Source organism: Bowmanella dokdonensis (assembly GCF_017254865.1).
In the GTDB taxonomy this organism is placed as follows: domain Bacteria; phylum Pseudomonadota; class Gammaproteobacteria; order Enterobacterales; family Alteromonadaceae; genus Bowmanella; species Bowmanella dokdonensis.
In genome coordinates this window covers 57,672-173,014 of record NZ_JAFKCV010000005.1, presented here as the reverse complement: position 1 = coordinate 173,014, position 115,343 = coordinate 57,672, and the positions used below count along the sequence as shown (strand labels likewise).

103 protein-coding genes and 1 riboswitch (2 of these 104 cut by a window edge) are annotated in these 115,343 nt (G+C 56.5%); of the genes, 50 read left to right on the top strand and 53 right to left on the bottom strand.

Translation table 11 applies throughout. The features are described from left to right. The 4 genes from J0A66_RS11005 to J0A66_RS10990 all read left to right on the top strand — a co-directional run. A protein-coding gene (locus J0A66_RS11005; protein WP_206573864.1) for a marine proteobacterial sortase target protein crosses the window boundary here: on the top strand, positions 1–1,822 show its 3' portion. It extends 245 nt beyond the left edge of the window; only the last 1,822 of its 2,067 coding nucleotides appear in the window; its start codon lies beyond the left edge, outside the window; it ends in the stop codon at positions 1,820–1,822. Further along, positions 1,815–2,384 (top strand): class GN sortase, encoded by a 570-nt coding sequence (locus J0A66_RS11000; protein WP_206573863.1) that lies wholly within the window; start codon positions 1,815–1,817, stop codon positions 2,382–2,384. The genes J0A66_RS11005 and J0A66_RS11000 overlap by 8 nt, the downstream gene beginning before the upstream one ends. 104 nt (positions 2,385–2,488) lie before the next feature. Beyond that, positions 2,489–2,737, top strand: coding sequence for a type II toxin-antitoxin system ParD family antitoxin (locus J0A66_RS10995; RefSeq protein WP_206573862.1), 249 nt, complete (start codon positions 2,489–2,491; stop codon positions 2,735–2,737). A 266-nt stretch (positions 2,738–3,003) separates the two neighbouring features. Continuing rightward, positions 3,004–4,962 carry a methyl-accepting chemotaxis protein gene (locus J0A66_RS10990; protein ID WP_206573861.1) on the top strand — a complete coding sequence of 653 codons (1,959 nt, stop codon included), beginning with the start codon at positions 3,004–3,006 and terminating at the stop codon, positions 4,960–4,962. A 137-nt stretch (positions 4,963–5,099) separates the two neighbouring features. On the opposite strand, the gene J0A66_RS10985 is transcribed toward J0A66_RS10990, so the two are convergent. The 3 genes from J0A66_RS10985 to J0A66_RS10975 are packed head-to-tail and all read right to left on the bottom strand — an operon-like array spanning position 5,100 to position 9,728. Then, a complete protein-coding gene (locus J0A66_RS10985; protein ID WP_206573860.1) occupies positions 5,100–5,303 on the bottom strand; it encodes a tautomerase family protein in 204 nt (67 codons plus the stop codon). A 24-nt stretch (positions 5,304–5,327) separates the two neighbouring features. Then, positions 5,328–8,501, bottom strand: coding sequence for an efflux RND transporter permease subunit (locus J0A66_RS10980; RefSeq protein ID WP_206573859.1), 3,174 nt, complete (start codon positions 8,499–8,501; stop codon positions 5,328–5,330). 12 nt (positions 8,502–8,513) lie between these two features. Further along, positions 8,514–9,728: an efflux RND transporter periplasmic adaptor subunit gene (locus J0A66_RS10975; protein ID WP_241264144.1), complete on the bottom strand. Its 1,215-nt coding sequence runs from the start codon at positions 9,726–9,728 to the stop codon at positions 8,514–8,516. A 185-nt stretch (positions 9,729–9,913) separates the two neighbouring features. On the opposite strand from J0A66_RS10975, the gene J0A66_RS10970 reads away from it, so the two are divergent. Further along, a complete protein-coding gene (locus J0A66_RS10970) occupies positions 9,914–10,519 on the top strand; it encodes a TetR/AcrR family transcriptional regulator (protein WP_206573858.1) in 606 nt (201 codons plus the stop codon). Between the two features lie 12 nt (positions 10,520–10,531). On the opposite strand, the gene J0A66_RS10965 is transcribed toward J0A66_RS10970, so the two are convergent. Next, positions 10,532–10,885: a hypothetical protein gene (locus tag J0A66_RS10965; RefSeq protein ID WP_206573857.1), complete on the bottom strand. Its 354-nt coding sequence runs from the start codon at positions 10,883–10,885 to the stop codon at positions 10,532–10,534. Positions 10,886–11,275: 390 nt separating this feature from the next. On the opposite strand from J0A66_RS10965, the gene ccoG reads away from it, so the two are divergent. The 6 genes from ccoG to J0A66_RS10935 all read left to right on the top strand — a co-directional run bounded on the left by ccoG (position 11,276) and on the right by J0A66_RS10935 (position 18,326). Beyond that, positions 11,276–12,709, top strand: a complete 1,434-nt coding sequence (gene ccoG / locus J0A66_RS10960; protein WP_206573856.1) for a cytochrome c oxidase accessory protein CcoG — start codon at positions 11,276–11,278, stop codon at positions 12,707–12,709. Positions 12,710–12,777: 68 nt separating this feature from the next. Beyond that, on the top strand, positions 12,778–13,749 hold the full coding sequence (locus tag J0A66_RS10955) for a serine/threonine protein kinase (protein WP_206574016.1): 972 nt from the start codon (positions 12,778–12,780) through the stop codon (positions 13,747–13,749). A 64-nt stretch (positions 13,750–13,813) separates the two neighbouring features. Continuing rightward, a riboswitch (cobalamin riboswitch) is annotated at positions 13,814–14,011 on the top strand. A 62-nt stretch (positions 14,012–14,073) separates the two neighbouring features. Then, positions 14,074–15,999, top strand: coding sequence for a TonB-dependent receptor domain-containing protein (locus J0A66_RS10950; RefSeq protein WP_206573855.1), 1,926 nt, complete (start codon positions 14,074–14,076; stop codon positions 15,997–15,999). Between the two features lie 115 nt (positions 16,000–16,114). After that, positions 16,115–16,738, top strand: a complete 624-nt coding sequence (locus tag J0A66_RS10945; protein WP_206573854.1) for a thiol:disulfide interchange protein DsbA/DsbL — start codon at positions 16,115–16,117, stop codon at positions 16,736–16,738. A gap of 134 nt (positions 16,739–16,872) precedes the next feature. Beyond that, on the top strand, positions 16,873–17,496 hold the full coding sequence (locus J0A66_RS10940) for a thiol:disulfide interchange protein DsbA/DsbL (RefSeq protein ID WP_206573853.1): 624 nt from the start codon (positions 16,873–16,875) through the stop codon (positions 17,494–17,496). A 128-nt stretch (positions 17,497–17,624) separates the two neighbouring features. Continuing rightward, positions 17,625–18,326 carry a glutathione S-transferase N-terminal domain-containing protein gene (locus tag J0A66_RS10935; protein WP_206573852.1) on the top strand — a complete coding sequence of 234 codons (702 nt, stop codon included), beginning with the start codon at positions 17,625–17,627 and terminating at the stop codon, positions 18,324–18,326. Here the strand turns inward: J0A66_RS10935 and fre are convergent, their stop codons facing one another. Both fre and ubiD read right to left on the bottom strand, forming a co-directional pair. Further along, the gene (fre, locus tag J0A66_RS10930; protein ID WP_206573851.1) at positions 18,327–19,025 is read right to left on the bottom strand and encodes an NAD(P)H-flavin reductase; all 699 of its coding nucleotides are present in this window, start codon (positions 19,023–19,025) and stop codon (positions 18,327–18,329) included. A gap of 6 nt (positions 19,026–19,031) precedes the next feature. Further along, positions 19,032–20,513: a 4-hydroxy-3-polyprenylbenzoate decarboxylase gene (gene ubiD / locus J0A66_RS10925; RefSeq protein ID WP_206573850.1), complete on the bottom strand. Its 1,482-nt coding sequence runs from the start codon at positions 20,511–20,513 to the stop codon at positions 19,032–19,034. A gap of 206 nt (positions 20,514–20,719) precedes the next feature. Here ubiD and J0A66_RS10920 point away from each other — a divergent pair, with 206 nt between their 5' ends. The 4 genes from J0A66_RS10920 to ubiK all read left to right on the top strand — a co-directional run bounded on the left by J0A66_RS10920 (position 20,720) and on the right by ubiK (position 22,283). Next, positions 20,720–21,223 carry a hypothetical protein gene (locus tag J0A66_RS10920; RefSeq protein ID WP_206573849.1) on the top strand — a complete coding sequence of 168 codons (504 nt, stop codon included), beginning with the start codon at positions 20,720–20,722 and terminating at the stop codon, positions 21,221–21,223. A 61-nt stretch (positions 21,224–21,284) separates the two neighbouring features. Continuing rightward, positions 21,285–21,545 carry a TIGR02647 family protein gene (locus J0A66_RS10915; protein ID WP_206573848.1) on the top strand — a complete coding sequence of 87 codons (261 nt, stop codon included), beginning with the start codon at positions 21,285–21,287 and terminating at the stop codon, positions 21,543–21,545. 4 nt (positions 21,546–21,549) lie between these two features. Beyond that, positions 21,550–21,921: a DUF2750 domain-containing protein gene (locus J0A66_RS10910; RefSeq protein WP_206573847.1), complete on the top strand. Its 372-nt coding sequence runs from the start codon at positions 21,550–21,552 to the stop codon at positions 21,919–21,921. Positions 21,922–22,028: 107 nt separating this feature from the next. Next, positions 22,029–22,283: a ubiquinone biosynthesis accessory factor UbiK gene (gene ubiK / locus J0A66_RS10905; protein WP_206573846.1), complete on the top strand. Its 255-nt coding sequence runs from the start codon at positions 22,029–22,031 to the stop codon at positions 22,281–22,283. Between the two features lie 47 nt (positions 22,284–22,330). On the opposite strand, the gene J0A66_RS10900 is transcribed toward ubiK, so the two are convergent. Next, on the bottom strand, positions 22,331–23,356 hold the full coding sequence (locus tag J0A66_RS10900) for a GlxA family transcriptional regulator (RefSeq protein ID WP_206573845.1): 1,026 nt from the start codon (positions 23,354–23,356) through the stop codon (positions 22,331–22,333). A 105-nt stretch (positions 23,357–23,461) separates the two neighbouring features. On the opposite strand from J0A66_RS10900, the gene J0A66_RS10895 reads away from it, so the two are divergent. Beyond that, complete coding sequence (locus J0A66_RS10895) at positions 23,462–23,644, top strand: hypothetical protein (RefSeq protein WP_206573844.1); 183 nt, start codon at positions 23,462–23,464, stop codon at positions 23,642–23,644. 46 nt (positions 23,645–23,690) lie between these two features. Here J0A66_RS10895 and J0A66_RS10890 read toward each other — a convergent pair whose 3' ends face one another. After that, the gene (locus tag J0A66_RS10890) at positions 23,691–24,266 is read right to left on the bottom strand and encodes a cytochrome b (protein WP_206573843.1); all 576 of its coding nucleotides are present in this window, start codon (positions 24,264–24,266) and stop codon (positions 23,691–23,693) included. A 74-nt stretch (positions 24,267–24,340) separates the two neighbouring features. On the opposite strand from J0A66_RS10890, the gene J0A66_RS10885 reads away from it, so the two are divergent. Beyond that, positions 24,341–25,231, top strand: coding sequence for an ATP-grasp domain-containing protein (locus tag J0A66_RS10885; protein ID WP_206573842.1), 891 nt, complete (start codon positions 24,341–24,343; stop codon positions 25,229–25,231). Here J0A66_RS10885 and J0A66_RS10880 read toward each other — a convergent pair. The 5 genes from J0A66_RS10880 to J0A66_RS10860 form a co-directional block, all read right to left on the bottom strand. Beyond that, on the bottom strand, positions 25,207–25,737 hold the full coding sequence (locus J0A66_RS10880; protein WP_206573841.1) for a GAF domain-containing protein: 531 nt from the start codon (positions 25,735–25,737) through the stop codon (positions 25,207–25,209). The genes J0A66_RS10885 and J0A66_RS10880 overlap by 25 nt on opposite strands. A 53-nt stretch (positions 25,738–25,790) precedes the next feature. After that, positions 25,791–26,408: a GTP cyclohydrolase II gene (gene ribA, locus J0A66_RS10875; protein WP_206573840.1), complete on the bottom strand. Its 618-nt coding sequence runs from the start codon at positions 26,406–26,408 to the stop codon at positions 25,791–25,793. A gap of 172 nt (positions 26,409–26,580) precedes the next feature. After that, the gene (locus J0A66_RS10870) at positions 26,581–29,454 is read right to left on the bottom strand and encodes an EAL domain-containing protein (protein ID WP_241264143.1); all 2,874 of its coding nucleotides are present in this window, start codon (positions 29,452–29,454) and stop codon (positions 26,581–26,583) included. Between the two features lie 77 nt (positions 29,455–29,531). Beyond that, positions 29,532–29,792 carry a DUF3630 family protein gene (locus J0A66_RS10865; RefSeq protein WP_206573839.1) on the bottom strand — a complete coding sequence of 87 codons (261 nt, stop codon included), beginning with the start codon at positions 29,790–29,792 and terminating at the stop codon, positions 29,532–29,534. Beyond that, positions 29,780–31,219 carry a protein adenylyltransferase SelO gene (locus J0A66_RS10860; protein WP_206574014.1) on the bottom strand — a complete coding sequence of 480 codons (1,440 nt, stop codon included), beginning with the start codon at positions 31,217–31,219 and terminating at the stop codon, positions 29,780–29,782. The genes J0A66_RS10865 and J0A66_RS10860 overlap by 13 nt, the downstream gene beginning before the upstream one ends. Positions 31,220–31,290: 71 nt before the next feature. Here J0A66_RS10860 and J0A66_RS10855 point away from each other — a divergent pair, with 71 nt between their 5' ends. After that, a complete protein-coding gene (locus tag J0A66_RS10855) occupies positions 31,291–31,596 on the top strand; it encodes a c-type cytochrome (protein WP_206573838.1) in 306 nt (101 codons plus the stop codon). Further along, positions 31,596–31,916, top strand: a complete 321-nt coding sequence (locus J0A66_RS10850) for a hypothetical protein (RefSeq protein ID WP_206573837.1) — start codon at positions 31,596–31,598, stop codon at positions 31,914–31,916. Before J0A66_RS10855 ends, J0A66_RS10850 begins: the two co-directional genes overlap by 1 nt. Before the next feature lie 274 nt (positions 31,917–32,190). Here J0A66_RS10850 and J0A66_RS10845 read toward each other — a convergent pair whose 3' ends face one another. Both J0A66_RS10845 and recQ read right to left on the bottom strand, forming a co-directional pair. Further along, positions 32,191–32,913: a hypothetical protein gene (locus J0A66_RS10845; RefSeq protein ID WP_206573836.1), complete on the bottom strand. Its 723-nt coding sequence runs from the start codon at positions 32,911–32,913 to the stop codon at positions 32,191–32,193. Between the two features lie 190 nt (positions 32,914–33,103). Next, positions 33,104–34,918, bottom strand: coding sequence for a DNA helicase RecQ (recQ, locus tag J0A66_RS10840; protein WP_241264142.1), 1,815 nt, complete (start codon positions 34,916–34,918; stop codon positions 33,104–33,106). 117 nt (positions 34,919–35,035) lie between these two features. Between recQ and J0A66_RS10835 the strand changes: the two genes are divergently transcribed. The 3 genes from J0A66_RS10835 (at position 35,036) to J0A66_RS10825 (ending at position 36,683) form a co-directional block, all read left to right on the top strand. Then, positions 35,036–35,509: a thioesterase family protein gene (locus J0A66_RS10835; protein ID WP_206573835.1), complete on the top strand. Its 474-nt coding sequence runs from the start codon at positions 35,036–35,038 to the stop codon at positions 35,507–35,509. A gap of 108 nt (positions 35,510–35,617) precedes the next feature. Further along, entirely contained in the window at positions 35,618–35,779 is a 162-nt protein-coding gene (locus J0A66_RS10830; protein ID WP_206573834.1) for a hypothetical protein, read from the top strand. Positions 35,780–35,957: 178 nt separating this feature from the next. Continuing rightward, positions 35,958–36,683 (top strand): substrate-binding periplasmic protein, encoded by a 726-nt coding sequence (locus J0A66_RS10825; RefSeq protein ID WP_206573833.1) that lies wholly within the window; start codon positions 35,958–35,960, stop codon positions 36,681–36,683. On the opposite strand, the gene J0A66_RS10820 is transcribed toward J0A66_RS10825, so the two are convergent. Next, a complete protein-coding gene (locus tag J0A66_RS10820; protein ID WP_241264157.1) occupies positions 36,664–37,923 on the bottom strand; it encodes a murein transglycosylase domain-containing protein in 1,260 nt (419 codons plus the stop codon). The two genes, J0A66_RS10825 and J0A66_RS10820, sit on opposite strands and share 20 nt — an antisense overlap. Positions 37,924–38,163: 240 nt before the next feature. Between J0A66_RS10820 and rarD the strand changes: the two genes are divergently transcribed. Further along, complete coding sequence (gene rarD / locus J0A66_RS10815; protein WP_206573831.1) at positions 38,164–39,090, top strand: EamA family transporter RarD; 927 nt, start codon at positions 38,164–38,166, stop codon at positions 39,088–39,090. A gap of 43 nt (positions 39,091–39,133) precedes the next feature. On the opposite strand, the gene uvrD is transcribed toward rarD, so the two are convergent. Further along, on the bottom strand, positions 39,134–41,305 hold the full coding sequence (uvrD, locus tag J0A66_RS10810; RefSeq protein WP_206574012.1) for a DNA helicase II: 2,172 nt from the start codon (positions 41,303–41,305) through the stop codon (positions 39,134–39,136). A gap of 133 nt (positions 41,306–41,438) precedes the next feature. Here uvrD and J0A66_RS10805 point away from each other — a divergent pair, with 133 nt between their 5' ends. The 3 genes from J0A66_RS10805 to J0A66_RS10795 all read left to right on the top strand — a co-directional run bounded on the left by J0A66_RS10805 (position 41,439) and on the right by J0A66_RS10795 (position 44,844). Then, the gene (locus J0A66_RS10805; protein WP_206573830.1) at positions 41,439–41,903 is read left to right on the top strand and encodes a (2Fe-2S)-binding protein; all 465 of its coding nucleotides are present in this window, start codon (positions 41,439–41,441) and stop codon (positions 41,901–41,903) included. 2 nt (positions 41,904–41,905) lie between these two features. Further along, positions 41,906–44,068, top strand: a complete 2,163-nt coding sequence (locus J0A66_RS10800) for a xanthine dehydrogenase family protein molybdopterin-binding subunit (RefSeq protein ID WP_206573829.1) — start codon at positions 41,906–41,908, stop codon at positions 44,066–44,068. Between the two features lie 173 nt (positions 44,069–44,241). Beyond that, the gene (locus tag J0A66_RS10795; protein ID WP_206573828.1) at positions 44,242–44,844 is read left to right on the top strand and encodes a YkgJ family cysteine cluster protein; all 603 of its coding nucleotides are present in this window, start codon (positions 44,242–44,244) and stop codon (positions 44,842–44,844) included. Positions 44,845–44,852: 8 nt separating this feature from the next. Here J0A66_RS10795 and J0A66_RS10790 read toward each other — a convergent pair whose 3' ends face one another. From J0A66_RS10790 to lptM, 6 genes are all read right to left on the bottom strand, one after another. After that, the gene (locus J0A66_RS10790) at positions 44,853–45,569 is read right to left on the bottom strand and encodes an HAD-IA family hydrolase (RefSeq protein WP_206573827.1); all 717 of its coding nucleotides are present in this window, start codon (positions 45,567–45,569) and stop codon (positions 44,853–44,855) included. Further along, complete coding sequence (locus tag J0A66_RS10785; RefSeq protein ID WP_206573826.1) at positions 45,569–46,474, bottom strand: tyrosine recombinase XerC; 906 nt, start codon at positions 46,472–46,474, stop codon at positions 45,569–45,571. The genes J0A66_RS10790 and J0A66_RS10785 overlap by 1 nt, the downstream gene beginning before the upstream one ends. Before the next feature lies 1 nt (position 46,475). Next, on the bottom strand, positions 46,476–47,162 hold the full coding sequence (locus J0A66_RS10780; RefSeq protein WP_206573825.1) for a DUF484 family protein: 687 nt from the start codon (positions 47,160–47,162) through the stop codon (positions 46,476–46,478). Continuing rightward, positions 47,159–47,989: a diaminopimelate epimerase gene (dapF, locus tag J0A66_RS10775; protein ID WP_206573824.1), complete on the bottom strand. Its 831-nt coding sequence runs from the start codon at positions 47,987–47,989 to the stop codon at positions 47,159–47,161. Before dapF ends, J0A66_RS10780 begins: the two co-directional genes overlap by 4 nt. Before the next feature lie 115 nt (positions 47,990–48,104). Beyond that, positions 48,105–49,355: a diaminopimelate decarboxylase gene (lysA, locus tag J0A66_RS10770; RefSeq protein ID WP_206573823.1), complete on the bottom strand. Its 1,251-nt coding sequence runs from the start codon at positions 49,353–49,355 to the stop codon at positions 48,105–48,107. Further along, positions 49,356–49,517 carry an LPS translocon maturation chaperone LptM gene (gene lptM / locus J0A66_RS10765; protein ID WP_206573822.1) on the bottom strand — a complete coding sequence of 54 codons (162 nt, stop codon included), beginning with the start codon at positions 49,515–49,517 and terminating at the stop codon, positions 49,356–49,358. Between the two features lie 514 nt (positions 49,518–50,031). Between lptM and speA the strand changes: the two genes are divergently transcribed. Continuing rightward, on the top strand, positions 50,032–51,945 hold the full coding sequence (gene speA / locus J0A66_RS10760; protein WP_206573821.1) for a biosynthetic arginine decarboxylase: 1,914 nt from the start codon (positions 50,032–50,034) through the stop codon (positions 51,943–51,945). 67 nt (positions 51,946–52,012) lie between these two features. On the opposite strand, the gene J0A66_RS10755 is transcribed toward speA, so the two are convergent. Further along, positions 52,013–53,149 carry a serine hydrolase domain-containing protein gene (locus J0A66_RS10755; protein WP_206573820.1) on the bottom strand — a complete coding sequence of 379 codons (1,137 nt, stop codon included), beginning with the start codon at positions 53,147–53,149 and terminating at the stop codon, positions 52,013–52,015. 225 nt (positions 53,150–53,374) lie between these two features. Here J0A66_RS10755 and J0A66_RS10750 point away from each other — a divergent pair, with 225 nt between their 5' ends. The 3 genes from J0A66_RS10750 to J0A66_RS10740 are packed head-to-tail and all read left to right on the top strand — an operon-like array spanning position 53,375 to position 56,076. Next, complete coding sequence (locus tag J0A66_RS10750; protein WP_206573819.1) at positions 53,375–54,724, top strand: DNA-3-methyladenine glycosylase 2 family protein; 1,350 nt, start codon at positions 53,375–53,377, stop codon at positions 54,722–54,724. After that, positions 54,721–55,191, top strand: a complete 471-nt coding sequence (locus J0A66_RS10745) for a methylated-DNA--[protein]-cysteine S-methyltransferase (protein ID WP_206573818.1) — start codon at positions 54,721–54,723, stop codon at positions 55,189–55,191. Before J0A66_RS10750 ends, J0A66_RS10745 begins: the two co-directional genes overlap by 4 nt. After that, positions 55,192–56,076, top strand: a complete 885-nt coding sequence (locus J0A66_RS10740; RefSeq protein ID WP_206573817.1) for a DMT family transporter — start codon at positions 55,192–55,194, stop codon at positions 56,074–56,076. It abuts the gene before it with no gap. A gap of 16 nt (positions 56,077–56,092) precedes the next feature. Here J0A66_RS10740 and J0A66_RS23705 read toward each other — a convergent pair whose 3' ends face one another. Together J0A66_RS23705 and J0A66_RS10730 are read right to left on the bottom strand one after the other, a co-directional pair. Next, a complete protein-coding gene (locus J0A66_RS23705; RefSeq protein WP_206573816.1) occupies positions 56,093–57,532 on the bottom strand; it encodes a diguanylate cyclase domain-containing protein in 1,440 nt (479 codons plus the stop codon). Between the two features lie 170 nt (positions 57,533–57,702). Next, positions 57,703–59,118, bottom strand: coding sequence for a diguanylate cyclase (locus tag J0A66_RS10730; protein WP_206573815.1), 1,416 nt, complete (start codon positions 59,116–59,118; stop codon positions 57,703–57,705). 182 nt (positions 59,119–59,300) lie between these two features. Here J0A66_RS10730 and glmU point away from each other — a divergent pair, with 182 nt between their 5' ends. From glmU to glmS, 3 genes are all read left to right on the top strand, one after another. Continuing rightward, positions 59,301–60,659, top strand: a complete 1,359-nt coding sequence (gene glmU / locus J0A66_RS10725) for a bifunctional UDP-N-acetylglucosamine diphosphorylase/glucosamine-1-phosphate N-acetyltransferase GlmU (RefSeq protein WP_206573814.1) — start codon at positions 59,301–59,303, stop codon at positions 60,657–60,659. 296 nt (positions 60,660–60,955) lie between these two features. Next, complete coding sequence (locus J0A66_RS10720) at positions 60,956–61,723, top strand: DeoR/GlpR family DNA-binding transcription regulator (RefSeq protein ID WP_206573813.1); 768 nt, start codon at positions 60,956–60,958, stop codon at positions 61,721–61,723. Positions 61,724–61,735: 12 nt separating this feature from the next. Beyond that, positions 61,736–63,568: a glutamine--fructose-6-phosphate transaminase (isomerizing) gene (gene glmS / locus J0A66_RS10715; protein WP_206573812.1), complete on the top strand. Its 1,833-nt coding sequence runs from the start codon at positions 61,736–61,738 to the stop codon at positions 63,566–63,568. A gap of 577 nt (positions 63,569–64,145) precedes the next feature. Here the strand turns inward: glmS and J0A66_RS10710 are convergent. Further along, positions 64,146–64,742, bottom strand: coding sequence for a PEP-CTERM sorting domain-containing protein (locus J0A66_RS10710; RefSeq protein ID WP_206573811.1), 597 nt, complete (start codon positions 64,740–64,742; stop codon positions 64,146–64,148). Between the two features lie 808 nt (positions 64,743–65,550). Continuing rightward, on the bottom strand, positions 65,551–66,399 hold the full coding sequence (locus J0A66_RS10705) for a GyrI-like domain-containing protein (RefSeq protein ID WP_206573810.1): 849 nt from the start codon (positions 66,397–66,399) through the stop codon (positions 65,551–65,553). 321 nt (positions 66,400–66,720) lie between these two features. Here J0A66_RS10705 and J0A66_RS10700 point away from each other — a divergent pair, with 321 nt between their 5' ends. Next, complete coding sequence (locus J0A66_RS10700; protein WP_206573809.1) at positions 66,721–68,319, top strand: P-loop ATPase, Sll1717 family; 1,599 nt, start codon at positions 66,721–66,723, stop codon at positions 68,317–68,319. Between the two features lie 45 nt (positions 68,320–68,364). On the opposite strand, the gene J0A66_RS10695 is transcribed toward J0A66_RS10700, so the two are convergent. Together J0A66_RS10695 and J0A66_RS10690 are read right to left on the bottom strand one after the other, a co-directional pair. Continuing rightward, a complete protein-coding gene (locus J0A66_RS10695; protein ID WP_206573808.1) occupies positions 68,365–69,048 on the bottom strand; it encodes a helix-turn-helix transcriptional regulator in 684 nt (227 codons plus the stop codon). An 18-nt stretch (positions 69,049–69,066) separates the two neighbouring features. Continuing rightward, entirely contained in the window at positions 69,067–69,675 is a 609-nt protein-coding gene (locus J0A66_RS10690; protein WP_206573807.1) for a glutathione S-transferase family protein, read from the bottom strand. 238 nt (positions 69,676–69,913) lie between these two features. On the opposite strand from J0A66_RS10690, the gene J0A66_RS10685 reads away from it, so the two are divergent. Beyond that, on the top strand, positions 69,914–70,213 hold the full coding sequence (locus J0A66_RS10685; RefSeq protein ID WP_206573806.1) for a hypothetical protein: 300 nt from the start codon (positions 69,914–69,916) through the stop codon (positions 70,211–70,213). Between the two features lie 221 nt (positions 70,214–70,434). Next, on the top strand, positions 70,435–71,817 hold the full coding sequence (locus J0A66_RS10680; protein ID WP_206573805.1) for a serine hydrolase domain-containing protein: 1,383 nt from the start codon (positions 70,435–70,437) through the stop codon (positions 71,815–71,817). Between the two features lie 98 nt (positions 71,818–71,915). On the opposite strand, the gene J0A66_RS10675 is transcribed toward J0A66_RS10680, so the two are convergent. After that, positions 71,916–72,941 carry a pyridoxal-phosphate dependent enzyme gene (locus tag J0A66_RS10675; RefSeq protein WP_206573804.1) on the bottom strand — a complete coding sequence of 342 codons (1,026 nt, stop codon included), beginning with the start codon at positions 72,939–72,941 and terminating at the stop codon, positions 71,916–71,918. 134 nt (positions 72,942–73,075) lie between these two features. After that, the gene (locus tag J0A66_RS10670; RefSeq protein ID WP_206573803.1) at positions 73,076–73,537 is read right to left on the bottom strand and encodes an Lrp/AsnC family transcriptional regulator; all 462 of its coding nucleotides are present in this window, start codon (positions 73,535–73,537) and stop codon (positions 73,076–73,078) included. Between the two features lie 180 nt (positions 73,538–73,717). On the opposite strand from J0A66_RS10670, the gene J0A66_RS10665 reads away from it, so the two are divergent. Continuing rightward, positions 73,718–74,335 (top strand): glutathione S-transferase family protein, encoded by a 618-nt coding sequence (locus J0A66_RS10665; protein WP_206573802.1) that lies wholly within the window; start codon positions 73,718–73,720, stop codon positions 74,333–74,335. A 290-nt stretch (positions 74,336–74,625) separates the two neighbouring features. Here the strand turns inward: J0A66_RS10665 and J0A66_RS10660 are convergent, their stop codons facing one another. Next, complete coding sequence (locus J0A66_RS10660) at positions 74,626–75,606, bottom strand: aldo/keto reductase (RefSeq protein WP_206573801.1); 981 nt, start codon at positions 75,604–75,606, stop codon at positions 74,626–74,628. A gap of 113 nt (positions 75,607–75,719) precedes the next feature. Then, positions 75,720–77,660, bottom strand: coding sequence for a TonB-dependent siderophore receptor (locus J0A66_RS10655; protein WP_206573800.1), 1,941 nt, complete (start codon positions 77,658–77,660; stop codon positions 75,720–75,722). Between the two features lie 154 nt (positions 77,661–77,814). Here J0A66_RS10655 and blaDIM point away from each other — a divergent pair, with 154 nt between their 5' ends. Next, complete coding sequence (gene blaDIM, locus J0A66_RS10650) at positions 77,815–78,540, top strand: DIM/SIM/IMP family subclass B1 metallo-beta-lactamase (protein ID WP_206573799.1); 726 nt, start codon at positions 77,815–77,817, stop codon at positions 78,538–78,540. A gap of 11 nt (positions 78,541–78,551) precedes the next feature. On the opposite strand, the gene J0A66_RS10645 is transcribed toward blaDIM, so the two are convergent. Continuing rightward, positions 78,552–79,733: a BaiN/RdsA family NAD(P)/FAD-dependent oxidoreductase gene (locus J0A66_RS10645; protein ID WP_206573798.1), complete on the bottom strand. Its 1,182-nt coding sequence runs from the start codon at positions 79,731–79,733 to the stop codon at positions 78,552–78,554. A 92-nt stretch (positions 79,734–79,825) separates the two neighbouring features. Beyond that, entirely contained in the window at positions 79,826–81,301 is a 1,476-nt protein-coding gene (locus tag J0A66_RS10640; RefSeq protein ID WP_206573797.1) for a S41 family peptidase, read from the bottom strand. Between the two features lie 136 nt (positions 81,302–81,437). Here J0A66_RS10640 and J0A66_RS10635 point away from each other — a divergent pair, with 136 nt between their 5' ends. Next, positions 81,438–82,772 (top strand): tetratricopeptide repeat protein, encoded by a 1,335-nt coding sequence (locus J0A66_RS10635; protein ID WP_206573796.1) that lies wholly within the window; start codon positions 81,438–81,440, stop codon positions 82,770–82,772. Between the two features lie 165 nt (positions 82,773–82,937). Here the strand turns inward: J0A66_RS10635 and J0A66_RS10630 are convergent, their stop codons facing one another. The 9 genes from J0A66_RS10630 to gmk form a co-directional block, all read right to left on the bottom strand. Next, on the bottom strand, positions 82,938–83,414 hold the full coding sequence (locus J0A66_RS10630) for a peroxiredoxin (RefSeq protein WP_206573795.1): 477 nt from the start codon (positions 83,412–83,414) through the stop codon (positions 82,938–82,940). Between the two features lie 28 nt (positions 83,415–83,442). Then, complete coding sequence (locus tag J0A66_RS10625) at positions 83,443–84,204, bottom strand: class I SAM-dependent methyltransferase (protein WP_206573794.1); 762 nt, start codon at positions 84,202–84,204, stop codon at positions 83,443–83,445. Beyond that, positions 84,204–86,279, bottom strand: a complete 2,076-nt coding sequence (gene recG, locus J0A66_RS10620; RefSeq protein WP_206573793.1) for an ATP-dependent DNA helicase RecG — start codon at positions 86,277–86,279, stop codon at positions 84,204–84,206. Before recG ends, J0A66_RS10625 begins: the two co-directional genes overlap by 1 nt. Before the next feature lie 6 nt (positions 86,280–86,285). Next, entirely contained in the window at positions 86,286–86,918 is a 633-nt protein-coding gene (locus J0A66_RS10615) for a peroxiredoxin-like family protein (RefSeq protein ID WP_206573792.1), read from the bottom strand. Between the two features lie 171 nt (positions 86,919–87,089). After that, positions 87,090–87,782: a tRNA (guanosine(18)-2'-O)-methyltransferase TrmH gene (gene trmH / locus J0A66_RS10610; protein ID WP_206573791.1), complete on the bottom strand. Its 693-nt coding sequence runs from the start codon at positions 87,780–87,782 to the stop codon at positions 87,090–87,092. A 12-nt stretch (positions 87,783–87,794) separates the two neighbouring features. Then, positions 87,795–88,181: a RidA family protein gene (locus tag J0A66_RS10605; protein ID WP_206573790.1), complete on the bottom strand. Its 387-nt coding sequence runs from the start codon at positions 88,179–88,181 to the stop codon at positions 87,795–87,797. Between the two features lie 13 nt (positions 88,182–88,194). After that, on the bottom strand, positions 88,195–90,312 hold the full coding sequence (spoT, locus tag J0A66_RS10600; RefSeq protein ID WP_206573789.1) for a bifunctional GTP diphosphokinase/guanosine-3',5'-bis pyrophosphate 3'-pyrophosphohydrolase: 2,118 nt from the start codon (positions 90,310–90,312) through the stop codon (positions 88,195–88,197). 109 nt (positions 90,313–90,421) lie between these two features. Beyond that, positions 90,422–90,700 carry a DNA-directed RNA polymerase subunit omega gene (gene rpoZ / locus J0A66_RS10595; protein ID WP_206573788.1) on the bottom strand — a complete coding sequence of 93 codons (279 nt, stop codon included), beginning with the start codon at positions 90,698–90,700 and terminating at the stop codon, positions 90,422–90,424. A 104-nt stretch (positions 90,701–90,804) separates the two neighbouring features. Beyond that, positions 90,805–91,473, bottom strand: a complete 669-nt coding sequence (gene gmk, locus J0A66_RS10590) for a guanylate kinase (protein ID WP_241264141.1) — start codon at positions 91,471–91,473, stop codon at positions 90,805–90,807. Positions 91,474–91,582: 109 nt separating this feature from the next. Here gmk and J0A66_RS10585 point away from each other — a divergent pair, with 109 nt between their 5' ends. The 5 genes from J0A66_RS10585 to J0A66_RS10565 all read left to right on the top strand — a co-directional run bounded on the left by J0A66_RS10585 (position 91,583) and on the right by J0A66_RS10565 (position 96,838). Beyond that, positions 91,583–92,251, top strand: a complete 669-nt coding sequence (locus J0A66_RS10585; RefSeq protein ID WP_206573787.1) for an alpha/beta hydrolase — start codon at positions 91,583–91,585, stop codon at positions 92,249–92,251. 112 nt (positions 92,252–92,363) lie between these two features. Beyond that, positions 92,364–92,771, top strand: coding sequence for a DUF2914 domain-containing protein (locus J0A66_RS10580; protein WP_206573786.1), 408 nt, complete (start codon positions 92,364–92,366; stop codon positions 92,769–92,771). Positions 92,772–92,881: 110 nt separating this feature from the next. Next, positions 92,882–93,814, top strand: coding sequence for a hydroxymethylbilane synthase (gene hemC, locus J0A66_RS10575; protein WP_206573785.1), 933 nt, complete (start codon positions 92,882–92,884; stop codon positions 93,812–93,814). Next, the gene (locus tag J0A66_RS10570; protein ID WP_206573784.1) at positions 93,807–95,672 is read left to right on the top strand and encodes a uroporphyrinogen-III C-methyltransferase; all 1,866 of its coding nucleotides are present in this window, start codon (positions 93,807–93,809) and stop codon (positions 95,670–95,672) included. The genes hemC and J0A66_RS10570 overlap by 8 nt, the downstream gene beginning before the upstream one ends. Beyond that, positions 95,669–96,838: a heme biosynthesis HemY N-terminal domain-containing protein gene (locus tag J0A66_RS10565; protein WP_206573783.1), complete on the top strand. Its 1,170-nt coding sequence runs from the start codon at positions 95,669–95,671 to the stop codon at positions 96,836–96,838. Before J0A66_RS10570 ends, J0A66_RS10565 begins: the two co-directional genes overlap by 4 nt. Here the strand turns inward: J0A66_RS10565 and J0A66_RS10560 are convergent. After that, complete coding sequence (locus J0A66_RS10560; protein ID WP_206573782.1) at positions 96,835–98,193, bottom strand: sigma-54-dependent transcriptional regulator; 1,359 nt, start codon at positions 98,191–98,193, stop codon at positions 96,835–96,837. The two genes, J0A66_RS10565 and J0A66_RS10560, sit on opposite strands and share 4 nt — an antisense overlap. Beyond that, entirely contained in the window at positions 98,186–99,691 is a 1,506-nt protein-coding gene (locus J0A66_RS10555; RefSeq protein ID WP_206573781.1) for an ATP-binding protein, read from the bottom strand. The genes J0A66_RS10560 and J0A66_RS10555 overlap by 8 nt, the downstream gene beginning before the upstream one ends. A 192-nt stretch (positions 99,692–99,883) precedes the next feature. On the opposite strand from J0A66_RS10555, the gene J0A66_RS10550 reads away from it, so the two are divergent. After that, a complete protein-coding gene (locus J0A66_RS10550) occupies positions 99,884–100,249 on the top strand; it encodes a DUF4168 domain-containing protein (protein WP_206573780.1) in 366 nt (121 codons plus the stop codon). 93 nt (positions 100,250–100,342) lie between these two features. Here the strand turns inward: J0A66_RS10550 and J0A66_RS10545 are convergent, their stop codons facing one another. Continuing rightward, positions 100,343–101,242, bottom strand: a complete 900-nt coding sequence (locus J0A66_RS10545) for a LysR family transcriptional regulator (RefSeq protein ID WP_206573779.1) — start codon at positions 101,240–101,242, stop codon at positions 100,343–100,345. 93 nt (positions 101,243–101,335) lie between these two features. Here J0A66_RS10545 and J0A66_RS10540 point away from each other — a divergent pair, with 93 nt between their 5' ends. The 4 genes from J0A66_RS10540 (at position 101,336) to J0A66_RS10525 (ending at position 105,705) form a co-directional block, all read left to right on the top strand. Then, positions 101,336–102,544: a multidrug effflux MFS transporter gene (locus J0A66_RS10540; RefSeq protein WP_206573778.1), complete on the top strand. Its 1,209-nt coding sequence runs from the start codon at positions 101,336–101,338 to the stop codon at positions 102,542–102,544. 101 nt (positions 102,545–102,645) lie between these two features. Then, positions 102,646–103,842 (top strand): XylR family transcriptional regulator, encoded by a 1,197-nt coding sequence (locus J0A66_RS10535; protein ID WP_206573777.1) that lies wholly within the window; start codon positions 102,646–102,648, stop codon positions 103,840–103,842. Positions 103,843–103,942: 100 nt separating this feature from the next. Further along, positions 103,943–104,974: a substrate-binding domain-containing protein gene (locus tag J0A66_RS10530; RefSeq protein ID WP_206573776.1), complete on the top strand. Its 1,032-nt coding sequence runs from the start codon at positions 103,943–103,945 to the stop codon at positions 104,972–104,974. Beyond that, positions 104,971–105,705: a CBM9 family sugar-binding protein gene (locus tag J0A66_RS10525; protein ID WP_206573775.1), complete on the top strand. Its 735-nt coding sequence runs from the start codon at positions 104,971–104,973 to the stop codon at positions 105,703–105,705. Before J0A66_RS10530 ends, J0A66_RS10525 begins: the two co-directional genes overlap by 4 nt. 22 nt (positions 105,706–105,727) lie before the next feature. On the opposite strand, the gene J0A66_RS10520 is transcribed toward J0A66_RS10525, so the two are convergent. The 5 genes from J0A66_RS10520 to J0A66_RS10500 form a co-directional block, all read right to left on the bottom strand. Then, positions 105,728–108,178: a glycoside hydrolase family 94 protein gene (locus J0A66_RS10520; protein ID WP_206573774.1), complete on the bottom strand. Its 2,451-nt coding sequence runs from the start codon at positions 108,176–108,178 to the stop codon at positions 105,728–105,730. 51 nt (positions 108,179–108,229) lie between these two features. After that, complete coding sequence (locus J0A66_RS10515) at positions 108,230–110,083, bottom strand: sodium:solute symporter family protein (RefSeq protein WP_206573773.1); 1,854 nt, start codon at positions 110,081–110,083, stop codon at positions 108,230–108,232. A gap of 124 nt (positions 110,084–110,207) precedes the next feature. Then, positions 110,208–110,735, bottom strand: coding sequence for a gluconokinase (locus J0A66_RS10510; protein ID WP_206573772.1), 528 nt, complete (start codon positions 110,733–110,735; stop codon positions 110,208–110,210). Further along, complete coding sequence (locus J0A66_RS10505) at positions 110,728–113,097, bottom strand: GH36-type glycosyl hydrolase domain-containing protein (protein ID WP_206573771.1); 2,370 nt, start codon at positions 113,095–113,097, stop codon at positions 110,728–110,730. The genes J0A66_RS10510 and J0A66_RS10505 overlap by 8 nt, the downstream gene beginning before the upstream one ends. Next, positions 113,094–114,455, bottom strand: a complete 1,362-nt coding sequence (locus tag J0A66_RS10500; RefSeq protein WP_206573770.1) for an MFS transporter — start codon at positions 114,453–114,455, stop codon at positions 113,094–113,096. The genes J0A66_RS10505 and J0A66_RS10500 overlap by 4 nt, the downstream gene beginning before the upstream one ends. A gap of 435 nt (positions 114,456–114,890) precedes the next feature. On the opposite strand from J0A66_RS10500, the gene J0A66_RS10495 reads away from it, so the two are divergent. Further along, on the top strand, positions 114,891–115,343 hold the beginning of the coding sequence (locus J0A66_RS10495) for a glycoside hydrolase family 9 protein (RefSeq protein WP_206573769.1). 1,308 nt of this gene lie beyond the right edge of the window; the window shows 453 of its 1,761 coding nt (coding positions 1–453); the start codon lies at positions 114,891–114,893; the stop codon falls past the right edge of the window.

Here is a 115,343-nt window from a genome sequence, read left to right as displayed (position 1 = left end):
GGCGCGGGTGCGGGTCGAGCAGCGCTTTACCAATCCATCGGACCAGTGGGTGAACGGCACTTATCTTTTTCCCCTGCCTGAACAGACCGCGGTAGACAGTCTGCGGCTGGTAGTGGGGGAGCGGGTTATCGAGGGGCAAATCCAGCCCAGGGACACAGCCCGCGCCCTCTATCAACAGGCCAAACGGGAGGGTAAAAAAGCCAGCCTGGTCAGCCAGCAGCGCCCTAACCTGTTTACCAACCAGGTGGCCAATATCGGCCCAGGCGAAACCCTCAGGATCGAGCTGGAATATCAGCAAATCGTGCCATACCAGGGCGGACAGTTCAGCCTGCGTTTTCCCATGACCCTTACGCCCCGCTATATGCCCGGCCAACCGCTTAAGGTGCAGTTCAACAGCCTGGGCTGGGCGCAGGACAGGGATCAGGTGCCGGATGCCAGCCTGATCTCACCGCCGCTGAAACATCCCGATGCTCCGCCCGGCGCCGTTGCCCTGAAGGTGGAAATTCTGGCCGGCATGCCGCTGGAAGGCATTGTCAGTCCTTACCACAGGGTACAGATCGCCGAGCAGGCCGATCACCACTACCAGGTTCGCTTACAAGAAACAGAGGCGGCCAACCGGGACTTTGTGCTGAACTGGCGTCCCCGGGCAGACAGCCGACCCACCGCGGCCCTGTTCAGTCAGGTGCAGGGCAATGAGCAATACGGCCTGTTGATGCTGATGCCGCCGAGCTCGGAGCAACCCCAGGTGCAGGCCCGTGAAGTGGTGTTTGTGCTGGACACCTCCGGGTCCATGGCCTCTGCGTCCATCCTCCAGGCCAAAGCGGCGCTGGCCATGGGTATACGGGATTTGAGCCCGCTGGATTACTTCAATCTGATTGAGTTTAGTTCCCAGGCCAGGGCCCTGTGGCGCGAGCCCCAGGGGGTCAATGCCGACAGCGTGGCCGAGGCGCTCGACTTTATCGACGGTCTGGACGCAGAAGGTGGTACCGAAATGGCCGCTGCCCTGGCGCTGGCCCTGGATGACAGGCGTCAGACCGGCCTGTTGCGCCAGGTGGTGTTTATTACCGACGGGGCGGTGGGCAATGAAGAAGCCCTGATGACCTATATCCGGCGGCATCTGGGGCAGAGCCGGTTGTTCACGGTGGGGATAGGTGCAGCGCCCAACAGCTACTTTATGACCGAGGCAGCCGAAGCCGGCCGCGGTACCTTTACCTTTATCGGCGATCTCGGGCAGGTACAGGGCAGTATGCAGCAATTGCTGGACAAACTGCGTTATCCGGCTCTGACGGAGGTGTTTGCCCAGTTTGGCGGTAAGGTGGAGTCTTACCCTTCCGTGTTGCCGGATCTGTACTTGGGGGAGCCGGTAATGGTGAGTTTTCGCCAGCAGGCCGGAAGCGGCCAGGTCAAGCTGGGCGGTGTATACGACGGCTTGCCATGGGCGGTCAGCCTGCCCCTTGAACCGCAGGCTGAAGCCAGCGGCCTGGACAAGTTGTGGGCCCGGCACAAAATTGCCCAACTGAGTCGCGAACGCCGGCAGGGCGACAACCCTGAGTATTACAACCGGCAGATTGAACGGGTAGCCATGAGACACCAGATCGTCAGCGAATTTACCTCGCTGGTGGCACTCGATGTCACCCCGTCCCGGCCGGCCAGGGAGCCGGCTGCCGACAGGGCTGTGCCCAATGCCGTTCCCCAGGGGCTGGACACGCAAAGAGTGTTCGGCGGTTTACCTGTGGGGGCCACCTCCCTGCGTCAGCATCTGCTGATCGCACTGTTGCTGCTGGCCATGTGCCTGCCATTCTGGATGTTGCGCTATGACTAGGGGGTGGTCAGGCTTTGTGCTGCTGGGGTTGCTGGCGCTGGCCAGTTGGCAGGTTGCCAGCGCCGGCTATATCTGGGCCAAGGCTCGACTGGCCCAGTACCTGATTGCCGATGCCTGGCAGCAGATGCTGCAGACCGGCGAGCCGGTCAGGCCCTGGCGCTGGGCCGACACCTGGCCGGTGGCCAGACTGGAGATAAAGGGGCAGAGCCTGTATGTGCTGCAAGGGGCGTCAGGCCGGGTGTTGGCCTTCGCTCCCGGGCATGTGGACGGCACCAGTGAACCCGGCCACAGAGGCACCATCGCCATTGCCGGCCATCGCGACACCCATTTTGCCCTGCTGGAGCAGGTGCAGGCCGGGGATAGGGTGACCCTGCATTCCCGCCTTGGCCTTCAGCACTTTGCCATCAGCGAAGGGCGGGTGGTCAGCGCGGGTGACAGCCAGGTGCTTGCCCCGACCGGTGATACACGTCTGCTGTTGATCACCTGTTATCCCTTTGACGGCCTGGCCGGCCAGGCCAGCGAGCGGTACGTACTGATTGCCCACCTGGTGGAGCCCTCCTGAACCCGCCAGGCCGGGTCCAAACAGCGGGGCTGGTGAGTATATTTGACATATCGCCGCTATAGCGCTTTGATGTTATTCATAATTGGCTTTTGTGAGTAGTTGTTATGGCCACCACCAGTCTGAGTCTGGGCGAACATTGGGAAAGCTTTATCCGCGGCGAAATTGCCACCGGGCGATACGGCTCAGCCAGTGAGGTAGTGCGGGACGCGTTGCGTTGCCTGGAAGAGCGCAAGATCAAACTGGAGCTGATGCGGATTCAACTGCGCCAGCAGCACAGCCAGGTGGAACAGGAGATGGATATAGATGATGAGGCCATGGATGCCCTGATCAACGAGCTGGTGGAGAAAGGCTGACAGCCGCTGGGGCTGTTCCCCTTCAACCCCTGCCAGTCCCCGCCTGAAGCAAAGAGTATGGCCGCAGGTCGTGCCAAGCCGCTGAACCCCTTTTGGCCGTATGCGGTGGTCGGGGATCCGGTACTCCCGCTTCTTCCCTCGTGGCGGCCGGTCACTCGTCCGGACAGAAATTAACCGAATTCATTGTCATCGGCCCAAAGGCGCGACAATATAGGTTTAACAAATAGTGAATACTGGCCATCAAACCAGATACCCGAGGTGCGTCAATGAAGATGCGAGCCAAGCTAATCCTGTCCTTTTCCGTTACCGTTATCCTGCCGATTCTGGTGATTGCCGGTATCAGTATTTCCAAAACCCAGAGCCGCTCGTCCGAGCAGTTTATTGAACGGGCCCAAGGGGAAATTCGGCAGGTAGAGAACGGCTTCAGGTTGTTTTTCGATCAGGTCAAGAGCAATGCCGCCTTTCTGGCCAACAACCCTGTCGTGCGGCAGATCCCCCCCACAACCCAGACCTATCTGGGCAGCGAGAAAATGATCGACCCGCACCAGGATTCGCCGGCCGAAGCCGCCATCTTCGATCTGTACACCCAGTTCGGCCAGTCCCATGACGAACTGCTGTTTGTGTATATGGGCACTAAAAACGGTGGTTTTATCCAGTATCCGGCCGAACCGCTTGGCGGATACGATCCCCGTAAGCGGCCCTGGTATCAAACGGCCATGGCCAATCCGGGCGAGCAGGTGATCACGCAGGCCTATCAGGGGGTTTCGGGTGGACCCATGGTATCGGCGGCCACCACTATCAAGGACCAGAGTGGCCAGATCGCCGGCGTGCAGTCGCTGGATGTCACCTTGAGTACGCTCACCGACATCCTGTCCTCGACGCGACTGGGTGAAACCGGTTACCTGATCCTGATGGATGAGTCGGGCACTGTATTGGCTGACCCCCGTAACCCTGAGAATAACTTTAAGAATATCAGGGAAATAAAGTCCCCTTTGTATGAGCGCCTGGCCGACCCCCGGGACGGGCAGAGCTTCAGTGCAGAACACCAGGGCACAGAGCGGGATGTGACCATCTATCATTCCGACGACCTGGGCTGGCGCTTTGTGGGAGTTATTGACCGTGCGGAGATTATGGCACCGGCGAATCGCATGAGTTCCACCATTATTCTGGTGGCCCTGCTGATGGTGGCCTTGTTTGTGGGGCTGGGTGCCTGGCTGGCCAACCGTATCGTCCAGCCCATCAACCGGGTGGCGGCCGGGCTGAAGGCCATCGCCCAGGGCGAAGGGGATCTGACCCGGCGCCTGGATGTCAGCGGCCAGGACGAGGTGGGCGACCTGGCAAGGTGGTTCAATGGCTTTTTGGATTCCATTCACAGTCTGGTGGTGGATATCAAAGGCCGTGCGGGCAGGTTGAGCGAGTCGGCGTCCCGCTCGGAGCAACAGGTGGGGGACATCAAATCCGCCAGTCACAAGCAGGAAGACGCCATTGCCAGAGTGGCCGAAATCACAGGCAAGCTGGAGCATATGGCCCAGCAGGTTGCAGAGGACTGCCGCAGCACCATGGAGGAAGTGGACAGAACCGAGCAGCACAGCCGCCAGGGCAACGAAATCATCAGCACCACGGTGCAGGAGGTCAACACCCTTAGCCAGTCGCTTGCCGAGTCGTCCGGGGCCTTACAGCAACTGGAGCGGGAAAGCGGCAATATCACCCAGATCCTGGAGGTCATACGGGGCATCGCCGAGCAGACCAACCTGCTGGCGTTAAATGCGGCAATAGAGGCGGCCCGGGCCGGTGAACAGGGCCGCGGTTTTGCCGTTGTGGCGGACGAAGTGCGAACCCTGGCCCAGCGATCGCGGGAGTCCACGGAGGAAATCAACGATGTACTGACCAACCTGATCGAACAGACCAGGGAAGTCTCCACCCGGATGGGCGACAGTGTAACCCGCTCGCAGCAGGCTATCGAACGGACCGAGCAGGCCCATCAGTCATTTGACGAAATCCAGCACTCGGTCAGTCAGATAAAAGATCGTATTGCCCAGATTGCCGGGGCGGCTGGCGAACAACACAGTTCATCAGACAGTATCAACCGCGCTATTACCGGGGTAAGCGACTCGGCTGCCGGTATCGCCACCACGGCCGATGACCTGGCCGCCGGCTCTGCAGAATTGCTGACGCTCTCCGGTGAACTGGACGTGCTGATGGGGCGCTTCCGGGTGCGGGGCTGACAGCACAGGTGGACTTAGCTCCAGCAGTCATTCTGAGGTGCTGTTAGGGGAATTAGATTTTGGACCGGCCGACAGGTCCCCGAAAACCACAGAGGGCATGACGGCCTGGCTTAGCGCTAGTATTTTTATGAGTAGTTTTAGCGGGGCTGAGACTTCTTCCAGTCGTCGGTGAGCATGCCGGCAAAGCCCCAGTCGCACTCCTCGATTTCCTGGATCACCACATGGGTGTGCTCGGGCTTCTTACCCAGCACTCTTTGCAGCGACTCGGTCACATCCTTGACCAGCTCTGCCTTCTGCTGGCGGCTGGCGCCTTTGGTAATCTGAATATTGATGTAGGGCATGGTTGCTTCCAGGGAAGAAGGGGCCTAGGCCAGCCCCTCGTCGGTTTCCACGTGCTCTTCCTTATGATGGTGAGCGATTTCATCGGCCAGGGCCTGGCGGCTGCGTTTTTCTCGCAAACGCCTTTCGGTCAGCCAGAAGAAAAACAGCGGCAGGAAGAATACCGCCAGGAAGGTGGCGGCCAGCATGCCGCCCATCACCCCGGTGCCCACGCTGTGGCGCGCACCGGCGCCGGCCCCCGAGCTGAGGGCCAGCGGCACCACGCCAAGGATAAAGGCCATGGAGGTCATAATAATGGGCCGGAACCGCAAGCGCGCCGCTTCCAGGGCGGCGGTGCCGGTGCTCCAACCCTGCTGGGTCTTCATCAGGGCGTATTCCACGATCAGGATGGCATTCTTGCCGGCCAGACCGAGCAGGGTCACCAGGCCGATCTGGAAATACACGTCATTGGTCAGGCCCGCCACCCAGATGGCAATCAGGGCGCCGAAAGTACCAAAAGGCAGGGCCAGCATCACCGAGATGGGCAGCGACCAGCGCTCATACAGGGCAGCCAGGATCAGGAAGACCATCACGGCAGCCATCCCCAGGGCCAGACCGGTGGTACCGCTGCTCTGTTTCTCCTGGTAGGCGGTGCCGGTCCAGTCGTAGGTGATGTCCGGCGGCAACACCTGGTCTGCGATACGCTCGATCTCGGCAATGGCCTGGCCGGAACTGTAGCCGGGGGCGGCATTGCCCAGCAGTTTCACCGCCGGCAGGTTGTTGTACCTGTCGAGGCTGTCGGGGCCGGTGCTGTATTCGATCCTGGCAAAGGCCGAGATGGGCACCATATGACCATCATTGCTGCGCACATAGATACGGCCGATATCGTCCGGTGACATGCGGTACTGGGCATCCGCCGACATCAGCACCTGCCAGGCCCGGCCGTACTTGTTGAAGTCATTCACATAATAAGTACCCAGGGTGCCGGCCAGGGCGGTAAAGGCTTCATTGATGGGGATGCCCATGGCACGGGCCTGCTCCCTGTCCACATCGATATTCAGCTGCGGCGTGTTGGGACGCCACAGGGTCTGCACACCCGCCAGTATGGGACTTTGCTGGATAGCGCCCTGCAGGGTCTGCATGGCCTGCTCCAGGGCTTCCGAGCCGCCGTCGCCGCGGTTCTGCAGGTAGAACTCGAACCCGCCGGTGTTGCCCAGGCCGAAAATGGGCGGTGGATTGAAGGCCAGCACCAGGGCCTCTTTGATATGGGCCGTCTTCATAAAGAGTTCGTTGACCAGCTCGAAGGAGCTGACTTCCCGCTCGTCCCAGTGTTTCTGGGTGACAAACAGGGTGGCGGCGCTGTTCTTATAGCCGCCGCCGATAAAATCGAAGCCGGTGAAGGCAATGACATTCTCGTTGGCAGGATTGGACTGAATGGCCTTGACCACCTCTGCCACCACTTTTTCGGTGCGCTCCAGCGAGGCGCCGTCAGGCAGGAAAATGGCGGAAATATAGAAGCCCTGGTCCTCATCCGGCACCAGCGAGCCCGGCGTGGCTTTCCACAGGCCGGCGGTGACGGCAATCATGCCGATCATCAGCACCAGGCCAAGGAGACCACGGCGCAGCATAAAGCTGACCGCCCCCACGTAGCGGTGGGTGATCTTGTGGAACCAGTCGTTGAACCAGCGGAAGAAGCCCACGGTTTGCTTGTGCTCGGAGCGCAGGATCAACACACACAGGGCCGGGGTCATGGTCAGCGCCACCACGCCGGACAGGCTCACCGAGATGCTGATGGTGATAGCAAACTGGCGGAACAACTCACCGGTCAGGCCGCCCAGGAAAGCGATAGGTACAAACACCGAGCACAGCACCAGCACGATGGCCACCACCGGCCCGCTGACTTCCTGCATGGCCTTGACTGCGGCCTGGCGCGCACTGAGTTTTTCCTCATGCATGATGCGTTCGACGTTTTCCAGTACCACTATGGCGTCATCCACGACGATACCGATGGATAGCACCATGCCGAACAGTGTCAGGGTATTGATGGAGTAACCCAGTATATACAGACCGGCGAAGGTGCCAAGCAGCGACACCGGTACGGCCAGAATCGGGATCAGGGTGGCTCGCCAGTTCTGCAGGAACAGGAACACCACCAGGAATACCAGGATCATGGCCTCGCCCAGGGTCTTGAGGACCTCTCGGATGGACACTTCCACAAAACGGGTGGTGTCGTAGGGAACCAAATGCTCCAGCCCCACCGGGAAACGGGTCTTCAGTTCATCCACTGCGGCGTTGACGGCGCCGGCCACTTCCAGGGCGTTGGCCCCGGGTTGCAGGAAGACCCCCACCAACACGGCGGGCTTACCGTTTATTCGGCCTTCGAAGTCGTAATCCTTGGAGCCCAGTTCCACCCTGGCCACGTCTTTGAGTCGCAGGGAGCTGCCGTCCGGGTTGGTGCGGATCAGGATCTGTTCGAATTCCTCGGCGCTGGACAGACGCCCCTGGGCGGTGACGCTGTAAACCAGTTCCTGGGGCATATCGGAGGTGGGTGTCGAACCAATCCTGCCGGCTGCATACTGGGAGTTCTGCTCACGGATTGCACTGGCGATTTCATCCACCGTCACGCCGAGCTGGCTCATGATGTCCGGTTGCAGCCAGATACGCATGGCGTAATCCTTGGCGCCGAAAATCTGCACGCTGGTGGTGCCGGGAATGCGCTTGATCTGATCCAGAATGTTCAGGGTCACATAGTTGGAGGTCCACAGGGAGTCGCGGCTGCCGTCCGGAGAATAGAAGGCATGTACCTGCAGGAAGCTGGAGGAACCTTTGGCCACGACCACGCCCTGCCGGCGTGTTTCCTCGGGCAGGCGGGCCTCCACCTGTTTGACCCTGTTGTTGACGTTGACCGCGGCCTGGTCCACATCTGTGCCGATTTCGAAGGTAACCGTAATAGTGGTCACACCGGAACTGGTAGAGGTGGAAGCCATATACATCATGCCGTCCACGCCGGTAATGGCGTTTTCCAGCGGCGTGGCGACGGTGTTCTCCAGCACTTCGGCCGAAGCGCCAGGATAAACGGCCGTGACCTGCACTACGGGTGGAGCGATTTCCGGGTACTGGGCGATGGGCAGACTGCGCATGGCTGCCAGGCCGGCCAGAATAATAACGATGGAGATGACAAAGGCAAAAATGGGCCTGTCAATGAAGTAACGGGAAAACATACAGGACTCCTGTTACTCGGCGCTGGCGCTTTGAGTGGGTTTCTGATCGGCAAGCACCACCGGCATGCCGGGGAAGAAGATATGGGCCAGTCCTTCGACTATCACTTTATCGCCGTCCTTGAGGCCTTTATGGATCACCCAGCCGTTCTGGATCCCCTGGGGGGTTTCCTGACGCACCCATTCGCCCACTTCAACCGGGGCGGGGCGGGCTACCAATTGACCCTGCTCGTTCTTGGCCGCCAGGTAAACGAACTTACCCGTACCGCTGTCCTGCACGGCTTTTTGCGGCACCACATAGGCCTGCATGCGCCGGGCGCCTTCCAGTACTACCCGTACGAACTGGCCGGGACGCAGTTTGAAATCCGGATTGGGCATAATGGCCTGCAACTCTGAGGTGCCGGTCTGGGTGTTGATCCTGACATCGCTGAAATTGACCACCCCTTCCCGCTCGTAGAAGGAGCCATCCTGAAATTTGATTTTGGTGGTCCAGTGGCCGTCCTGGGGCAGGTTCAAACGGCCGGCTTCCTGTTCCTGGCGCATTTTCAGCTGTTCACGCTCAGACAGGCCGAAACGGATGCGAATGGGATCCAACTGGGTGACATTGGTCAGCAGGGTTTCCGGGCCGGGTACGAACGTCCCCTCGGAAACCTGTTCACGGCCGGCAATGCCGGTGACCGGCGAACGAACCTGGGCATACTCATAACTGAGCTTGGCATCCTGCAGGCTGGCTTCGGCGGATTTCACATCGGCAACGGCAATCTCTTCGGCCGACAGGGCATTGTCATAATCCTGCTGGGAAACGGTATTCTGCTTACGCAACGACCCCAGCCGTCTGACATCGCGACGGGCGCTTTCCAGCCGGGCCTTGGCGGCTAGCAGGTCGGCTTCGGCGCGGGAAATATCCACCTTGAAAGGTTCCAAATCCAGGGTAAAGAGGGACTCGCCCTGTTCGACCTTGTCACCTTCCTCGAAATTGCGCGACTCCAGGATGCCGGCCACCCGGGCGCGGATCTCCACTTCCTTGGAGCCTGACAGGGTTGCCGGCAGCTCCAGGGCAAAGGGAACGGTTTGCGCCTGCATGGTCTGTACGTCCACCGAGGCCGGTTGCATTTGCTGCTCACCGCCCTCAGATGCCGGGCTGGGCTGTCCGCACCCGACCAGGACACCGACCAGGGCCAGGCTGGCGAATTTAAGGCGTGAAGAAAACATCCGATTGTTAGTTGCCATTGATGCACCGAAAAGTAAGGGAAAACAGGAGAAATAACCTTAGGTGTAAAAAGGTTATATAATGTTAAGGTAATAAAGTACACGATATCGTATACTTTATCTATCCATTAATCTGCTTTATCTGCCGGTTAATCGTTTCAATTTGTATCAGCGAACCCTTATCCGGTGCTGATTGGGAGACAAGTTTGGGCCGAAGTGACAACAAGCACAATGATATTCTTTGTGCTGCCATTCGCGAGTTCTGCGAAAAAGGCATGATGGCGACCACTATGGAGTCCATCGCCTGCCGGGCAAATGTTTCCAAACGGACCTTGTACAAGCATTATCCCTGTAAAGAAACCCTGTTGGATTCGGTGGTGACCCTGCTGCTGGAGCGCATCGAACCCCTGCAGAAAAGTCATTATGATCCGAACCGACCCTTGCTGGAACAGCTCAGGGAATTGGGCAATAAGGTACTGGCGCTGGTCTGCGACGAGGATTACCTGCGTCTGTCACGTATTGTGATTATTGAATCCATGCGCTCGGAACGGGAAGCCCTGCGCCTGAACGAGAAGTTCAGCGATTGTGAGCGTGGCCTGCACAGTTGGTTTGCCAATGCCGCCAAGGCGGGTGCCCTGGGCAACCTGAGTCCCATGGTGGGCGCGGCCATGTTCTACGGGGCAATCAAGGAAGTGGCGTATTGGGATCAAGCCATCAGCTGGAAACCCATGCTGGGTGAGAAAGAAGCCAGGGCGCTGATTAATGAAACCTGTGAATGCTTTGCCCGGGCGGTGGCCGCCAGTCAGGCTTAGTCATCAGGGGTGTCAGTCGAACTGCACCTTGCGGATTTCTGAGCACAGGTAGATCAGTGTGGCGCCGTACACGTAGGGGTTCTTGTCCTTTTCGATACAGTAGTAGCGCTGGAAATGCTCCAGCTTGCTGCGGCTGGATGTGATATCCATGATGTATTCGCGCTGATAGTCGCTCAGATTGGCGATAAAGGGCCTGATGCGCTTCTGCAGGTCAGACAGTGCTTCACGCTCGGCCATGGTGGCGAGTTCGGTCATCCAGTCTGACAGGTTGTCCTGGATATCTGCCAGCCAGAACTGGACAAAGGAGGAGCGTAGCACCACCACCAGCACGGCAATTTCCAGGATCAGGACAATCGTACGTTTCATTGCGTTACATCAAGCTTTATCTCGTACAAAAATCATACCTTAACCTATCGGGTCTGCCTACAAGCCTTACTTATACGGCAGGACCATTAGGTACAGGAGTCGATATTCATACCTGAATCACGGCAGGGCCCGGACAGGGTCGGGGCAAGCCTGTTATACTCTGGCCGTCCGGCCGCCTGGTGGGACTGCGCCAGATAGAAGCAAAGGCGGGACCAGTGAGTAAACAGGCCTCTTTGCAGGGGCAAGGATAAGCTTTATAATTTTCAGAAATTATTGAAAGTTCGAAAAGTAAGCGCCGGGTAGCCAGACTGCCCGTGTGGCAAGTCGGGCGAATCATACAGACGCACCCCGCAACGGAACGCCAAGCAGTGCACCAAGAGACCAGGACTAATGAGCGAGCGAATTCCCGTAAAAGATATCTCTCCGATCAAAATTCACCAGCCGGACAGTCGTGAACATAACGATAATTATGCTCCGCGCAGCCGCATTTATGTGCGCGCCGTACAGGGCCCCCTGGAGACCTTCCGTCGCTATTTCGGGCTGTTCTTTGTCGGTTTGTTCGCCGTGCTGCCCTGGCTGAGGTACGAAGGGCACCAGGCCATACTCTTTGATATCGGTGAGCAGCGATTCAATATCTTCGGCCTGACCCTGTGGCCGCAGGATCTGACCATTCTGGCCTGGATATTTATCATCGGCGCCTTTGCCCTGTTTTTTATCACCACCTTTGCCGGCCGGGTCTGGTGCGGCTTTATGTGTCCACAGACCGCCTGGACTTATATGTTTGTCTGGTTTGAGGAAAAGCTGGAAGGCAGTCGTCACCAGCGGATGAAACTGGACCAGCGGCCAATGGACCTGGACAAGTTCTGGCGTAAAACCGCCAAGCATCTGTGCTGGCTGGCCGTGGCGGTACTGACTTCCCTGACCTTTGTGGGTTATTTCACTCCCATCGATGCCTTGTTTGTGGATTTCTTCACCCTTGAGACAGGTTTCTGGGTCAGCCTGTGGGTGTGGTTTTTCACCTTCTGTACTTATGGCAACGCGGGCTGGATGCGGGAAATCATGTGCACCCACATCTGTCCCTACGCCAGGTTCCAGTCGGTGATGTTCGATAAGGACACCTTTACCGTCACCTATGATACCAACCGGGGTGAGCGCCGCGGCCCACGCGGTCGAAAAACCAGCCGCGAGCAGTTGATGGCAGAAGGGGTGGGCGACTGTATCGACTGCCATCTGTGTGTGCAGGTTTGCCCGACGGGCATAGATATCCGCAACGGCCTGCAATACGAATGCATCAATTGCGGCGCCTGCGTGGATGCCTGTAACGGGGTGATGGACAAGATGGGCTACCCCAAGGGGCTGATCCGCTATACCACCGAATCCATGCTCACTGGTGGCCATACCCATATTATCCGGCCTAAACTGGTGGGTTACGCGGTAGTGTTGCTGGTGATGATCGGTTTCCTGGCGCTGGATCTTTTCACCCGTGTGCCGCTGGACGTGGATATTCTTCGTGATCGCAACCAGCTTTACCGGGAGACTTCAGACGGTCTGGTGGAGAACGTCTATACCCTGAAGATCCTCAATAAGTCCCAGCACGAGATGCGCTATCAGATAGGGGTAGAGGGGCTGCTTGACGCCCGCTATATAGGTCCGCAGGAGATCACCGTGCGTGGAGGTGAGGTGTATGTGGAGCCGGTCAGCGTGGCCGTGAACCCCTACAACCTGGACAGCAATATTACCGACATTCGTTTCCGTATCAGCGCCCTTGGTGAGGACAATGAATCCGTGGAAGTGGTGGAACCGACCAAGTTCCTGTACCGTTAGGGCTGTTTTGGGGCCGCCGAAAAGGGGTCCCAATGTTGACGGCACTGACCCAATGGATACCTCTTCCCATGCAGGACTTCAGCTATACCAATCTGACCCCGGATCTGATCCTGGATGCCATCGAAAGTTGCGGTATCCGGGTCGATTCCGGCCTGCTGGCCCTGAACAGCTATGAAAACCGCGTTTACCAGTTTCTGGACGAGGACAGACGTCGCTATGTGGTGAAGTTTTACCGCCCGGCACGGTGGAGCCGAGAGCAGATCCAGGAAGAACATGACTTTGCCTGGGAACTGCAGGAGCAGGAAATCCCCCTGGCAGCCCCCTTGAAACTGGGTGGCCAGACCCTGCACGAGCACCAGGACTACCTCTTTGCTGTGTTCCCTTCGGTTGGAGGGCGCCAGTTCGAGGTGGACAATCTGGACCAACTGGAATGGATGGGGCGGTTTATCGGCCGTATCCATGCGGTGGGGGCCGCCAGCGAATTCCGGTACCGTCCGGTGCTCAATACCGATGAGTTTCTGTTCAAGGCCCGCGAGCATCTTGAGCAGGGGCACCTGGTGCCTGACTCCCTGAAAATCCCCCTGTTTACCATTATGGATCAGGTGATTGAGCGCGCTGCCGGTCAATACCGGCCCAAACGCCAGATCCGCCTGCACGGGGACTGCCATCCCGGCAATATCCTGTGGCGGGACGGCCCGACTTTTGTCGATTTGGACGATTGCCGGATGGGCCCGGCCATCCAGGACCTGTGGATGATGCTCTCTGGCGATCGCCAGCAGCGCCTGCTGCAACTGGACACTCTGGTCTGCGCCTATGAAGAATTCAGCGATTTGGATCCCCGCGAGCTGGCGTTGATTGAACCCCTGCGCGCCATGCGTATGGTGCACTATATGGCCTGGTTGAGCCGGCGCTGGGAAGATCCTGCGTTTCCTAATGCGTTTCCATGGTTCAGTACCGATAAGTACTGGGAGCAGCAGATCCTGTCGTTAAAAGAGCAGCTCAGCGCCCTGCAGGAAGCCCCCTTGTCGCTGATACCCTGAGCTGAGATCAAGTTTTAGCCATCTGGATTTCCAGAAAGCACTGTCCTTTCTATGCCAGTTATTTATAATCGCCGACGTTCAAGGTGCCCTCAGTAATAACGAAGGATAAACGGGAAGTCATACGACGCTGCCCCCGCAACGGTAAGCAAGCTAAGTGAATCACTGGCCACTGTCAGAGACCCTGATGGGAAGGCGATTCACCCGGTCCAGCCATGCTGCGCCACTTGCAAGCCCGGATACCGGCCTTGACCCAGGTGCTGGCGCCCCGTGCGACCAGTTTCAGGCTAATGCACTCGGGTGGAGTGCCAAAACCAGGCTAACAATATGCAATTTATTCCTACCAAAACCGGGCTGGCGGTGACTGCCGCCCTGCTGGCGAGTTTTTCTGTTTCCTCTAATGAACCCATAGAGATCATCAGTGTACTGGGTGCAAGACTGCCCGTCAGCGTCGCACAGCTGGGTGCTTCAGTATCGGTCATTGAACGCGCACAGATCGAAAACTCCGGTGCCATCAATGTGGCGGACCTGCTGCGCAGTCAGGCCGGCGTACATATCAGCCAGGACGGCGTCAAAGGCGCCCAGACCCAACTGCGACTCAGGGGCAGCGAAGCCAACCATGTGCTGGTGCTGGTGGACGGAGTGGAAATTAATGACCTGAACGACGGTGCGGTCAACTTTGCCCATCTGAACCTGGCTAATGTCCAGCGCATCGAGATCCTGCGCGGCCCGCAAAGCGCCCTGTGGGGAAGCGGTGCGGTCGGCGGCGTGATCAATATCAGCACCCGCTCCGGCAAAAATGGCTACGCCGGTGGCGGCGAAGCGGAATGGGGGCAGAACGCCAGCCAGCGACTGGCGGCCAGCCTGCGCGGCGGCACAGACCAGATCAATTTTGCCCTGGCTGCCAGCCATTTCAGCACAGACGGGGAAAACATATCCCGCCAGGGCGATGAGCGGGACGGCACCCGTAACAACGAGCTGTCCGCGTCGCTGAACTGGCAGGTTGGCGATGAAAATGAGATCAAGGCCCAGTACCGCCATCTGGACTTTTTCAACCAGTTCGATGGCACGGACTTTGTTACCGGCCTGCCCGCCGATGCGGACAGTTTTACCCACGGACAGCAAGGCAGCGGTAAGCTGGAATGGCACTACCGGCCCGTGGGCAGTGACTGGAGCCAGGCCGTGGGCATGCATTACAGCCGCAACCAAAGTGAGAATTTCACCCCGGGTTTCGATGCGCAGAGCGCGTATGATGTGACCGAGGTGGACAGCGACAAGCAGCGCTGGTTCTGGCAGAACAGTCTGAATTATGCGCCTGGCAGCCAGGCCAGCCTGGTCTTCGAGCACGTCAGTGAATCCTTTGAGCAAGTCGGTCAGGCAGCGCCCTGGGGGGATCCCAACCAGCAACAGGATAACGACAGCCAGTCGGCCGTGGCCGATCTGGTGCATAGGCTTGGCCGGGATGTCAGCATCAACGCCAGCCTCAGATATGACGATAACGACCTGTTCGATGACGCAATGACCTACCGGCTGGGCTTGAGCTACCAGTTACTGAGCAGCCTGAGCCTGTTCGTCAGCCAGGGCAAGGCGATCAAGAACCCCACTTTTATCGAACGCTTCGGCTACACCCCGACCAGCTTTATCGGCAATCCGGATCTTGAGCCGGAGCAATCGGTCAGCACTGAACTGGGCGCCCGTCTGCAACTGCCAGGCGGATGGCAGTCCAGCCTCAGTGTTTATCAGGCTGAGCTGGAGGACGAGATCAACGGTTACTACTTCGATCCTGCCCTTGGCGGACCTACGGCTATCAACATTGAGGGTGAAAGTGAACGTCGCGGGCTGGAGTGGCAGGTCAGCGGCAGATTCTACGACCTGCAACTGGCATTCAATTACAATTATCTGGATGCCCGCGAAGGGGAAGGTGAACTGGCCACCCCTGAAGTACGCAGGGCCCGGCATGGGGCTGATCTGACCCTCAATTATGTCTTTATGGATGATATGGCCAATCTGTATCTGCAGGCCAACTACCAGGGCACGCGCGAAGACGACTTTTTCCCGCCGCCAACCTATGCCAGAACCCGGGTTGACCTTGGCGCCGTGACGGTCATCAATGCCACCTTCAATTACCGTTGGGACCAGCACTGGCAACTGACTGTGCGGGCGGAAAACCTGTTTGACGAGGAGTACGAGGAAGTACTGGGCTACCGCCGCCAGGGCCGCACGGCCTATCTGGGCGCCAGCTACCAGTTCTGAGGGACAAAGGTGAGAATGCTGAACCCCAACTGACTGCCCCGGGCCGGGGTTCGGCATTTAAAAAAAGCTGTGGTAATCTTGGCGCAGTTTTAGTTTTGAAGGAATGCGTTTGACCATGAAGAAGCTGTTAGGCATTTTGACCCTCGCACTGATGCTGCCCCTGCAAGCCTGTGCACAGGAAATGTACACTGAAGGCGAGCACTATGAAGTCATCGCCGAGGAAGCCAGCAAAGATCGTGAAGTGCTGGAATTTTTCTCTTTCTGGTGTCCCCACTGCCATGCGTTCGAACCGCTGGTTGAACAGATGAAGCAGAAGCTGGACGAGGAAGTGAAGTTTGAGAAGGTCCAGGTCAACTTTATGGGGTTCGCCGAGAAGGACGTTCAGGACGAGGCCACCCGCGCCATGATGGTGGCCCGTGCCCTGAAGCGAGAGGACCAGCTGAATAAAGCTATCTTCAACTATATCCATGTGCAGCGTTCTCCCGTCACTTCCATCAAGGATCTGAAAAACATCTTTATCGTCAATGGGGTGGATCCGGACGAGTTTGACAAGCTGGTGAAAAGCTTTGGCGTGAACAGCATGTTTTCCAAGAACAACAAGCTCATCGATCAGTACCGCAAGGAGCTGAGTGGGGTGCCGACCTTCATCGTCAACGGCAAGTACAAGGCCAAGTTCACCCGCGAGATGACGCCTGATGACATGGTGGACCTGATCGTCTGGCTGTCCGAACAGAAGTAATCAGACTGCAGAATATAAGAAAGGGGGCTGGTAAGCCCCCTTTTTACGTTTGCTTACAAATTCCAGGCCCGGTGATTTTCCTGCCTGAAGACGGCGTGGTAGCTTTATCCCCTTCTGTTAAAGGAAAATCAAAAATGAAGAAGCTGCTGTCCCTATTCCTGCTTTCCCTGACGTCTTTCACCCTGCAAGCCGTAGAGTGGCAAGAAGACGTGCATTATGAAGTCATCGCCGACAAGGCCAGTGCCAAGCCGCAGGTGATGGAGTTTTTTTCCTTCTGGTGCCCTGCCTGCAATGCGGTGGAGCCTATCGTCAAACAGATGCAAAGCCGCCTGGAAGCGCAAGGTGTCAGGTTTGACAAGGTGCATGTGAATTTTATGCACTTTGCCACACCGGAAACCCAGGAGGCCGCCACCCGCGCCATGATGATAGGCAAGGTGCTGAAGCGCGAGGGCGAGTTGAATCAGGCCATCTTTGACCGTATCCATAAGCAGCGGGGCCATATCGTATCCGAACAGGACCTGCAGGCGGTATTTTCCGCGTCCGGGGTTTCCACTGAGGAATACGGCAAGATGCGGGACAGCTTCGGCGTCAACAGTCTGACTGCCAAAAACAACAAGTGGATTGACGAGTACCGCAGCAAACTGACCAGAGGGGTGCCGGCTTTTATTGTTAACGGTAAGTACCGCGCCACCTTTACCCGCGATATGACGCCGGATCAGGTGATTGAGCTGGTGGTCTGGCTGGCCGGGCAAAAGTAAAGACAGCTTGCCGGTGACAGAATCCGTTGCCGGCTTTTCCCTTGAAAAGGCTCCTGTTACCCCAAGTCTGTTCATTACCAATAGGCCAAATCTTATTGGTGGAAGGAACGGACAACAAAGGAGCAAACATGTCACAACCAGACCTGTGGTTTCCCAAACGCTGGCCCGCCAGCCACCCGGATAAAATACAGCTCTATTCCCTGGCTACACCCAATGGCCAGAAAGTCAGTATTGCCCTGGAAGAACTGCAACTGCCTTATGAAGCACACCGTATCGATATCGGTGATGGGGACCAGTTCGACGAGGATTTCCTCAGGATTAACCCCAATGGCAAGATCCCGGCCCTCAGTGATCCTGACGGACCTGGCGGCAGGCAGATTCTGATGATGGAAAGTGGCGCCATTCTATACTACCTGGCCGACAAGACAGGCAGGCTGATCCCCAGACGGGATGACGGTAGGTACCAGACCTTGCAATGGCTGTATTTCCAGGTTGGCCATGTGGGCCCCATGTTCGGCCAGTTCGGTCATTTCCATGTGTATGCCAGGGACAATTGCGACCATCCGTATCCGCACAAGCGCTATAAGAATGAAACCCAGCGCCTGCTGGGTGTGCTGGACAAGCGCCTCAAAGACAGGGACTTTATCCTGGGTGAGGAGTACAGCATTGCCGATATTGCCATCTGGCCCTGGGTGGACGCTCTGGGGCGTTTCTACGAGGCTGAGGAACTACTGGAACTGGACAGCTTTGAGCAGGTGCAGCGCTGGCACCGGCAGATTGCCAGCCGTGATGCGGTCAAAAAGGGCAGGGAAGTCTGCCCGGTGGAATGACTATATGAACGAATAGGCATCGCCGAACAGGTTTTCCAGCATCAGCCCCTGCTCGTGGAAGGCCTCCCGTGCGACGCCGGCCATTTCGAAGCGCCCGGCGACATAAACCTGATAAGGCTCGAGGCTGATAAAATCCTCCAGCACCGCCTGGTGGACCAGGCCGGTTCTGCCCTGCCAGCCGGCGCCGGGTTTTTCCACCACCGGGATAAACCGGAATCTGGGGTATTGCTCGGCCAGCGCCGCGAGGTCGTCGTGGGCGTACATGTCTTCGAGGGTACGGGTTCCCCAGTACAAAAACAGCGGCTCGAGCAATGGCGTGCGCAATTTTTTCTGCAACAGGCTCAGCACATAGGAAAAGCCGGTCCCGCCCGCCATCAGGATGGTGGGTTTGGGGATACCTTCCCGTAAGTAGGCCTTGCCGTGGGGGCCGTCCACTAGGAGGGAAGGTTCGTGACGCACCCGTTCTATCACCTGCATAGCCCAGGGATTATGCTCCGATGCGCCGATATGCAGTTCAATCTCGCCCGAGTCATCGGGGGCGTTGGCAATGGAAAAGGGCCGTTTGTCGGTCTCGCCCATGATCACGCGGATATACTGACCCGCCTTGAAATCAAAGGGCTGGGCCGGCTTAAGCCTGACCTTCCATACATGGGGGGTCAGCGGCTCGATGCGGGTGATCTTGGATTCAATTTCAGACATGATTCTCTATTCTTGATTGGCGGCATCCAGGCCGAGCTCGGCCCAGATACTGTCGATGCGTTGCTTGACGGCGGCATCCATGACGATGGGGCGTCCCCATTCCCGGTCGGTTTCCCCCGGCCATTTATTGGTGGCGTCCAGGCCCATCTTGGAACCCAGGCCGGAGACCGGTGAGGCGAAATCCAGATAATCGATGGGGGTGTTTTCAATCAGGGTGGTATCCCTGGCCGGGTCCATGCGGGTGGTAATGGCCCAGATGACATCGTTCCAGTCACGGGCATTGACGTCCTCATCACAGACGATCACAAACTTGGTGTACATAAACTGACGCAGGAAGGACCAGACCCCCAGCATCACCCGCTTGGCATGGCCGGGATACTGCTTTTTCATGGTCACCACCGCCATGCGGTAGGAACAGCCTTCCGGTGGCAGATAAAAGTCGACGATCTCAGGAAACTGCTTCTGCAGTATGGGTACGAACACCTCATTGAGGGCGACACCCAAAATGGCCGGTTCATCCGGCGGCCTGCCGGTGTAGGTGGAGTGGTAGATGGGGTCTTTTCTGTGCGTCATATGGGTGACGGTGAAGACCGGGAAGTCGTCCACTTCATTGTAATAACCGGTGTGATCCCCATAAGGGCCCTCCGGCGCGGTCTCCCCTGGCGCGATATAGCCTTCCAGGACGATCTCGGCGCTGGCCGGGACCTGCAGGCCATTGCTGATACATTTGACCACTTCGGTTTTATCGCCCCGCAACAGCCCCGCAAAGGCATATTCGGATAACGTATCGGGGACCGGCGTCACTGCCCCCAGGATAGTGGCGGGATCCGCTCCCAGGGCCACCGAAACCGGAAAATTCTCGCCCGGATGCTGCTGGCACCATTCTTTGAAATCCAGCGCGCCGCCCCGGTGTGACAACCAGCGCATGATCAGTTTATTGGGTCCCAGCAACTGCTGACGATAGATGCCCAGGTTCTGGCGTTGCTTGTGTGGTCCCTTGGTGACCGTCAGGCCCCAGGTGATCAGGGGGGCGGCATCTTCCGGCCAGCAGGTCTGGATGGGGATACGGGTCAGATCCACCTGCTCACCGCTATGCACCACCTCCTGGCAGGGGGCTTTTTTCACTTCCTTGGCCGGCATGTTCAGGACCTGCCTGAAGACCGGCAGTTTGTCCCATAGTTCCTTGAATCCTTTTGGGGGATCCGGCTCTTTCAGGTAGGCCAGCAACTTGCCCACCTCACGAAGGCTCTCCACTGACTCCTGACCCATGCCCATGGCCACCCGCCTGGGGGTGCCGAACAGGTTGGCCAGCACCGGCATGTCAAAGCCTTTGGGATTCTCGAACAGGATTGCCGGCCCGCCGGCCCGCAGGGTGCGGTCGGCGATTTCCGTCATCTCCAGCACCGGATCGATCTCCATGGTCACCCGCTTGAGTTCACCGGCTTTTTCCAGTTGGGCGACAAAATCCCGTAAGTCTTTGTATTTCATGTGGTTGAACTATATTTAAAGTGCCTTTCATTATACCCGAGTTACCCCGGGCTGTTTACCTTTCCTGTCAAATGGCCGGGGAATCCGTGCTGCCCTGGCACCGACCCAGTTGAACCGGACTTGGGGCAATCCGTCCCTGACCTCTGTCGGTGAGGCGGAATACATGACAGGCTGCTGCTGTTTTTTTCCGGATCATCGAGGTGCCTATGTGGATACAACGTCCTTCCCGTCTGCTGGTTTTTGCATTGCTGCTCTGTCCCCTGGCCCGGGCTGCCTGTGAGGGGCCCGAATATGATCAGTTTGATTTCTGGCTGGGCCACTGGCAGGTCAGTGCAAAGGGTAAAATCGCCGGAACCAATCGTATCAGTCAGGATCTGAGTAATTGTGTGCTCAGGGAACACTACACTACGGCCTCAGGATTTGAGGGGCGCAGTCTGAATATTTATGATGCCAGCCGGCAGCTATGGCATCAGACCTGGGTAGATAATTCCGGGCTTCTGCTAAAGTTGGAAGGAAGCTGGCGGAATGACGCGATGATCCTTGAGGGGCCGGGGCTGTCCGGGAAGGGCGAAAAACGCTTGCACCGGATCACCTGGACACCCAATATAGACGGTAGCGTTCGCCAACACTGGCAGGTCAGTGCCGACGGCGGACAGAGCTGGACCAGCCTGTTTGACGGACGGTACGAGAAGATAGCTGCAGAGGAATAAGCTGTCGGGAATCCGGGTTGCGGCCCACCTGACAGCCGGATGGTCACACCAGGAGACAGCCATGCCATTTAATCAATCCATGCTCGACGAACTGAATCTGTTACTCAAATTTCCCCTCGGCAGTCTCCGCCAGGGGCTGAAAATTCACCACGACGCCGATCCGTCTATCATCGATGCGGCCGGGCGTCTGTTCAAAAAAGGCGTCATCACGCAAGTTGACGGAGGTTATCTGACCGATTTGGGCCATGATCTGCACGAGCATGCCCAGATAGTCGCTTCGGCACTCAGTGCCCAGGCTTCCCGACCCGTTGAACAGGAGTAATCCCATGTCTGCAGAACTTAACCTGGATCGTAAATACGACATTCTGACCAAGACACCGGAACAGCGCAGCGAGTATCTGCTCAGCCAGATACAGGCCACCGGCGAGATCTGGACCCTGGTGGATAAAGACGGTGCCATGATACTGACCACGGATGAGGAGGATTGTATTCCTGTGTGGCCGGATGCGGTCTTTGCCAGAGACTGGATCAACGGCGACTGGTCACATTGCAAGCCCTATTCGATTTCCCTGTCTGACTGGCAGCACAAGTGGCTGCCGGGCCTGGAGGATGACGAAATCCAGGTGGTGATGTTTCCGGTGCCGGACGAGGAAGGCCTGGTGATGGCCCCCTGGGAAATTGCCGATAAACTGGCCTAAGCTGGTTAACAGGCGAACAGGCAGAAGCCCTATCGCCTCGTATTCAGGCTTGAACCCGGCCCTGAGCCGGGTTCTAATTTGCCCCTCTGTGATTATCAGGAAACGACATGCTGGACCCGAAAAAAATTGAAGAGATTGCCCGCCAAATCACCGATGCCATCCCCCCTGGGGTAAAATCCATGGCCGAAGGGGCCGAGGCCAAGGTAAAGCAGGTATTGCAGTCGCAGCTGAGCCGCCTGGATTTTGTCAGCCGCGAAGAATTTGATGTGCAGACCCAGGTGCTGGCCCGCACCCGTGAAAAACTCACCGCCATGGAAGAGCGCCTGGCCGAACTGGAGAGACAACTGCGCGAACAGGCCTGAGTCGGTCCGGTTCCACGACAGGCAACAGACTATCTGCCCGCCGCGGCTCAGGCACTGAGCCGCGGCTGGTAGGCAAATCGCTGGCGGTAGGCCTTAGGGGTCAGCTGGGTCAGATTGACAAAGAGTTTGCGAAACGACGCCGGATCCCCATAGCCCACCTTCTCGACAATCCTTTCTATTGGCAGATCCGTGGCCTGTAACAGGCCCTTGGCTTTTTCCACCCGGATTTGCTGCAGGTAGGCCAACGGCGTCTCCCCGGTGGCCGCCTTGAAACGCCGGATCAGGGTGCGCTTGGTGACGGCAAACCGGTCGCATAGTTCATCCAGATTGAACGGCTCTGCATAATGTTGGCGCATCCATTGTTGTACCTGCTCCATCAGACTGTCACGGTGCCCAATCACCAGTTCCGGGTCGATAAAGGCCTGCTGTGACAGTCTGTGCCTGTCCATCAGCAGCAACTTGGACAAATTGTTTGCAAAGGCAAAACCCATGATCTCTTCGAGTATTGCCATACATACATTCAAAAATGAGGTGGTGGCGCCGCCGGTAATAATATTGTCAGAGCGCACCACCAATTCGTCGAATTTTAACCTGACCTGCGGGTAGCGCTGGGCAAAAACCTCCTTCAGCCACCAGCAGGTGGTGGCCTGACGGTTATCTAGCAGCCCCGCCTCAGCCAAAGAGAAGGTGCCGCTGCAATGGCTTGCCACCCAGGTGCCACCCGCCACGGCTTGTTTGAGTTTGGCATACATGGGCTGCGCCGCCTGCAGATAGGCTTTCAATCCACTCTTGCTGTAGGTGTAGGCAGCCACGGAGATCATGATGTCGGCTTGTTGCAATTCGTCGATGGGACGGCAGGGCAAGATAAAACCATTGGAGCATTGCACCTGTTTACCTTCAACCGAATAGAGCTCACATTCAAACAGGCGGTGGGGATCGGCCGGATACATGTATTGCCAGAAGGAGTTGGCGTATTCGAAGAAGTCTTTGACGCCCATCAGTTCAGAGCCGACGGCATTGTTGGTCACCAATATGGCGACCTGTTTTATGTTCATTTCCTGGATCGGTTTCATTTTGTCACTATTGGCATCTTTTTTATCATTATTGCCACTAACGGTCCTTTTGGCAAGGGACTAGACTGTCAGCATCCAAACAAGGTTGAATCTAAGGAGTGGGTGATGCGCATGATAAAAAACAAATCCGGACTGGCGATACTGGCCCTGATATCGGGTTGGGGACTGATGTTCTGGATCCAGTGGAGCAGTAATCTGCCGGAGGGAATTAACCTCATCGGTATTCCGGCGCTGATGATATTGCTTGGGCTGCTGGCCGGGCTGGCCATGGAAGGTGAGGATAACTGACGGCGGCGCTGCCGCCACAGCGGTAAAACAATCTGGTGGGCCGGGCCTAGAGCATCTTCTTCAAGGTACGATCCCTTGCCACAAAATGGTGGTAGAAGGCTGCCAGGGCGTGTCCCAGGATCAGCATCCACACCAGCAGGGCACCGCCCAGATCTTTATGGATGTAATCGGCGACGTTTTCGTAGCTTTCGTAATTCGTGCCCAGCAGAGTCATTAGCGGTCCCATCATGGCCGTGTCGCTGAACCTGGGGATCTCGGCCAGGAAGAAAAACTCAGTATTGGCGCCGGTGCCTGTATAGCCGGTAAACACCATCACCACCATCATCAGGTACAAAAGCAAGTGACCCAGATGCGCGGCCCGGACTTGCCAGGCCGGTCCGGGGCAGGTTCTGGGTGGGGTATTGCCAAGCCGCCATATTATGCGCAGCAGCACCAACACACCGATAGAGATCCCCACCGACAGATGCAATTGCAACGCAGTCCAGTTCTCCGGGGTCTGCTTTTCGGTAAACCACTGCCGGTAGTACACGGCGCAATAGGCAGCCAGAAACAGCAGGGCTGTGCCCCAGTGCAGCCATTTGGCAATGCTGCCGTAATCCTTGTGCGTATTTTTGAACGGCATAGGTTCCCCAAAGCAGTTGTTATTCGTTTTATCCGGCAGCTATGATGCCGCTCTGTGCAAATCGGGTAAAGAAGATGAAACGCTGCGCCATATTATCCATGGATAGCCTGGAGGGCTACTTCGTTTACGACCATCTGCTGGAAGAGCCGATGAGCGAGGCCGGCTGGCAATTGCAGACATTGTCCTGGCGGGAAAAAGACGTGGACTGGAATCAGTTTGACGTCGTGTTGATCCGCAGTCCCTGGGATTACCAGAAAGACGCGAAGGCGTTTTTGTCGTGCCTGCAACGTATTGAAGCCTCCAGCGCGGTACTGGAAAATCCCCTGGCCTTGGTACGCTGGAATATCGACAAGGCTTACCTGCGGGAGATTGAACAAAAGGGTATCCCAGTGGTGCCCACCCTCTGGCAATCCCGCTTCGACCTGCAGACGGTGCAACGGGCATTTACCCACTTCGACACGGACGAGCTGATTATCAAGCCGCTGGTCAGTGCCAATGCGGATGACACCTTCCGCCTGGATAGCAGCACATTACAGGCCTGCGCAGGGCAACTGGCCGAGGTGTTCTGCCAGCGGAAGCATATGATTCAACCCTTTTTAAATACAGTTATTGATGAGGGTGAGTATTCACTCTTCTATTTTGGCGGGCAGTATAGCCACGCCATTATCAAACGACCCAAAGAAGCAGACTTCCGGGTTCAGGAAGAACATGGCGGCAGGCTGGAAAGCATCGAACCCACCCCTGAATTGCTGACACTGGCCGAGCGAACGCTGGCGGCGATTCCGTACCCGCCCCTCTACGCGCGGCTGGATTTTATTCGACATGGGCCGGGCTTTGCCGTGATGGAGCTGGAACTGATTGAGCCCTCCTTGTATTTCAATATGGACGAAGAGTCGCCCCGGCGCTTCAGCCGGGCCTTTGTGGAGAAATTTGGCCCGGGTCAGCCCGCCTGCTTGTCCCGTTGAGAGGCGACAATGGAGGCGCTGATTACCTTGGCGGCCAGATCCAGAATTTGTGCGTCCACATCGTCAAAGGCGTTTTGTTTGGGGGAGAAGACCTTCAGGACGCCTACCAGTTCATCCTGAAACCTCAGGGGCACAACCAGCATGGATGTCAGTCCCACGGCCTGGCAGGCTGCAAAATCCACTCTGGGGTCGGTGGCGGCATCATGGCAGTTGAGAACCTTGCCTTCGCGGATGCATAAGCCCGAGAGGCTGTTGTTCCGTTTCAGTCGCAGGCCCAGTTGTTCGCGGGCCTTGCCGGTGGCGGCCTGGTAGACCATCTCGTCGCCCTCGACCATCTCCACCACCGCCCCGCTGGCAAAGGTCAGCTCCTCTGCCAGTGTGGCCATTTTTTCCATCACCTGCTGCAGGCTCAGACCACGGATTATGATGTCCGCCTGGGCTTCGATAACGGACAACAATTGTTCTTTTGTCACCATAGCGATGGCTTCAGAATTCAGTGTCAGCAAAATCACCTCCAATCAGGGATTATTGACCTCCTGTCCTCGCTGTTCTTAGTCCTTTATTTGAGTAAATGTGGGTCGAACCTATGGCCCAGCTTCTGGGTCTTGGTACGGATATAGCCCTTGTTGTCTGCTGTTATACCATGATCTATGGGGGTCCGTCTGACCACTTCAATACCCAGGTCGGTCAGAGCGTCAATCTTGCGGGGGTTATTGGTCATCAGGCTGACTTTGCTGATTTTCAGGGTATCCAGCATATATTTGCAGATTCGGTAGTCGCGCAGATCTGCATCGAAGCCCAGGTGTTCATTGGCTTCCACTGTATCCAGGCCGTTGTCTTGCAGGTGATAGGCGCGAATCTTGTTCAGCAGGCCGATGCCGCGTCCCTCCTGGCGCAGGTAAAGCAACACACCCTTTCCCTCTTCAACAATATTCTGCAGGGCTTTTTCAAGCTGAAAACCGCAATCACAACGGGTACTGAACAGTGCATCACCGGTGAGGCATTCGGAGTGGATGCGAATGGGTACCACCTCGCCTTCCTGCCACTCACCATAGGACAGGGCCACGTGTTCCTGCTCTGTGCCCAGCTCCACAAAACCATGGATGATGAACTGGCCATACCGGGTGGGCAACTTGGCCGAACTGATGTATTCGAACTGCGTATCCGCTTGTTTCATGGGCTTGGCTTGGCTGTCTCTTAAATAAGTTTAGTACGTAATTGCCGGTGCTTAGCCGTCAATTAAAGGACGCACAATATAGCCGCAAAGGCGGCTGATGAAAAATCAAAATACTGAATGAATCCGTTCGGAAAATACGACCAGGGAAACGTCGCAATGGCGGTCCGCGGGATCAGGGACTGGTCAGGGGGGTAAAATCCTTAAGGGGGGCGGGTCTGGCCACTCCGTAGCCCTGGGCATAGTCCACCCCCATCTTGCCCAGCTCCACCATGATCTCCTTGCTTTCGACAAACTCCGCCACCGTCTTCATGCCCAGCGCCTTGGCTACATCCTTGATGGAGCTGACCATGGCCATGTCGACAGGATCCACCAGCAGATCCTTAACGAAACCGCCGTCAATCTTCACATAGTTTACCGGCAGGCTCTTAAGGTAGCCGTAAGAGGAGAAGCCGCTGCCGAAATCATCCAGGGCGAAACGGCAACCCAGCTGGTGGAAGGTTTTAATAAACTGCAGGGTCTCATCCATCTTGATGATGGCCATGCTCTCGGTGATCTCGAAACAGATCTTGTTATAGGGCACGCTGTACTTTTCAAAGGCATTGAGTACGAACAGGCGCAGGTCCTTGTCCCCCAGCGAATTACCGCTGAGATTGATATTGGCCCTGACCAGTTGGGTCTTGTGTTCAGGCTGCCGGGATAACCATTTGAAGTAATGTTCTATAACCCAGCGGTCGATTTGCGCGGTGAGGTTGTAGCGTTCTGCTGCAGGCAGGAAAGAGGCCGGCGAGATAATCTGACTGTCGTCGTCCCCCAGCATGCGGATCAGGATTTCGTAGTGGTGGCCCCGGCTGATTTTGTTCAGGGGGTGGTAATGCTGGTAATAGAGCTCAAACCTGTTTTCCTGCAGGGCCTTGTTGATCAGGGAAACCCAGTGCAGCTCGGTCTCGTAGCGCTGGATTTTCTCATCCTGTTTGGAGTAGGTATGGATCTGGTTACGCCCCTGCTCCTTGGCCATATAGCAGGCCGAATCTGCCATGCTCAGCAGTTGTTCCGGTGAATGAATGGTCTGGTTGTAAGGTACCAGACCGATGCTGATGCCCAGGGTAAAGATACGATTCTCCCAGACAAACCTGAACTGTTGCACCACATTCAGCAGCTTGTTGGCCAGCAGGTAGGCGCTTTCCTCACTTGCCTGTTCGGCTTCCAGTAATACGCCGAATTCATCACCGCCCAACCTGGCCAGCAGGCCCTTGCCTTCCACCACCTGGTTGAGCTGCTGGGACAGTTGCTTGATCAGGATATCCCCGGCCTTGTGGCCGCAGGTATCATTGACCACCTTGAACTGGTCGAGATCCATATACAGCAGAGTCATTTCCGCGCCGGCTGTTTTGGCCCGCTCCAGTGTCGCCCTGAGCTGTTTCTCGAATTCGCGACGGTTGAATACCCCGGTCAGGGGATCATGGGTGGCCATGTACTCCAGGCTCATGGTGGATTCCTTGCGCTCGGTAATATCGAAGATAGTGCCGAACAGGTAATCCTCATCATGCTCATGGCGCAACTGCACCGAAATGGAAAACCAGAACTCGCTGCCGTCCCTGCGTACGCCGCGGATCTCACGGCCCATCACCAGACCACTTCGCTTCAGCTCCTCCACCAGACTCAGGCGATCCAGCTGGTTGGCATAGAACTGGGCGGTACTGGTGCATTCGGCCAGCATCTGCTCTTCATCATCGTAACCAAACAGATGGCACATGGCCGGATTGGTCGTGATCAGTTTGCCCCCCAGGGTTGAGGTGTAAAGGCCCTCCGCGGAGTTACGGAACAAATCATAAAAGCGACGCAGGTCGTTGATGGTGTTGCTCTGTCTCTGGTAGCGGGAGATATTTTTTGCCTGTTCATGGGCCTCCACGGCCAGGGCGATGAGCAGGACGCCAAACAGGGCCAACAGGGTCAGGTAAAGACTCAGATAGGAAGCCAGCAGCACGCCTGACAAGTACAGGCCGGACTTGACGCCGGCCGCCAGGGCTATGGTAGACCAGCCTATGGCGTAGATACGGTTGGGTCGGCCGTCCTGGCGGTTAGTGAAGCGCCAGGCCAGCATCAGTTGCACGACCACGGTGGCGCCGGCCAGCCCCATGGCCGCGATGATCTGCAGATAATCGTTCAGCACAAAGGCGGCCAGCAAAAGCAGATAAGAGGCGGTGTAAGAGGCGTAGCGCCAATACAGGGGGACACCGCGCAGCATGCTGTGGGATACCTTGGCGACGGTGAACAGGGACAAGGCCACGAGGCTCAGGTTAAGCAGGGAAATATACTTGGACAGGGGCGGCAGCACTTGTACCAGCACCCCCTCCACATTGATAAACAGCAGCAGGAAGCTCAGGCTGGCCATGGCCAGCCAGAAGCGTACGGGGCTGTGCATCAGCACATAGGTTATCAGGTAGTAGCAGGCCAGAATCAGCATGGCCCCGCCAATCATGCCAATAAGAGCCAGGCTGGCCTGCTCCTTGGCGATGAGGGCTTCGTCCCGCCATACCTTGATGGGAAAGACCAGGGGGCCACGGTCGGCAATGCGGAAATACACATCCAACTTCTCGTTGGCACCCATCTCCAGCCGGGCAACAAAGTCCCGGTGGTTGACAGGCCTTGCACTGAAGGGACGCATGGCCCCCATCATCAGGGAGGTGCGGATCCGGCCCTTGTCATCCAGTATGTGGATATCCACTTCGTCGAGGGTGGGATTGCCGATCACAAAGGCAAAACGCAATGGCAGACTGTCCTGGTTGATCAGGCTGAAATGGCCCCACAGGCTCTCGTCCTCCCCCAGTGGTTCTATGTTCTGGCTAGGATGCCAACTGGTAAGGTTTTGCACCTCAGAAAGCTGAACGTACTTCTCAGTGCGCAGGAAACGGCTGTGGGGATGTAGCTCCGCACTTTGGAACTGACGGTCCAGTGCCAGGGGCTGCTGCACGGACTGGCTGAAAATAGCCGTGGAAAGCAGGATCAGTATCAATGCGGCAGTCAGCAGGGAGAGAATAAGTCTCAAATGGCGGCTTCTGATTATTATAATAGTTTCAGTCCAGTATAAGTTCTTTGGCGCTGCTGGAAAGACCCAAATCAAATCTATTTAACGGTCTCTTGTATCTGGTCGGCCAGCCAGGTCAAATCCGCCCGGCCCAGTGCTTCTATCCATACGGCCTCGCAAAGGTGGTCCAGGCACAAGACATAGCGCTGATGGCCGATACTGAATTGCCATTGTTCACGATCAGCACCCAGCTCCATGGCATGCCCCCGGACACCGAGTCCACCGAAGCGCCGGTGGCCATACTCAGCCAGTCCCAGACGGGCGGCAAGCGGATAATCCCCCAGGTTTAACTGCTGCATGAAATCTCCAGGCTTTTGCCCCAGTCCGGAGGGGCCTTGGCATAGGCCTGTTTGTCAGGCTGTTCCTGGTAAGGATGTTTCAGCAGTTCAAATAAGGTTTCGAACTCGCGGAAATCCCCCTCCCCGGCTTGTTCGATGGCTTGCTGAGCCAGATAATTACGCAGTACGTATTTGGGGTTGTGTCGACGCATGCTGGCCTGACGTTGCTCGTCACTCCATTCCTGGGCGGATAGCCTGGCACTGTACTGCTCCAGCCAGGCCTGGGTCCTGGTTTGGTCGACAAAGTGATCCAGCAGGGGTTGCGGCTTGTCCGGTTGGTAGTGGCTGAGCAGGCGAAAGCTGATGTGATAATCCCGGGCCTCGTCATGTAATTGCTGGATAAATGCCGAAATCAGGGCTCTGTCACCCTCCTGCTTGTCCTGCAAACCCAACTTCTGTGCCATCAGACCAAAGTAATGCTCAAGCAGTCTGGGCTCGAACTTTGCCAGTTGGTTCTTCAGGGCTTCCACGTCCAGATAGGGCGTGAAGGCATGGGCCAGGGCATTGAGATTCCACAGGGCGATACCCGGCTGGTTGTCAAAGGCATAGCGTCCCTGGTGATCCGAATGATTGCAGATAAAATCCTGTTTGAAATCATCCAGAAAGGCATAAGGGCCGAAGTCGAAACTGATGCCGTGAATGGACATATTGTCGGTATTCATCACCCCATGGGCAAAGCCGAAGGCCTGCCATTTGGCTACCAGTTCGGCCGTGTCCAGCACGATTTGGCCGAGCATGGCCTGGTATTTGTCATCCCTGTCATGCAGCTCGGGAAAATGGTAGGTAAAACAATAATCAAACAGACGCTGCAGCTTGCCGCTCTGACCGCTGTGATAGAAATACTCAAAGTGGCCAAAGCGTATATGGCTCTGGCAGGTGCGGATCATCATGGCCGCCGTTTCCCGGCGCTCACGCATTACCGGTTCGCTGCTGGTAATCAGGCAAAGGGAGCGGGAGCTGGGAATACCCAGATAATGCATGGCTTCGCCCACCAGATACTCGCGCAGGGTGGAGCGCAAGACGGCGCGACCGTCACCAAAGCGGGAATAGGGGGTCTGGCCAGCACCCTTAAGATGCAGATCCACCGGCTTACCGCGGCTGTCTTTGGTTTCAGCCAGCAGCAGACCGCGGCCATCCCCCAGTTCGGGGTTCCACTGGCCAAACTGGTGACCGCCATACTTCTGCGCCATGGCCAGGCGGTTCAACCGGCCCGTTTCGTCGAACAATGCGTGAAAAAGCCGGCTCTGGGTGAAAAGTTCCGGATCCAGATCAAGATCTTCCAGCAGGGACTGGTTAACATGGCGCAGCACAGCCCCCTGGGGCTTTTGTACAAAGACTGGACTGCCCAGATCCGCCAACTGTTTCGCGTAGGTATGAGCCAGAAACAAAATAATGCCGTATTCCAAATGGATTTAATTAGTTATTGTAACAGACGACCACTATCACCTTGGGAGCACGAATGAAGAAATTGATCGGTCTGCTGGCCATCCTGGCCGCCCTGCCTGCCACCGCCGCCGATATCCAGGCGGGAAAATCCAAGTCAGCCACCTGTGCGGCCTGTCACGGCACCAATGGGATTGCCATGATCCCCATGTATCCCAATCTGGCAGGCCAGAAAGAACAATACCTGGTGCTGCAACTGAAAGCCTTCCGTGACGGTACCCGCCAGAACATGGTCATGTCGCCCATGGCCAAGCCTCTGTCGGATGAAGATATTGCCAACCTGGCCGCCTACTACGCCAGTTTGGATCCCGCTGGTAAATAGTGTCCCTGTCTATCCTGCTGATTGAGGCGGACAGCGCCCGGCGCCGCGATCTGGCGCTGGTGCTTGAAACTACCGGGGGGTATCGGGTAACAGCCTTGCCATCGGCGGAAAAGGCGGTGCCTCTGTTATTATCGGCGCATTTCGATTTAGTGGTGGGGCAAAGCCGGGTGCTGGCCCAGATGCCGGTGGATTTGCATAAGATCGGTTACGGCCCCCGCCCTGATATACCGCCACCGAGCTGCCTGGGCTGGGTGGACAAACTGGCCCCATTGCCGGCATTCGCCGAGCAGGTCAGACAGCTTTTGCTGAAAAAGAATTGAGTTAAACCACGGAGACCAAAAGGCAGAGAGTGTGGGAGTGATCCTATCAGTGTACCCTATGGTTTGATGCCTATTCGTCAAGCCATATTGTCATCCGGTAATTTCGCGCCAAGACCGCAAAGACGCAGAGAAGTAAAGCCTGAATCTTTTCCCCTCTGCGTCTTTGCGGTCTCTGGGCGAGAAAACGCTGCGTCTGAGTCTGGTTAATATGGAAGCGCCGCAAGCCCGCAAAGATCGAGCTCTTTCTTCTCTATGTTTATTGATTTAAACAGGATCAGTCTTTCTTCAGAATCTGGTAGTAGTAAAGTCTTTCTCCATCATCAATGGTTACCCCGCCGCCCACATTGTTGAATTCATACCAGCTTTCACGTCGCATCGCTCCCCATACACTTTGTACGGACCAGGCTGCCTGCTCCGGCAGAGTGGCACGCAGCTCACAGGTGGTTGTTTTGCAGACCAGCGATCTCACCTGGAGTGCTCCTGATTCATCATTCAGGGCTATGAAGTCCAGAATCTGTTGCCGCATACTGTCGCCCCAATGGTAATCGTAATCCTCTTTGGCAAAGCGCAAGAAGTCTTGCTGCCAGACATAGCCTCCCGGACCACTCATCATCTCTGCATAGGGAGAGGGAAGATGAGAATTGATTAACTGTTCCAATTCCTGCTTTTGTTCATCGCTTAACTCAATCCTGTTGGAGTAAAGCTTTGTAGGTAATGGAGCCGTGGCGGTTTCAATACTTTCGTTAACGGCACGCGCCACTGAGCCAGGTGAATCAGTGAAGGAGGATTGTGGATGAGGCGGCGACACTGATACCGGTGCTTCCTTGCCAGGGGATGGGGACGAAGCTTGTAAGCGCTGTGCAGCATCGGGTGGCGGCTTAACACTAGCCTCGGCGAGTGGAGGTTGAAAAGCCCGTGTACTCAGCAAGCCAACTGCAAAGCACACCGCGCCAAAACCCAGAAGCATGAAAAGGCTGAAACGTTTTTCAGACCACATGAGCGATTTCCTTATCTTTATTCAGAGGCTGTTGCTGAATCATAGTGGAGTCAAAGGCAAATAAAAAAATAGTAATTCATCACCGGGATAGGAAGCCCTACCAGGAGCGCAAAGAAACAAAGAATAATCAGATCCTCTATTCCGGCTGACGCTCTGTGCCTGAGTTAACCAGACATACACGCCTGACTTGTCAGACCCCGTCCAGATGCTCGCGGATGGCGGTCAGAAACGCCTCCCCATAGCGGGCCAGTTTGGTCTGTCCCACGCCGCTGACTTCCAGAAAGGCTCTGTCATTGGTGGGCAACACTTCCGCCAGATGGGACAGGGTCATATCGGAAAACACCACAAAGGGCGGCACTTCGTCCTCCTCCGCAATGGTCTTGCGCAGCTTCTTGAGTTTGGCAAACAATGCCCTGTCGTAATTCCGATTATCCAGCTTGGCCTTTTTTCCCAGGTTCAGGCTCATTCTGGGCACTGCCAGACTGACGGTCATTTCCCCCTTGAGCACGGCCCTGGCGGCTTCGTTCAGTTTGAGCATGGCATTCTGGGTAATATCCACCCGCACCAGGCCCTGGTGGATTAACTGGTTGATCAGGTTGTGCCACCAGGCATCTGACTCATCCTTGCCGATGCCGTAAGTGCTGAGCTGGTCATGACCGCTGTCGATAATGCGCTTGAGCTTCTTGCCGCGCAGCACATCGATGAGGTACTGGCTGGCGACTGCCTGTTCCAGTCGCAGGATGCAGGACAGCACTTTCTGTGCGGCCACTGTGCCGTCGAAGCGCTTCGGCGGGTCCAGGCAGATATCGCAGTTTCCGCAGGCAGAGGCATTGTACTGGCCGAAGTAATTCAACAGGACCTGGCGACGGCAGGTCTGGGACTCGGCAAAGGCTTCCATGGCGGCGAAGCGTTGCAGCTCCACTGCCTGGCGCTGGGGATTCTCGGTCAGGCCAATCCATTCACGGATTCGGGCCACGTCCTTTTCATCGAACAGCAGTAGCGCTTCTGCGGGACTGCCGTCACGGCCGGCGCGGCCGGTTTCCTGGTAATAGGATTCGATGGTGCGCGGCAGGTCGTGATGGATGACAAAGCGTACATTGGGCTTGTTGATGCCCATGCCGAAGGCCACCGTGGCCACAATCACATCGATATGATCGGTCAGAAACTTACGCTGTACGATTTCGCGGATTTCAGACTCCATGCCCGCGTGGTAGCCGGCACAGTTGATGCCGCGGTTGGCCAGCTTGAAGCTGACATCCTCCACCTTCTTGCGGCTGTTGCAGTAAATAATGCCACTGCCTTCCTGGCCTTTGATATAGGCCTCAAGCTGGTCCATGGGCTTATACTTCTGCAACTGTGTGTAGCGGATATTGGGTCGGTCAAAACTGCCCTGGTAAACCAGCGGTGCATCGAGGCGAAGCTGTTGCAGAATATCGGCCCGGGTGGCCGGATCGGCGGTGGCGGTCAGGCCCATCACCGGCACACTGGGGAAAAAATGCTTTAGCTGGCCCAGGGCCATATAATCCTGGCGAAAGTCATGTCCCCAGTGAGATACACAGTGGGCTTCGTCAACGGCAAACAGACTGACGTCGATATGTTGCAACCTGTGGATAAAATCAGGGTGGACCAGTCTTTCCGGAGCCACATACAAAAGCTTGTATTTGCCGTCCTGCACCCTGGCCAGCACTTCCAGCTGTTCCTGGCGTGACAGGGCTGAGGTCAGGTAAGCGGCGCTGACCCCACAGGCCAGCAGGGCGTCCACCTGGTCTTTCATCAGGGATATCAGGGGTGAGACCACCAGTGTCAGACCGGGCATCAACAAGGCCGGAACCTGGTAACAAAGGGACTTGCCGCCGCCGGTGGGCATCAGTACCAGGCTGTCCCGACCCGCCAGACAGGCCTGAATGACCTGTTCCTGGCCCTCGCGAAAGCTGTTGTAGCCGAACACTTCCCTTAATACGGACAATGGGGTTTTGGCTTCGGACAGGAGGGCGGCGTCGGACAAGGGAACTCGTTGGCTTAAAAAACAGGCCGTTAGTTTACCGGCGCAAGCCGCGGGTTGCCACCGGCAATCAAGACGCTATGATGAGTGCAGCTAAACAGGTCCAACCAGAGTGCCTCCATGGATAATCATGCTTCCCTGAACAGCCGGCAACTGGCCGAGTTTGTTACCTCTGTCTTTCGCGACCATATGTCGTTTAATCATTTGCTGGGTCTGAAGATTAGCCAGTTTGACGGCGAAGGAGTGGAAGTGCGCCTGCCCTGGCACGAAAAACTCACCGGCAACCCGATTCAAAAGATCCTGCATGGTGGGGTGACTGCCGCTGTGCTGGATACAGTAGGCGGCCTGATGGCCATTTTGCATGTGGTAAAGGACATGCCGGACTGCTCCTTGGAGCAATTCCAGAAGCGACTGGCCAAGATTGGCACCATAGATATGCGGGTGGATTACCTTCGCCCCGGCAAGGGGCGGGAGTTTATCGCCACCGCCTCGGTGATCCGAAAGGGCAGCCGGGTAGCGGTGTGTCGCATGGAACTGCATAACGAGCAGGGCGAACATATCGCCTTTGGCACCGGCACTTATATGGTGGGGTAAATCGCGACCGTTATGCCGGTGGCATAACGCAGTGCGATTTACGGAAGGCCCGGATGGCCGACCTGGAACGGGACCACAGGGAGGTGTGACAGATGAAAGCCAGAAGTCATGACACGCCCGACCTGGGGTAGTTCCATCATGGACGTGCGCAAGGATGACTTACGCTTGTCTGCAGTCATTGGTGTGCAGTGCGATTTACGGGAGGCCAGCTTTCCCGTCAGCGGCATGGACTGTTTTTCAGGCCAGGAAAGTGAAGAGGCAATGGCATAAGACCATGACATCTTTCCTCTTTGCGGCCTGGCGTTTTTTTACGCAAGATCCCTTGAACCGAAAAAGGCTTAGCCGTCCCTGCCCCTTTGCTCCCGATCAAACCTTGGTCGTACAAAGGTTCTTTTTATGCGGGTTTCCCATATGATTAAGCTCCCGGACAAGCGATAGCGGTAATCCCTTGCGATTAATTTTGCTGATGTTGTGGTTGGCGGCGATACAGGCGCACGGCACTGACAAGGTGCTGCTGGCGATGGAAGACAGTTGGCCGCCCTATGCGAAAAGCAACGGCGAAGGCATTTCCCGTGAGATAGTCGAGGCCGCTTACCAGGCCGTCGGCCAGCCCGTGGAGTTTGTGGTAGTACCCTATGCCAGGGCCTTGCAGATGGCCAGAACCGGCGAGGTGGATGGCGTCTTTAACGTTACCCGGCAGGACACGACAGAGGCTGTTTACCAGTTTGGCCGGGAGCCCCTGCTCAGGGCGCCTGCCTCCTATTTTTATCCTGCAGGTTCAACGCTGGATTTTACCTCTGCCGAGTGCATCCCAGATCACACCACTGTGGCTGTGATCATCGGCTACGAATACGGCGATCTGTATGAAAGGCATCGTCATCGCTTCCGGGAAGTCAGGGTGTCCAGCCAGCAGCAGATTATTCAACTGCTGGTCCGTCAACGGGTGCAGATGGCCATTATGTTTGACCAGGTGGCGGCCTATTACTTAAGGGAAATGGGCCTGCAGGCCCACAGCATCCGCAAGGGCAAGGTCAATCATATCAGCGATATCTATGTGGCTTTCAGCCGGCAGAGACCCAAGGCCGATCAGTATATGGAGCAGTTGGACAAAGGGTTACAACTGCTCGAGTCCAAGAATCAGCAGGAATCCCCTGTCAGCCCACCGGTGCAATAAACTGCTTGCGGAAGTCCACCACCTTCTGCAGATAGCGGCGGGTCTCCTCGTAAGGAAGGTCACGACGCAGCTTGGCATAGACTTCGGCCGGTGTTTTGCTGTTCAGGGTATTGACCGCCCGGGTCCTGTCCTTGTCGAACGCTTTCAGAACATTGCCGGCGCCGGTGTTATAAGCCGATATCACGCAATATTCGCGGGAAATGTCATTCTGGACCATCTGCAGATGGTTGAAAGCCAGGATATTCAGGTAGGCAGCCCCTAACTCAATGTTCTGCTGGGCATTGAACAGGTAATCCTTGTCCGGCACGCGGTCATGACCCTTGGCTTTGCGGTAGGCATCCCGCGCGCCGCTGGTAGGCACCAGTTGCATCAATCCATAGGCCGGGGCCGAGCTGACCGCATAGGGATTGAAGTTGCTTTCGGCGCGGATCACTGCATAGATCAGACTGGGACTGATGTTGTACTCACTGGCATAGCGATTGACCAGGCCACTGTATTTCTGTGCCTGCTTGTGGCTGAAGTTACTGACCATGGCAAATTTCACAAAGGCGGCCTGTTTCTTCACGCCGTCAACTTCCACCTTGCGCAGCTGTTTTTGTGTCAGGAGGTGTTGTGCATAGCGTTCAGCAGACTGTGGATCCTCTATGCCACGACCTTGCTGATCCAGCACCAGGCCACTCAGGTAAGGGGGTTGGTCACTGGACAGAGTAATGGTCTTATCGCTGAACAGATCCACCGCCCGGGGATCATCCGGGGTCAGCAGGGTGGTGACAATGGCGCTCTGCAGGCTGCTGCTGGGATCGCTCTGGTCCAGGGTTTCCACCATAATCTCGCCCTTGTCGAAATCGACAATGGCGCGGCTCAGATAATTCTGCGTGTATTTGATGTATTGTTTCTTGCTGGCGACCCTGACTTCCTTCTTACCCCACTGTCTTGTTACATTGCCTTGCAGTAACGCCACTAACTGGCTGAAGTCACGTTTTACTGTGTCAATATCATCCAGCAGGGCCGCCGGATCCTGTTTATAGGCGTCGACCCGCCGATCCGCCACTGACTTCAGCGCCCCTGAAGGGTCGTCACTTGAAGCGATATCGGTGATGGTTTTCACCGAGCCGGTCCGCACCTTGTTCATCACCCCGCTGACATCACGGATGGAGTTTTCCAGTGTTGACTGGCAACTGGTCAGCGCCATGACCGACACGCCCAGCAATAAGAATTTGATTAGCCATTGCATATTCATCTGTTCCAAATTGGTATTCCTGCCGGCAGGGCTGCCGGACGAGGCGGGATTTTTTCACTATTGATGTCGCAACAGTAGGTGGGGAGGGGAAAATTAAGAAAAAAATAGGGTATAGATAAGCTTTCCCTGGCCGGGCAAAGTGCATAACCTGTGCTTATGGCTGCCCCCAGGATACTTTGTTTGCCAGCCGGTCAGCGATCACGGACAATAACCGCCTGATACACCAGCCTTTATTCCCAGATGAACGACAGAACCGCGCAAACCGGCGTGTTGCTGGCCATTGCCGCCTACAGCATGTGGGGCGTCGCTCCCATGTACTTCAAGCTGTTGCTCGAAGTGCCAGCCACCGACATCCTGCTGCACCGTATCGTCTGGTCCATGCTGATTCTGCTGGTGTTGGTGGTCGTGCTCAGGCAGGTTGGCAAGGTTCGCGAGGCCATAGTCAACATCAGGGTGATGAAGGTCCTGCTGGTCTCGGGCCTGCTGCTGGCGGGCAACTGGCTGCTGTTTATCTGGGCCATCAATAACGATCATCTACTGGATGCCAGCCTGGGCTACTACATCAATCCGCTGCTGAACGTGGCCCTCGGACGGATTTTTCTCGGTGAGCGCCTGCGGCAGATGCAAAAATATGCGGTTGGATTGGCGGTGACCGGGGTGGCCATTCTGATCATCTCATTTGGTCAGGTGCCCTGGATCGCCCTTGCCCTGGCCGGTAGTTTCGGTATTTACGGACTGTTGCGCAAGCAGGTGGCGGTGGACTCCCTGCCCGGCCTGATGCTGGAAACGCTGCTGATGATGCCCTTTGCCATTGCCTACTGGATATGGCTGGCCAGCCCGGCCAGTAATATGCTGGCCAATCCCTGGGATCTGAATGCCATCCTGGTTTGTGCCGGTATTGTCACCACGGCGCCGTTGTTGTGCTTTACCGGCGCGGCCAGGCGGATCATGTACTCCACCCTGGGCTTTTTCCAGTACATCGGCCCGTCCATCATGTTTATCCTGGCGGTCTTCCTGTACAAGGAGCCATTGCATCAGGAGCGGGTGATCACCTTTGCCCTGGTCTGGACGGGTCTGGCCCTGTTCAGTTACGACTCCTACCGGCACTTCCAGAAAAACCGCAAGGCGAAAAAGGCCCTGCTGGCCGAGCAGAGCGAATCAGCCTGATTGCTCATCACCCAGCTCTTTGTAACTTAGCGGTTTATTCGGACTAACAGGGGCTGAGGCGGGCATAGGCCAGCACCAGCCACTTGCTGCCGATGTCGGCAAAGTTCACCTGCACCCTGGCATGTTCACCGGAACCTTCGTAGTTGAGTACCGTGCCCTCGCCGAACTTGGGATGCATAACCCGCTGACCGAGCTGGAAGCCGGTGCTTTCAAACGCCGTGTGGGACGTGGCGGGCTGGAACCTATTCTGTACCGGCCTGGATACCTGGGTTTTACGCAGGCGGATTTCCTCAAGGCAGTCGGATGGGATTTCGCGGATAAAGCGTGACGGGGTGTGAAACTTGTCCTGACCGTACAGGCGGCGGCTTTCCGCATAGGTGATATAAAGCTTTTCCATGGCCCGGGTCATGCCCACGTAACAGAGGCGACGCTCTTCTTCCAGCCGGCCGGGCTCCTCGTTGCTCATCTGGCTGGGGAACATGCCTTCTTCCACTCCGGCAATCACCACCAGCGGAAATTCCAGGCCTTTGGCGCTGTGCATGGTCATCATCTGTACCGCGTCCTGGTGGCTGTCTGCCTGGGTTTCGCCGGCCTCCAGGGAGGCATGGGCCAGAAAAGCCGACAGGGGTGTCATATTCTCGGCTTCTTCCGGGACTTCGAATTGCTTGCAGGCGGTGACCAGCTCCTCCAGGTTTTCGATCCTGGCCTGGGCCTTCTCGCCTTTTTCCGCCTGATACATGGCAAACAGACCTGAGGCCTTGATCACATGGTCGGCCTGCTGGTCCAGGCTCAGGGACGGGGTCTCTTCCTGCAACCGGATCACCAGATCGACAAAGCCCTGCAGGGCTTTGGCGGCACGGCCCGACAGGCGTTTTTCGCGCAGCATCAAAAAGGCGGACTGCCACATGGACTGTTCGGTGGATTTGGCCACCTCGCGGATCTGTTCCAGGGTGCGTTCGCCTATGCCGCGGGAGGGGGTGTTGACCACCCGCTCGAAGGCGGCATCGTCAAGGGGCTGGTTGACCATGCGCAGGTAACCCAGGGCGTCCTTGATTTCCTGCCGTTCGAAAAAGCGCAAACCGCCGTAGATGCGATAGGCCAGCCCTTCATGCAACATGCCTTCTTCCAGCACCCGCGACTGGGCGTTGTTGCGGTACAACACGGCGCAGTCACTCAGGGCGCCGCCTTTTTCATGCCACTGGCGGATTTGGGCGACGATAAAGCGCGCCTCGTCCAGCTCGTTGAAGCCTGCATAAAGAGAAATGGGTTCCCCTTCGCTGCCTTCTGTCCACAGCTCTTTGCCCAGTCGGCTGCTATTGTTCTCGATTACCGCATTGGCGGCCTTGAGGATCTTGCCGGTGGAGCGGTAGTTCTGCTCCAGGCGAATCGTGGTGGCGCCGTCGAAGTCCCGCAGAAAATGTTGGATATTATCCACATTGGCACCACGCCAGCCGTAAATGGACTGGTCGTCGTCGCCCACAATCATCATGTTGTTGGACTCACAGGCCAGCAGGCGCAGCCAGGCGTACTGGATATTGTTGGTGTCCTGGAATTCGTCCACCAGCACGGCGCGAAAGCGCTGCTGGTAATGCTGCAATATGCGCGGATTATTGACCCAGAGTTCATGGGCGCGAAGTAACAGCTCGGCGAAATCCACCAGCCCGGAACGGTCACAGGTGTCCTGGTAGGCCTGATAGATTTCCTTCATGCGGGCCTGAGTGGCATCGCCGTGGGTTTCCATATGGCGGGGACGCAGCCCTTCGTCTTTGTTGCCGTTGATATACCACTGGATATGCTTGGGAGACCAATGTTTCTCATCCAGATTCAGGGCCTTGAGGACCCGGCGGATCAGTCGGTGCTGATCGTCCGAGTCGAGGATCTGGAAATTCTCCGGCAGGCCCGCTTCCTGATAATGGGTGCGAAGCAGACGGTGGGCCAGACCGTGGAAAGTGCCTATCCACATGCCCTGCAAAGAGGAATGCATCAGGCTTTCCACTCGGCTGCGCATCTCCCTGGCCGCCTTATTGGTAAAAGTCACCGCCAGGATGCCGTAAGGTGAGATCCCTTCCACTTCCATCAGCCAGGCCATGCGATGCACCAGCACCCGGGTCTTGCCACTGCCCGCACCGGCCAGCACCAGCATATCGGTTGAGGGCGCGGCGACGGCCTGACGCTGTTTGTCATTCAGGGAGTCGAGCAGTCGGGATACATCCATGGGAAATAAAAAGGCTGATTCAAGATGGGGGCAGTATAACAGTTGTACTGTATTTTTATACACTCAATTGCCGGCTGGAGAACGTCTGGTGCTCTACCTATACTGAACCGGTTCCTGTGATGGAGAGCAACTGATGATCGAATTTACCTTGAACGGAAAAGCCGTGAAGTACGAGGGCGACGGCAAGCGACCCCTGCTGTGGTATGTGCGGGATGAATTGAACCTGACCGGTAGCAAATATGGCTGCGGTATCGCCCAATGCGGCGCCTGCACCATGCACCTTAACGGCGCGCCGGTGCGTTCCTGCTCGGTGCCCATGTCGGCGGTGGCCGGCGGCAAGGTGACCACCATCGAGGGTCTGGACGGCAAGACGGCAGAAGCGGTACAGCAGGCCTGGCAGTCGCTGGATGTGGTGCAGTGCGGCTACTGCCAGTCAGGGCAGGTCATGTCGGCGGTGGCATTGCTGGCCAATAATCAGGCCCCCAACGATGCAGATATAGACCAGGCCATGGAGGGTAACCTGTGCCGCTGCGCCACCTATCAGCGAATTCGTGGCGCTATTCATCAGGCGGCCGACAACCTGGCCAGGGAGGCATAAAGATGAACAAGCCAACTGATATCAGCCTCAGCCGCCGCCGGTTTTTGAAAGTCACTGCCATCAGCGGGGTAGGATTTGCTATAGGCCCGGTTGGATTTTCCCTGGCGGCCCGGCAGGGTCAGACTGACACCAGCAAGCTGGGTCATTTCGTTCGCGTGGCTAAAGACAACAGTATTACCGTGGTCATCAAGCATCTGGACATGGGGCAGGGGGTGACCACCGGCCTGACTGCCATCGTGGCCGAAGAAATGAATGCCGACTGGGCACAGATGCGCTGGGAATTTGCCCCGGCCGATGCTGAGCGATACAACAACCTGTTTTTCGGCAAGCTGCAGGGTACCGGCGGCTCCACTTCCATCGCCAACTCCTGGACTCAACTGCGCCAGGCCGGCGCGGCGGCTAAATCCATGTTGGTGGCGGCCGCTGCCATCGCCTGGGAGGTGAATGCAGGTGACCTTAAGACCGAAAAAGGCCGGGTTGTCCATCCGGATGGCAGGACGGTCAGTTATGGTGAGCTGGCCGAAGCGGCAGCAGGGCAGCCGGTGCCACAGGAGCCCGCACTGAAAGCCCCCGAAGAATTCACCCTGATTGGTACCAATCTGCCGCGCCTCGACAGCCAGGAGAAAAGTAACGGCCAGGCCCTCTACACTGCCGATATACGCCGTCCCGGCATGCTTCATGCGGTGATCATGCACCCACCGGGATTTGGTGCCAAAGTGGCTTCACTGGACGACAGCGCCGCCCTGAAAGTGCCCGGTGTGAAGGAGGTGGTCACAACCCCCCGTGGGGTGGCCGTATTGGCTACCAGCCACTGGGATGCATTGCAGGGACGCAAAGCAGTTAAAGCGGAATGGGATTACAGCAAAGCGGAAAAACGGGGCTCGGAGCAACTCTGGCAGGAATACCGGCAACTGGCCGGTAAGCCGGGTCATGGGGTACGCACTGAAGGTGATCCAGACTCAGCCATGGGCCGGGCCGCCAGTAAAATCAGCCTGGAATTCGAATTCCCGCTGCTGGCGCATGCGGCCATGGAGCCGATGAATTGTGTGGTGGAGTTGAAAAACGGCGAATGTCACCTGTGGACAGGTTCACAGTTTCCCACGGTGGACAAGCAGGTGGTCGCCGAAATAACCGGGACGCCCCAGGAGAAGGTCTTTATCCACACACAGTTTGCCGGGGGCAGCTTCGGCCGGCGCACCACACCGGTCTCTGACTATGTGCGTGACGCGGCACTGATTGTAAAAGCCATTGCAGGCAGGGCACCGGTCAGCCTGCAGTGGTCAAGGGAAGACGATATGCGGGCCGGATACTACCGGCCCATGGCTCTGCACCGATTCGAGGCGGGCGTTGATAACAACCAACTGCTGGTCTGGCAGCAGCGGGTGGTGAGTCAGTCCATTTTACGCGGCACCCTGTTTGAGGCGATGATCCAGGGCCCAGTGGATACCTCCATTGTCGAAGGGGGCTCCACCCTCCCCTATGCGATTAACAACCTGAAGGTAGAGGCCCACGAACACAGCTCCGGCATTCCGGTGCTCTGGTGGCGTTCGGTGGGACACAGCCACAACGCCTTTGCCACCGAAGTCTTCTTCGATGAAGTGGCGCGCACCCTGGGCCGGGATCCGGTGGAGATGCGCCTGGACCTGCTCAAGTCTCACCCACGCCATACAGGCGTCCTGAAACTGGCTGCAGACAAGGCCGGTTGGGGGCAGAAGCTGGCGGATAACCAGGCCCAGGGGGTCGCGGTGCATGAATCCTTCGGCTCTTTTGTCGCCCAGGTGGCTCAGGTGACGGTTAATCAGGACGGTAGCTACCAGGTGGACAAAATCGTCTGTGCGGTGGATTGCGGGGTGGCCGTGACCCCGGATGTGATCCGGGCACAAATGGAAGGCGGTATTGGCATGGGGCTGGGGGCCATCCTGCAGGAGGCCATCAGTCTTAAAGAGGGGCGGGTGGAGCAAAGCAACTTCGACGCGTATATGCCGCTGCGCATCAGCAAAATGCCGAAGATCGAAGTGCATATCGTGCCATCCTCCGAGGCGCCCAGCGGGGTGGGCGAACCCGGCCTGCCGCCGGTCGGCCCTGCAGTGGCCAATGCTCTGCGGCGTTTCCTCAAACAGCCCGTCACCCGGCTGCCAATAGGCGATAAGCTGGATCTGGCCTGAATCCACAGGCAATTAGGGAGACAAATATTTTCTGGCCCCTATTGCCTGAAAAGCCATCAACTCATTAGAATCCGCCGTTGGCGTTTTACGGCGGCACGCCCGTGTTGTCTGCCAGTTCTAACTGTCCACCTCTAATTGTTTTTGATTGTCACTGTCACTATTGCGGAGTCACTATGCAAAGGCTGCGGGAATTGTCGCGTCTTGTTGAGGCTGTGTATGACGAACTCGATCATACCTTTGGCGCCTATCAGCGCAAAACCGGCCTGGCTTGCCGGTCTGGGTGCGGCTCATGCTGCAATAACCCGGAGATTGACGCCACGCCGCTGGAAATGCTGCCCTTAGCCCTGAACCTATATGATCAGGGTCGGGCCGAGCAGGTGCTGGAAGAGCTGGAGCAGTATTCAGGCTTCGCCTGTTTTCACTATGTGCGCCATTCTCTGGATGGCATTCAGGGTCAGTGCGGTGTCTATCAGCAGCGTCCGGCCCTCTGTCGCATGTTCGGGGCGGCGGGCGTCAGTAGCAAGACCGGTGGGACCCGGCTGTCGGTCTGTCGCACCATCAAGCAGGACCACAACGAGAAGTACCAGCAGACCCTGATTAGCATGCTCAGCGAACCGCCACCCAGAATGGCAACCGGGAAGGAAAGGGTCCGGCAACTGGACTTTGAGCTGGGTAAACAGGATCTGCCCATTAACCAGGCCCTGAAGTATGCTCTGGAACGGGTATTGTTTATTGCCTACTACAGCGGCGACGAGCGCAGCGATCGGGTCGCCTGAGGAAGATCTCAGACCAGGTCAAGCAGGCTGGTCAGGCGGTTAAACTGCACATGGGGCAGCAGGCTTGCTGCCTCTGCATTCATCAGCATAGGCCGGTTTTGAGCATACCAGCCGGCCTGGAAGCCTGCACGGATGGCACCCATCACATCGTTTTGCAGGCCATCGCCCACATGCAGAATCTGTCTGGCCGACAGGCCGAGCGTTTGCCGCGCCAACTCAAACATATGGCCATCCGGCTTCATGGGCTGGCGGAGATTGGCATGGTAGCTGGCCTGGAAATAGTCACGGATGCCGATTTGGGCAAGATTCACATTGCCGTTGGTGATGGCCACCAGTGGCACCCTGGCAGCCAGTTCTTCAAGTAAAGAACTGATGTTCTTGTCCACTTTAAAAGCGCTGCGCTGCTGATAAAAGTAGTCAAACGCCTCCTGTACGGCGTCCTTCAGCGACTGACCACGGTAGCCACAGGTCTGCAGGCCCTGTTCCAGTATCAGTCTGCGCAATTCCCCCATGTCGTTCCTCAGAGCCGGCGTGTGGGCAAGCAGCCGGTGTTTCAGGCCCTGCCAGAAATCGGTGCCCTTATCGGCGCTTTGGGGGTACTGCAGATGCAGAAATTGCAGCAGATCCCGTTCCGCCCGGCGCAGCACCGGCTCGTTGTCATACAGGGTGTCGTCTAGATCGAAGGTCAGGCCCAGTGGGCGTTCAAAGGGACGGTAAAATATCATCAGGAATTTTTGTTCTTCTTCGCCCTGGGATGGGCCTGGTCATAAGTACGGGCCAGATGCTGAAAGTCCAGGTGAGTATAAACCTGGGTGGTGGACAGGTTGGCGTGGCCGAGCAATTCCTGTACTCCCCGTAAATCGCCGCTGGATTCCAGTATATGGGTGGCAAAGCTGTGACGCAGCTTATGCGGGTGTACGGGCTGCATCATGCCCTGGCGGCGCGCCCACAGATCCATGCGGCTGGCTATCTGTCTGGATGTGATACGCCGGTGCTGCTTGCTGATAAATATCGCCCTCTCGTCGGGCGGCGCCAACTGGCCGCGCACCTTCAACCAGCGTTCCAGCCAGTCCCTGGCCTGGCGTCCCACTGGTAATTGCCGCTGCTTGCTGCCCTTGCCCGTGACCCTGAGCTGGCGCTTGTCGGCACTGAGATCTGACAGATTCAGCCCGGTCAGCTCGGCCAGGCGCAGGCCACAACTATAGGTCAGTTCCATCATGGTGCGGTCGCGGATGGCCAGGATATCGTCGCCGGGTTCGAAGTCCAGCAGGTGGCTGACTTCATCCACATGCAACTGTTTGGGCAGGGGTCTGCCCCGTTTAGGCCCCTGTAAACCCACTGCAGGATTGCTCGTCAGCTCCCCCTGCTGCAACAGATACTGACAGAAGGTGCGCAGGGCGGACAGCTGCAGGGCAATGGTGCCGGGACTCAGTTGCTTGCGCCTGGCCTGATTGAGACACATGCGGATATGGTCACTGGTCAGCTCGGACCAGCGTTCTATAGTCAGGTGGGCGGAAATCCCTGCCAGTTGCCGACCGTAAGTATCCAGGGTCCTGGCAGACAGGTTACGCTCGTAGCGCAGGTGGGCGAGAAAGGCGTGGATCTGCTCCTGCAGAGCAGGAACGGCCATCTCAGTACTCCGCCAGTTGCGGTACCACCAGAGTGAGAAACTTCTGCAACTGGGTAATCAGCAGCGTGTCCATGCCGGGATGGAAGTGATGGGATTCGTTACTGCCAATGGCCAGCAAACCCATCTCGCCCCTTTCGCCGAGCAGCATCATGGCCACCGACTCGATGCGCTTGTCGCCAAACAGCAGTTGCTGTTCCTGCTGACTTAGCCTGCCCAGATAGTAGATATTGTTGTTGAATCGCTTGTCGAGAATATGGCGTTTGCTGGCTTCCGGCAGATCATCCTCGAAGCCGAACAGCTTAAGGGAAATGGCCTGCAATTCCAGCTGATGTAACAGCACTTGTTGGAGTGTGCTGCGCACATCGTACAGGCTGCGGCAGCGGAACAGCCGCAGGTTCAGATCCGCATAAATACGATAGATTCGCTCGTTCTGCTTGGCTACCGACATCAGCTCGTTGATCTGGTGCTGGAGCTGGCGCACTTTGAGCCTGAGCTGCTCGCCCTGGCGTTCCACCAGCGACACAGTGCCTTTCTGCTGGTGAGGGATACGCAGCAGGTCGAGAATGCCGGGGTAGTAAAGAAAAAAGTCCGGATTGGCAAGCAGATAGTCCCGCACCTGCTCCGGTCGGAGCTGTTCCGGCTCGGCCGCCAAGGCTGCACTTCTTTCCTGTCTCGACATATCGCTCATAAACTGATGAATCCATCAAATACATGTTCGGCGGGACCGGTCATCTTGACCACCCTGTCTCTTCCCTGCCAGCGAACATTCAGGGTGCCGCCGGGCAGATCCACTCTTACATCCGTGTCCAGTTTACCCCAGGTCTGGCCTATCACCACTGCCGCACAGGCGCCGCTGCCACAGGCCAGTGTCTCGCCACTACCGCGCTCATAGACCCGGAGTTTGATATGGGAGGGGGACAGGATTTGCATGAAACCTATATTGGCTCCTTCGGGGAACCTGTCATGTTTTACCAGTAATGGACCCAGTATTTCAACCGGTGCGGCCTGAATATCTTCCACTTCCATCACGCAATGGGGATTGCCGAGAGAGACCGCGCCGCAAAATACCGTATGTTCTTCTGCTCGGATAATGTAGGTGGCTTCTTCCTTATTGGCCTTGAGTGGCACCTGGGCGGGTTCGAACTGCGGCTTGCCCATATTGACCGTGACCTGACCATCTTTTTCCAGGTACAGCACCATACGTCCCGAGCGGGTGCCCACCACGATTTTGTTTCGGTTAATCAGCCCCTTGAGGCGTACGAAGCGGGCAAAACAGCGGGCCCCGTTACCACATTGAGACACTTCCGTCCCGTCGGCATTGAAAATGCGGTAGTGAAAATCCTGCTCGGGATCATAGGGAGGCTCCACCATCAACAACTGGTCGAAACCGATGCCATAGTTGCGATCCGCCAGTTGCTGGATCTTTTCCTTGGTGAAGAACACATTCTGGGTCACATTATCGATCACCAGAAAATCGTTCCCCAGACCATGCATCTTTGAAAATTGGATTTGCATCGGTACCACTTGTTAAGAGTAATCGGCTGTCAGCAACAATCAGAGACTATAAAATCCGTTATTCGGCGCACAAATGCAATGCGCCACAAAAAGCTGATGACTGACTGCCGCCAGTTTACGGAACTTTATGCTCCCCTTTCCACAGATCCTTGAGTTTTTCTCGTTCACGAACCAGATGGAGTTTGTCACCGTCCACCAGGATCTCGGCCGGACGACAGCGGCTGTTGTAGTTGGAGGCCATGGTAAAACCGTAGGCGCCGGCGCTGCGCACGGCGATCAGATCCCCTTCGGCAATCGCCAGTTCGCGGTCCTTACCGAGAAAATCACCCGTCTCACAGACCGGTCCCACCACATCGTATTCATGCCTGTCACGGACCAGGGACCGATCCACCTCGACGATATCCATCCAGGCTGAGTACAGGGCAGGGCGGATCAGATCGTTCATGGCCGCATCCACCAGGGCAAAGTTCTTCTCGGCGCCCTGCTTGAGAAATTCCACCTTGCTGACCAGAATGCCGGCGTTGGCCATGATGGCGCGCCCCGGCTCAAAGATCAGTGGCAGGTTTGGCCTGTCCTGCATACGCTGGACAATGGCCTGCACGTAAGTATCGGGGTCGGGCGGGGTCTCATTCTTGTAGGTGACGCCAAGACCGCCGCCCACATCCAGATGCTCGATTTCTATGCCGAGACCGGACAATTCGTCCACCAGTTCCAGCAGCCTGTCCAGGGCGTCCACAAAGGGCTCGGTCTGGGTGAGCTGGCTGCCTATATGGCAGTCCATTCCGACTATCTTAAGGTTCGGCATGGCGGCTGCCTGGCGATACACGGCGATGGCCTGCTCACGCTCGATACCGAATTTGTTGGCTTTCAGACCAGTGGAAATATACGGATGGGTCTTGGCATCCACATCAGGATTGACCCGCAGGGAAACCGGTGCCTGTCTGCCCAGTTCACCAGCCACTTTATTGATGCGATGCAATTCTGAGGGAGACTCCACATTGAAACACTTGATGCCCTGCTCCAGGGCAAAGGCGATTTCCCCTTCTGTCTTGCCCACACCGGAAAATACCACCTTTCCCGGATCGCCGCCTGCTTCGAGCACCCTGGCCAGTTCGCCGCCGGAGACAATATCGAAACCCGAGCCCAGTTTGGCCAGTACGCTGAGCACACCGATATTGGAATTGGCCTTCACCGCATAGCAGATCAGATGTGGGTGGCTGCCCACTGCCTGGTCGAAGGCGTGCCAGTGTCGTTCGATAGTGGAACGGGAATACACATAGCAAGGGGTACCATACTGCCGGGCGATGTCGCTGACGGCGACCTGCTCAGCAAATAGCTGCTGATGCTTATACTGAAAGAAATCCATCTAGTTCTGCTCTTGTGGTTTGAGTGGCTGTTCAGCCTCTGCAGGCTGCCCTGATTTGGTCTGATTGGTGGAGGGCTGCTCCGGAAGGTTCAGGGGACCTTTCTGGCCGCAGCCGGCCAGAAACAGCAACAACAATGCGGCGGTCAGTTTTACAGGTTTCACAGGCCTTCTCTATGGGTCAGTTTGGTCTGTTATGATGGCATCGCCAATCTAAAATGCAACGCTTCCCACCGGCTATTTTGACAGCGTTGTCCTGCCTGACGACCGACCCATAGGGTGGTCCGATAAACCCAGTCTGCAAGGGAGGTTTTATCACCCTTGAAACTGGTTTATCCGGGAGCTTCGGGAAGACGTTCTGTTCCGGTGCAGGACTGCATATGCCAGTCAGGGTTTTTTTACCGGCATCCATGGAAAAACGCTGGGGTATTGGTTGGGGAGTTATTTATACTATGCACAGTTCTAAGCGTTAAAGCCTTTTCCTCAGATGCTATGCTTGAAGTTGTTGATTAACAAAGACAAGCATGGACTGGCGAATAGTTCCTGCGTCTGACAACTGGCGACATGGCAATGTCGCGCTCGCACGGATTGGGCCGCAGCCTCAATCCACCTAAGTTTTTAATACAAGCCGGCCAGTTAACCTGGCCGTCTTGCTTATCGACCAAAGGGAGAATAGACCTTGGCAGATTGGACAATTGATGATGCAGAGCGCCTCTATCGGGTAAAACGCTGGGGCGGCGGGTATTTTGAGATCGGTGACAACGGCAATCTGCATATCACGCCGGTACCGGGCAATCCGGAAGTCAGGATAGATTTTCACAGCGTCATTGAAGAGATGAAAGAGGAAGGCATCCAGTTTCCTGTGGTGGTTCGCTTTCACGACATTCTTCGTTCACAGGTGGCGGAGCTGAACACCACATTCCGCAGCACTATCGAAGAAGCCGATTACCAGGGCCGCTATCTGGGCGTATACCCCGTCAAGGTTAACCAGATGCGTGAAGTGGTGGAGGAAATCGTCGACGCGGGTCGTCAGTTCGACTACGGACTGGAGGCCGGTTCCAAAGCCGAGCTGCTGACCGTACTGGCGTTCCAGACCTCGGATGAAGCCCTGACCATCCTGAACGGTTACAAGGACGAGGAATTCATGCGCCTGGCATTGCTGGGCCGCAAGCTGGGCCGCAAGATTATCGTGGTGGTGGAGAAATATTCCGAACTGCTATCCCTGGTGCGTATCGCCAAGGAACTGGATATCGATCCCATTATCGGCCTGCGTTCCAAGATGACGGTCAAGGGCCGTGGCAAGTGGGAAAGCTCGGGCGGCGATCGGGCCAAGTTCGGCCTGACCATTGCTGAGATTATCAATGCCGCCCGTTACCTGGAAGAACAGGGGCTGGCCCATACCCTGCAACTGCTGCATTTCCATATTGGCTCACAGCTGACTGACATCCGCTCGGTCAAGGACGCGGTGGCCGAGGGGGCGCGTATTTACGCCGAGCTGCGCAAGATGGGCGTGGACCTGAGGTACGTGGACGTGGGCGGCGGACTGGGCATCGATTATGACGGCACCCAGTCCACCAGTGAGTCGTCGCGCAACTACAACATGAAGGAATATGTGGCCGATGTGGTATACGGCATGAAAGAAGTCTGCGATCTGGAAGAGGTGCCCCATCCCAATCTGGTGACAGAGAGTGGCCGGGCGATCACAGCGCATCACAGTTGTGTCATCACCCAGATCGTCGGCGAAATCAAGAACAGCCAGATCAAGTTCGATACCGCCGCCGCCGAAGACGAACACGTGATGGTCAGCAATATGCGTGACTTGTTCGAAACGCTGGAAACCTCCGACAATATGCAGGAAATCTTCAACGATGCCTCCCAGTGGAAGGAACAGGCGATGGACGCGTTCAAGTTGCGGGTGGTGTCCCTGCAGGAACTGGCCAAGATTGAAACCCTGTACTGGCAGATCATGAGCCGCCTGCACCAGAAGCTCAAAGAGGCCGAGTTCGTACCCGAAGAACTGCAGGAACTGGAGTACCATCTGTCCTCCCAGTACCTGTGCAACTTCTCGGTGTTCCAGTCGGCGGCCGATACCTGGGCCATAGACCAGGTACTGCCTGTCGTGCCTATCACCCGCATGAACGAAAAGCCCAGCGTCAAATGCTCACTGGTGGACATTACCTGTGACAGCGACGGCAAGATCGATCAGTTTGTCGGTGAGCACGGTGTGCAGGATGTACTGCCCATGCACCCTATCAAGGCGGGCGAAGATTACTTTATCGGGCTGTTTCTGACCGGCGCCTATCAGGACGTTATGGGCGACATGCACAATCTGTTCGGCCGCCTCAATGAAGTACATATCTTCAGCGACGACGACGACCCGGAAGACTTTTACATCGAGGAAGTGGTCACCGGCTCCTCGGTGAGCAATGTGCTGTCCATTATGCAATACAATCCCTCGGCCATGGCCCAGGATGTGAAACGCATCATCGACAAGCATGTGGCGGCCGGCAGCATCAAGCCCCGTGAAGGCGTCAAATGGACAGACTTCTACGAGGACTGCCTGCATGGTTATACCTATCTGAAGACCCGTTAAGGTAGTAGGGCGGCTTTCGCCGCCCAGACTGCCGCTTAAGCGGCCCCCAAAACCTGCCCAATCTTAATCAGGGCGCCGATTGCGCCCTGCTTTTCATCTGTTCGAAGAAGCGTGCCCAGAAGTTGACAGTGATTTCGTTCATCAGGTTGGCTTCGGCATTCATCAGAAAGACCATGCCGGTCTGGTATTTGGGTGAAAAGCCCACATCGGCCCGGTAACCCTTGACCCAGCCGCTGTGATGGACGAGTTGTTCGTCATCAAAATCATACAGTCGCCAACCCAGGCCGTAATGAGCGTCCTTAAGATGTTCCCGCCAGTGGCGGCGATACAGTTCGCGACTGGTGCGGATCTTCGGTGTAAGCAATTGCTGGATGGCATGGCCGGACAACAGGTGCGGATACTGGCCCAGCATCAGTTTCAGCCACTGGCTCATATCGCGGATACTGGCATTGATGCCGGCGGCTGGTGCAAAGCGATAGTAGTCTTCGCTGACCGGCACCTGGTGCCACCGGCCCTTGGCGATCAATACATGGGGTTTGGCCCAGTTACTGTCCTGGATCAGAGCCTGACGTCCCACCGACGCCCGGTTCATGCCCAGCGGGGAGAGCAGGTGCTGATGTAACAGCTCCGCATAATTCTGCTTGAGGTTGGTATTCAGGTTCTCTGACACCACCCCGAACAAGGCGTTCTGGTAGGTATAACAGTCTCCCGGCTTACAGATTGGTTTGAGTCCGGCCAGCTCGTTAAGCACCCGTTTGACCGGATAATCGGCTTCGATCAGATTGTCGTAGGCATTGGGCATATAGCCGCTGGATTGACTGAGAATATGCCCCAGGGTCAGACTGTTAGCCAGTTCAGGCTCGAAAGGGTAGTCCGGCGCCATGCGGGACAGGGGCAGACTCCAGTCCAGTTTGCCCTGCTCCACGAGCTTGGCGGTCAGCACTGAGGTAAAGGTCTTGGACACTGATGCCAGGCGGAACAGAGTGTCCTGATTAACCGGCTCACCGTCGGAACTGGTTTTTCCATAGGTAAAAACCTGGTCCGGCTGCCCCGCCTGGATCACTACAAAGGCATAACCCGGAATATTTCGTTGTTCCGCCGCCTGCTCCACCTGTTCAGCGAACTGGCCAAGCCAGTTATCCTGGGCCAGGCCGTTGGAGACGACAAAGCAGCTTAAACATGCTGCAAACCAGAAGCGTATCATTATGATTATATGATCTCTTGTCTGTGCCAAACGCGGCTCTACCCACAGGGAGCTCTTCGTTGGCCTGTCCGACGTTATGCCGGCATTCTAACACTTCAGTCAGGTTTTTCATGAGCCCGACAAGCCTCATTGAGGCAGGACTACAAATATTAAGTTCCGTTTTCGTCGCACTTTTTTACCGGCCCGGCGTTACTATTCACGCAGATTGACCAAAGAGCATTCACCATGCAGCCCAGCAGTTTCTACCAACAGGCCAGATTATCCAGAGACCGGCGTTTCGACGGCACCTTTTTCATTGCGGTCAGGACCACCGGCATCTTCTGCCGACCCATCTGTCCCGTGGCCTCCCCAAAGGAGGAAAATGTGGAATATTATCAACTTGCGGAACGTGCCATGGAGGCGGGCTACCGTCCCTGTCTGCGTTGCCGGCCGGACAGTTCGCCCCGTTCCTGGGCCTGGAAAGGTGTGGACACCACGGTGGAACGGGCGCTCAAACTGCTGGCGCACAATACAGAACTGAACCTGGCTGAAATAGCCGTCAGGCTTGGGGTGACAGACCGTTACCTGCGCAAACTGTTCCAGCAGCGGATCGGCATGGCGCCAAAGCGCTATCAATTGTTTCAGCGTTTGTTGTTTGCCAAACAACTGCTGCATGATACCGGCCTGACTGTGGAACAGGTGGCCCAGGCCGCGGGCTTTCAGTCGGCCAGGCGCCTGCAGGACAATTTCCGCCAGCATATGTCGCTGACTCCGGCCCAGGTACGGGGCAGAAAACAGACGGGCCGTTTCATGCAGTTGATGCTGCAATTCAGGCCACCCTATGACTGGCCCGGCATTCGCGATTTTCTCGCCACAAGGGCGATTCCGGGCATGGAATGGGTCACCGGGGACAGTTACGCCAGAACCTTCAGAATTGGCGGTGCCTGCGGATACTTCAAGGCGACCTACCTGGCCGGTGACAACGGCTTCGCCATTGAGCTGGAACTGGACAGGCTTGAATCCCTCAAGGCCCTGGTCAACGAGATACGCAGGGTGCTGGACCTTGATGCCGACATACAATTGATTGGTGAGCGGCTGAAACTGGCCGGGTTGGCCGACTCACAGATCACGCCGGGACTCAGGCTACCCGGCGTCTGGGACCCGTTCGAGGCAGGTTGCCGGGCTATTCTCGGTCAGCAGGTGTCAGTCAAGGCCGCCATAGGACAGGTGTCGCTGCTGGTGGATCAGTTAGGGGGGGATTGTCCCCGGGGCCGGTATTTTCCCACAGCAGAAGCCATCAGCCAGGCAGACCTGGGTTTTCTGCGTATGCCTGACGCGAGGCGGCAGACCCTGCAGCGCTTCGCCAGCTACTGGCATGAACAGGGGGAGCCGCTTCAGCCGGACGAGTTGCTGCAACTCAAGGGGATCGGCCCCTGGACAGTCAATTACATGCGGATGCGGGGATATTCCAACCCGGATATCTGGCTGGACAGCGATTTGGTGATTAAAAAACGCCTGGCAGGCCTTAATATAGACTCACAGCAGGTAACGCCCTGGCGCAGCTACCTGACCCTGCAACTTTGGAGCCTGACATGAACCGACTCAGTCGCTGCCTTCAGACCCCGCAAGGTCTGCTTGAGATACAAGCCGACGAAGCGGGCATCTGCGCCATCAAATTTGTCGAGCACCCCCAGGGCCCGCAGAGCGATGCTCCCCTGCTTGAAATGGCCACGAACCAACTGGTGGAATATTTTGCCGGTGTGCGCCAACACTTCGATCTGCCGCTGGCCCCACGGGGCACCGCGTTTCAACAAAAGGTCTGGCAGGCGTTGCAACAGGTAGGCTACGGTCAAACGACCAGCTACAAGGAGATCGCCCGGCGTATCGGCCACCCCGCTGCGGTCAGGGCTGTGGGTGCCGCCAATGGCCGCAATCCCATTGCCATTGTGGTGCCCTGCCATCGCATAATCGGCGCCAACGGCACGCTGACCGGCTACGCCGGCGGACTGGGCCGCAAGGCCGCTCTGCTTAAACTGGAACAGGCACAAAAGGTACTGCTTTAGATGGGATGGCTAAGTACCCTGGAATTGATTTTGCTGGCCGCCCTGTGGGGGGCGTCCTTTTTGTTTATGCGCGAAGGGGCGCCCCAGTTCGGTCCCATTGCCCTGATCGCCCTGCGCACCGGGGTGGCTGCTCTGTTTCTGCTGCCCATTTTGCTGATCAGCCGCCAGCAACGGCATATTTTCAGTCGCTGGCGGCCCATACTTATTGTTGGCCTGACCAATACCGCCATTCCGTTTTGCCTGTTCAGCTATACAACCTTGTCCCTGGCCGCCGGTGTTACCTCCATCCTGAATGCCACCGCACCCATGTTCGCCGCCATCATTGCGTTTGTGTGGCTGAAGCAGAAGCTGACCTCTGTGGCGATGTTCGGCTTACTGGTGGGCTTTGGCGGGGTATTTGTGTTAACTGCCGGCAAAGAGGGAGGCATGGGGCAGGTCGAATGGTTGCCCATACTGGCCGCTCTGGGCGCCACCTGCCTGTACGGTTTTGCCGCCAATTATACCAAGGCTGCGCTGGCCGGCACGCCATCACTGGCCATCGCCACCGGCAGCCAGATCTATTCAGCCCTGGCGCTGGCGCCACTGGCCTGGCTCACCTGGCCTGTGCAGACACCACAAAGCAGCGCCTGGGGGCAGGTGCTGGCGCTGGGAGTCGCCTGTACCGGCCTCGCTTACATCCTGTACTTCCACCTGATCGAAAAAGTCGGGGTCGGCAATTCCATCACCGTCGCCTACCTGGTGCCATTGTTCGGGGTGCTGTGGGGGGCGTTGTTTCTGGATGAAACCCTCCATCTGTCCATGTTCGTCGGCGGAGGCATGATCCTGCTCGGCGTCGCACTGACCACCGGGCTGGTGGGCAAACTGCGCCGGCCGGTTAAGCCCTGAGAAGTCGTGTCGTGGCTTAGTCAGTGGTTTCCGCTGTGCGTGCATCCTCGCAGAGGATCACCTGGCGAAATGCCTTCGGACCAGCCTGTCCCAGGTGTTTTTCGGCATCAGTGATAATAGCCGGCAGCGTCCGCCCATGAGTTGAATGACTCACCGCCACTGTGGTCTGGAGCTGGAACTGCCGATCCAGCCCGTGCACCTGGGTGATGGTCAGCGAGAAACGGATCTGCTCGGCGACGGCTTTAGCCTCGGACAGGGATTGCCCGGGCAGGGTCAACACGAACGACTCTCCCCGCCAGCGGCTGACAAAATCCTCATTGGTCAGGTGTTCACGAAACACCTTCGCTGAAAATCGCAGCGCATAATCGCCGGTATTGTGGCCCAGAAGGGTATTGATTTCCTTGACGTTGACAATATTGACCAGCACCACCGCCGCCTGGCCGTGCAGTTCCACCAGGCGGTTGAACTGGTTAATGGCTTCGTCCCGGGTATCCAGGTTGAGCAGGGGATCGATCATCATCGGCCGCCTGCTGCTGCGGCGGAAGTAAAAGAGCAGGTTATAGATCAGCAGGAACAGGGCGAAGACCACCAGCAGCAATCCCACGACGCTGGCGATAAAAGCCTGGCTGATTTCACTTTGCCGGGCCTGCAGCGGCGTCAGGATCAACAGCGTCCAGTTAAAAGGCGCCAGCTCGATTTCGGCAATCAGGTAGTCCTGGTTGTCTTTTCTGATCAGAAGATTATTCAGCTCGTACTGCTGCCCTTCACTGACCACCTGCTGATACCACGGCAAGCTATCCAGGGAGTGGAATCCGCTGCGGTTGCCAATCAACTCAGGATCCGAGCTGAGCATGATCTGCCGCTTTGGATTGAGAAATAAAAAGTCGTAGCCATGGTCCACTTTGTATTCGGCAAAGAGCTCGATAAAGCTGGTCAGATTGGTGCCGGTGCCGAAGAAGCCCAGAAAACGGTCATTTTCATCATAGATTTTCAGATCGATAAAGAAATGGGGCGCTTCCCATTTTCCCACATCGGCTATGGCCTTCACCGGTGCGTCCTTGTACTTGAAGTACCAGTCCACTTTTCCCTCCGTCAGGGGGTGCTGCGTGCCGTCCGAATGGTACTGGATGCGGCTCTGCTCGCTGGCGATAAAGAAATACATGCCAAAATCTTCCTGCATCTGCCTGAGTCTGGCGAAGGCGGCCTCCTCGTCAACGGGTTCGGCAGCCATGATTTGCCGGATTTCAGTGGATTGGGCCAGAGTCTGGGCGATGTGCAGCGGCCGGATAATATTATCCACCACCAGATGAATCGCCGGGGAAATGGACTTTTGCTGGGCACGACTCTGTTCGGCGACGATGCGCCCCACGGTAAAATGGGCCAGGGTGACAATGGCAATGACCACCACCACGAACAGCAACAACAGACTGCTGTGCAAGGTGCGAAATATATTCACGATTTAGGTTCCTTAAGCTTCCCGGGTACCCTGAACCCGCTGACAGGCACAACCAATGATTCGACTGCAAGGTCAATCCGCCATGGCGCTCAGTGTGGCATGGCCGCAGGCAAAGGCAAACCAGGATTTGACCCTCGCCGACTGTTGCCCCTCATGGGAGGAGCTGGAAATTATTCAGTACTGGCCACCACCCGGTTGCGGCCTTCATTTTTGGCCCGGTAAAGGGCCTTATCCGCCGCATGGATTAAATCGGCCAGTGACTCATACTGGCTGGCCCGGGTAACGCCCAGGCTGATACTGATATTGAGTTGCCAGTCATCGGAACGGAAGTCATAGGCTGCTATGGACTCACGGATGCGCTCGGCTACCTGTACGGCGCTGTCCAGGGATTCGTCCGGCAGCAGTATGATAAATTCTTCCCCGCCCCAGCGGCCTACCGTATCGACCTTCCTGACCCCTTCCACCAACAGATCCGCGACTTTGCGGATCACCTTATCGCCCACATTGTGCCCATATTGGTCGTTGACGGATTTGAAGTGGTCTATGTCAGCCAGGATCAGGCTCATGGGGGTGCGGGCTTCAAGCAGGGCCTGGAACCTGTCTTCCACATGCAGACGGTTCGACAGTCCGGTGAGGGGATCGGTATTTACCCGTCTGCTGACCGTGCTCTGGAAGTGACCCGATACCCGGCTGACCAGAAAATACAACAACAGGAAACTGGCTATCATCAACACCAGATTACCGATAAAGGTCTGGGTGATGGCCTGTTTGCGTGCCTCTAAGGGGCTGATGAGAAACAGGCGCCAGTTCAGGGCGTTCACGGGCATTTCGGTGATCAGCAAATCACGCCCGTCCCTGGTGATCAGGTTACTTTGGCTGTTGATCTGCCGGGATACCTGCTGCCATTCCGGGTACCAGTCCAAGTCGGCCAGGCTGGTGACCGCCGAACCGGTGGGCGCTACCCTGGGGTCGGACGTGAGCAGGATTTCGTTGTTTGTGTTGACGAACAGAAAATCATAGCCATGCTTCTGCTTGTACACAGAGAATACTTCAAGGAAGTCGCGCAGGCTCTTGCTGACCCCGACAAAGCCGAGGAACTCGCCCTGTTCATTCAACTGGCGAAAGTCCATAAACAGGTGGACATCGTTGGTCTTGCCCAGGGCGGCGCGAAAATCCATCTTCTTCTCCCTGAGTTCAAAGTACCACTCGGTGCTGTTCTCCAGCAGGGGGCGGTCGGTGCCGTCTGACTCCATATGGAAGCCGCTCTTTTCACTGGCGACGAAAAAGCCGAAGCCAAACTCTTTCTGCAACTCCTGCAGATAGGCCAGCAATGCGGTCTTGTCCGGCTCCGACTGTTCCAGATAGGGTTTGAAAACACCGGCCTTTGCCAACGCCATACCCACATACATGGGTTTCATCAATTCCTGGTCTATCAGGGCAAAAACCGGGGACATGGCTTGTTGCTGCAGGCGGCTCTGTTCGCCCACCATATTGCTGATGGCATAATAAGCGACCAGGCTGATGATGCCGGCAACCAGCAGGAAGCCGACAAGCATGGTCTGTCGAAGAGATTTAATCCGGGTCAAGGCTGATACTCCGCGCTTGATGGTTTACCGGTTCCACTCAGCTGGTGCCCCGGCAAGGCTGGCCTTTGTCAGCCGATTTTATCGGTTTAAGTTTAGGTATCATAAGATTAATTTTCTATCGGGCTGGCAGAAATCAGCGGTCTGGATAGAATAGCAGGCAAATCATCGAATAAGGACAACCCATGGCATTCTCTGTAGTGATTCTTGCTGCCGGCAAGGGAACCAGGATGAAATCCTCTTTACCCAAAGTCCTGCACCCCATTGCAGGTAAGCCCATGGTCCAGCACATCATAGATACGGTGAAAAGCCTGGGCGCCAACAGCATTCATCTGGTTTATGGGCACGGCGGTGAGCAGTTGCAAAAAGCCCTGCCGGATAACGGACTGAACTGGTGTCTTCAGGCTGAGCAACTGGGTACCGGCCATGCGGTGATGCAGGCAGCGCCGGCCCTCAAAGACGACGAAGATGTGCTGATCCTGGTGGGGGATGCACCGCTGATCAAATCCGATACCCTGCAACAACTGCTGCAAACGAAACAACAGGCCGACCTGGCCCTGCTGACGGTAGAGTTGGACGACCCCACCGGCATGGGCCGTATAGTGCGCGACGGCGAGCAGGTGGTGGCCATAGTTGAACACAAGGACGCCAGTGACGAACAGCGTAAGATCCGGGAGATCAATACCGGCATGATGGTAATGAAAGGCGCGGATCTCAGGCGCTGGCTGAAAGCCCTGAACAACAACAATGCCCAGGGCGAATACTATCTGACCGATGTGATTGCCATGGCGGCCGGCGAAGGCAAGGTGATTAAGGCCTCCCATCCTGGCAGTGCCACCGAGGTGGAAGGAATCAACAATCGCAGGCAACTGGCTGCGCTGGAGCGGGCCTATCAACTGGCACAGGCCGATGACCTGATGATGGCAGGCGTCTCCCTGCGCGATCCCAACCGTTTTGACCTGCGTGGCGAACTGCAGCATGGACAGGATGTGAGCATTGACGTGAATGTGGTGATCCAGGGCAAGGTTAAGCTGGGCAATGATGTGCAGATAGGCCCCAACTGCATGTTGATTGACTGTGACATTGCCGATGGGGCCGTGATCGAAGCCAACAGCATCATCGAGAATGCCAAGGTGGGACGCGACTGCCAGGTGGGGCCCTATGCCCGCCTGCGCCCCGGCGCCGAGCTCAAGTGGAAGGCCAAGGTGGGTAATTTCGTGGAGATGAAAAAGTCCGTGCTGGGTGAAGGATCCAAGGCCAATCACCTGACCTACCTGGGCGACGCCGAAATCGGCGACGGGGTCAATATTGGCGCCGGTACCATCACCTGCAATTACGACGGGGTGAACAAGTCGAAAACCATTATTCGTGACGGAGCCTTTATCGGTTCCAATACCGCTATCGTCGCCCCGGCCACTATCGGCAAAGAAGCGACTGTGGGTGCCGGTTCCACCATCACCAGGGATGTGGAAGACGGTGAGCTGGCCGTAGCCCGGGGCAAGCAACGTAATATCCAGGGCTGGCAGCGCCCGGTCAAGAAGTAACTAGAAGTTGTTAGTTGCCAGTTGTCAGTTGTCAGTTGTCAGTTGTCAGTTGTCAGTTGTCAGTTGTCAGTTGTCAGTTGTCAGAAAAATCTTGACTTAACAGACTGTTAAGTCAAGATTTTTCCTCACTCCTCACTCCTCACTCCTCACTCCTCACTCCTCACTCCTCACTCCTCACTCCTCACTCCTCACTCCTCACTCCTCACTCCTCACTCCTCACTCGCGAATTTTTTCCTTGCATCGGCTAAAAAAACCACTAATATAAGTTTCGTTTTAAAACTTTATATTTCGGTTTGATGTACAAGCGAAACACTCAACAACGCCGTCGCGCCATAGTCGATCGCCTGATGTCAGAAGGCGAAGTGACAGTAGAAGCCCTGACCAAAACCTTTCACACCTCGGAAGTGACCATCCGTAAGGATCTCACTGAGCTGGAGCGTAACGGTCTGTTGGTGCGTAAATATGGCGGCGCTATGCTGCTGCCAAAGGAAGTGGCGGAAGTTTCTGAACAAAAAGTTTCGAATCGAAAGATTGCCATCGCCAGAGCTGCCAGCAAACTGATCCGGGATCACAACCGCATAGTGATCGACAGTGGCAGCACCACCTTTGCCCTGCTGCCTGAACTGAACCACAAACTTGGCCTGGTTGTGATGACCAATGCCCTGCATGTGGCCAACAGCCTGCTGGAGCTGGAGAACGAACCGACAGTGCTGATGACTGGCGGCACCTGGGACAATCAGTCCCACTCCTTCCAGGGCCAGATGGCCGAACAGATGCTACGGGCATACAATTTTGACCAGGCCTTTCTTGGCGCCGCCGGGCTCGATCTGGAAAAAGGCACTACCACCTTCAACGAGCTGACCCAGCTGTCCAAGGTCATGGCTGAGGTGTCGCGGCAGGTTATTGTGCTGGCCGAATCGGAAAAACTGCAACGCAAGATCCCCAACCTGGAACTGCCCTGGGAGAGAATTTCCGTGCTGGTCACGGATGACGCCATGCCAGAGCAGGCCATAAAACAAATCGAACAAAAAGGCGTGGAAGTCATCTGCGCAAAAACGCAATAAACGGAGAGATTTATGTGTGGAATCGTGGGCGCCATTGCCGAACGTAACGTAGTCAGCATTTTGCTGGAAGGACTGAAACGCCTGGAATACCGGGGCTATGATTCGGCCGGCGTGGCCGTGCTGGATGCGGACAACCGCCTGCACCGCATCCGCCGCACCGGCAAGGTGCAGGAACTGGCCGACGCTCTGGCAGCGGAGCCCATCAAAGGCTATACCGGTATTGCCCATACCCGCTGGGCCACCCATGGTGGCGTGACCGAAGCCAACGCCCACCCGCACTTTTCCAGCGATCGTATTGCCGTGGTGCATAACGGCATTATCGAAAACTACCAGGATTTGCGTGAGTCGTTGCGCGCACAAGGCTATGTGTTTACCTCCGACACCGACACTGAAACCATCGCCCACCAGGTGGAGCTGGAGCTGAAAAGCGCCGCCAGTTTGTTGCAGGCTGTACAGCGCGCGGTGAAAAAATTCCACGGCGCCTACGGCACAGTGGTGATGGATCAGCAGGACCCCGAGCGTGTGGTGGTGGCCCGCTCCGGCAGTCCGTTGGTCATAGGCTTGGGTATAGATGAAAACTTTATCGCCTCTGATCAGTTGGCCCTGTTGCCGGTGACCCGCCGTTTTATCTTCCTCGAAGAAGGGGATGTGGCCGAGATCACCCGTACCCAGGTGCATATTTACGATAAAGACGGCAACGAAGTGCTACGTCAGGTGCATGACTCGGAGATCGAACATGACGCCGGTGACAAGGGCGGCTATCGCCACTACATGCTCAAGGAGATCCATGAGCAGCCCACTGTAGTGCGCAACACGCTGCAGGACAGATTGACCCAAAGCGGGGTGGATGCGCGCATCTTCGGCGCCCAGGCCGCGGAATTGCTGGCCCAGGTCAAACATGTGCAGATTGTGGCCTGCGGCACCAGCTATCATTCCGGCATGACCGCCCGTTACTGGCTGGAACAATATGCCAACGTGTCCTGTAACGTGGAAATCGCCTCCGAGTTTCGTTACCGCAAGTCGTTCGTCCATCCCAACAGCCTGCTGGTGACCATTTCTCAGTCCGGGGAAACGGCCGACACCCTGGCCGCCCTGCGTCTGGCCAAGGAACAGGGCTATATGGCCAGCATGACTATCTGCAACGTGCCGGGCTCGTCCCTGGTACGTGAATCGGATATGGCTTTTATGACCCTGGCGGGCGCCGAAATTGGCGTGGCCTCCACCAAGGCCTTTACCACCCAGCTCACTGGTCTTTTGATGCTGACTCTGGCCCTGGGCCAGTTCAACGATATGGTCAAGGCCGACCATGACAAGATAGTCAGCGCCCTGCACAGCCTGCCGGCCAAACTGGAAGAAACCCTGGCCCTGACCGACGGCATCGAGAAGCTGGCCGAGGAGTTTGCCGATAAGAATCACAGCCTGTTCCTGGGCCGTGGCGATCAGTACCCCATCGCCATGGAAGGGGCGCTGAAGCTGAAAGAAATCTCCTATATCCACGCCGAAGCCTATGCCTCCGGCGAGCTTAAGCACGGCCCGCTGGCCCTGATAGACGATGAAATGCCGGTCATAGTAGTGGCGCCCAACAATGAGCTGCTGGAAAAGCTTAAATCCAACGTCGAAGAAGTGCGCGCCCGCGGCGGCATCATGTATGTGTTTGCCGACAAGGACGCCCGCTTTCAGAGCGACGCCACCATGCGGGTGATCAACCTGCCCCATGTGGACAGCGTGATCGCCCCTATCGTCTACACCATTCCGCTGCAATTGCTGAGTTACTACGTAGCCATTATCAAGGGCACGGATGTGGACCAGCCGCGGAACCTGGCGAAATCAGTGACAGTTGAATAAGAAAAGGGCCGTAAGGCCCTTTTGCAAATTCACTGCCTCTTGCTTTCTTTGCTACAACGTCATCCCGAGCTCGACTCGGGATCTCTGTCAGGCCGTCGCCTCCGGTTGGGCAAAACCAAATAGAGAACCCGACGATGCCTCCCACCCATTTGTCTATCTGTAAGTAACGGTTTGCAGCCGCACCCTCTGCTCACTCAGATGGCCGCTGAAACCTGAATTTTCACTTGTTGCGCAAAATGAGATCTCATTTACTCCAAAAATATTGATCTGAGGCTGAGAGAAGTTGTTGACTGGTGACACTTTGAGAGGCTGGTTTGAGCGAGTTGCAGACGTTTGCGGCGTGTTAATCGACTGGCAGCTTCAGACAAGGAGGAGACGTTCAGGACTGTGATTTTCTACTTTAGAATAATACCAGAACCAGTCGTTTATCGCTTTAGCTTATATTGAGTAATATATGAAAATCCGTTGAGTACTGTGCAAGCCCAGAACCAGATACTTTCAAAAATAACATTACACCAATTTCATAAAACGGCACCAATAAGTGCCGTTATTCGGGATGTCAAACGTATATAAAGAATTACTGCTTCTGTGGAGAAATTAACTTTCTCTTAAAACATAAGCTTAATAAGCTCAATCCAAATATCGCGAATGAGGAAGGTTCAGGCACAGGAGTCGAGGTGGCACTAAATTTAAATGAATTTGAGAAGTCATGTAAAAATATAAAATCCGAAGAGGACTGAATGAAAAGGTTTGTAGAGCCTCCTCCATCGACTGTCTGGCCGAACTGAAGTTGATCTTGGCCCTTTTCGAAAACTATGGCAGCATCCATTCCGGTTCGGCCTACAAGAATATCCAACTGCCACCCCCCTTTTCCTAAATTTGTAAAACTGAAGAACTGAGAAATGAGATAATCACTGTAAGAATAATCGAAAGAATCAATAACAAATGAGCCTAAACTGACAGTGTCATATGAGACCGACTCGATATTGTGCCATGATAGCCCAGCATCAAAATTTGAATCGTCACTAAACGCGAAAGTGAGCGAATCACCAATAGTTACGTTGTTATTAAACTCTGGTAATTCATTGATTTCAAATGTAAAGATAATGCTTGCTGAGGCTGAGAGCGAGAAAAAGAAAGAGATCGATAAAAGCAAGTTACGAACTAAGTTCATTTTACTACATCCATTATTGTACTACTATATCAAGCTTGCACAATGCAGGATTCGAGCCAAAGGTTATTGTATTGATTATTAAGTAAATTTCTCTACTTGTACTATCTTTTGTAAAATATTTTGACACCTTTCATATACTTCTGCTTCCCATTTGTAGGGTGAAGTATAAGCGAGTGAAGATGGCGATCCACAAGCGCTTTGTTGTGATACTGTTTTCACGCATCCAACAGTAAGCGGAGGTTATGCCTGCTTACTACCGAGCGGCAGCTTTACCTACAGAGCTGCCGTTGTGACCAAGCTGGTTCAAGGTCCGCAACTGGCACAAATCCGCCCATCTGTGTAAATCTTTATCACACTTCGTCTTTATGACCATAGGAATAGAGTCCGTAGATATATTGTTTCTGCGGAAGAACGGCAGGTGACAGTGGTATTTCAAAACTCAACTGTCTGAAAAGCCAATCCATCCAGTTGGTTTCAGATGGGAGGGCGGCGCAGACAGCCGATACGCTCGGCGACCTCGCGCAACATAATGGTTTTCATATGTTCAGGCATGCACGAAGCCGCGATGTAGTGAGGAAGATATTTTTCAACCTGGCTGGTCAGGCGTTTAACAAAGAGTGTGGCGACTTCCTCCGGATAGCCCGGTTAGGCGGCCAGCCGAACAGCATTGAAGTTAATAGCCAGGCCTCGCATTGGGCGCAATACCCTAAGAGCTCCATCACCCCTTCCCCCTCCAACAACCACAGGTCCGGCCGGACCTATGGTTTGCTGACCGGGAGAAGCTCACACGGGGCGACACCCGGTAACGTTATGCAACCGGGATATAGATCTCCGTGCTCAGATTTTCCGGCTTGGTTCTGCGCGGATCCCGGTTCAGATAGCGTTCAAACGAAGGGACGTCCCGCAGTTGGTGGCGGCTCTCGGGGAGCCATTGGTTAAAGATGGCCCCATAGGTCTGCTGGAGATTTTCATAGGCGCCTTTATGAAGAAACTTAGCGTAGCGCCCACCCGGAATGACATGCTGGTGCAGCCCGGTTTCAGCGCTGGCTCCTGTCTCAATGTCCAGGCAGGCATCATAGCGGATGCGGTCGGGCTCGGTAAGATTGGGATCATCTCTGGGTATCCCTATCAGTTGTACCTTGTTGTTCATCAGCCTGTTTGAATAAGCAAATCGCATTAGCTTGGCCCAGGCCTGCGGTGCGGCTTCGGCGTAGGTGCCAGTAGCCCTGGCACAGATAAGGTGGATATCCTGTAAATCGACGATTTCCGGTTTCATATCAATACTCCCTTGAGGAACAGCTTTAATGTTGTTTGTACCAATATGAACCATTAGCTTACGGACCTGACCGGGCGCGCACGAAAACTGCTTTCTGAACGCCTTGTTGAAGGAGGCCTGATTATCGTATCCACACCTGAAGGCTATCTCGGTGAGGCTATGCTCCGAAAGCAGCAGGTGCCTGACGGATCTTTCCAGCAACAACCGTTTCTTGAAGGCATAGACGCTCTCCCCCACCATGGCGCAGAACAGGCGGTGAAAATGAAATTTCGAATAGCAGGCAATATCAGCCAACCTGCCCACATCCAATTCGGAATCCAGGTGGTTCTCGATAAAACTCACCACCTTGCTGATTCTTTGTACAAGAATTTCTCTACTCACAGCCGGTCCGTTGCAAATGATTCACTTTCATCATATTGCCGGTAAGCAGTGGAGACTTTTCCATTGTTGCTATTTTGATCGTTATCCACTCCTTTACCCATTGCGCCGGTAGTTTATTGTTGTTAGCGGTTTGTTGCGTCACTACTGGTGGTGACGCAATGAAGCGCGAATAGTCTTGATGGCACCCGTGGGGCCGGTATTTCATATGAGTAGGCATCATCGGATTAGCCGTCTTTCTGTCCGATTGGCATTCGGTGCTCTAGAGAGTTAGGTAAATGTTATCTATATTCATGTGTTAATAAAAAGTTAACAGGGATGTTTATGAGACATTTGTTTGGCGATGACAATGCAGAAGATGACTGCCTGCTGTCTGAGTGCTTCCTGGACCGGCGCAGTTACAAGATCCCCAAACCCATCATCACCGGCCGCTGGGGAACCGGCAAAACCGCCTCCATTATTGCGCAATGTGCCACCCTGGCCGAACTGCTCAAGCGACATGGAGCAGAGGGCGCCTGGTACATGGATGAGCATTCCTTCGATATCAAGGAAATTATCGAGCTGAAAAAGCTGTTTTCCGAAGACAGGTATGATCTGGAAGTGGCTTTGCAGGGACTGTGGAAGGCGGAAATCATCCGGGCTCTTGTGATTCAGCTTGGGGCCCTTTACCCCTATTACGGTAAGCCACAGGGGATTCACTGGAAGTTTATTGTCGGCCTCTCCAGGGTCGACAGAGTCAAACTGCCCATCTGGAAGAGTATCAAGCTGGCCGTCGATCTGATTACTTCCTCGTCGGTGGATTTGAACAAGGCCGACGAGCTGAAAAACGATTTCAGCGCCATTTTCAGTGATAAGACCTATGATCTGGTGGTCAAATGTATCTCGGAAATCAGCCCAGACAAGGAGTTGCCCAAGCTCGCCATTGAACCCATCGAAACCCCCAACTCGCCGCTGGAAGCCCAGTCCGGCATTGCACAATTGACTATTTCCGCCCTGCTGAATACCTACAAGGCGTTTTTCACTTCACAGAAAATCGCCAACGGTGAGGTCTATATCACCATTCCCTGGCACCGGTACCGGAAGAAGGACCTGAATTTTCCCCAGAAGGCCGCCTCCCACATTAAAAAGATGCGCTGGGATGAGGACGATCTGCGCAAGTTTATCAACAAGCGTATCGAGTACGAGTTCAAGGTTTATGGCCGGCGTTTTAAAGGCAAGCATATTGATCCCTGGAATACCCTCTTCGAGCCCTCCATTAAAAATGACCACTGCCACGTGACGTACCCGGAAAACTCCTTCCGGTACGTATTACGGCATACGCATCACAGATCCCGTGATATCCAGAGGCTGACCCGCAAAGTGATTGAAACGGCAGTTGAAAAGCATGATCTGGAATTTGAAGATGTCCTGGTGGGGCGGGGCGGTTGGAAGGTTCCCGAGACCACCGTCCGAGAAGCCATCAGAAATGAAAGCACCATACTATACGAGGAGCGGGTGATAGAAGGTTCACGCCGTTATCCCTTGCTGGAAGACATAGTGGATTCGTTGTACGGCTTGAAAGTGCCATTCGAGTACAACGACCTGAAAGCCCGCCTTGCAGGCGTCAATATTGACCCGGACGAAGCCATCTCGATCCTGTGGGATTGTGGCCTGCTGGGCGTGGAAATCACGCCAAAGAATGAGCAACATGCCGTCAGCCTGCGATCCTCCTTGGGCACTGAATATCAGCGAAATTATGAGGTACAGGGTAAGAACAAGGTATCCAGGTGGTATTTCTTCGAACACAATTACGATGGCGATCCCAAGCAACTGATGCGCCGTTACCAGACCTGTGAGGAAACCTCCGCCATGTATGTTTTTCACGCCATCTGCTTCGACAAAATGATGCTGGATGTCACCCGTATCTGCCCCATAGGGGTCTGACGTGGTACTACGAAGCCGGCTATACCTGATACCGTGGGGATTCGATTACTTGGCGTTTCCCCTGTTCATTTGATGTTGCTGCCATTCCGCCATTAGCTGATTTTTTCGTTTTGGGTAGCGGTCTGCCTGTACCTCAAAGGCTTCGATTCTGTCGGTGCGAAAATGGCGGAAATCCTGTCGCAGTTCGCACCAGGCGGCCACAACGCGGACTAATTCAAAGTAACCTATCAGAATGGGCCAGATCATGCGCTCGGTACGCTTCCCCTCCACCTGATACAAAATGGAGACTTTTTTCCGTTCCCGTATCGCCGCGCGAAAAGCCTGCATATCGAGGGCGTCCGTCACGGGTATTGCACTGTCCGCCAGGGTAACGGCGGATGACAACATCATGTGCTGAAGATGCCCGGGGACAATGGCATGGATTTTATCGGCCAGGCTGGCAGCACTTTTCATCAGTGCCTGATCGCCACAGCGAGCCACCCACTGTGTACCTAACAGAGCGGCCTCCAATTCTTCCGGCGTTAACATCAAAGGAGGCATCTCGAAACCACTTTTAAGCACATAGCCGATGCCTGCCTCGCCGGATACCGGCACACCCTGCATCTGCAGCTCAGCAATGTCCCGGTAGATGGTCCGTAATGACACCTCCATTTCATCCGCCATTTCTCTGGCCCGGATAGGATGTCTGGCCGCCCTCAGCATTTGAATAATGCCAAATAACCTGTTCATCAGGCTCCTTGATTTGCCTTATGTTTTGGGCAGGGATTTCTGGAATCCAGGCAGGGCCTCAACCGCCTGGTACCAGCGGAGGATATTAGGCGTCTGTGGCGATGCGTCAGCCAGGCTTAACTGGAACACACTCGAGGCCAGAGCCAGGTCGGCAATGGTGGGTGTATCGCCAGCCAGGAACTGAGTACCTGCCAAATAGCTCTCCATAATCCCGAACCTCGACTGAATTTTCATTGCCGCCTCATCGGCAGCCTGCTTGTCTCCATCATCACCTAAAAAGACCCGGTTTAACACTATGGCAATGACCAGAGGAGAGAGCTGACACTGGGTCCAGTCGAGCCATTGTTCCACCCTGGCCAGGAGGTCGGGTTGTTGCGGATACCATTGGGACAACTCGTGCTTGATGCATAAATAACGCAGTATGGCGTTGGACTCGTGGATTTTTGTCCCGCTGTCTATCAGCGTGGGCACCTGGTGATTGGGGTTGATGGCCAGATAAGCCGCTTGCATATGCTCCCCGTTTATCATGTCCACCTGATGATTTTCATACTCAATGCCCGCCTGCTCAAGCAAAGATATGACCCGGCGGCTGTGCTGGGAAAAGGGAAAACTGTAAAGCTGATACATGCGAATCTCCTGTAGTGTGATAAGTGGATAGCCAGGGCCAACCTGACCGCGCCAAGCAGATTAACAGACCCCTGCTGACATCTTCTGTCAGCAGTATAAAACGGCAGCGAGGGTTCCGGGGCAGCAGGGGAGTAATGGCTATTGGGCGGGGTCTGTTCTATAACCATTGGGCCTGGAACGAGAAGGAAGTAGTTTCTGGCATTGAATTTCTCATTGCCCACAGGGGTAAGGAACATGTATGAAACCCTTCAACAGACAACAGGGAATTGGCCTGCTGGCCGCCATCGTCATCGCCCTGGTGGCTGCCGGTGCGGCGGCCTTCCTGTCCAGTTGGTATGCGGCCGACAGCATTGCCCACGCAAACCGCTGTACCACGGATCTGCTGCGTATGCAGCATGATGAAAACCTGTATCGGCAAACGGTACAAAGCGGTAGTCCCGACGCTGCGTTGTGCAATCAAATCAATCAGGACGTGGATCAGTACAACCAAACCTGCGGTGAAGACTTTGGTACGCTGCCCAAACTGGAGTGTCCCTGATTCTGCCATGCTGCCGGAACAACAGAAGAAAAGGGCTATAAGGCCCTTTTCTATTCACCTTCTTATAAGGTCGATGGTTCAGGTGGCAATAGATGCCGGTGCAAGCCGCACAGCGGAAAATTCCCCCTAACATGAATGCCCTGGGGATTTTATTTTGCCTGAAAGCCCCCTCATGCTTAAATCACCTGTCTGTATTACCGGCACAGATATGATCAGCGACCATGACAATTCCTCCCCTGGTGATCCCCCTGAGCGTTTTAAAGCCACTTCTGTTGGCGCTTGTGCTGAGCACCCCCCTTTTGCTCACTGAGATGGCAGAGGCGAGCAGCTTCGATGTGGACCAGGATCCCCTGGCCTCTCCGCCAGCCGGGCAGTCCATGCCGATACCGGACTATCCGGCCCTGGTGGATACGACAGGCGAAGGCTTAGCCGATGCTTCGTCAATTGACGAGCTGATGGTTGCCAATTTGCAGACGAAGGAAAAGGGCGTGTACAGCGGCGCGGTGGTGCTGATTGCCCATCGGGGGCAGGTTCTGTATGAGAAAGCCTTTGGCTATGCCCGTCAGATCGAGTTGCATGCCGATGGCATCTTGGTGGAGATGGAACAGCCCGTGCCCATGAGGGTGGACTCAGTCTTTGATCTGGCGTCCGTGACTAAGGTCGCTTCCACCACAGCTGCTTTGATGCACCTGGTCAGCCGCGATCAGTTGTCGCTGGATGACAGACTAGGAACGCTGCTACCGCGCTTTGAGGATACCGATAAAAGCGACATTACCCTGAGGCAGTTACTGACCCATCGCAGCGGCCTGTGGCAATGGCAGCCCGCCTGGCTGTATCGCGGTGAAGATGAAGAGGGCGTGTTGGATTATATCGCGTCCCTGCCCCTGCGCTACCCGGTGGGCGAGCAACGGGCCTATTCGGATCTCGGCTTTATCCTGCTGGGAAAGATCATCGAAAGGGCCAGCGGTCAGTCGCTGGACGAGTTTGTCCTTGAGCATATCCATCGCCCCCTGGGCATGCTGAATACGCAGTACCGCCCGCCGGCATCCTGGTTTGACAGGCTGGTAGCTACTTCTCATGGCAACCCATACGAGCAACATATGATTGCCACCGGCAAGCCCTATCCCCTAGCCCGGCCCCTGCCCTTTGCCCCCTTTACCGGCTACCGGCAACATACCCTTGTTGGTCAGGCTAATGATGGCAACGCCTGGTATGGGCTGGATGGGGTCGCCGGGCATGCCGGCCTGTTCGGCACGGCCCGGGATCTGGCCGTCCTGGCGCAAACCCTTCTCAACGGCGGCGTCTACGACGGATATCGACTGGCGGATCCGGCCACCCTGGGGGCGTTTTTGCAGACGCCATTCGATGAAAACCAGGCCCTTGGCTGGTGGAAAACCTCCACGCCGGATGGCCATCCGGCCTATTGGCATCCGGGTTTTACCGGTACCCAAATATTGTTTCAGCCCCACAGCCAGTTGATCATCCTGTTGCTGACCAATCGCCAGCATGGGGGGCTGGACGGGCAGAGCATGAGCTACCCCTCAGTCAGCCCGGTCTGGAAAGAACTGCTCAGACTGGTCAATAACAGCCTGGAGTCTCGCTGAGAGGGTGCAGCGATAACAGCGCTACGGGCAATACAGCCGGGGCCATCGGGTCCACTCCTGCCGGGGAGTTTCTGATCCATTGCCCACCATCTGGAGGCCTATTCTGCCCCTTCCGTCACAAACAACAACACCACACTGCTGCTGTTCAATTGATATCTGGCTCGCAGTAGCGGGTCCGAGGCAATCTGAATCAGCCCCGCCAGGCCGGCCGCTGCCGAAATGGAACAGGCTATTCCGTCGGACTGCTTCAACGCAGTGGCGGCGTTTCTGAGTTGCTGTTCATTCACTGTCACAGATTGGGCGGCGTATTGTTGCAATGTCATCAGGGCCGGAGCAGAAGCGAGACCGCATGACAGCATCTGTGCGCAGGTTTCCAGATTGCCGGGAAACAGCACAGGCCGGCCCATTTCCAGTCCAAGCTTTACACAAGCGGCCGTCTCCGGCTCCACGACCAGAATGCGTCCGGGCTGAGCCAGAGACGGCTGGATCCCTTTTGCTATGGCTGCTGCCAGTCCACCCACCCCGGCCTGCACCAACACATGGGTTGGCGGACAGAATGTGTTTGACTGTAGTTGATGAGTCAATTCAGAGGTGATCCGCGTATATCCCGCCATAACGTCGTTGACCACGGGATCATCGGGATTGTCCGTAGTGTCGGGGATCAGGATCCCCCTGCCGGCACTGGCGGCCAGACTGGCCTGCTTGACGGCGTCCTCGTATGTGCCGGGGACCCTTTCAACCCGCCCGCCCAGGGATTCTATGCGCCCGATACGGCTGGTCTTCACTGAAGAAGGCAGATAGATCAATGCGCTGGTGCCTGCTTCACCAGCGGCTGCGGCCACGGCCAGCCCATGGTTGCCATCGCTGGCGCAAATCAGACCGGGCAAGCTTGCGCCGAGCCGTTGTAACGCCTCCAGACACGGGCTTTCAGTGGCCTTCATCAGCGCATTCAGGGCGGCGTGGTAACCGCCGAGGACCTTAAAGTTGCCTAACGGCCGCTGTGACTCCAGTTTCAACTGTACCTGGCCGAGCTGGTACAGATCTGCCAGCAAAGGACTCAGGATCAGGGGGGTGGGCTGGAATCCATCGCCAGACAACAGGTGATGTAACCGGGTCTTATGCATCGCGTACTCCTGTCAGAAGGTGGCCTGATCGGCCAAAGCATGCAGGTTAGTCCCTGTGTGTCACACAAAATATGCAAAGAGAAGCCCGACATTGCATAAAAGCGGATTTTTGTCGTTCTCTGGTTTCGCCGACCCTACAGCAAGGGCAACGCCAGGCTTTGTTTGATGATCTTCAGGGCCACATTGGTGGAAAAGCGCTTAACATGGGGATTGTCACGCACCAGCCTTTCCATGATAGCGTCAAAGGTTTGGGTATCAGGGGCAGAAACAATCAGTCTGTAGTCCGCCTGACCCGTCACATAGAAGGCCTGTTGGATACATTCCTCCGCAGCCAGCCATTGGTGCAGGGGTTTTTGCAATTCCGGGCGCTCTGTTTCAACCTCCAGCGAGACCAGATACAGAGTCGGCCGCCCGGCTGCAGCCGGATCCACTATGGCGGTGTCTCTGAGAATGACGCCGTTCTCACGCAGTTTTTTCAATCTGCGCTGTATCGCCGATGGGGACAGCGGCACTTGTTCTGCCAGACGCTCTGCCGTTTGTGCAGAATCCTGCTGGACGAGATGCAATAGTTGTCTGTCGAAGCGGTCCAGTTCCATGCCTTTCTTCTTTGTGTGGAGGTTAATTACAGGTCAATCCCCTCCTCTGCGCTGCACAGGAGCGTCAATTTTATAGCATCTGGCGTTTGCAGAAGAAAAGCATAAAACCGCTCTACAAAGCGGATATCCCGCACGGACCCTCTTTTATCATGCTCAGCCCGGATATCATCAGGAAAGAAAATGAAACTGCTCTATCAAACCCATTCCCCTTTTGCCAGAAAAGTCCTGGTCTTTGCCTATGAAGTGGGTATTCATCAGGAACTGGAGGTGGTCCACCAGGAAACCAGTCCGACCCAGCGTAATGAACGGGTCTTTGCCCAAAATCCGCTCGGGAAAGTGCCGGTACTGATCCGTGACCGGCAGGGGCCGATCTTTGATTCGGATGTTATCTGTGCCTACTTCGACACATTGCATCTGGGACGCAGGTTGATCCCTGAGGTAGCCGAAACCCGCTGGCTGGCACTGCGCATGCAGGCGGTGGCGCAGGGGTTGGCTGAGACGGCCATCGGCTTACGCTGGGAAACTGTGCGACGTCCCTCACAGTATCGTTACAGGCCACTGATAAAAGGGCAAACGGAAAAGCTGATTTCCACTTATGCCTGGCTCGAACAAGAACTGGACCGGGCGGGCCCGGTTCACATCGGTCATATTGCGCTGGCCACCACCCTTTCATGGATTGAATTTCGCGAATTGCCGTCCTTCAGGTCGATAAGTCCCGGGCTTAGCACCTGGCTGGACGAATTTTGCCGTCGCCCGTCCATGCTGGCCACCCCTTTATCCGGTGACACCCAGGATTGATAAACCCAGCATGTCCCGGTGCCTTAGGGCGTGTTTATCTTTCATATTGACACTCTGCTGGAGGCCATTTTTTTGCCCAGCAAGGAAGAAGGAGTGCGGTTTAGTGGGCCTAAATAAGCGACTGATGACGCCGCTGGACGGAAAAATGGCCCCAGCCCGAAGGGTTGAGGCTAAAAACCCCTCACTCTGCGTTGCTCTCAACTTGTTTAGATGGCTAAACGGCGTTACTCGCGCCTTGATTGAGGGGTTTTTCGCTCTCAACAGAGGCCAATATGAAAGATAAACACGCCCTAGATACCACCGCGGATATGCTGCCTGACTTTTTCAACATAGAAGGCGTTGAGCTGCCCATGTAGCCGGTCCGTCAGGGGCTCCAGAGCAGCGGCCCCGGCATTGTTTCTTATCTGCCCGGCTTTGGCGCTGCCGGCAATCACGGTGCTGACCTGTGGATGATCGAGGATCCAGCGCAGGGCCAACTGGGCCATGTCGGTGTCCTTTGGCAGCAGGGATCTCATGTCCTCCACCAGCTCAATGCCCTTCTGGTAGGGCAGGCCGTTGAAGGTCTCTCCCACATGGAAGGCCTGGCCGTCCCGGTTGTAACTGCGATGGTCCTGATCGCTGAACTGCTGATCCTTGTGCATCCTGCCGCTCAGCAGGCCACTGGCCAGTGGCAGGCGCACTATGACACCGACCTGATTGTCGGCGGCTTTTTGCAGTAACCGGTCGGCTGCATCCTGGCGCAACAGGTTGAAGATGATCTGCACGCTGGTCAGGCCGGGATAGTCACAGCAGAACAATGCCTCATCCAGCATCTCGACGCTGGCGCCGTAGGCTCTGATCAGCCCTTCCTGTTTCAGCTCTTCCATCCAGCCCAGCAATTCGCCGGACATCAGTACCTCGGGCGGTACACAATGCAGCTGCGCCAGATCCAGTGCCTCGACACCCAGGCGTCTGGCCGAACCCTGCAGGGATTCACGCACTTTTTGTTTGCTGTAACCGTCGGGAAAAAGACCACTGCCACGGCCCACCTTGGTCGCCACCAGGGGCTTTGCAGACAGATTTTTCAGCCATCTGCCGATACGCTCTTCGCTCAGGCCGCCACCGTAGACATCCGCCGTATCGAAGAAATTAATTCCCATCTCCAGCGCCGTTTCAAGGGCCTGCACTGCCTGGGCATCCTCAACTTCACCAAAGTCATTGCCCAGTTGCCAGCAGCCCAGTCCAATTTCAGAGACCTGGTAACCCGAGCGTCCCAATGTGCGTGTTTGCATCTGTTTCTCCATCCCAGGGAAATGACCAGGCTATTGGCTTGCTGCGGCAGAGTAAAGTCGCAGGCCATTGCTTTTTATCGCAATGCCTTTACTAACTTGGTCCGCCGTGGCGCCTAGAACAGGTAATCCCATAGTAGCCGGATGGTTCTTGGCTCGCTGTAGGTCAGGGTCTCTGAGCTGCTCACATCGTAATGAAACTCGTCGAACAGATTGAGGATCTGCAAACGGATGCGTGAACCCGGTCCCTCTGTTGGGAGTTGGTACGTAAAGCCGGCGTTGACCCGGGTCGCCGAAGGGGTCTGCTTTTGCTGGTGGCTGATCGGATCGAGCCGGCCCGACAGGTATCTTGGCCCCAGGTGTTCTATGCCTGCATCCAGGGTCAGCGCATCACTCGGACTGAACTGCAGATTGGCGATAAGCTTGACCTTGGGGACCGCCACAGGGTGTCTGCCCAGATGACCGCCTTCAGGTCCGTCTCCTGCCAGTTCAGCCTGGGTGTATACGCCGCCCACGACCAGATTCACCCCCTGTTGAACCTCTCCGCTTAAGGAAATTTCCAGCCCTTTGTGGGTTACCTCGCCAAGCAGGCCAAACTCGTTGTTCTGGTTGTTCAGTCCGGCATAGGATTTGGTGGTTCTGAACAGTCCGGCGAGTATCTTTGTCTTGTCGGTGAGCTGATACTGGATACCGGCATCGTACTGTGAAGCCAGGCTGGCGGGTATCACCTCATTGGGATTTGCCGCAGAGGCGGGGGCAATACCCGATTCCTCCAGACCCTTGGCATAACTGCCGTACAGGCTGAGCCTGCGGGACATGGGGTAAAGCAGATTCCAGTTGTAGATCCAGGGATCCAACCCCTCTTCATGCTGTTCTGTGAGCTTCTCAAACCTTTTGTCGTATTGGTTAACTAATATCCCGGCACCGATCTGCAACTGGCCCAGCCGCACCTGATAGGCCAGGCCAAGGCCATATTGCTCCACCTCGTCCAAGCCGTCATGGGTGAAGTTATCAAAGGTCGGCGCCTGGTAAACCCCGGGCCGTTCGCCCAGAACAGTCCTGTCCAGCGGGTAAACACGCTCACCACCGATATGGTTGGTGGTGAGGCGGGCCCTGGCGATAAGCATCAACTGCTGTGGCAGGGATGACTGCCCGGGTTGCCAGGCAGCGGTGAGCTCGCCGGACCAGGCGCGGTAACGTTGCTTGGGGGCGGCCACATACAAGCTGTCCACCAGGTTACTGTCCGTCAAAACGGAAAATACCTGGGTAAAAGATTGGTTGTCATCATCCTCAGAGAAAAACAGCGACGCCCCTATGGTCCACTGTGAATCCACCTGCCAGTCGTAAATCCCCCCCAGGATCCGACTTTGGCCTTTGTTTTGTGCCCAATCCTGGCCGAGGTACCGTTGCCGATCTATTTCCCGGGGCAGTGCCAGATTATCTTCAGCCAGTCTGATCACAAAGGTGCTGTTTCGCCTGAAATCGTATTCCCCGAATAATAACTGCAGGCGATGGTCGCGGCTCAGGGCCATATTCAGGGTGCCGGCCAGGATCATCGACTCGCCCAGACCTCCCTGGGCATCCCCGGCATTTTGCTCCAGCCCCATCCCCACCGACCAGCCGTAAGCCGAATCCGGCGTGCCCCCCTGCATATGAGCCTGGAGGGTACGGGTGGTAAAACTCTCCAGTCCCAATCGGACACTGCTGTTTGATTCGGCAGTGGGATATCTGAGCTGGTAGTTTACCACCCCGGAAGGACCCGGCATGCTGGAACCTATAGCCCCGTAGCCGATCTTGATATTGGTCTGTTCCACAAAAAAACGGCTCATGCCGGAGCTTTTGACAAAGTAGTGGCCATTGATTTGATAGTTGCCGGCGGCAGACAAGTCGAAGCCCCTGACGGAACTTGCGTCATAGATACCGATGGATTCATTCTCTTTACTCGTGCCGAAGGCATCCTTGGCAGAAGTAATGACCGACAGAGTTTGCTCAGCGCCAACAGAGAAAGCTAACAGAGTGCCGCCCAGTACAGGGCTGAGGTGTTTGAATACTGCCATCAGGGTAATTACCTGTGAAATTAAACCGGGCGGCAGTATGGTGCGGTGCACGACAGCAAAGTATCCGCTTCTTGCTGAGTTTTACCGCAAAGAGGATTTCAGCCCGGCGTGGTCAATTTAAACTCTGGACCTTTCCAAACACAGGAATTCCATCTTGAGAACTATTGCCGTTTTGTTGTTTTGCCTCGGGGCAAACCTTGCCGTTGCCGAAGAAGTGTCGAAAGCCCTGGAAATCCAGCCGTTAGAGGAGGGGATTTATCTTCATACGTCCTATCAACATTATCCCGGTTTTGGGCTGGTCGATTCCAACGGCTTGGTGGTCGTGGTCAAAGACCAGGCCTACATCATAGATACGCCCTGGTCCGAGCCGGACACTGAGGAATTACTGGGCTGGATTGAAGCAAGGGGACTGACTCCCGCAGCCAGCCTGTCGACTCACTTTCATGCCGACCGTACCGCAGGTATTAAGGTGCTCAAGGCCAGATCCATTCCTACCTATGCCTCAGAGCTGACCAATACATTGCTGCTCGAAGAAGGCCACGCCCAGGCGGCTCAGACCTTCAGTCATCCGTCTTTTTCTCTGGTGGAGGGCCGGATAGAGGTGTTTTATCCGGGGCCGGGACATAGCCGGGATAACCTGGTGGTATGGTTGCCGCAGGCCCAGATACTTTTCGGTGGCTGTTTGATTCGTCCGGCAGAAGCCGGGGGACTGGGTAATACGGCCGATGCCTCCATTGCAGACTGGGCCGGGTCGGTACAAAGGGTTAAAGAAGCCTTTCCCGGTTTACTGCAGGTGGTGCCCGGGCATGGCGAGGTAGGGGACATAAACATGCTTGACCATACCATGGCATTGGCCATTAAGGGTGCTAAGAGTGAATAGGGGTTTTCTGGTTAAACCACCTGCCCTGCGACCCAGCCGCTGCTCCAGGCCCACTGGAAATTGTAGCCTCCGAGCCAGCCGGTGACGTCCATCACCTCGCCGATAAAATAAAGCCCCGGCACCTTTCTGGCTTCCATGGTCTTGGAGGACAGCTCGTTGGTATCCACCCCGCCCAGGGTCACCTCGGCGGTGCGGTAGCCTTCGGTTCCGTTGGGTTTGAGTTGCCATTGCATAAATGCATCGGCTACCTGCTCCAACTGTTTACCCTGATATTGCTTCATGGGCTTGTTGGTTAGTGCGAAGTATTCCAGCGCTACCTGCACAAAACGTTTGGGAAATAGCTTGGCCAGCGTGGTACTGAGCAGTGCATCCGGATGGGCCTGCTGCTCGGTTTGCAGAAACTCAGTCAGATTTTGACCCGGCGACAGGTTGAAGGTGACGGTCTCCCCCGGATGCCAGTAGTTGGAGATCTGCAGTACCGACGGGCCGGACAGGCCCCGGTGGGTAAAGAGAATATTCTCGCGAAAGCTGGTGTGGTTGCACACTGCCGTGGCATCCAGGGAGATGCCGCTGAGCTCTGCCAGAGCGGCTTTATCCTGCTCGTGCAAGGTAAAAGGTACGAGACCGGCACGGGTAGGCAGCACCTTGAGGCCAAATTGCTCGGCAATTTTGTAGCCGAAGGGACTGGCGCCGAGCTTGGGAATCGACAACCCGCCGGTAGCCACCACCAGCGAGTCGCAGCCGAACTGGCCCTGGCTGGTTTCCAGCTCAAAACCCTCTGCGGTTTTATCGATGTTCTGTACCTCCACCGGATGGCGAACCTGCACCCCCGCCTTATCGCATTCGCTGAGCAGCAGTTTTAGAATGTCTTTGGCTGAGTCATCGCAAAACAGCTGGCCCAGGGTTTTTTCGTGGTAGGCAATGCCATACTGGGTCACCAGGGCGATAAAGTCCCATTGGTTGTAGCGGCTCAGGGCAGACTTGCAAAAATGGGGGTTGGCGGACAGGTAGTTTTCCGGGCTGGCGTACATGTTGGTGAAGTTGCAGCGCCCCCCGCCGGACATCAGGATTTTGCCGCCGATGCGTTTGGCATGATCCAGCACCAGCACCGAGCGTCCCCGTTTGCCCGCCTCGGCGGCGCAGAACAATCCGGCCGCACCGGCCCCTATCACTATGACATCGACTTTTAGCAACTCACACTCCTGATATTCTCCGGCCCGTCCACCCTAAGGTTCAGCAATAGATGACGGGCCGGATAAAAACCGCGCGAGTATAGCGAATTTGATTAGTTTACGCTTGTCTGCAGTGCATGCTGAATGTGATCCAAGGCGGCCTGCAGCACCCGCTGGCTGGCATCCGGGGTCATGGGAGTGTCGATCACCACATCCGGTGCGACACCATCGGGCTTCATCTCACCGTTGGGGCGGATGATATGGGCTTTAGGGAAGCCGACCTGAATACCGGTATGGTTAAGTTTAAACTCTTCCATCGCACCATAAGTGGTGGCCAGATCAGCGGTTTTTTCACCCAACAGGGTGGCAAATCCATAGTCTTTGACTATGGCCGCGACTGAAACCGCGTTGGAATAAGAGTAGCGGTCAATCAGCACGTAGACTTCACCACTGAACCTTTCTCCTTCGCGCGGCTGGGCCAGCGGTAAGGGAAATGAGAATACCGTACCCATGGGCTGAGCCTGATAAAATTCATCCAGTTTATGGGAAATGTCGTTCTTATCCTGGCTGGTGGCGAGCCTGGCCCTATTGGCCGCTTGCGCCTGTGGGCTGACCTTGACCCTGAAATCTGAGGCGAACTTGAACGGCCGATCTGCAATCCAGGCCAGCATATGATCGCTGAATGAGTTAGTGCCGCCAGGGTTGGAGCGCAGATCGATCAGCAAAGCCCGGGCGCCTGCCTTTGCAAAAGACATAAAGGCTTGATCGATAAAGGCTTTAAACTGCCGGTTGTCCCAGATATCCACAGCCTCTGGACTGTTATTGTAAAAGGGACCAGGTCGCAGATAGGCAATATTGTGTTCGAGTATCTCAGCCTCTCTGCTATCCCAGTCGATTTGTTCAGACATCTCCTTGTCAGCGGAATGGAGTTGCTGCTGTGCCTTGGACAATGTGGGTTGTGTCAGGGTCAATTTTCTGCCATCAGGCTTTTCCAGTGTCAGCTCGTAGGCTGGTCTTTCTCCATGTTCCAGCCACAACAGGGCGGGTAAACGAAACTCCAAAAGTGTCGCTGCGATCAAAGGGTTGTCCGCCGACAAATGTTGATACAGGGGGGCGAGCCACTGCTGGACAGGCTGGCCGTTGACGCTGATCAGTCTGTCGTAAGGGTTAATCTCCGGATGAGCGCCGTAGTATTCATTCACGTAGACGCCCTCATCTGTCACTGACAGGTAAAGTGGCAGGGTCTTGCCCCCTGCTTCCCTGAAGGCACTGTATTCCTCAGCGGGGAAATCGATTCTGGCATGGGCCACCTTGCCCAGAGCGACAAATTTCTGAAAGTGTGTTTTAACTAGCAGAGCCGTCATGGGGGCGTCAATTTGTGCCATAAACTCTTCGAAGTGCTGGTCATAGTTTGGCTTTGACAGGTTGGCAAACAGATCATAGTGGGCCTGCTGCAACCCTTTGTAGAGCTGTGCGAAGTCCTCCTTCACCTGGTCAGGCGAATAGCTGCGTGGTAGATCGTCTGCTTCACCAGCCGCAGCCATGCCGAGCGTCAGTAAAAGACTGAGTAGTAATCCGGTTAATTTCATAGGTGGTGTCTCTGTAGTTGAACCCGTCACCATTGTGCAGGCCAGGTAGTTCCGGGTCCTGACCAATCTCTGCGGTTTTGCTGACCAAAGTCTGATGATAGTATCCCCGACGGAATCACATATTAGTCAGAACAGCATGTCCGGTGAAATTCTGGAAATTAATCAGTGGTGCATTGAGGGGGACAGCGGCCGGTTTTGGCAACGCACAGCCGACTCAACTTTAGCCGAATCTGTTGACCAGGTGTCCAGTCTCGAGCCAAAAGCCTGTGCCTTATTGTTTTATCTGGCAATGGCGCCGGGTAAGGTTCATGGTAAAGACGAGCTTTTGTCTGCCATCTGGCCGGACACAGTGGTCACAGAGGACGCACTGACCCGCTGCATTTCCAAACTACGCAAAGCCTTACAGGACGATCCCAGGCAACCCAAGCTGATTGCCACCTTACCCAAACGAGGCTATCGCTTAGTTGCCGACCATATCCAGCTGACCGAGTCGAAACCACAGCCTGCCGCGCCGATAGCCGGGGAGGCGGATGATAAAGACCTGCCGCCGCCAAATCCGGTCTCTTCAGATGCCAAAGCCACCCGGATGCCCTCTGGTCGACTCACCGCTGCATTGACCGGGGTCACTATCCTGCTATTGGTGGCTATATTTCTGCCCTGGCCCGAGTCAGATAAAAACCTGTCTCCATCTGATAATGCAGAGAAATTGATCGATCAGGCTGATGATTACTATTTTCAGATCCGCCGGGCCGACAATGAAACCGCCATAGAGCTTTATCAACAGGCCATAGCGTTGCGACCTGAGTCGGCGGCCGGGCAGGCAGGACTGGCCAATGCGCTGGTGCAAAAGACAGTACGTTGGTCCAATCCGATTGATGAGCAGGAGGCAGGGTACAACAATCTTCGGGAGGCATTGGCCTCAGGTCACCTGGCCAGTCCGGAGTCGCGGCGTCAACTGGACAGAGCACAGGCACTGGCGGAGCGCGCGGTAAGGCTCGCGCCAGAAAATAGCCGGGTACACAGGTCGCTGGGCTTTGTCTATTCTGCCCAGGGCAAGTTTGAGGCTGCCCTCACGGCTTACCATAAAGCAGTGCAATTCAATCCCGATGCCTGGGGAGCCCTGATCAACATCGGTGACGTTCTCGAAATAACGGGTCGTCCGGAACAGGCTCTGCCTTTTTTCGAAAAGGCTTATGCAGCCATGACCCGTTTGTATGAGGAGCAATCGGCCCGAATCATGCCCTGGTACGCGGACATGGGAGCACTCATCGGTGAAAAGTATGCGGATCTGGGGCAGCCTCAAGAAGCCGAAGTCTGGTTTCGAAAGGTGTTGAGTCAGGCGCCACTGAACATTCGGGCTTCACTTGGTCTGGCCAGAATTCTGGCTGACAGTGGTGATGTCGACGGAGCCATACGATTGTGTCGCGACATCAAAGAACGCGTAGATCCATCCCACCAGTGTGATTATTAGTGACATGATGCCAATCGCAATCTTAGCCAGCCAGCAAATTAGGCCTCTGCCGGAGTCGGCAGCACAGGATACAGGCCGGATCTAAGTGACCAGCGGCTGCGGCAATGTTTTCCGACTCCTCCCCAGGCATAGAGGAGCAACGCTGATGCGCTGTTGCGACGGCTGTCAACCCAATTGATCCAGCAAGGTCTGCGCGTCGCTGACCTCAAATTTGCCAGAGACTTCCAGATTGAGTTTGTCCACCACTCCGTCCCTGACCAACATGGAATAGCGCATGGAACGGGTGCCGCCGAATGAGCCGGTGTCTTTGTCCAGGCCAAGGGCGATGGTAAAGCTGCCATCTCCATCGCCCAGCATCCGGATCTCATCGGCATTGTGCGCTTGCCCCCAGGCTTGCATCACAAAGGCGTCATTGACTGATACACAGAGGATGCTGTCCACTCCTTTGGCTTTGATTTTGTCGGCCAGGGCTACGTAGCCGGGCAGGTGGCTGTTGGAACAGGTGGGGGTAAAAGCGCCGGGTACGGCAAAGAGCACCACGGTTTTGTCTTTGAACAGCTCAGCGGTGGTATGTTGCAGAGATTGTCCGTCTTTGCGCTCGGTCAGAATAGCCTGTGGCAGGGCTTGTCCGGGTTTAATCATGGTGTTTCCTTGATAAGTTAAGAGACGACTATTTGTGGATTATATAGATATCGAAACGGTTGGCCTTGCCCTTACTCTCCATGCTGGGATTGCGCTGGGCCAGATAAGGGGCGCCGGCGGGACGTTTCACCACCACCCGCTTGGCAGCCAGTTGCAGCGCTGGTGCAAGCAGGGCATCGGCATCCAGGTCCGGGCCCAGCAACTGCTGGAAAAGGCGCATTTCCTTTTTGACCAGTGCTGATTTCTGCCGGTGCGGGAACATGGGATCCAGATAGACCACGTCCGGCTTGGCCCCTTCCCAGTTGCTCAGGACCTTTTCAGCCGATTCATGCAACAGTTGCATACGCTCGGGCAGCCAGTTGGATAGCTCAGAATCTGCAGCAGCCCGGCGCAGGCCGTCATCCAGCAGGGCGGCCACCACGGGAGATCGCTCCAGCATGCTGACCTTGCAGCCAAGACTCCCCAGAATAAAGGCATCCCGGCCCAGGCCAGCCGTAGCATCCAGCACGTGGGGCAGATAGTCTCCTTTGATGCCCACGGCTTTGGCCACTGCCTCGCCCCGTCCGCCGCCGTGTTGACGACGCCAGGCCATGGCATTGGAAGCGAAATCCACCTGGACGTTACCCATTCTCGGATCGTCCAGGGTTTTCAGGGCAAGGCCGCGCTCGTCCAGATAGAGGACCAGGCCCGAATCGGCGTGTTCGGTGAGTGGCAACTGCCAGCGTTCGGCCAGTTGGCGGGCTGCGGCCAGATAATCGGGAGTGGCGGGCAGGACAGGAATCAACGACATCAGGCGTGTCCGTAATCTTCCCGGTGGGCCAGCCAGCGGTTGATAATGGCCTGGGCCTTAGCCGGATGCTCTGCCCACAACCGGGTGGCCAGTTGTTGCACCTGGGGAATAAGATGCGCGTCGCGAACCAGATCGGCTATTTTAAGATCGGCCAGGCCGGTCTGCTTGGTGCCGAGCAGCTCGCCCGGCCCGCGGATTTCCAGATCCCGCTGGGCGATCAGAAACCCGTCATTGCTTTCCCGCAGCACAGCCAGACGCAGGCTGGCGGTTTTCGACAGGGGGGTGGCATACATCAGCACGCAGTGGCTTTCCACCGAGCCCCGGCCGACCCGGCCACGCAGCTGGTGTAACTGGGCCAGGCCCAGGCGCTCAGGATTCTCAATAATCATCAAACTCGCATTGGGCACATCCACCCCCACTTCGATGACGGTGGTGGCCACCAGTAAATCCAGCTCGCCGTCCTTAAAGGCCTGCATCACGGCTTGTTTCTCAGCCGCCTTAAGCCGGCCATGGACGAGTCCGACCTTCAGTTCGGGCAAGGCCATGGCCAGAGCCTGGGCGCTGTCTTCTGCCGCCTGACACTGCAGCACCTCGGACTCTTCAATCAGGGTGCAGACCCAGTAGATCTGGCGGTGTTCCTCCAGGCAGGCATGTCTGACCCGGTACACCACTTCGTCCCGGCGGCTGTCGGGGATCACGGCGGTTTTCACCGGCGTGCGTCCTGGGGGCAGTTCGTCGATGACCGAGGTGTCCAGATCCGCATAGGCGGTCATGGCCAGGGTGCGGGGAATAGGGGTGGCGGTCATGATCAGCTGATGCGGCATCAGACCCTGATGCTGGCCCTTCTCACGCAGGGCCAGGCGTTGGTGTACCCCGAACCGGTGCTGCTCATCGATAATGACCAGGGCCAGGTGATGAAAGGCTACCTGTTGCTGGAAAATGGCATGGGTGCCCACCAGCATCTTTATCTCACCCGATTTCAGGCGTTCAAGCAGGGCTTCGCGGGCCTTGCCCTTGAGTTTGCCTGCCAGCCAGCCGACGTCGATGCCAAGTGGTTCCAGCCATTGGCGGAAGTTATTGGCGTGTTGTTCGGCGAGCAGTTCGGTTGGAGCCATCAGCGCCACCTGGTAACCGCTGCCGATGGCGGTAAGAGCCGCCAGCGCCGCCACCAGGGTTTTGCCGGACCCTACATCCCCCTGCACCAGACGCATCATGGGCCGGGGCCGGGAGAAGTCCTGCTGAATTTCTTTCACCACCCGCCGCTGGGCGCCGGTGGGGGCAAAGGGCAACGAGTCGAGAAAACGCTCAAGCAAGCCGAACTCAGGGTGCAGTACCGGCGCCTGCTGGGCTTCGGCATTCTGGCGTACTTTTAATACGCTCAGGTGATGGGCCAGCAGCTCTTCGAGGATCAGTCTCTGCTGTGCCGGGTGCTCGCCTTTTTCCAGCAGGGTCAAACTGACATTCGGGTCTGGTCTGTGCACCAGCAGCAGAGCCTGTTGCAGGCTTATCTGCTGATTATACATGCCTGGCGGCAGCAGCTCGGCCAGGCCGCCCTGTTTAAGCAGGTCCAGAGCCTGGTCGGTGAGGTTGCGCAGGCTCAGTTGCTTTAGTCCCTCGGTGGTGGGATAGATGGGCGTGTAGGCTTCTTCCACCTGTTGTTGGTGGCCGTCTGTCAGCAGCCGGTATTCAGGGTGCATCATCTCAAGGCCGTATTTGCCGCGGCGGATCTCGCCGAAGCAGCGGATGGTCAGACCCTTCTCCATGGCGTTTTTCTGCGCGGCGCTGAAGTGGAAGAACCTCAGGGTCAGGCTGCCGGTACCGTCTGATACCCTGACGGTCAGCATGCGTTTGCGGCCGAACTGGATATCGGCGGACTGGATTTCGGCCTCAATGCTGGCATGAAGTTGGGGCATCAGATCGGCGATGGGGTAGATGCGTGTGCGATCTTCGTAACGCAGGGGCAGGTGAAAGAGCAGATCCTGAACCGTCACCAGCCCGAGTTTCTGCAGTCTTTCTGCAACTTTGCTTCCTACCCCTTTGAGTTCGGTAACCTGTTTATAGGCGAGTGACTGCATCCATGATTAGTTCAGAGCCAGTTTAGCCGCATGATACATCAACTGTGGGTCGACTCGTACCTTGTAGTTGGGATTCACGTACTGGAACTGGATCACGCCCTGGGTATCCAGCACATAGGCGGCCGGTGCCGGCAGCACAATACGATCGTCTCCTAGCAGGGTCGGGAAGATGTTGCCTTTCCAATCACGGTATTTGGCCGAGGTTTCCTCGTCCATATAAAAGGCAATGCCGAACGCCCGGATGGCTTCCAGGCCGGCGTCGGACAGCAGTGTGACCTGGTAGTCTGTGTCGAACTTCTGCTCCTGTAAGCGTTCGGGTGAATCGGGAGAGATGGCCAGAATCTGATAGCCCAGTCCGGTAATATCTTTCTCAACCTTCTGGAAACCGGCTAACTGGGCATTGCAGTAAGGACACCAGCCACCGCGGTAGAAGAGTATGACCGTGGGCTTCTGTTTGACCAGGGCATGCAGGCTGACATCTTCACCCTGCGCGCTTTTCAGCGTCACATCAGGGACCGTCTGGCCGTTCAGAAGTGGGGTCACGGCGTCGGCGCTGTCAGCCACCTGGCTTCTGTCGAGGGCCAGTAGCGGACTGCTGATGACAAACAACAGGGAAAAAATCAGTGGGCGTAAGGACATACGGACTCCATTGGGGATGATTGTTGGGTCTAAAGACCTGATGGCCGGGACTTTACTTTCAGCTTATTTCACTCTATGTCGCCGCAATGTGGTGATGGCAGCCGAGGTACAAGCATTGCCCTTCTTTGTCAGCGCTGTGATTTTTTTACGGATGGTCGCCCGAAGGCAGCCCTACGGCTTAACCCGGCCGTCCTGTTGCATACGCTGCCACCAGGCGTCGCTGGCCAGAATTTGTCCTTCATCGTCTATCTGTGGATAGTCCAGGCCTTTGATGCGACACAGGGTTTTGAGTTTGGGATAGCCGCCTTCAAACAGGATGCGCTGGCATTCGGCCTCTTCCAGACGGGGCTGGTTGTACAGGCCTGCCAACTGACGCTGACGCTGGGCCTCATACAGGATCAGGGCCCCGGCCACCGATACGTTCAGCGATTGGGTCATGCCGAGCATGGGGATAATGATTTGCTGGTCGGCTGCGGCCACGGCCTCGGGAGTTGCGCCGGTGCGTTCCTGGCCGAACCAGATAGCGGTGGGCCGGGTGTAATCTATCCGGCGAAAATCCACCGCCTGCTCCGACAAATGGGTCACCAGCACCTGCATCCCCTGTGTTTTCAGTGAAGCCAGGGCATCGGCGGTACTTTTATGGGAGTGCAGCTTCAACCAGTTCTGTGCCCCTACCGAGGTGCCGGTGCGGATTTCATGTCTGGTATTCCACACCACGTGCACATGATGGGCCCCTGCTGCGTCGCAGTTGCGCATCATAGCGGCCAGGTTGTGGGGCTTGTGGACTCTTTCCAGGCAAACGGTCAGATCCGGTTGGCGCATGGCCAGCATCTGGCGAATGCGCCGGTAACGCTCAGGTGTCACGGAATCAGAGCCTTATTCAGGCAGCTCCATAATGCCGTCTATTTCAATCTGGGCACCCTTGGGCAGCTCCTTCACGCCAATGGCCGCGCGGGCCGGATAGGGCTGCTTGAAATACTGGCTCATGATCTCATTGACCTTGGCAAAGTTGGACAGGTCAGTCAGATAAATATTCACCTTGGTCAGGTCATTGGTGCTGCCGCCGGCTGCATCACAGACTGCTTTAATATTCTCAAACACCTGGCGGGCCTGGGCTTCAAACTCGTTGGAAACCATCTCCATGGTTTCCGGCACCAGCGGGATCTGCCCGGACAGATAAACCGTAGTGCCCGATTTGACGGCCTGGCTGTAAGTGCCAATAGCTTTAGGGGCCCTGTCAGTATTGATAACGGACTTAGACATAATAAAAAGATCCTCAGGATTGCTTTGATTGGCTGTGACGAGAGACTTTCTGTACCTCTGGCATGGTGCGGATGCGCCGCATGATGTTGGCCAGATGAATACGGTTAGCAGTCGTTAGTTCCAAATCAATATAGTAAATATTGCTTTCTTTTTCTTCGGTTTGCAGGCTGATGACGTCCGCGTCGGAGGCTGCAATGGTATTGGTCAGTTTGGCCAGCGTCCCCTGCCGGTTGACCAGTTCAACGCGTAACGATGCCTTGAACTCGCCCTGGGCCTCAGTCTCCCACTGCATGGGAAGTACCCGGTGTGGCTCCTCTTTGGCCAGCTTGCGGATATTACGGCAGCCGCTTTGATGGATCACCATGCCCTTGCCGGGACTGAGGATGGCGATGATATCGTCCCCGGGGATGGGATGGCAACAGCGACCATAGCTGACCAGCAGGCCTTCGGTGCCTTTTATCGCCACCTTGCGCCCCTTGTCCCCCGTCTCTACTTCGCTGTCGCCCACCAACCGGCGGGCCACAATGGCTGACAGTTCGTTGCCCAGGCCGATATCCGCCAGCAGAGAATAGAAGTTATCGTGCTTGGTTTCCTTCACCACCCTGTCTAAATCCGCCTGGGGAATATCATCCAGCTTGATATTACCCAGGGCGTGACGCAGCAGGCGGTTGCCCATGGTGATGGCTTCCTCGGAATGCTGTTTTTTCAGGTACTGGCGGATATAGGAGCGGGCCTTGGCGCTGACCACAAAATTCAGCCAGCTTGCATTAGGCTTGGCTCTGGGGGAGGTGATGATCTCTACCGACTGGCCGTTTTCCAGCGGCTTGTTCAGGGAGTAGTTGCGCCTGTCCACCCGCACCCCGACACAGGAATTGCCGATATCCGAATGCACCGCATAGGCAAAATCCACAGCCGTGGCGCCCATGGGCAGTTCGATAATGCGCCCGTCCGGGGTAAAGACGTAGATCTCCTCCGGGAACAGGTCGGTCTTGACGTTTTCGATAAACTCCACCGACGAACTGGCGCTGTGTTGCAGTTCCAGCAAAGAATGCATCCATTTCCTGGCCCTGACCTGGGCCGTGGTACCCCGGGCTTCGCCAGGTTCCTTGTACAGCCAGTGTGCGGCAACCCCCTTGTCGGCCATATGGTCCATTTCCAGGGTACGGATCTGGATTTCCACCGGGATCCCATGGGGCCCCACCAGTGAAGTATGCAAAGACTGGTAACCGTTGGTGCGGGGGATGGCAATGTAGTCCTTGAAGCGGCCTTCGATGGGCTTATACAGACCGTGCATGGCGCCGATGGCCCGGTAGCAGCTGTCCACCGACTCTACAATCAGGCGAAAGGCATAGATGTCCATCACCTCGTTAAACAACAGCTCCTTATTTCTCATTTTGCGGTAAATGGAATAGAGGTGCTTTTCCCTGCCCGTGACGTCGGCCTGGATACCGCTTTCTTCCAGCCGGGATTCGATCTCCTGCTGGGTATTTTCGATGATTTCCTTGCGATTCCCCCTGGCCTGCTTAACGGCCGATTTCAGCGCCCGGTAGCGCATGGGATACATGGCCTGAAAGCCGAGGTCTTCCAGCTCGTTCTTAATATCGTGAATACCCAGGCGATGGGCAATGGGAGCGTAGATTTCCAGGGTTTCACGGGCGATGCGCCGCCGCTTGTCGGGACGCAGGGCGCCCAGGGTGCGCATGTTATGGGTGCGATCCGCCAGTTTGACCAGGATCACCCGGATGTCCTGGGTCATGGCCATGATCATCTTACGAAAGTTTTCCGCCTGGGCCTCTTTCTTGCTGCGAAACTGGATCTTGTCCAGCTTGCTGACCCCTTCCACCAGGTCCGCCACCGATTCACCGAAGTGGTCAATCAGATCCTGCTTGGATACTTGCGTGTCCTCGATGGTGTCGTGTAACAGGGCCGACATCAGGGTTTCGTGATCCAGGCGCATATCCGCCAGGATACCGGCAACAGCCACAGGATGGGTGATATAAGGATCGCCGCTGGAGCGCATCTGGCCTTCGTGAGCATCGCGGGCTACTACATAGGCCCGCTGAATATCCGCCACCTGCCCGGCAGGCAGGTACTCGCTGATTTTTTGTTTCAGGCCTTCAAACAGATACACGTCAAATACTGACTGACAGAACAGGAATGGCTACAGGATACGGAGATTTTGGCGCGAAGCCAACGCCGGGGCGCTAATAGCGCCCCAAACGAAAAGTGGGGGTCGGGTGTTACTGATGGTCGCCGGACAGAATATTGGCCACAGAAGCGAATTCGGCGCGCTCCTGCTCTTCCTGAGAGCGCATTTCGTCCGCATCCATACTGTCAGCGGTGACCAGGCCTTTCTCGATTTCGCGCAGGGCAACCACGGTAGCTTTGTCATTTTCCCATTCAACCCTGGGATCCCTGCCTTCGATAGCCAGCTGGCGCGCACGGCGAGCGGCGACCAGCACCAGGTCAAAACGATTGCCAATCTGTTCTACTGCATCTTCTACTGTTACGCGGGCCATTTAACACTCCGTGGGCATTATTCGAAAAAGGTCGCATAGTTTACTGGCTTTATGCCACCTTGCCAAGGTTAAAGCTTAGACAGTTGCCGGTTATACCAATCGGATTATTCTTCTTTGAGCAGATCGCCAAACAATCCGGCGTGACGGATGGCCTGCCTGGGCTGGCGCAGTCGCTGGCTGGTAACGATGGATTCGATGTCTGCCAGGGCGTCGTCAAAGTCGTCATTCACCACCACAAAGTCAAATTCCTGGTAATGGGAGATTTCCGATCTGGCCTTGTCCATTCGCTGGGCAATCACCTCCTCGCTGTCCTGTCCCCGGCCGCGCAGCCTTCGCAACAGCTCCTGCCGGGACGGGGGGGCGATAAAGATGGTGGCGGTATCGGGCATCTGCTGTTTGATTTGGCGCGCGCCCTGCCAGTCGATATCCAGAAAGACGTCAATGCCCTGCTCCAGGGTGCGGGCAATGGCCTGCTTGGAGGTTCCGTAGTAATTGCCGAACACCTCGGCCCATTCGAAGAAGGCATCTTCGCCGATCAACTCCTTGAATTCGTTATGATCGACAAAATGATAATGCACGCCGTCCTGCTCGCCCGGCCTGGGCTTGCGTGTGGTGTGCGAGACCGACACCTGCATGCTGCCGTCCTGATGCTTGTCCAGCAATGCCTTGATCAGGCTGGATTTACCCGCTCCTGAGGGGGCGGCGAGAATAAAAAGATTACCTGGTGCCATAGGTGAATAATTGGTGAGGCTGCAAAAAAGCAATGTTAGCATAAGTTCCAGTCAGCGCTTCAAGCCCGGCGACACAGATAACAACAGACCGTATTAACGGCAGGGAGCCGGGCAGGGCACACTCAACAAGATTTGGAACACAGGATTGCGAATGAGCACAGCATTACCCTACGTCGAGGTAAACCCACAACACAAGGTCGAAGCCGTGGTTATCTGGCTGCATGGCCTGGGCGATTCCGGAAACGGTTTCGCCCCCATTGTACCGGAACTGAAATTGCCGGAGAGCCTGGCCAGCAGGTTCGTGTTTCCCCATGCGCCGGTGCGCCCCGTGACGATCAACAACGGCATGCAAATGCGTGCCTGGTACGATATCAAATCGCTGGATTTTGAAAATCGTGCCGATGTCCAGGGGGTTGAAGAATCCGCAGCCCTGGTCAAGAAACTGGTTGAGGAGGAAATGGCTCGCGGCATTCCTGCCAATCGCATCCTGCTGGCCGGCTTTTCCCAGGGGGGCGTAATCGCTTACCATCTGGGGCTTCGTTTTGAACACCAACTGGCCGGCATTCTTGCCTTGTCCACCTATATGTGCCAGCCGCAGATGCTGGCCGAGCAACGTCATGAGGCCAATCAGGAGACCCCGGTGCTGGTGGCCCATGGCCTCTATGACGAAGTGGTGCCCTGTGCCCTGGGTAAGGCCGCCTACAACCAATTGCAGAAGCTCGGATATAACGTGCTGTGGCGGGAATATCCCATGCAGCACAATGTCTGTATGGAAGAAATCCAGGACATCGGCCACTGGATCAAGCAGCGCCTGGGTTGATCAAAGGACCGGCCCGGGCGTCAGGCATTCTGCCGGAAACTGACCTACAATCAGTCTGATAGGGGTAATTTATCCAATACTGTCAGAAACAGGAGTAGGGAGAAAAATGCAGATGAAATTGATCCATATCCCGGTGCTGATGTTGTCCATGGCTGGTTTTTCCGCCACGGCTGATGTGGCTCGCAGTCAACTGACATATGGTATCAGTGACCGTGAGCCCATCGACAATATCATGGACGAAGTGGTCGGCGAGGCGAGCCAGGTTACCACCCTGTATTATTTTACCGCCTTGCAGGATTTACAGGGTGAGCAGGTGGTACACAGATGGTATCGCGAGGGAGAGTTAATGGCCGAAGTCAGCTTCACGCCGACCAGTGACTACTGGCGTACCTGGTCGAGCAAACGCCTGCTGCCCAGGTGGGGAGGCGACTGGCAGGTTCAGGTCTGGCACGGGGATACCATGATCGACAGCAAAACCTTCCGTTATACGATCACCCCCCAGCGTTATCTGTCTGAATAAAGACCGCGCACGTTCCGGCAAGGCCGCTCTGCCAATGCCCTCCCGGCGATGTTATTATTCCGCCATGCTATCTCCAGCGCCCGGGGGCGCTTTCCAAACAAGGCTTATCCATGACAACGCGAGTGATCCGTATCGCCACCCGAAAAAGTGCCCTGGCCATGTGGCAGGCGGAATATGTACAACAGGCACTGCAACAGGCGCACCCGGGACTGGCGGTGGAGCTGGTGCCCATGACGACCCAGGGAGACAGGATCCTGGATACTCCCCTGGCCAAAATTGGCGGTAAGGGGCTGTTTATCAAGGAACTGGAAGTCGCCATGCAGGAAGGGCGGGCCGATATCGCAGTACATTCAATGAAGGATGTGCCGGTGGATTTCCCTGAGGGCTTCGGTCTGCATGCCATCTGTGAGCGGGAAAACCCGTTTGACGCCTTTGTTTCCAACCACTACGCCCATCTTGACCATCTGCCTCAGGGCGCTGTAGTCGGCACTTCAAGCCTGCGCCGCCAGTGCCAGCTCAGTGCCCGCCGCCCCGACCTGCAGATTCGGGATCTGCGCGGCAACGTCAATACCCGCCTGGCCAAGCTGGATAAAGGCGAATACGACGCTATTATCCTGGCCTCGGCCGGGTTGATCCGCCTGCATATGGAGGACAGGATCCGCCATGCCATCGATCCTGAGGATTCCCTTCCCGCCGTCGGACAAGGGGCTGTGGGCATTGAGTGTCGCGACGATGATGCGGAGCTGGTGGCCCTGCTGGCCCCCCTGAACCACGCACATACTGCCGCTCGCGTACTGGCAGAGCGCGCCATGAACCGCACCCTGCAAGGGGGCTGCCAGGTGCCCATTGGCAGCTATGCGGAGCTGGAAAACGACCAGATCTGGCTGCGGGGCCTGGTGGGCGCGCCGGACGGTTCCAGAATTATCAGCGGCGAGGTCCGTGGACCGATTCAAAAAGCCGAGATGCTCGGCGAATCCCTGGCCCGGGATCTGCTGAGTCGGGGGGCCGGCCAGATTCTGGACGAGTTGTACCAGCATGGCTGAGTTTCTGCTGCTGCGTCCGGCCGGCAAGTGTGAAGCCAGCACCGAGGCGCTGAGTCAGGCTGGTTTGTCCACTGTGGGACTGCCACTGATTGCCATTGAGCCGGATTCAGCAGCGATGGCCAGATTTCCCCAACAGCTCGACGAGCTACAGGGACAGAGCAAGCTGATTTTTGTCAGCACCCCGGCGGTTGAACTGGCTATTCAGGCTATGCAGGGGCGGGACTGGCCGGCGCAACTCAGTTACTTTGCCGTGGGGGCCGCCAGTGCCGAAAAGCTTCAGGCCGTCGGTCTCCAGGTACAGTACCCTGAGCGTCAGGATTCCGAGGGGCTGCTGGATTTGGCTGAACTGAAACTTGTCAATGGTCAGCCTGTACTGCTGGTTAAGGGTGAGGGGGGCAGAGAGCTTCTCAGCCAGACACTGGCCGACAGGGGCGCCAAGGTGCAGGAGGCCTGCCTGTACCGTCGCCAGCCGGTGCCGGATGCGCCGCCGACAGAGGCTTGGCAAACCACGGACATTCAATGCATTATTGCCACCAGCGCAGCATTGGTAGATGCTGCATTTGATGCATTGGACAAAGACTGGCTTGTCAGCACGCCGTGGATCCTGGTCAGCGACAGGCTGGCCGGGATGGCAAGAAGCCGGGGCATCAAACAGATTATGGTGAGCAGGAATGCCAGCGATGCGGCATTGATTGAAACCGCCAGACAATTTATGGAGCAAAAGTCGATGGCCGAAGCCAACCAATCCCCTGACGTACCAGAGCCAGTAACTCACTCACCGGAGGCCGGCGCGGCAGCGTCCGGGTCAGGGAGAATTTGGCCCCTGGTATTGCTGAATTTGCTGATGCTGGCCGCCCTGGCCGGGGCAGGTTATTGGGGTTGGATTCAGCTAAGCCAGGCAGAACAGCGGGAGCAGGAACTGCTTGCAGAAACTCAGACCCGGCTACGTCAGCAGCAAGAAAGGCTACGTGAAGAAATGGCCAGCCAGTTGGCTGATCAGCGTCGGCAGTGGGAACAGATGAATGCTCCCCTGTCCCAGCAGCTAAGCGAACTCCAGGCGATGGTGACGGCCAATAAGGCCCTGGCCAAGTCCAATCAGGAAGGCCTGAACCAGGTCTCTGGGCGTCGTCCCGACGACTGGTTGCTGGCCGAGGCCGACTATCTGGTGCGTATGGCCGGACGCAAGCTTTGGTTGGAGCGGGATTTGGATACTGCCATCCTGATGCTGGAGTCCGCCGATGCCAGGCTGGCCGATATGACCGACCCCAGCCTGCTGACTATCCGGCAGATGCTGGCCGACGATATCCAGACCCTGCGGCAATTGGATCGGGAACCCCTGACCCGTATAGCACTGGAACTGGGGGCGTTGACTCACCAAGTCGACAATTTGCCACTGGATATGGTGGTGCTGCCGGAGCCGGTGGACGAGGGACCCGGTGCCGAACCCTTAACCGACTCTGTCAGCGACTGGCGGACCAACCTCAAACGCACCTGGCAGTCACTGGTGGAGGACTTCATTACGGTGCGCCGGCGCACGGAAGAAACCAAGCCCCTGCTCAGCGACAAGCAACAATGGCTGGTCAGGGAGCAGCTTCGTCACTATTTGTTGCAGGCCCAGCAGGCGGTGCTGCAGGAGCAACCGGCTCTGTATCCCGGTCCTCTCAAAGAAGCCGGCGACCTGCTGGATAAGTATTTTGCCGGTAATGACAGCCGGGTAGCCGGTTTTGCCGGCAGTCTGCAGGAGCTGCAAAGGGTGGATATTGGCAGGCACTATCCGGCTCAACTGCAATCCGCCCAGCCGCTGGAAGATCTGCTGCAAAGACGCTTATCCCGCGGCCAGCAGGAGTTACAACCATGATCAGGCTGTTGTTGCTACTGGCAATAGTGTTGGCCGGTCTGGTGCTGGGTCCCTTACTGGTTGGGCAGAAAGGATACGTACTGATTGCCCTGAATCAGTGGACCATTGAAATGAGTCTGATCTCTTTGGGGTTGATTGTGCTGGGGGCGATCCTGGCATTTCTGCTGCTGGAATGGCTGGTTAAACGGGTACTGACCCTGGTCACCGGTTCCCGCGACTGGCTGGGGGGATTCTCTGAACGTCGTCGTCAGAAAGCCTTTACCAGAGGCCTGGTGGCGCTGGAAGAAGCGAACTACCAGGAAGCCGAGAAGCAACTGAGCAAGGTCGACAGTGCGGCCTTCAGCGGCCTGGATTTGCTGGCCTCTGCCCAGGCTGCGGCCAAGCGCAAGCAGTGGGATAAAGCCCGGGATCTGTGGTTAAAGGCATCCGAATACCCGGCCAGCGAACTGGCGGCCAAGCTGCATCTGGTCAAACTGGAAATCCAGCATCAACAGGCGCACAAGGCATTGTCGCTGCTCGAAGGCTTGTCAGAAAAGCACCAGCAACATCCCCGTGTTGCTCAGCTATGGGCCAAGGCACTGGCTCAGCAGGGACGTTGGCAGGAACTGCAGGACAAATTGCGCGGTTGGAAGAAAACCCTGGGCCTGGAGAAATACGACTTCTGGATGCGTCAGGCCGCCCAGGGGGTATTTGCCGAAATTGCCAGCAAAGAGGGCGCCAATCAACTCAAAACCAACTGGCAGGGACTGCCACGATCCAAGCGTCAGGATCCGGCCCATCAGGCGGCTTACGCCGAGCAACTGATGATGCAGGGCATGGCCTCGGACGCCGAACAGGTGCTGGTGGAAGGTCAGAAGCAGGGACCCCATCCCCTGTTACTGCCGCTGATGAAGCAGTTGAAGTCGCCCAATCCGGTTGCCGCTATCCGTTTGTTGGAAGGCTGGCTTAAAAAAGACGAAAACAACGCCGAGTTGCTGTCAGCCCTGGGCCATCTCAGCCAGCAGGCAGGGGATCTGGTGCTGGCGGAAAAAGCCCTGACCAAGGCCATTACCCTGCGTCACGATCAGGACGACCTGCTGGCTTTGGCCGCAATCAAGGAGGCCAAGCAGGACAATCAGCAGGCGCTGGCGCTCTATAAGCAGAGTCTGATGGCCCCGGACAGTTAAGACTGTGCGGCCCCGTCGTCCAGCCAGCGGTACAGGGTACGCCGGGTAACACCCAGAATTTGCGCGGCCCGCTGTTTGTTACCTTCTGTATGGTTCAGTACCTGGTGAATGTAGTCCTGCTGGAGTTGCTGCAGGGTGGGCCAGTCGCCCCGCGGTCCTGAAGCCGCCTGATCTTCCGTTTTGGCGAACCGGATCCGTTCAGGCAGATCGGCCACACTGATATGGCTGTCCTGGCAGAAGGTATAGGCCCGTTCGATGGCATTTTGCAGTTCACGGACATTGCCCGGAAAGGCATAACGGTAAAGGCAGTCTATGGCAGCCGGTTCGATACCCGTCACCCCTTTTGGCTGGCTTTGCCTGAGTTGGGTGATGAAATGTTCCGCCAGCAGTTCCAGATCCTCCCCCCGCTGGCGTAAAGGCGGGACACTGAGGGTGAAGGTTTCCAGCCGGTAGAACAAATCGGCACGAAACTGCCCTGTTTTAACCCTGGCTTCCAGATCCTGGTGGGTTGCGGCCAGGATCCGCACATCTACCCGTTCTTCCTTGTCGCTACCCACTGCACGCAGTGTTCCCTCTTGCAACACCCTGAGCAGCTTGGCCTGTAACGGCATGGGCATTTCGCCGATTTCATCCAGCAACAAGGTCCCTTTGTTTGCCTCCTTGAGCAGACCGGCCCTGGCCAGCTTAGCCCCGGTAAAAGCGCCGGCGGCATGACCGAAGAACTCGCTCTCCATCAGTTCGGCCGGAATGCCTGCGCAGTTGACCGCCAGGAACGGAGCGGCGTGACGGGCACTTTGCTGCTGCAGTGCCCGGGCGACCAGCTCCTTGCCCGTGCCGCTTTCACCCAGGATCAGAACGCTGCCATCCGCAGGGGCAATTTGCTCTATCTGCCGGTAGAGCTGACGCATTGCCCGGCTGCGGCCCACCAGTCCCAGATTATCGCCTTGCTGCTGTTGGCGATACTGGCTGACTTCTTTATACAGGGCGCGGTGGTTCAACTGACGTTCGACGCTGAGCATCAGGTGATCCAGATCCAGAGGCTTGGTGAGAAAATCATCGGCACCCTGCTTGAGGGCTTTGACTGCTTCACTGACGGTGCCGAAGGCAGTAATCAGTAAGACGGCAGGGGCCGGCTGCCAGGACTTAACGGCCGACAGCAGGTGCATCCCGCTGATCCCTGGCAGCCGGATGTCACTGATGATCAGGTCAGGTAACTGGGATTCCCCTTTGTTCAGTGCCTCTTCCCCTGTTTCGAAGGCACAAACCCGGTAACCATGACTTTCCAACTCTTCCTGCAGTAACTCGCGCAGGCCGGGGTCATCTTCGACGACCATGATCCTGATATTTTTAGCCATGCCTGGAGCTCCCATCCGGTGCGCTGACGAGGGGTAAAGTAACAGTGACCAGACAGCCACCCTGAGACTGGTTTTCCAGCAGCAGGCTGCCGTCGTGATCATGTATGACCTGCTCGGCGATGGTCAGACCCAGGCCTGTACCCTGCCCCTGAGGTTTAGTGGTAAAAAAAGGGCTGGTCAGATGTCCAGTGCCGGAGGCGGGGGGCAGGCCCGGGCCATCATCCCTGATCCTGATAACCGCTTTGGTTTCCTGCCGAATCCAGTCTATTCTCACAAGCCGGTTGGCGGCCTGCACTGCGTTACGCAACAGATTGACCAATGCCAGTTCCAGTCTCTGGACGTCCCCTTCACACTCCAGGGAGGGACCTCCTTCAGTGATTTCGATGGCCGGTCCCTCCCCCTGGTATTCATAACCCAGACTTTGCAGGGACTGCCTGATGAGATCCGCCAACAGGAAGCGTTGAACCTGGGTCTGCTGGTGGCGACTGAATGCCAGCAATTGCTGCACCATGAGCGTCAGTCGCTTTACCTGACCCCTTACGGCGTTTAGCTGCCGCTGGCTGTCTTCATCCAGGTGCCGCTTGGCTAAACGCTGGGCGCGACCGTCGATGACGGACAGGGGGGCGCCCAACTCATGGGCCACACCTCTGGCGACCTGCCCGATGGCCGCCATTTTCTGTTCTTCCTTCAACTGGGACTGGAGCTGGTATTCCTGGCGCCGACGCTGCGAAATCTCCATTTCAGCCTGGATGATGCTGTCCAGCATCTGATTCAGGCCCCCGGCAATCTCGCGAATCTCCGCCGGGCCTGTCAGGCTGGCCCGGTGTCTGTGATCTCCCATCGCCACATTACGCATGCTGTTGACCAGATCGATCACATGCCGACCGATGGCGTGATGATGACCGAATATCAGGATAGCCACTGTGGCCAGCGCCAGGGTGGCCCATCCGGCCAGCGCCAGCCTCTCCAGTTTGGCAAATGACTTTTCAAAATCGCTGGCCCGGCGGGTGATCTGCAACAAACCTGTCACTTGGCCCTGTTCATTGCTGATGGGCATAACGTAGGAGTAGACGGATTCCCCTTCCACGGAACGGTAGTCATCCTGTTGCTCCCGGGTGCGTACCACTTTTTCGGCAATATGGCTGCTGCTCAGGTCCGTCTCAGTGACGCCGGAAAAGGCCACCAGCTTGCCTCTGGCATCAAACACAGAGGCCCCATAGACCCGCCCTATACTGAATACAGATTTGAGGTGGTTGGCCAGGGCCGACACATTCCCTGCCGACAGGGCTTCGCTTACCGGCAGACTGATGGCTCTGCCCACCAGCTCCAGATCACTTCGCAGTTTCTGGTTGGCCATGTCTTTGACAAAGGACAGACCAAACCAACTGGCCAGCCCGCAGACCAGGAGGATGGGCAGGACAAGATACAACAGTAGCAGCGACTGGAGGCTCAACCGACGCAAGGACGAAAGTCTGAATGAGGTGTTTAATTTTGTCATATCGAACCTCCCTGTTAAGACAAAAGTATACACTCCCTGGAGGGATCTTTCCTCATTCAGGCCGGAAAACTAAGATAAAGCCTGAATAAACATAAGGTTAGATATTTTGTGCAGACTGGCACGGGGTTCGCTTCAGGAGCAATGGGAAAATATTCGATCCACCCGGGTCGATCAGTTAAAGGAGAAAACTCAATGCGTAATCCTCTATTAGCCAGTGTTACCCTGCTTGCGGCCCTGTTCACCGGCATGGCGGCGGCCCAGGCACCCCAACAGCCTCCTCAACAGGCCCTGACTCAGGAAGCCATCTCAGATGCTCAGTTGGAGAAACTCGCCAGCGCGATGGATGAAGTGCGTTCCATCAGCGGCAAGTATTCCGGCCCTTATCAGCAGGCGGAAGACACCCAGGAGGCACAGCAAATCCAGCAACAGGCACATCAGGAAATGGTCGCCGCGGTTTCCCGGGCAGGTTTTTCTATCGACGAATACAATGCCATAGTGCAACGGCTGCAGACTGATGCACAACTGCGCCGGCGTCTGAACAATCTGACCGGAGCATAAATAATCCCAAGTCTACTAATGATGTGCTCTGAGTGGACCAAATCATTAACAGACTGGGTATAACAGGCCGTATCGTCCGGATACGGCCGTTGTCTACCTTCCTTTTGAAGTGATCTTTTTAGCGCTTGACCTGGAAAGTTGCTTCCGTAGCCACTGGTGCAGGGGGCTGCGATGCAGTCTGTGGTGCCAGTACAGATAGACTTTCATGGCCGGGATGTCGAAGGGCAATGGCAGGATCTTGATGTTGTGCAGGGCCGACAGGTAAAGGGCAAAGCTGCGCGGCAGGGTAAAGATCAGGGGGGAGCCTTTGAGCAGTGGCGGAATCTGTGAGAAAGTCGGCAGACGCAAGGTCACCTCCCGGCTGCAGCCTGCCCGTTGCAGCGCCGAGTCCACCCGGGCCACGACGTTGTCGGCCACATTAAATACCCCGTGCTTATGGGCCAGGTAAGTGTCAAGGTCCAGGTTCTGCTCGTTCAGCTCACTGTCCCCATCCACCACCGCCACAAAGGTTTCTGTGTTCAACAGGCTGCGATGCAAACCTGCGCGATTATCATCCAGCGGAATGATCACGAAATCCAGTTCACCGGCCAGCAGCGCGTCGAGGGACTGCAGGCTCTGCTGGCGGAAGGACAGGGGCAGGTTGGGGGCCTGACGCTGAATATGGCGTATATTGTCTGCCAGCAACAGTACATCCATGTCGGTGCTGGCAATCCTGATGCTCTGGCTGGCCGTAGCCGGCTCGAATTGCTGGGCATTACCAAGTTGTTGCAGGGCGGGCAGCAATTCGTTGAGCTGGCGCTGCAACTGTATGGCCTTGGGTGTGAGCTGGTAGTCACCCCCTGCCCTTACCAGCAGATCGTCGTCAAACTGCTCGCGCAGCCTGGCCAGGACCCGGCTCATGGCTGACTGGCTCAGATGCACCGACTGGGCGGCACGACTCACATGACGCTCCCGCAACAGCGCCTGCAGGGCGGGCAGCAGGTTCAGATCCATTAATCATCATAAAAACGCATAGCTTGTATACATATTATGCATTGGTGGCATGGGTTTGTCTGCCGTAGACTGCATTGTCATAAGGGAGAATTCATGTCGTCTAACTCATCCACCCCATTTAACTGGCTGATTTTGCTGCTGGCGTCCATCACGGCCGTCACGCCGCTGGCCATCGACATGTATTTGCCTGCCTTTCCCGCTATTGCGGTGAGCATGGACACGGATATCGCCCTCGTTCAGGTGTCTTTGAGCAGCTACCTGGCCGGTTTCGCCCTGTCGATGCTGATTTTCGGCCCGGTGGCCGATATTGTCGGTCGCCGCCCCCTGGCCCTCTGGGGGCTGGCGGGTTTCATGCTGGTCAGTGTGGCTCTGTGTTTTGTCAAGGATATGACCTGGTTCTGGATATTGCGCACCCTGCAGGCCATGGCCGGCGGGGCGGCTGCGGTGGTGGTGCCCGGTATCGTCCGTCACCTGTATGGCGAGCATACGGCCAAAGGCATGTCTTATGTGTCCCTGATCATGATGATTGCACCCCTGTTGGCGCCGAGTCTGGGCAGTCTGGTGATGCACTGGTTCGACTGGTGGGCGATTTTTGCCGCCCTGGCCATCTACGCCTTGCTGCTGTGGCTGCCGGCCTTTCACTGGCTGCCGGAAATCGCCACCCGCGAGCGCAGCGGGTCCTGGTTCAGACTGTTTTTTGCCAGCTATGTGGAAGTCCTGGGCAACAGGACGGCGCAGCCCTTTATCGCCATCTCCATGTTTGCTTCTTTTGCCTTTTTCGGTTACCTGACTGCCGTACCTGTGGTGTATATGGAACATTTTGGCGTTTCTGAAAAGCTCTTTGGCCTGTTGTTCGCCGCCAACGTTCTGTCGCTGATGGCCGGTAACCTGCTCAACAGCCGGGTGGTGGTCAGGTTAGGCTCCCGGCGCATGTTGCACCTGAGCCTGCTGGTGGGGCTGGTGGCTGCCGGTTCCCTGCTGCTGGTCAATCTGATGGAACTGGGCCTGTACGCCACCTTATTGTGTATTATGCCGCTGATGGCCTCCCTGGGATTAATGGCTGTCAATGCGGATGCCCTGATCCTTATCGCCTTCCCCCATCACTCGGGCACGGCGACTGCAGTGATCGGCACCCTCCGATTTGGCAGCGGGGCGCTGGTGGGGCCCATTCTGGCCGCCAGCCACAGCGGCACCGCCGTGCCTTTTGCCAGTCTAATGTTTGTGGCCGTACTGGCCATCGGCGTGACGCAACTGATTAATCCGATTGGTAGTAGTTCCCAGAGGGGTTACGAAAAAACTTAATTCAGTTTTGAATTATGTTTTTTGTTTACCGGCGCTGCCTTGTCAATCTATGCTTGGACTCAAATGTTAATATTTGGTTACAAAACCAGCCAGGTGAAACCATGTTCAAGTCCAGGCACAGCATCAGTCTGTTGTTCAATGCCAATAAAGTCTATGACCGACAGGTCATAGAAGGCATAGGGCACTACCTGCAGTCTTCCCGGGTGGATTGGGATGTCTATCTGGAAGAGGATTTTCTTTGTCGCCTGGAACACATCCATGAATGGGGCGGTGACGGCGTCATTGCCGACTTTGACGATGTGGATATCCAGCAGGCCCTGGCCGGTTCAGATAAACCCGTGGTCGGGGTGGGCGGTTCCTACGGCAATCCGGAGGATTATCCCCCTGTTCCCTATGTGGCCACAGACAACCTGGCACTGGTACAGGCGGCTTATGAGCATCTCAAGCAAAAGGGGCTGGAGCGTTTTGCCTTTTACAGCGTCCCCCACGACCAGCACCATCGCTGGGCAAGGGAGCGGGAGAAGGCGGTAACGCAACTGACTGCTCAGGATGGTTATGACTGTAAGATTTACCAGGGACATTGCACCAGCCCGGACACCTGGCAATATGCCATGAACCGGCTGGCCGACTGGATCCACAGTCTGCCCAAGCCAGTGGGTATCATCGCAGTGACGGACTCCAGGGCCAGGCACCTGCTGCAGGCCTGCGAGCACACGGGCATCGCGGTGCCGGACAATATTGCCATCATCGGCATAGACGATGACGATATCGCCCGTTTTCTCAGCCGTATCAGCCTCAGTTCGGTGACACAGGGCTGTTTCGAAATGGGTTATCAGGCCGCCAAGTTACTGCATAAGCAACTGAACAAGATCGATATTGGCAATAAACGCATACTGATCCCACCGGCCGGGGTCGCAGCCCGTCAGTCCACAGATTTCAAGGCGTTGCGCGATCCTCATGTGATTCAGGCCATGCACTACATACGCCAGAATGCCACCCGCGGCGTCAAGGTTGAACAGGTCACCGATTTTGTCGGCATCTCACGTTCCAACCTGGAACAGCGTTTTCGCTGTGAGCGGGGGCACTCCATCCATACGGAATTGCATAATCAGAAGCTGGCAAGGGCTTGCAAAATGCTCACCGAGACCCAGATCAGCCCGGCGGACATAGCCGGCATTTGTGGTTACCCGTCGCTGCAATACATGTATGCGGTGTTCAAGCGGCACTTCGCCCAGACACCTAAAGAATACCGGCAAGCAAAAGAGCACAAGGAGAATGGCCAGGCTGCCACCGGCTGAGCTAGTTCGACCAGTCTGCCCTCTGTATGAAAACGTTTGCATCTTGTGCGTCCGCCGTTAGACTGGGCACAGAACAAGCAACTGAAAAAGGCGAACATCGGTGCGCAAAATGGGGATAAAGGATATCGCGGCGCTTTCGGGCGTGTCACCCGCCACGGTATCGCGCACCCTGCGTAATCCGGAACTGGTCAATAAAGACACCCGCAAAAAAGTCATGAAAGCGGTCAAGGAGTCGGGCTACCGGCCCAACCGTTTCGGCTCCAGCCTGCGTACCCGGCAAAGCGGTAATATCGTTGTGGTGATGCCGGATATTACCCATCAGGTCAATGCCGGCATTATTCGCGCCATCGAAAGCGAAGCGCAGAAGCACGGTTATTCCGTGCTGCTGGGCGATACCCAGGGCCTCATCGAACGCGAACGACATTATGCGGACATGGTCAATTCGGGGCAGGCCGATGGCATCCTGTTGTTTACTCCCCGCCTGCCTTTCGATGTGGATCCCGACCAACCCCTGCTCAAGCAGTTACCCCCTTTGGTCAGCGGCAACGAGACCATCCCGGTGGAAGGACTGTGCAGGGTATCGGTCAATAATACCGCGGGGGCCCGGGCGGCCACTGAGTACCTGCTCAGTCTGGGTCACCGCCGCATTGCCGCGGTGCTGGGAGCGTCCGATGCACCCAGCAACCAGGAGCGCCTTGACGGTTATCACCAGGCCATGGATGAGGCCGGTCTGCAGGTGGATCCACAGTGGATAGTGGCCGGTGATTACAGCACCGACTCGGGCATGGCGGCGATGGAAAAACTGCTCAAATTGCGCCAAAGGCCGACGGCAGTGTTCTGCTTTAACGATGACATGGCCATTGGCGCCCTGAACGTGCTGCACCAGTATGGGTTTGCCATTCCCCAGGATATTTCTGTGATGGGCTTCGACGATATCCGCTATGCGGCCCTGATGCGTCCGGCTCTGACCACTATCCATCAGCCGCTGGAAGACATTGGCCGGGCCGCCATGCAGTTGTTGCTGGAACAACTGAACGGCCGGCAACCGAAAAACAACTATGTTGAATTGCCCTTTGAACTGATAGTCCGGCAAAGTACCGGCCCCGTTCCCCTGCAGGGAGAATCCGAATGAATCGATCCGGCCTTTGGGCGCTGTTGATGATACCGGCCTGCGCTCTGGCCGCCAATCCGGTCCAGCACAGCGGCCTGGCACCGGTGATTGACGGTGTGGGTGAGGATCCGGCCTGGCAGCAGGCCGACTGGCGGCCCCTGTCCCATCTGATCACCGGCAGCATGCCGGCCCAAGAGGATTTTTCAGGCCGCTTCAAATTGTTGTGGGACGAGGACCACCTGTATCTGCAGGCTGAGATCACTGACGATGTGTTGTTTGACCACCATCCTGATCCCCTGATCCAGTACTGGAACGACGATGCCCTGGAGATTTTTATCGACAGTGATGCATCGGGGGGTGAACACCAATACAACCACAGTGCCTTTGCCTACCATATCGCACTGGACAATCAGGCCGTGGACCTGGCCGAGGACGGTCGGCCCGCCCTGTACAACGACCACCTGCGCAGCCGCTGGCAACGCAGTGCCGACGCTCCCCATGTGATGGTCTGGGAAGTGGCTATCCGCCTCTTTGATGATGCCTACAAGGACGGCCGGGCCAACCCGCCGTTGGCGTTGCAGGCGGGCAGAAAAATCGGCTTTATGCTGGCCTATTGTGACAACGACGGCAGTCCTGAGCGGGAGCATTTTGTCGGCTCAGCGGATATCCTGCCGGTGGAAGGGGACAGAAACCGTGGCTGGCTGGATGCGGGCGTATTTGAAAGCTTTGTGCTGGCCGGGTCGTCTGATTGACCCGACCTGCTGACAGGGCTGCTTAGTCCGCAGTCCTCAAGGTGGCGACAATACGGTGTCGGCCGCCAAAGCGTGCATAAGGGATCAGGTTACCCTCAATGGCCTCTCCGTCCACCTCCAGTTCCACCCTGCCCTTGCTCAGTCCCTGCGGGTTTCGCACCTCTATCTCATAAAGTGCCTGACGGAAAGTCCGTTGCGCTTTGAAGCCCGGCCACCGGGCTGGAATACAGGGATCGATACGCAATCCTTCATAGTCGGGACGGATCCCGGCCAGATACTGACTGGCGGTGTAGAAACACCAGGCAGCGGTGCCGGTCAGCCAGGAATTCTTGGCCTGGCCGGGGGTAGCCGCATCCCGTCCGGCGATCATCTGGCTGTACACATAAGGTTCTGTCTTGTGAAGTCTTTGCTTTTCCTGCAGAAAGGCCGGACTGATGCGGGCGAAATACTCATAGGCCTGATCGCCACGACCCAGCATGCTTTCGCCAATGATTATCCAGGGATTGTTATGGCAGAAGATGCCGGCGTTTTCCTTGTAGCCGGGTGGATAAGAACTGATTTCGCCCAGGTACTTGTCGTAACCGCTGAATGCCGGCTGTTGCAGCATAATGCCGTGCTCGCAGGCCAGTCGTTCGCTGACCGCATCCAGTGCCTGACGGGCACGGCCGTCGCCCAGGCCGATGCCGGCCATGACGCAGAAACCCTGGGATTCGATAAAGATCTTACCCTCATCGTTTTCGGCACTGCCTATCTTGCGGCCTCTGGCATCAAAAGCGCGCAGGAACCACTGGCCGTCCCAGCCGTGTTGGTTCACTGCCTCCACCATGTTGTCCACCTGCTGCTGGGCCCAGGCCGCCAGTTCAGTCCGGCCGGTGTGGCGGCACAGGGCGACAAATTCGTTGCCATAGAGTACAAACTGGCCGGCAATCATCAGGGATTCGGCTACATCCGAGGCGCCGCGCTGGGTGGTCTGATAGGACTCGTTGGGATCCTCGGAGAAGCAGTTGAGGTTCAGGCAGTCGTTCCAGTCGGCCCGCCCAATCAGTGGCAGGCCATGGGGGCCCAGGTGGTTGACCACGTGTTCGAAAGCCCGTTTGAGGTGCTCGAAATGGGTAAAGTCCCCTGGCTCGTCATCAAATCCCACCCTGGCCTCAAGGATGCTGAAATCGCCGCTTTCCTTGATGTAGTTGACGGTAGACAACACCATCCACATGGGATCGTCGTTAAAATTGCCGCCGATATTGGCGTTGCCCTTCTTGGTCAGGGGTTGGTACTGGTGATAGGCCGAACCGTCTTTTTTCTGGGTGGCGGACAGATCCAGGATCCGCTCCCGTACCTTGTCCGGGACCATATGGGCAAAGCCGATGGTGTCCTGGTTGGAATCGCGGAAACCCATGCCACGACCGATGCCGGACTCATAAAAAGAGGCGCTGCGCGACAGGTTGAAGGTCACCATATTCTGGTACTGGTTCCAGATGTTCAAGGAGCGGTCGAAACGCTTATCGGGGGTTTCAATCTGGAATTTGTTTAACTGGCTCAGCCAGTACTGCTGCAGCCGGTCCAGTTCCGCCTGGCATTTTTGGGCGCTGTCATAGCGGGTCAGCAGATCTTTGGCCGGAGCCTTGTTAATCACCCCCGGGGCCGCCCATTTCTGATCATTCGGTAACTCAACGTAGCCCAGCACAAAGACCAGCGTCTGGCTTTGCCCTGCTTGCAGCTGCAGGTCGATATGGTGTGAGGCCACAGGTGACCAGCCATGGGCCAGGCTGTTGCCCGCCTGACCCCGCTCCACCGCCAGAGGCCGGTCAAAGCCACGGTAGGGGCCGAGAAAACTGTCACGGTCCGTATCGAAGCCCCGGATGGGGTGGTTGACCCCGTAGAAGGCGTAATGGTTGCGTCGCTCCCGGTACTCGGTCTTGTGATAGATTACGTTGCCGTCCACTTCCACCTCGCCGGTGGACAGGTTGCGCTGAAAGTTGGCGCCATCGTCTTCGGCATTCCACAGGCACCATTCCAGCAGGGAGAACAGAGATACCTGCCTGGACACCGCATCCAGGTTGGTCAGCTCCAGGCGGTAAACTTCGGCGGTCTGGCCCAGGGGCACGAAACAGGTCAATTCGCTGCGTATCTGTGCCTTCTTAGCGATAAAACGGCTGTAGCCCAGGCCGTGGCGGCATTCATAGTGATCCAGTTCGGTTTGCACCGGCCGGCCGGCTGCCGACCAGACAGTGTCAGCGGATTTGAGATAGAAGTAGCGGCCACCCTGATCCGCCGGCACATTGTTGTACCGGTAACGCAGCAGGCGTCGAAATTTGGGATCCCGGTAAAAGCAATAGCCGCCCGCCGTATTGGAAATCAGCCCGTAGAAACCGTCATTACCCAGATAGTTAATCCATGGCGTGGGCGTAAAGGGACTGGTGATCACGTATTCTTTGTGCTGGTCATCGAAATAACCGTATTGTTGTTCAGTCATGGTTTGTCTTCTGTATGCTTCGTTCGGGATGCCCGGCGCCTGGCGCGGGCGTTAATCGCTCAGCCTGTCGTACCAGGATTTCTTCAGTACCAGGGCGCTGATCACCAGCACCAGCAGGCAGGTCAGTCCTGACTGCCATTCCTGGATGACGATAAAGATGGGAAGCGCCACCAAGGAGGTCTGGGTGACTATGCCCACCAGAATGTTGAACATGTCGCGGCGGAAATTCTGATTAGCGGTGAAATCCGGGTGATCGGCCTGTACCTCGCGCCTTATGGGACCCCAGAAACCCCAGGGATTGACCTGGCGGTAAAAGGACTTGAGCAGTTGTCGGTCATCAGGCGGGGTCAGCAGGCTGGTGCCGATGCAGGCCAGGGCTGAAAGCAGCAGAATGGCCGGAAACACATACAGGGGCACGATGTCCGAAGCCATGGCCGGGAATAGATGGCGATAAAGGGGAGGCAGCAGCAGCGCGCAGACGATGCCGGCCAGCATGCCCCAGAAATAACCCAGGCCGTTGAGGCGCCACCAGTACCATTTGAGTACGTTGGAAACCACGTACCCCCCCCAAAGGCCCGACACCAGCCATTGCAGCACGCTGTTGATACTCTGGACATACAGCCCGATAAAGGTGCTGATCACCACCACGGCCACCGAGCACAGGTAGCTGGCCCGGATCAGGGTCTTGTTGCTGGCGTCCGGATTCAGGTAACGCAGATAGATATCGTTGACCAGATAGGCAGGGGCGGCGTTGACCGTGGAGGCAAAGGTCGACATGAAGGCGGCGATAAGTCCTGCCAGCAACAGGCCCATGATCCCCACAGGGGCAAATTCCAGGATGGCGCTGGGCAGGATATTCTCAAAATCCAGTTGTCCGCCGCTGACCAGATCCAGCCTGTCATAGTAGACCACGGCCAGTACGGTGAAGCCGGCAATCATAAAATAGCGGATGGGCATCAGCGCCACCGATACGAAACCGCTCATCAGCGCGCCCTCGCGGGGGCTGCGAGTGGCCAGGATCTTCTGCATATCGTAATTGGGCGCCGGCCCAGCAGCGCTGACAAGAATGCCCTTGAACAGCATCATCATCACGAAAATGCTGAACAGGGAATAACCGTCAGACAGTATCTTGTCGTTTACTTCATCGATAATGCCGGTCCAGTCCAAATCCAGGGTCCAGCCGAAGAAGGGATTGCTCCAGCCCTCCGGTGTGGCGGCCTGAAGCGCCTCGGGGGAAACCTGCACCATGGCGATAATGCCGATAGCCAACGCTGCCACCGTCATTATTGAAAACTGCAGCACATCGGCCCAGACGATACTCATCATGCCGCCCAACATCACGTATAGGGTGGCGATGGACGTGAACACAATGCCGTAAAAGTGCGGCACATATTCGGCGCTGAGTGAAAAAGGCAGGTAAGGGGATATCACCTCCCAAGGCAGGAATATCTCAATGAATTTGCCCACTCCGACAAAGCCGTAGGCCAGAAAGCCCAGCACGCCGATCACCGCAAAGACCACCACTATCATATGAGAGAGTTTGCCGCCGGTGCCGTCGCCAAAGCGGGTACGGATCCATTCGGCGCCGGTCAGTACATTGGAGCGGCGCAGCCAGACGGACAGGTACACCATCAGCACTATCTGGTTGAACACGGGCCACAGCCAGGGGATCCAGATACTCTTCATGCCATACACGAAGCACAGGGTGACCAGCCACATGGTGCCGGAAATATCGAACATGCCGGAGGCGTTGGACAAGCCCAGCATATACCAGGGCAGCGCCTTGCCGCCCTGATAGTAGGCTTGCAGATTCTGCGCCGCCCGGCGTTTGAGATAAAAGCCGATGCCGATAATGGCGCTCAGGTACAGCAGGATAATAACAATATCAACGACAGCGATTTTCATGGGTGATGGTAAGCCTTTTCAACAAGGTATCCGGTGACAGCCACGGCGGTTTTGCAAAACGGTAAACCGGACTGAAAACGTTTTCAATGATTAATTTTCATATTCTTAACATTTTGTCGGCGGCTCAGGACCTCTCCGTCTTTACCGGCCACAGCACTGATATGGCTGCAAGGGCGCGGGACAGCAACTGCGCCGGTCGGTGCTGGATATCCAGCATCAGGATATCCGGCTCTGCCTGCGGCAGTTCCAGGTCGCGGAACTGGCTGGTCAGCAAGCTGGCGGGCATGTAATGGCCTTCCCGGCTTTTCAGGCGCCGTTTTATCAGGTCAAACTGGCCGTGCAACCAGATGAACCGGGTATCGAAGCCGACTTCACGAAAGCGCTGACGATGGCGGCGGCGCAGGCCTGAATACGCCAGCACGGTGGGAATGGGGTTTTGCTGAAGATGGCTGCACATGGCGGTCAGCCAGGGTTCGCGTAATCCGTCATCCAGGGGCTGGCCCCTGGCCATCTGGTTTTTAGCCTGTACGGAATGAAAATCATCGGCTTCCATAAAGGCAAAGCCCAGCTCCCCGGCAAGCTGCCTGGCCAGGGTAGTCTTGCCGCTGCCGCTGACTCCCATCAAAACAAGCAATCTGGGTGCTTCAGCCATGGTCCTCCCCCATTGGCAGCAGCACGACAAGCCGGTAGCGTCGGCCGGACTCCAGATGGCCGACACAGTCCCCCTCCAGCCGGACTCCGTCGAGGTAAAGCTGCTGGTTTAGAAGGGCCTCTTTGCGCATTTCCACCTCAAGCTCCGCGCCCCGAAAGCGTCGTACCGCCCGCACTCCAGGCCAGTGTTCCGGCAGTTGCGGACTTACCTGCAGCCCCTGGCTGCAGCCTTTCAGCCCCAGCAGTCCCTCGATCACGCAGCGGTAGTACCAACCGGCGGTGCCGGTATTGAATAACTGGCTGGAGCGGCTTGCCTGGTGGGGTAACTGGTGATAGGCGCCCCGGTAGTAATTGGGAATAAACACCGGCAACTGGCCCCGCTGCTGCCAGTCGTCCAGTCCCGGCACCATTGCTTTGAGCAGGGTGAAGGCCCTTTCCCCCAGCCCCTGATGGTACAGGGCGTAAACAAAGAACATGGCCGCATGGTTGTACACCGAGCCGTTTTCGGCGGTACCGGGAAATTTCTGGGTAAGACGACCGATATCCTCCACCATGGAGGTGTAGGCGGGCGCCAGCATCATCGGGCCGAAGGGCGTCATCAGTTTGTCCTCGATGGCCGCCAGCATACTGGACTGACGCTTGGGATCGGCCGCGCCGCACAACATGGCCCAGCTTTGCGGATTCAGGTAGATTTGCCCCTCGTTGTCTCTGGCCGTGCCGAACAAGCGCCCCCCGTCGGTGATCCCCCTGGCGTACCATTCATCGGCCCAGAACCAGTGATTGGCCAGTTGGTTAAGCTGTCCAGCCTGCTCCTGCCAGTATTGGCTCTGCTGGTTGCGGCCACCGGCGGCACAGATCTGCGCCCATAAAGCGAAGGCATAGGCGCTGGCCAGGGTCAGCCACGCCGAGACTCCTTTACCCTGATAGCCCACCATGTTCATGGGATCGCACCAGTCGCCCTGGCGAATCAGGCTCAGGCCCCGGTCATCCCGGGCTTGCAGCAGCCACTGCATGGCCAGTTGCAGATGGGTAGCCACCGGCAGTTGCTCATTGCTGTCGGCAAAGCCAAGGCATTCCTCCAGCAGGGCATAGTCATCTGTTTCATCAAGATAGGCCTGCAGGCAGATGGGCAGCCACACGCAGTGATCCGCATGGGGCACCTGATTGATATATTTCAGTTCGGCCTGTTCATTCAGCAGGACACCGTCCGGCATTTCCCCGCTGCGTTTTTGCTGGCGAAGGGCGGTAACAATGACCTGGCGGGTGCGTGACGGCTGCAGGTACGCCATGCCCATGCCGTCCTGTAAATAGTTGCGGGTCTGCGGGTCGGTGGTCAGGCGGTTTACATCGCCGTGATAGTAAAGCTGACGCACCAGCCAGTGATTGACAAACTTATCGAAGTCCTCATCCGGACTGTGGATCTCCCCACAGCCCCGGCCGTTTTGGATATAGTCGCGATAGGCACTGGCCGCCCGATCGAAACCCGCTCCCCCGCTGCCGAAAAAATGGTCGCGCAACGCCGCCAGCTCTGCGTCGTCCCGGACCGGGGCAAATACAAAGCGCCAGCGGCGGTTCTGTCCGCTTTTCAGGGTCAGGCGGTATTGCAGAATGGCGGCCGGTACTTCGTAGTTGGCCTCTCCGTTGTCCAGCAGTTGTTGCTGCAAGGCACTGGGGGCATGGAGCCCGCCTTCTCCTTCAAACACCTGCTGCCGGGCTTCCCAGGCCTGTGGCGGTGTGTCGGCCAACAGGCAGGTCCAGTCCCGCAGGTGGCGGTGGTTGAAGTAGTCCTGCACTTTCTGGTACGGCGTGACACTGCGGCAGACCAGCGCCTGATTGGACGCATCAAAATAGCCCGACTGATTCATCCACGAGCGGTAACCCACCGGGAAATAGGGATACAGACTCAGATGGCGCTCCTGCTCTTGCAGGTTGGTCACCGTTACCGTCCACAGCTCAGCAGCCCGGTCATCGGCCAGGGTCAGCTCCATCTGCAGCTCTATGCCATGGGCGCGGATCTGCCAGCCGATGCAATGGGGCTGGTGAACAAAGCGGAAGCTGGCCAGTGGCGCCCTGACAGGTTCATAGGGTGCGGAGAAGAATGCCCCGCTGTGCTCGTCTTTTACGTAGAAAAATCGCCCCGGATGATGGGCATAATAGGGCTGTTCCGGCTGCATGAAGGTTTTGGCCTCAAGCATCGGCCCGCCGGCATATTTGGCCGGTTCAGGCTGCATGAACTGAGCCACGGCATAGCCTCTGCAGTTCATCTGCACCAGCATATGGGCATTCCATAAGAAGCCGCCGGCCAGAGGCATGGCGGTGGGGCTGTGCAGGAAACAATGGCCCTGGTCATTGTATGCGATCATGGGGTGCTCCGGGCGGGGTCTTCCAGTTGCAGCTCGGCATGGATCTCAGCAAGCTGGGTGCCGGTGAGGCTGTAGTGACGCACCACCAGTACCGATAGCAGAGCGAAACCTGCCGGGATCAGGGTCATCAGCAACTGGATGGCCAGACTGGACTGGCTGGACTGAACCACATTAGCTGCGTAGCCCAGGGCTCCGAGCATCCAACCGATGGTGGCGCCGGCCAGGGCGCCGCCGAGTTTCTGGGAGAAGGTGGCGGCTGCGAAAATCATCGCGGTAGCCCGCCGGCCGGTACGCCACTGGGAATAGTCGGCCGTATCCGCATACATGGAAAACACCAGGGGGGATTTAGGTCCCAGGGCCAGGCCGATGGCGAACTGCAAGATAAACATCAGGGTGACCTGAGTCGGATCCAGTAAAAAGAACAGGGCCGAGAGCACCGCCACCAGGCTCATCAGTACCAGCAACAATGCCCGCTTGTCGAGATAGCGGGTCATCAGCGGGGTCAGGGCGGCGCCCAGGGCCAGCGACACCATATAGACGCCGGTAAACAGGCCGATTAAGTCTTCCCGGCCCACATAGTATTTGAAGTAGAAGGTGCCGGCACTGGCACGCAGACTGATAGTGACCATGATGGTCATGGCCAGCACAAACAGCACCAGCCAGGGCTTGTTGGCCCACAGATCCCTGACATCCTGCCAGATGGGGGTGCGCTGGCCTGCTGGTGGCTGAATGCGCTCCCGGGTCGTGGCAAAGGTAATGCTGAACAGGATAAGCGCCACCAGCCCGTACAGGGTCATGGTCAGTTGCCAGCCCAGGGCCTCATCCCCCTGACCCAGCCAGCTCACCAGCTCCGGGGTCAGCCAGGCTACCAGGGTGCCGCCGGAGAAGGCGCCGATAAAACGAAAACTGGTGAGGGTGGTGCGCTGCTGGCTGTCGGCTGTAATGACGCCCAGCAGTGCGCCGTAAGGCACGTTGATAAAGGTATAGGCCAGCATCATAAAAATATAGGTGCCGTAGGCCCACAGCAGCTTGCCGTCCTCCTGCAGGTCCGGCACGGTGAAGGTCAGTATGCCCGCCGCCGCCAGCGGCAATATGCCCCACAGCAGATAAGGACGGAACTTGCCGAAACGGCTGCGGGTACGATCCGCCAGCGCGCCCATCAAAGGGTCGGAAATCGCGTCAATCACCCGGGTTACCAGCATCATGGTGCCCACTGCCGCTGCCGGCAGACCAAACACGTCCGTATAGAAGATAAACAGAAACACGTCGAACACGCGCCAGTAGAAGTTGGACGCCACGTCCCCCATGGCATAGCCGAGTTTTTCCTTCAAGCTCAGTACAGATTTCAGATCAGACATGGTTGCTTAAGTGATTATTCACGCTGTTGGGTCAATCATACGCAGAGGACAGATCAATTGAAAACGTTTTCATATTATGATTTTATACATTTAATTAACAAATTAACTCTAGGGCGTGTTTATCTTTCATATTGACGCTCGGCTGGAGGCCATTTTTTTGCCCGGCCAGAAGGGTTGAGGCTAAAAACCCCTCACTCCGCGTTGCTCCCAACTTATTTGGATGGCTAAACGGCGTTGCTCGCGCCTTGATTGAGGGTTTTTTAGTTCTTAACAGAGGCCAATATGAAAGATAAACACGCCCTGGTTAGTCCGGATACAGACGAAAGAAAAGGTAAAAATCACACCGGCGGTCGGCATTTTCGTAAGTCACTGATGGTTGATGCTCTCAGGCATTTTCCGTTTAATCCCATAACCTTTTATTGACAAGGCGGCAACATGACCAATCCTGGCAGGCACTATTTACCGGCACTGTTGATCTTTCTGCTGGCCGGCTGTGGCTCAGATGCGGAGTCGCCCGGCATCCCAGTGGCAAACGGAGCGCTGACGGGACAGGCAGAAACGGCTGTTGTGAAGCTCAACCAACTGGGTTTTCTGCCCGGTGCCGACAAGCTGGCCGTGATACCGGCGACCGGCAACCTGCCTTTCAAGCTGGTGTCAGAGGATGGTCAAGTCCGCTTCAGCGGTCGGTCTTCTGAACTTATGCTGTGGCCGCCGGCCGGTGAGCAGGTCAGCGTGGCGGATTTTTCCGCCCTGCAGGAATCCGGCAACTATCAACTGCAGGTGGAAGGTCTTGCTCCCATAGCCGTCAGCATAGGTGGGCAGGTCTATCAAAAAGCCCATGACGGAGCCATCAAGGCCTATTATTTCAACCGGGCGTCCCTGGAACTG

Coding starts and splice junctions, on each gene's coding strand:
- J0A66_RS10520 (WP_206573774.1), bottom strand. CDS start 108,178: ATGACTGAACAACAATACGGTTATTTCGATGACCAGCACAAAGAATAC.
- J0A66_RS10585 (WP_206573787.1), top strand. CDS start 91,583: ATGAGCACAGCATTACCCTACGTCGAGGTAAACCCACAACACAAGGTC.
- J0A66_RS10720 (WP_206573813.1), top strand. CDS start 60,956: ATGTACAAGCGAAACACTCAACAACGCCGTCGCGCCATAGTCGATCGC.
- J0A66_RS10660 (WP_206573801.1), bottom strand. CDS start 75,606: ATGCAAACACGCACATTGGGACGCTCGGGTTACCAGGTCTCTGAAATT.
- J0A66_RS10680 (WP_206573805.1), top strand. CDS start 70,435: ATGACAATTCCTCCCCTGGTGATCCCCCTGAGCGTTTTAAAGCCACTT.
- recG (WP_206573793.1), bottom strand. CDS start 86,279: ATGCAGTCACTCGCCTATAAACAGGTTACCGAACTCAAAGGGGTAGGA.
- ccoG (WP_206573856.1), top strand. CDS start 11,276: ATGAGCGAGCGAATTCCCGTAAAAGATATCTCTCCGATCAAAATTCAC.
- J0A66_RS10920 (WP_206573849.1), top strand. CDS start 20,720: ATGTGGATACAACGTCCTTCCCGTCTGCTGGTTTTTGCATTGCTGCTC.
- J0A66_RS10830 (WP_206573834.1), top strand. CDS start 35,618: ATGACACGCCCGACCTGGGGTAGTTCCATCATGGACGTGCGCAAGGAT.
- J0A66_RS10790 (WP_206573827.1), bottom strand. CDS start 45,569: ATGATATTTTACCGTCCCTTTGAACGCCCACTGGGCCTGACCTTCGAT.
- J0A66_RS10565 (WP_206573783.1), top strand. CDS start 95,669: ATGATCAGGCTGTTGTTGCTACTGGCAATAGTGTTGGCCGGTCTGGTG.
- J0A66_RS10635 (WP_206573796.1), top strand. CDS start 81,438: ATGTCCGGTGAAATTCTGGAAATTAATCAGTGGTGCATTGAGGGGGAC.
- J0A66_RS10550 (WP_206573780.1), top strand. CDS start 99,884: ATGCGTAATCCTCTATTAGCCAGTGTTACCCTGCTTGCGGCCCTGTTC.
- J0A66_RS10500 (WP_206573770.1), bottom strand. CDS start 114,455: ATGTCTGATCTGAAATCTGTACTGAGCTTGAAGGAAAAACTCGGCTAT.
- uvrD (WP_206574012.1), bottom strand. CDS start 41,305: ATGGATGTATCCCGACTGCTCGACTCCCTGAATGACAAACAGCGTCAG.
- J0A66_RS10935 (WP_206573852.1), top strand. CDS start 17,625: ATGTCACAACCAGACCTGTGGTTTCCCAAACGCTGGCCCGCCAGCCAC.
- J0A66_RS10910 (WP_206573847.1), top strand. CDS start 21,550: ATGTCTGCAGAACTTAACCTGGATCGTAAATACGACATTCTGACCAAG.
- ubiK (WP_206573846.1), top strand. CDS start 22,029: ATGCTGGACCCGAAAAAAATTGAAGAGATTGCCCGCCAAATCACCGAT.
- J0A66_RS10855 (WP_206573838.1), top strand. CDS start 31,291: ATGAAGAAATTGATCGGTCTGCTGGCCATCCTGGCCGCCCTGCCTGCC.
- J0A66_RS10535 (WP_206573777.1), top strand. CDS start 102,646: ATGTTCAAGTCCAGGCACAGCATCAGTCTGTTGTTCAATGCCAATAAA.
- J0A66_RS10995 (WP_206573862.1), top strand. CDS start 2,489: ATGGCCACCACCAGTCTGAGTCTGGGCGAACATTGGGAAAGCTTTATC.
- J0A66_RS10740 (WP_206573817.1), top strand. CDS start 55,192: ATGGGATGGCTAAGTACCCTGGAATTGATTTTGCTGGCCGCCCTGTGG.
- J0A66_RS10980 (WP_206573859.1), bottom strand. CDS start 8,501: ATGTTTTCCCGTTACTTCATTGACAGGCCCATTTTTGCCTTTGTCATC.
- J0A66_RS10695 (WP_206573808.1), bottom strand. CDS start 69,048: ATGAACAGGTTATTTGGCATTATTCAAATGCTGAGGGCGGCCAGACAT.
- J0A66_RS10670 (WP_206573803.1), bottom strand. CDS start 73,537: ATGGAACTGGACCGCTTCGACAGACAACTATTGCATCTCGTCCAGCAG.
- J0A66_RS10665 (WP_206573802.1), top strand. CDS start 73,718: ATGAAACTGCTCTATCAAACCCATTCCCCTTTTGCCAGAAAAGTCCTG.
- J0A66_RS10700 (WP_206573809.1), top strand. CDS start 66,721: ATGAGACATTTGTTTGGCGATGACAATGCAGAAGATGACTGCCTGCTG.
- J0A66_RS10745 (WP_206573818.1), top strand. CDS start 54,721: ATGAACCGACTCAGTCGCTGCCTTCAGACCCCGCAAGGTCTGCTTGAG.
- J0A66_RS10640 (WP_206573797.1), bottom strand. CDS start 81,301: ATGAAATTAACCGGATTACTACTCAGTCTTTTACTGACGCTCGGCATG.
- J0A66_RS10615 (WP_206573792.1), bottom strand. CDS start 86,918: ATGTCCTTACGCCCACTGATTTTTTCCCTGTTGTTTGTCATCAGCAGT.
- J0A66_RS10750 (WP_206573819.1), top strand. CDS start 53,375: ATGCAGCCCAGCAGTTTCTACCAACAGGCCAGATTATCCAGAGACCGG.
- J0A66_RS10570 (WP_206573784.1), top strand. CDS start 93,807: ATGGCTGAGTTTCTGCTGCTGCGTCCGGCCGGCAAGTGTGAAGCCAGC.
- J0A66_RS10915 (WP_206573848.1), top strand. CDS start 21,285: ATGCCATTTAATCAATCCATGCTCGACGAACTGAATCTGTTACTCAAA.
- J0A66_RS10955 (WP_206574016.1), top strand. CDS start 12,778: ATGCAGGACTTCAGCTATACCAATCTGACCCCGGATCTGATCCTGGAT.
- J0A66_RS10795 (WP_206573828.1), top strand. CDS start 44,242: ATGCAAAGGCTGCGGGAATTGTCGCGTCTTGTTGAGGCTGTGTATGAC.
- J0A66_RS10965 (WP_206573857.1), bottom strand. CDS start 10,885: ATGAAACGTACGATTGTCCTGATCCTGGAAATTGCCGTGCTGGTGGTG.
- lysA (WP_206573823.1), bottom strand. CDS start 49,355: ATGGATTTCTTTCAGTATAAGCATCAGCAGCTATTTGCTGAGCAGGTC.
- J0A66_RS10900 (WP_206573845.1), bottom strand. CDS start 23,356: ATGAAACCGATCCAGGAAATGAACATAAAACAGGTCGCCATATTGGTG.
- J0A66_RS10630 (WP_206573795.1), bottom strand. CDS start 83,414: ATGATTAAACCCGGACAAGCCCTGCCACAGGCTATTCTGACCGAGCGC.
- J0A66_RS10605 (WP_206573790.1), bottom strand. CDS start 88,181: ATGTCTAAGTCCGTTATCAATACTGACAGGGCCCCTAAAGCTATTGGC.
- dapF (WP_206573824.1), bottom strand. CDS start 47,989: ATGCAAATCCAATTTTCAAAGATGCATGGTCTGGGGAACGATTTTCTG.
- J0A66_RS11000 (WP_206573863.1), top strand. CDS start 1,815: ATGACTAGGGGGTGGTCAGGCTTTGTGCTGCTGGGGTTGCTGGCGCTG.
- gmk (WP_241264141.1), bottom strand. CDS start 91,473: ATGCTAACATTGCTTTTTTGCAGCCTCACCAATTATTCACCTATGGCA.
- J0A66_RS10545 (WP_206573779.1), bottom strand. CDS start 101,242: ATGGATCTGAACCTGCTGCCCGCCCTGCAGGCGCTGTTGCGGGAGCGT.
- J0A66_RS10560 (WP_206573782.1), bottom strand. CDS start 98,193: ATGGCTAAAAATATCAGGATCATGGTCGTCGAAGATGACCCCGGCCTG.
- ubiD (WP_206573850.1), bottom strand. CDS start 20,513: ATGAAATACAAAGACTTACGGGATTTTGTCGCCCAACTGGAAAAAGCC.
- J0A66_RS10755 (WP_206573820.1), bottom strand. CDS start 53,149: ATGATACGCTTCTGGTTTGCAGCATGTTTAAGCTGCTTTGTCGTCTCC.
- rpoZ (WP_206573788.1), bottom strand. CDS start 90,700: ATGGCCCGCGTAACAGTAGAAGATGCAGTAGAACAGATTGGCAATCGT.
- hemC (WP_206573785.1), top strand. CDS start 92,882: ATGACAACGCGAGTGATCCGTATCGCCACCCGAAAAAGTGCCCTGGCC.
- J0A66_RS10805 (WP_206573830.1), top strand. CDS start 41,439: ATGATCGAATTTACCTTGAACGGAAAAGCCGTGAAGTACGAGGGCGAC.
- J0A66_RS10710 (WP_206573811.1), bottom strand. CDS start 64,742: ATGAACTTAGTTCGTAACTTGCTTTTATCGATCTCTTTCTTTTTCTCG.
- J0A66_RS10845 (WP_206573836.1), bottom strand. CDS start 32,913: ATGTGGTCTGAAAAACGTTTCAGCCTTTTCATGCTTCTGGGTTTTGGC.
- ribA (WP_206573840.1), bottom strand. CDS start 26,408: ATGAAACAAGCGGATACGCAGTTCGAATACATCAGTTCGGCCAAGTTG.
- J0A66_RS10985 (WP_206573860.1), bottom strand. CDS start 5,303: ATGCCCTACATCAATATTCAGATTACCAAAGGCGCCAGCCGCCAGCAG.
- J0A66_RS10950 (WP_206573855.1), top strand. CDS start 14,074: ATGCAATTTATTCCTACCAAAACCGGGCTGGCGGTGACTGCCGCCCTG.
- J0A66_RS10865 (WP_206573839.1), bottom strand. CDS start 29,792: ATGCAGCAGTTAAACCTGGGGGATTATCCGCTTGCCGCCCGTCTGGGA.
- J0A66_RS10685 (WP_206573806.1), top strand. CDS start 69,914: ATGAAACCCTTCAACAGACAACAGGGAATTGGCCTGCTGGCCGCCATC.
- J0A66_RS10655 (WP_206573800.1), bottom strand. CDS start 77,660: ATGGCAGTATTCAAACACCTCAGCCCTGTACTGGGCGGCACTCTGTTA.
- J0A66_RS10625 (WP_206573794.1), bottom strand. CDS start 84,204: ATGTCGTTGATTCCTGTCCTGCCCGCCACTCCCGATTATCTGGCCGCA.
- J0A66_RS10975 (WP_241264144.1), bottom strand. CDS start 9,728: ATGGCAACTAACAATCGGATGTTTTCTTCACGCCTTAAATTCGCCAGC.
- glmS (WP_206573812.1), top strand. CDS start 61,736: ATGTGTGGAATCGTGGGCGCCATTGCCGAACGTAACGTAGTCAGCATT.
- J0A66_RS10780 (WP_206573825.1), bottom strand. CDS start 47,162: ATGAGCGATATGTCGAGACAGGAAAGAAGTGCAGCCTTGGCGGCCGAG.
- glmU (WP_206573814.1), top strand. CDS start 59,301: ATGGCATTCTCTGTAGTGATTCTTGCTGCCGGCAAGGGAACCAGGATG.
- J0A66_RS10895 (WP_206573844.1), top strand. CDS start 23,462: ATGCGCATGATAAAAAACAAATCCGGACTGGCGATACTGGCCCTGATA.
- J0A66_RS10505 (WP_206573771.1), bottom strand. CDS start 113,097: ATGATCGCATACAATGACCAGGGCCATTGTTTCCTGCACAGCCCCACC.
- J0A66_RS10525 (WP_206573775.1), top strand. CDS start 104,971: ATGAATCGATCCGGCCTTTGGGCGCTGTTGATGATACCGGCCTGCGCT.
- J0A66_RS10820 (WP_241264157.1), bottom strand. CDS start 37,923: ATGAATATGCAATGGCTAATCAAATTCTTATTGCTGGGCGTGTCGGTC.
- J0A66_RS10555 (WP_206573781.1), bottom strand. CDS start 99,691: ATGACAAAATTAAACACCTCATTCAGACTTTCGTCCTTGCGTCGGTTG.
- J0A66_RS10945 (WP_206573854.1), top strand. CDS start 16,115: ATGAAGAAGCTGTTAGGCATTTTGACCCTCGCACTGATGCTGCCCCTG.
- J0A66_RS10540 (WP_206573778.1), top strand. CDS start 101,336: ATGTCGTCTAACTCATCCACCCCATTTAACTGGCTGATTTTGCTGCTG.
- J0A66_RS10580 (WP_206573786.1), top strand. CDS start 92,364: ATGAAATTGATCCATATCCCGGTGCTGATGTTGTCCATGGCTGGTTTT.
- J0A66_RS10835 (WP_206573835.1), top strand. CDS start 35,036: ATGGATAATCATGCTTCCCTGAACAGCCGGCAACTGGCCGAGTTTGTT.
- J0A66_RS10515 (WP_206573773.1), bottom strand. CDS start 110,083: ATGAAAATCGCTGTCGTTGATATTGTTATTATCCTGCTGTACCTGAGC.
- J0A66_RS10675 (WP_206573804.1), bottom strand. CDS start 72,941: ATGCATAAGACCCGGTTACATCACCTGTTGTCTGGCGATGGATTCCAG.
- rarD (WP_206573831.1), top strand. CDS start 38,164: ATGAACGACAGAACCGCGCAAACCGGCGTGTTGCTGGCCATTGCCGCC.
- J0A66_RS10885 (WP_206573842.1), top strand. CDS start 24,341: ATGAAACGCTGCGCCATATTATCCATGGATAGCCTGGAGGGCTACTTC.
- J0A66_RS10940 (WP_206573853.1), top strand. CDS start 16,873: ATGAAGAAGCTGCTGTCCCTATTCCTGCTTTCCCTGACGTCTTTCACC.
- J0A66_RS10690 (WP_206573807.1), bottom strand. CDS start 69,675: ATGTATCAGCTTTACAGTTTTCCCTTTTCCCAGCACAGCCGCCGGGTC.
- J0A66_RS10785 (WP_206573826.1), bottom strand. CDS start 46,474: ATGGCCGTTCCTGCTCTGCAGGAGCAGATCCACGCCTTTCTCGCCCAC.
- J0A66_RS10890 (WP_206573843.1), bottom strand. CDS start 24,266: ATGCCGTTCAAAAATACGCACAAGGATTACGGCAGCATTGCCAAATGG.
- J0A66_RS10800 (WP_206573829.1), top strand. CDS start 41,906: ATGAACAAGCCAACTGATATCAGCCTCAGCCGCCGCCGGTTTTTGAAA.
- fre (WP_206573851.1), bottom strand. CDS start 19,025: ATGTCTGAAATTGAATCCAAGATCACCCGCATCGAGCCGCTGACCCCC.
- J0A66_RS10510 (WP_206573772.1), bottom strand. CDS start 110,735: ATGGCTGAAGCACCCAGATTGCTTGTTTTGATGGGAGTCAGCGGCAGC.
- J0A66_RS10990 (WP_206573861.1), top strand. CDS start 3,004: ATGAAGATGCGAGCCAAGCTAATCCTGTCCTTTTCCGTTACCGTTATC.